The sequence below is a fragment of the Thalassobacter stenotrophicus genome (genome assembly GCF_001458315.1).
In the GTDB taxonomy this organism is placed as follows: domain Bacteria; phylum Pseudomonadota; class Alphaproteobacteria; order Rhodobacterales; family Rhodobacteraceae; genus Thalassobacter; species Thalassobacter stenotrophicus.
Window position 1 is genome coordinate 57672 of record NZ_CYRX01000010.1, and the last position, 114511, is coordinate 172182.

Annotated in this window: 114 protein-coding genes (2 of these 114 only partly in view); 37 read left to right on the forward strand and 77 right to left on the reverse strand. The window is 58.7% G+C overall.

Translation table 11 applies throughout. The annotated features are described in order from the left end of the window. From THS5294_RS03490 to THS5294_RS03550, 13 genes are all read right to left on the reverse strand, one after another. Nucleotides 1-617, reverse strand: partial view of an acyl-CoA dehydrogenase family protein gene (locus THS5294_RS03490; RefSeq protein ID WP_058122777.1) — the 5' portion only. The gene continues 523 nt to the left of window position 1, outside the view; the window shows 617 of its 1140 coding nt (coding positions 1-617); it begins with the start codon at nt 615-617; the stop codon falls past the left edge of the window. A 3-nt stretch (nt 618-620) separates the two neighbouring features. Continuing rightward, nucleotides 621-1379, reverse strand: coding sequence for an SDR family NAD(P)-dependent oxidoreductase (locus THS5294_RS03495; protein WP_058122640.1), 759 nt, complete (start codon nt 1377-1379; stop codon nt 621-623). 3 nt (nt 1380-1382) lie between these two features. Beyond that, entirely contained in the window at nt 1383-2561 is a 1179-nt protein-coding gene (locus THS5294_RS03500) for a thiolase family protein (protein WP_058122641.1), read from the reverse strand. A 1-nt stretch (nt 2562) separates the two neighbouring features. After that, nucleotides 2563-3732 carry a phenylacetate--CoA ligase family protein gene (locus THS5294_RS03505; RefSeq protein ID WP_058122778.1) on the reverse strand — a complete coding sequence of 390 codons (1170 nt, stop codon included), beginning with the start codon at nt 3730-3732 and terminating at the stop codon, nt 2563-2565. After that, nucleotides 3732-4553 (reverse strand): ABC transporter ATP-binding protein, encoded by an 822-nt coding sequence (locus THS5294_RS03510; RefSeq protein WP_038002888.1) that lies wholly within the window; start codon nt 4551-4553, stop codon nt 3732-3734. Before THS5294_RS03510 ends, THS5294_RS03505 begins: the two co-directional genes overlap by 1 nt. Before the next feature lie 64 nt (nt 4554-4617). After that, nucleotides 4618-5898 carry an ABC transporter substrate-binding protein gene (locus THS5294_RS03515; RefSeq protein ID WP_058122642.1) on the reverse strand — a complete coding sequence of 427 codons (1281 nt, stop codon included), beginning with the start codon at nt 5896-5898 and terminating at the stop codon, nt 4618-4620. A 67-nt stretch (nt 5899-5965) separates the two neighbouring features. Then, on the reverse strand, nt 5966-7042 hold the full coding sequence (locus THS5294_RS03520) for a branched-chain amino acid ABC transporter permease (protein ID WP_058122643.1): 1077 nt from the start codon (nt 7040-7042) through the stop codon (nt 5966-5968). Nucleotides 7043-7051: 9 nt separating this feature from the next. Continuing rightward, entirely contained in the window at nt 7052-8050 is a 999-nt protein-coding gene (locus THS5294_RS03525; protein WP_038002881.1) for a branched-chain amino acid ABC transporter permease, read from the reverse strand. 33 nt (nt 8051-8083) lie between these two features. After that, complete coding sequence (locus THS5294_RS03530; protein ID WP_233486397.1) at nt 8084-8920, reverse strand: ABC transporter ATP-binding protein; 837 nt, start codon at nt 8918-8920, stop codon at nt 8084-8086. After that, nucleotides 8917-10878: an AMP-binding protein gene (locus THS5294_RS03535; RefSeq protein WP_058122644.1), complete on the reverse strand. Its 1962-nt coding sequence runs from the start codon at nt 10876-10878 to the stop codon at nt 8917-8919. Before THS5294_RS03535 ends, THS5294_RS03530 begins: the two co-directional genes overlap by 4 nt. Nucleotides 10879-11166: 288 nt before the next feature. Then, complete coding sequence (kynU, locus tag THS5294_RS03540; protein ID WP_058122779.1) at nt 11167-12342, reverse strand: kynureninase; 1176 nt, start codon at nt 12340-12342, stop codon at nt 11167-11169. Between the two features lie 30 nt (nt 12343-12372). Beyond that, nucleotides 12373-13182, reverse strand: a complete 810-nt coding sequence (locus THS5294_RS03545) for a hormone-sensitive lipase (RefSeq protein ID WP_058122645.1) — start codon at nt 13180-13182, stop codon at nt 12373-12375. A 129-nt stretch (nt 13183-13311) separates the two neighbouring features. Beyond that, a complete protein-coding gene (locus THS5294_RS03550) occupies nt 13312-16461 on the reverse strand; it encodes a 2Fe-2S iron-sulfur cluster-binding protein (RefSeq protein ID WP_058122646.1) in 3150 nt (1049 codons plus the stop codon). A gap of 154 nt (nt 16462-16615) precedes the next feature. Here THS5294_RS03550 and aroQ point away from each other — a divergent pair, with 154 nt between their 5' ends. Together aroQ and THS5294_RS03560 are read left to right on the forward strand one after the other, a co-directional pair. Beyond that, nucleotides 16616-17062, forward strand: coding sequence for a type II 3-dehydroquinate dehydratase (aroQ, locus tag THS5294_RS03555; RefSeq protein ID WP_058122647.1), 447 nt, complete (start codon nt 16616-16618; stop codon nt 17060-17062). Then, nucleotides 17059-17853, forward strand: coding sequence for a helix-turn-helix transcriptional regulator (locus tag THS5294_RS03560; RefSeq protein ID WP_233486398.1), 795 nt, complete (start codon nt 17059-17061; stop codon nt 17851-17853). The genes aroQ and THS5294_RS03560 overlap by 4 nt, the downstream gene beginning before the upstream one ends. A 326-nt stretch (nt 17854-18179) precedes the next feature. On the opposite strand, the gene tsf is transcribed toward THS5294_RS03560, so the two are convergent. The 7 genes from tsf to trkA all read right to left on the reverse strand — a co-directional run bounded on the left by tsf (nt 18180) and on the right by trkA (nt 25449). Continuing rightward, complete coding sequence (gene tsf / locus THS5294_RS03565; protein ID WP_058122649.1) at nt 18180-19055, reverse strand: translation elongation factor Ts; 876 nt, start codon at nt 19053-19055, stop codon at nt 18180-18182. A 77-nt stretch (nt 19056-19132) separates the two neighbouring features. Then, nucleotides 19133-19894 (reverse strand): 30S ribosomal protein S2, encoded by a 762-nt coding sequence (gene rpsB / locus THS5294_RS03570; protein ID WP_038002867.1) that lies wholly within the window; start codon nt 19892-19894, stop codon nt 19133-19135. A 238-nt stretch (nt 19895-20132) separates the two neighbouring features. Continuing rightward, nucleotides 20133-20690: a lipid-binding SYLF domain-containing protein gene (locus THS5294_RS03575; RefSeq protein WP_038002865.1), complete on the reverse strand. Its 558-nt coding sequence runs from the start codon at nt 20688-20690 to the stop codon at nt 20133-20135. A 134-nt stretch (nt 20691-20824) separates the two neighbouring features. Then, nucleotides 20825-22141: a GTPase HflX gene (hflX, locus tag THS5294_RS03580; protein WP_058122650.1), complete on the reverse strand. Its 1317-nt coding sequence runs from the start codon at nt 22139-22141 to the stop codon at nt 20825-20827. Continuing rightward, entirely contained in the window at nt 22116-22358 is a 243-nt protein-coding gene (hfq, locus tag THS5294_RS03585) for an RNA chaperone Hfq (RefSeq protein ID WP_038002863.1), read from the reverse strand. The genes hflX and hfq overlap by 26 nt, the downstream gene beginning before the upstream one ends. A gap of 161 nt (nt 22359-22519) precedes the next feature. Beyond that, entirely contained in the window at nt 22520-24076 is a 1557-nt protein-coding gene (locus tag THS5294_RS03590; protein WP_306434199.1) for a TrkH family potassium uptake protein, read from the reverse strand. Continuing rightward, entirely contained in the window at nt 24073-25449 is a 1377-nt protein-coding gene (trkA, locus tag THS5294_RS03595; protein ID WP_058122781.1) for a Trk system potassium transporter TrkA, read from the reverse strand. The genes THS5294_RS03590 and trkA overlap by 4 nt, the downstream gene beginning before the upstream one ends. Nucleotides 25450-25562: 113 nt before the next feature. Between trkA and THS5294_RS03600 the strand changes: the two genes are divergently transcribed. Further along, nucleotides 25563-25991, forward strand: a complete 429-nt coding sequence (locus tag THS5294_RS03600) for a hypothetical protein (protein WP_058122651.1) — start codon at nt 25563-25565, stop codon at nt 25989-25991. Here the strand turns inward: THS5294_RS03600 and ntrX are convergent. The 5 genes from ntrX to dusB form a co-directional block, all read right to left on the reverse strand. Continuing rightward, complete coding sequence (gene ntrX / locus THS5294_RS03605; RefSeq protein ID WP_058122652.1) at nt 25988-27388, reverse strand: nitrogen assimilation response regulator NtrX; 1401 nt, start codon at nt 27386-27388, stop codon at nt 25988-25990. The two genes, THS5294_RS03600 and ntrX, sit on opposite strands and share 4 nt — an antisense overlap. Beyond that, the gene (locus THS5294_RS03610) at nt 27385-29646 is read right to left on the reverse strand and encodes a sensor histidine kinase NtrY-like (protein WP_058122653.1); all 2262 of its coding nucleotides are present in this window, start codon (nt 29644-29646) and stop codon (nt 27385-27387) included. The genes ntrX and THS5294_RS03610 overlap by 4 nt, the downstream gene beginning before the upstream one ends. 87 nt (nt 29647-29733) lie before the next feature. After that, nucleotides 29734-31101, reverse strand: coding sequence for a response regulator (locus THS5294_RS03615; RefSeq protein ID WP_058122654.1), 1368 nt, complete (start codon nt 31099-31101; stop codon nt 29734-29736). A 23-nt stretch (nt 31102-31124) separates the two neighbouring features. Further along, complete coding sequence (locus THS5294_RS03620; protein ID WP_058122655.1) at nt 31125-32189, reverse strand: two-component system sensor histidine kinase NtrB; 1065 nt, start codon at nt 32187-32189, stop codon at nt 31125-31127. Next, complete coding sequence (dusB, locus tag THS5294_RS03625; protein ID WP_058122656.1) at nt 32186-33169, reverse strand: tRNA dihydrouridine synthase DusB; 984 nt, start codon at nt 33167-33169, stop codon at nt 32186-32188. The genes THS5294_RS03620 and dusB overlap by 4 nt, the downstream gene beginning before the upstream one ends. A 220-nt stretch (nt 33170-33389) precedes the next feature. Between dusB and THS5294_RS03630 the strand changes: the two genes are divergently transcribed. The 4 genes from THS5294_RS03630 (at nt 33390) to THS5294_RS03645 (ending at nt 36911) form a co-directional block, all read left to right on the forward strand. Continuing rightward, complete coding sequence (locus tag THS5294_RS03630; RefSeq protein ID WP_058122657.1) at nt 33390-34547, forward strand: bifunctional 2-C-methyl-D-erythritol 4-phosphate cytidylyltransferase/2-C-methyl-D-erythritol 2,4-cyclodiphosphate synthase; 1158 nt, start codon at nt 33390-33392, stop codon at nt 34545-34547. Beyond that, complete coding sequence (locus THS5294_RS03635) at nt 34544-35038, forward strand: phosphatidylglycerophosphatase A family protein (RefSeq protein WP_058122658.1); 495 nt, start codon at nt 34544-34546, stop codon at nt 35036-35038. Before THS5294_RS03630 ends, THS5294_RS03635 begins: the two co-directional genes overlap by 4 nt. Next, nucleotides 35038-35544: a CinA family protein gene (locus THS5294_RS03640; RefSeq protein ID WP_058122659.1), complete on the forward strand. Its 507-nt coding sequence runs from the start codon at nt 35038-35040 to the stop codon at nt 35542-35544. Before THS5294_RS03635 ends, THS5294_RS03640 begins: the two co-directional genes overlap by 1 nt. A 185-nt stretch (nt 35545-35729) precedes the next feature. Further along, entirely contained in the window at nt 35730-36911 is a 1182-nt protein-coding gene (locus THS5294_RS03645) for an ammonium transporter (protein WP_058122660.1), read from the forward strand. Between the two features lie 41 nt (nt 36912-36952). Here THS5294_RS03645 and THS5294_RS03650 read toward each other — a convergent pair whose 3' ends face one another. Beyond that, a complete protein-coding gene (locus tag THS5294_RS03650; protein ID WP_038002843.1) occupies nt 36953-37396 on the reverse strand; it encodes a type II toxin-antitoxin system RatA family toxin in 444 nt (147 codons plus the stop codon). An 81-nt stretch (nt 37397-37477) separates the two neighbouring features. Between THS5294_RS03650 and hpt the strand changes: the two genes are divergently transcribed. Further along, on the forward strand, nt 37478-38035 hold the full coding sequence (hpt, locus tag THS5294_RS03655; protein WP_116904518.1) for a hypoxanthine phosphoribosyltransferase: 558 nt from the start codon (nt 37478-37480) through the stop codon (nt 38033-38035). Here the strand turns inward: hpt and THS5294_RS03660 are convergent. From THS5294_RS03660 to speB, 3 genes are all read right to left on the reverse strand, one after another. Beyond that, complete coding sequence (locus tag THS5294_RS03660; RefSeq protein ID WP_058122662.1) at nt 38026-38568, reverse strand: hypothetical protein; 543 nt, start codon at nt 38566-38568, stop codon at nt 38026-38028. The genes hpt and THS5294_RS03660 overlap by 10 nt on opposite strands. A 119-nt stretch (nt 38569-38687) precedes the next feature. Continuing rightward, nucleotides 38688-39635, reverse strand: a complete 948-nt coding sequence (gene lipA / locus THS5294_RS03665; protein WP_058122663.1) for a lipoyl synthase — start codon at nt 39633-39635, stop codon at nt 38688-38690. Between the two features lie 128 nt (nt 39636-39763). Further along, a complete protein-coding gene (gene speB / locus THS5294_RS03670) occupies nt 39764-40732 on the reverse strand; it encodes an agmatinase (protein ID WP_058122782.1) in 969 nt (322 codons plus the stop codon). Between the two features lie 130 nt (nt 40733-40862). Here speB and THS5294_RS03675 point away from each other — a divergent pair, with 130 nt between their 5' ends. Next, nucleotides 40863-41366: a flavin reductase family protein gene (locus THS5294_RS03675; protein ID WP_072936683.1), complete on the forward strand. Its 504-nt coding sequence runs from the start codon at nt 40863-40865 to the stop codon at nt 41364-41366. Here THS5294_RS03675 and THS5294_RS03680 read toward each other — a convergent pair. Continuing rightward, complete coding sequence (locus THS5294_RS03680; RefSeq protein WP_370736565.1) at nt 41363-42481, reverse strand: ABC transporter ATP-binding protein; 1119 nt, start codon at nt 42479-42481, stop codon at nt 41363-41365. The genes THS5294_RS03675 and THS5294_RS03680 overlap by 4 nt on opposite strands. Nucleotides 42482-42635: 154 nt before the next feature. Between THS5294_RS03680 and THS5294_RS03685 the strand changes: the two genes are divergently transcribed. Next, nucleotides 42636-45047 (forward strand): GcvT family protein, encoded by a 2412-nt coding sequence (locus THS5294_RS03685; RefSeq protein WP_058122666.1) that lies wholly within the window; start codon nt 42636-42638, stop codon nt 45045-45047. A 76-nt stretch (nt 45048-45123) separates the two neighbouring features. Here THS5294_RS03685 and THS5294_RS03690 read toward each other — a convergent pair whose 3' ends face one another. The 5 genes from THS5294_RS03690 to THS5294_RS03710 form a co-directional block, all read right to left on the reverse strand. Next, complete coding sequence (locus THS5294_RS03690; protein WP_058122667.1) at nt 45124-46227, reverse strand: ABC transporter ATP-binding protein; 1104 nt, start codon at nt 46225-46227, stop codon at nt 45124-45126. A gap of 17 nt (nt 46228-46244) precedes the next feature. After that, the gene (locus tag THS5294_RS03695; protein WP_058122668.1) at nt 46245-47882 is read right to left on the reverse strand and encodes an alpha-amylase family glycosyl hydrolase; all 1638 of its coding nucleotides are present in this window, start codon (nt 47880-47882) and stop codon (nt 46245-46247) included. A gap of 12 nt (nt 47883-47894) precedes the next feature. Then, on the reverse strand, nt 47895-49064 hold the full coding sequence (locus THS5294_RS03700; protein ID WP_058122669.1) for a carbohydrate ABC transporter permease: 1170 nt from the start codon (nt 49062-49064) through the stop codon (nt 47895-47897). A 1-nt stretch (nt 49065) separates the two neighbouring features. Beyond that, nucleotides 49066-50043, reverse strand: a complete 978-nt coding sequence (locus tag THS5294_RS03705) for a carbohydrate ABC transporter permease (protein ID WP_058122670.1) — start codon at nt 50041-50043, stop codon at nt 49066-49068. A 76-nt stretch (nt 50044-50119) separates the two neighbouring features. After that, nucleotides 50120-51475, reverse strand: coding sequence for an ABC transporter substrate-binding protein (locus THS5294_RS03710; RefSeq protein ID WP_058122671.1), 1356 nt, complete (start codon nt 51473-51475; stop codon nt 50120-50122). 305 nt (nt 51476-51780) lie between these two features. Here THS5294_RS03710 and THS5294_RS03715 point away from each other — a divergent pair, with 305 nt between their 5' ends. From THS5294_RS03715 to THS5294_RS03750, 8 genes are all read left to right on the forward strand, one after another. Continuing rightward, nucleotides 51781-52842, forward strand: a complete 1062-nt coding sequence (locus tag THS5294_RS03715; protein ID WP_058122672.1) for a substrate-binding domain-containing protein — start codon at nt 51781-51783, stop codon at nt 52840-52842. A 251-nt stretch (nt 52843-53093) separates the two neighbouring features. Beyond that, the gene (locus THS5294_RS03720; RefSeq protein ID WP_058122673.1) at nt 53094-53432 is read left to right on the forward strand and encodes an STAS domain-containing protein; all 339 of its coding nucleotides are present in this window, start codon (nt 53094-53096) and stop codon (nt 53430-53432) included. Continuing rightward, entirely contained in the window at nt 53429-53791 is a 363-nt protein-coding gene (locus THS5294_RS03725; protein ID WP_058122674.1) for a response regulator, read from the forward strand. The genes THS5294_RS03720 and THS5294_RS03725 overlap by 4 nt, the downstream gene beginning before the upstream one ends. Nucleotides 53792-53803: 12 nt before the next feature. After that, nucleotides 53804-55975 (forward strand): chemotaxis protein CheA, encoded by a 2172-nt coding sequence (locus THS5294_RS03730; RefSeq protein ID WP_058122783.1) that lies wholly within the window; start codon nt 53804-53806, stop codon nt 55973-55975. Between the two features lie 3 nt (nt 55976-55978). Continuing rightward, nucleotides 55979-56446, forward strand: a complete 468-nt coding sequence (locus THS5294_RS03735) for a chemotaxis protein CheW (protein ID WP_058122675.1) — start codon at nt 55979-55981, stop codon at nt 56444-56446. Nucleotides 56447-56451: 5 nt separating this feature from the next. Next, the gene (locus THS5294_RS03740) at nt 56452-57291 is read left to right on the forward strand and encodes a CheR family methyltransferase (protein ID WP_058122676.1); all 840 of its coding nucleotides are present in this window, start codon (nt 56452-56454) and stop codon (nt 57289-57291) included. Nucleotides 57292-57305: 14 nt separating this feature from the next. Then, nucleotides 57306-57692, forward strand: a complete 387-nt coding sequence (locus THS5294_RS03745; protein WP_038002803.1) for a response regulator — start codon at nt 57306-57308, stop codon at nt 57690-57692. Nucleotides 57693-57695: 3 nt separating this feature from the next. Beyond that, on the forward strand, nt 57696-58052 hold the full coding sequence (locus THS5294_RS03750) for a DUF8776 family protein (protein ID WP_058122677.1): 357 nt from the start codon (nt 57696-57698) through the stop codon (nt 58050-58052). Between the two features lie 20 nt (nt 58053-58072). On the opposite strand, the gene THS5294_RS03755 is transcribed toward THS5294_RS03750, so the two are convergent. Together THS5294_RS03755 and THS5294_RS03760 are read right to left on the reverse strand one after the other, a co-directional pair. Next, nucleotides 58073-59896: an ABCB family ABC transporter ATP-binding protein/permease gene (locus THS5294_RS03755; RefSeq protein WP_058122678.1), complete on the reverse strand. Its 1824-nt coding sequence runs from the start codon at nt 59894-59896 to the stop codon at nt 58073-58075. A gap of 75 nt (nt 59897-59971) precedes the next feature. Beyond that, complete coding sequence (locus tag THS5294_RS03760; RefSeq protein ID WP_058122679.1) at nt 59972-61351, reverse strand: LysM peptidoglycan-binding domain-containing protein; 1380 nt, start codon at nt 61349-61351, stop codon at nt 59972-59974. 143 nt (nt 61352-61494) lie between these two features. On the opposite strand from THS5294_RS03760, the gene THS5294_RS03765 reads away from it, so the two are divergent. After that, entirely contained in the window at nt 61495-62034 is a 540-nt protein-coding gene (locus THS5294_RS03765) for an LOG family protein (RefSeq protein ID WP_058122680.1), read from the forward strand. A 103-nt stretch (nt 62035-62137) separates the two neighbouring features. Here the strand turns inward: THS5294_RS03765 and THS5294_RS03770 are convergent, their stop codons facing one another. The 5 genes from THS5294_RS03770 to THS5294_RS03790 form a co-directional block, all read right to left on the reverse strand. Then, entirely contained in the window at nt 62138-62737 is a 600-nt protein-coding gene (locus tag THS5294_RS03770) for a superoxide dismutase (RefSeq protein WP_038002796.1), read from the reverse strand. A gap of 101 nt (nt 62738-62838) precedes the next feature. Further along, nucleotides 62839-63390, reverse strand: coding sequence for a sarcosine oxidase subunit gamma (locus tag THS5294_RS03775; RefSeq protein WP_072936680.1), 552 nt, complete (start codon nt 63388-63390; stop codon nt 62839-62841). Then, complete coding sequence (locus tag THS5294_RS03780) at nt 63383-66289, reverse strand: FAD-dependent oxidoreductase (protein WP_058122682.1); 2907 nt, start codon at nt 66287-66289, stop codon at nt 63383-63385. Before THS5294_RS03780 ends, THS5294_RS03775 begins: the two co-directional genes overlap by 8 nt. Further along, the gene (locus THS5294_RS03785; protein ID WP_038002790.1) at nt 66286-66609 is read right to left on the reverse strand and encodes a sarcosine oxidase subunit delta; all 324 of its coding nucleotides are present in this window, start codon (nt 66607-66609) and stop codon (nt 66286-66288) included. The genes THS5294_RS03780 and THS5294_RS03785 overlap by 4 nt, the downstream gene beginning before the upstream one ends. 88 nt (nt 66610-66697) lie before the next feature. Beyond that, nucleotides 66698-67942, reverse strand: a complete 1245-nt coding sequence (locus THS5294_RS03790) for a sarcosine oxidase subunit beta family protein (RefSeq protein WP_038002788.1) — start codon at nt 67940-67942, stop codon at nt 66698-66700. Nucleotides 67943-68132: 190 nt separating this feature from the next. Here THS5294_RS03790 and ccmI point away from each other — a divergent pair, with 190 nt between their 5' ends. Genes ccmI through THS5294_RS03805 form a run of 3 tightly spaced genes read left to right on the forward strand, consistent with a single transcriptional unit; the run spans nt 68133 to nt 70102 of the window. Beyond that, nucleotides 68133-69383 (forward strand): c-type cytochrome biogenesis protein CcmI, encoded by a 1251-nt coding sequence (gene ccmI, locus THS5294_RS03795; protein WP_038002785.1) that lies wholly within the window; start codon nt 68133-68135, stop codon nt 69381-69383. Then, nucleotides 69380-69856, forward strand: a complete 477-nt coding sequence (gene ruvX, locus THS5294_RS03800; RefSeq protein WP_058122683.1) for a Holliday junction resolvase RuvX — start codon at nt 69380-69382, stop codon at nt 69854-69856. Before ccmI ends, ruvX begins: the two co-directional genes overlap by 4 nt. A 3-nt stretch (nt 69857-69859) precedes the next feature. Further along, a complete protein-coding gene (locus THS5294_RS03805) occupies nt 69860-70102 on the forward strand; it encodes a DUF1289 domain-containing protein (protein WP_038002781.1) in 243 nt (80 codons plus the stop codon). On the opposite strand, the gene THS5294_RS03810 is transcribed toward THS5294_RS03805, so the two are convergent. From THS5294_RS03810 to dusA, 3 genes are read right to left on the reverse strand one after another with little or no spacing between them, the layout of a single operon-like run. Beyond that, nucleotides 70099-70881, reverse strand: a complete 783-nt coding sequence (locus THS5294_RS03810; RefSeq protein ID WP_058122684.1) for a phytanoyl-CoA dioxygenase family protein — start codon at nt 70879-70881, stop codon at nt 70099-70101. The genes THS5294_RS03805 and THS5294_RS03810 overlap by 4 nt on opposite strands. Further along, entirely contained in the window at nt 70878-71699 is an 822-nt protein-coding gene (locus THS5294_RS03815; RefSeq protein ID WP_058122685.1) for a sulfite exporter TauE/SafE family protein, read from the reverse strand. The genes THS5294_RS03810 and THS5294_RS03815 overlap by 4 nt, the downstream gene beginning before the upstream one ends. A 15-nt stretch (nt 71700-71714) precedes the next feature. Next, nucleotides 71715-72728, reverse strand: coding sequence for a tRNA dihydrouridine(20/20a) synthase DusA (dusA, locus tag THS5294_RS03820; protein WP_268873749.1), 1014 nt, complete (start codon nt 72726-72728; stop codon nt 71715-71717). A 277-nt stretch (nt 72729-73005) separates the two neighbouring features. Between dusA and THS5294_RS03825 the strand changes: the two genes are divergently transcribed. After that, nucleotides 73006-73491, forward strand: coding sequence for an Hsp20/alpha crystallin family protein (locus THS5294_RS03825; RefSeq protein WP_058122687.1), 486 nt, complete (start codon nt 73006-73008; stop codon nt 73489-73491). A gap of 42 nt (nt 73492-73533) precedes the next feature. Then, on the forward strand, nt 73534-73656 hold the full coding sequence (locus tag THS5294_RS17905; protein ID WP_082644937.1) for a universal stress protein: 123 nt from the start codon (nt 73534-73536) through the stop codon (nt 73654-73656). 7 nt (nt 73657-73663) lie between these two features. On the opposite strand, the gene THS5294_RS03830 is transcribed toward THS5294_RS17905, so the two are convergent. From THS5294_RS03830 to atpD, 12 genes are all read right to left on the reverse strand, one after another. Further along, nucleotides 73664-73912 carry a hypothetical protein gene (locus tag THS5294_RS03830; protein ID WP_058122688.1) on the reverse strand — a complete coding sequence of 83 codons (249 nt, stop codon included), beginning with the start codon at nt 73910-73912 and terminating at the stop codon, nt 73664-73666. Between the two features lie 354 nt (nt 73913-74266). Further along, on the reverse strand, nt 74267-75103 hold the full coding sequence (locus tag THS5294_RS03835) for a DUF6544 family protein (RefSeq protein WP_058122784.1): 837 nt from the start codon (nt 75101-75103) through the stop codon (nt 74267-74269). A 17-nt stretch (nt 75104-75120) separates the two neighbouring features. Next, complete coding sequence (locus THS5294_RS18430; protein ID WP_165821620.1) at nt 75121-75273, reverse strand: hypothetical protein; 153 nt, start codon at nt 75271-75273, stop codon at nt 75121-75123. Then, nucleotides 75270-76223, reverse strand: coding sequence for a F0F1 ATP synthase subunit gamma (locus THS5294_RS03840; protein WP_058122689.1), 954 nt, complete (start codon nt 76221-76223; stop codon nt 75270-75272). Before THS5294_RS03840 ends, THS5294_RS18430 begins: the two co-directional genes overlap by 4 nt. After that, nucleotides 76207-77748, reverse strand: a complete 1542-nt coding sequence (locus THS5294_RS03845; RefSeq protein WP_058122690.1) for a F0F1 ATP synthase subunit alpha — start codon at nt 77746-77748, stop codon at nt 76207-76209. Before THS5294_RS03845 ends, THS5294_RS03840 begins: the two co-directional genes overlap by 17 nt. Then, the gene (locus THS5294_RS03850) at nt 77745-78509 is read right to left on the reverse strand and encodes a F0F1 ATP synthase subunit B family protein (protein ID WP_058122691.1); all 765 of its coding nucleotides are present in this window, start codon (nt 78507-78509) and stop codon (nt 77745-77747) included. The genes THS5294_RS03845 and THS5294_RS03850 overlap by 4 nt, the downstream gene beginning before the upstream one ends. Before the next feature lie 4 nt (nt 78510-78513). Further along, nucleotides 78514-78804, reverse strand: a complete 291-nt coding sequence (locus tag THS5294_RS03855) for a F0F1 ATP synthase subunit C (protein ID WP_038002763.1) — start codon at nt 78802-78804, stop codon at nt 78514-78516. Then, nucleotides 78801-79496, reverse strand: a complete 696-nt coding sequence (locus THS5294_RS03860) for a F0F1 ATP synthase subunit A (protein WP_058122692.1) — start codon at nt 79494-79496, stop codon at nt 78801-78803. Before THS5294_RS03860 ends, THS5294_RS03855 begins: the two co-directional genes overlap by 4 nt. After that, nucleotides 79493-79798: an ATP synthase subunit I gene (locus THS5294_RS03865; protein WP_058122693.1), complete on the reverse strand. Its 306-nt coding sequence runs from the start codon at nt 79796-79798 to the stop codon at nt 79493-79495. Before THS5294_RS03865 ends, THS5294_RS03860 begins: the two co-directional genes overlap by 4 nt. After that, nucleotides 79795-80094 carry an AtpZ/AtpI family protein gene (locus THS5294_RS03870; protein WP_058122694.1) on the reverse strand — a complete coding sequence of 100 codons (300 nt, stop codon included), beginning with the start codon at nt 80092-80094 and terminating at the stop codon, nt 79795-79797. The genes THS5294_RS03865 and THS5294_RS03870 overlap by 4 nt, the downstream gene beginning before the upstream one ends. Then, on the reverse strand, nt 80091-80501 hold the full coding sequence (locus THS5294_RS03875) for an ATPase (protein WP_058122695.1): 411 nt from the start codon (nt 80499-80501) through the stop codon (nt 80091-80093). Before THS5294_RS03875 ends, THS5294_RS03870 begins: the two co-directional genes overlap by 4 nt. Then, nucleotides 80498-81898: a F0F1 ATP synthase subunit beta gene (gene atpD, locus THS5294_RS03880; protein WP_058122785.1), complete on the reverse strand. Its 1401-nt coding sequence runs from the start codon at nt 81896-81898 to the stop codon at nt 80498-80500. The genes THS5294_RS03875 and atpD overlap by 4 nt, the downstream gene beginning before the upstream one ends. A 220-nt stretch (nt 81899-82118) precedes the next feature. On the opposite strand from atpD, the gene THS5294_RS03885 reads away from it, so the two are divergent. The 3 genes from THS5294_RS03885 (at nt 82119) to THS5294_RS03895 (ending at nt 85750) form a co-directional block, all read left to right on the forward strand. After that, nucleotides 82119-83945, forward strand: a complete 1827-nt coding sequence (locus tag THS5294_RS03885; protein WP_082644938.1) for a PHA/PHB synthase family protein — start codon at nt 82119-82121, stop codon at nt 83943-83945. A 54-nt stretch (nt 83946-83999) separates the two neighbouring features. Continuing rightward, nucleotides 84000-85184: an acetate/propionate family kinase gene (locus tag THS5294_RS03890; RefSeq protein ID WP_058122696.1), complete on the forward strand. Its 1185-nt coding sequence runs from the start codon at nt 84000-84002 to the stop codon at nt 85182-85184. Between the two features lie 137 nt (nt 85185-85321). Further along, nucleotides 85322-85750, forward strand: coding sequence for a hypothetical protein (locus THS5294_RS03895; RefSeq protein ID WP_058122697.1), 429 nt, complete (start codon nt 85322-85324; stop codon nt 85748-85750). Nucleotides 85751-85847: 97 nt separating this feature from the next. Here the strand turns inward: THS5294_RS03895 and THS5294_RS03900 are convergent, their stop codons facing one another. From THS5294_RS03900 to THS5294_RS03910, 3 genes are all read right to left on the reverse strand, one after another. Further along, on the reverse strand, nt 85848-86414 hold the full coding sequence (locus THS5294_RS03900; protein WP_058122698.1) for a hypothetical protein: 567 nt from the start codon (nt 86412-86414) through the stop codon (nt 85848-85850). Between the two features lie 21 nt (nt 86415-86435). Then, nucleotides 86436-86789, reverse strand: a complete 354-nt coding sequence (locus THS5294_RS03905; protein ID WP_058122699.1) for a carboxymuconolactone decarboxylase family protein — start codon at nt 86787-86789, stop codon at nt 86436-86438. A 230-nt stretch (nt 86790-87019) separates the two neighbouring features. Then, nucleotides 87020-88570 (reverse strand): helicase HerA-like domain-containing protein, encoded by a 1551-nt coding sequence (locus THS5294_RS03910; RefSeq protein WP_058122700.1) that lies wholly within the window; start codon nt 88568-88570, stop codon nt 87020-87022. 497 nt (nt 88571-89067) lie between these two features. Between THS5294_RS03910 and THS5294_RS03915 the strand changes: the two genes are divergently transcribed. Further along, nucleotides 89068-89655: an invasion associated locus B family protein gene (locus THS5294_RS03915; RefSeq protein WP_058122701.1), complete on the forward strand. Its 588-nt coding sequence runs from the start codon at nt 89068-89070 to the stop codon at nt 89653-89655. A 71-nt stretch (nt 89656-89726) separates the two neighbouring features. On the opposite strand, the gene THS5294_RS03920 is transcribed toward THS5294_RS03915, so the two are convergent. The 4 genes from THS5294_RS03920 to THS5294_RS03935 form a co-directional block, all read right to left on the reverse strand. After that, nucleotides 89727-90938: a beta-ketoacyl-[acyl-carrier-protein] synthase family protein gene (locus THS5294_RS03920; RefSeq protein WP_058122702.1), complete on the reverse strand. Its 1212-nt coding sequence runs from the start codon at nt 90936-90938 to the stop codon at nt 89727-89729. Next, nucleotides 90935-91198: an acyl carrier protein gene (locus tag THS5294_RS03925; RefSeq protein WP_058122703.1), complete on the reverse strand. Its 264-nt coding sequence runs from the start codon at nt 91196-91198 to the stop codon at nt 90935-90937. The genes THS5294_RS03920 and THS5294_RS03925 overlap by 4 nt, the downstream gene beginning before the upstream one ends. A gap of 33 nt (nt 91199-91231) precedes the next feature. Continuing rightward, nucleotides 91232-92323 (reverse strand): UDP-3-O-(3-hydroxymyristoyl)glucosamine N-acyltransferase, encoded by a 1092-nt coding sequence (lpxD, locus tag THS5294_RS03930; protein WP_058122704.1) that lies wholly within the window; start codon nt 92321-92323, stop codon nt 91232-91234. 87 nt (nt 92324-92410) lie between these two features. Beyond that, nucleotides 92411-94009, reverse strand: coding sequence for a L,D-transpeptidase family protein (locus tag THS5294_RS03935; protein ID WP_072936678.1), 1599 nt, complete (start codon nt 94007-94009; stop codon nt 92411-92413). Between the two features lie 364 nt (nt 94010-94373). On the opposite strand from THS5294_RS03935, the gene mepK reads away from it, so the two are divergent. Next, nucleotides 94374-94931 (forward strand): peptidoglycan L,D-endopeptidase MepK, encoded by a 558-nt coding sequence (mepK, locus tag THS5294_RS03940; RefSeq protein WP_038002732.1) that lies wholly within the window; start codon nt 94374-94376, stop codon nt 94929-94931. Between the two features lie 63 nt (nt 94932-94994). On the opposite strand, the gene THS5294_RS03945 is transcribed toward mepK, so the two are convergent. From THS5294_RS03945 to THS5294_RS03960, 4 genes are read right to left on the reverse strand one after another with little or no spacing between them, the layout of a single operon-like run. Next, complete coding sequence (locus THS5294_RS03945) at nt 94995-95999, reverse strand: Ldh family oxidoreductase (protein ID WP_058122705.1); 1005 nt, start codon at nt 95997-95999, stop codon at nt 94995-94997. A gap of 58 nt (nt 96000-96057) precedes the next feature. Further along, a complete protein-coding gene (locus THS5294_RS03950; RefSeq protein ID WP_158508576.1) occupies nt 96058-96687 on the reverse strand; it encodes a DUF3726 domain-containing protein in 630 nt (209 codons plus the stop codon). Continuing rightward, nucleotides 96684-98390 (reverse strand): hypothetical protein, encoded by a 1707-nt coding sequence (locus THS5294_RS03955; RefSeq protein ID WP_233486399.1) that lies wholly within the window; start codon nt 98388-98390, stop codon nt 96684-96686. Before THS5294_RS03955 ends, THS5294_RS03950 begins: the two co-directional genes overlap by 4 nt. Beyond that, a complete protein-coding gene (locus THS5294_RS03960) occupies nt 98383-99372 on the reverse strand; it encodes a membrane dipeptidase (RefSeq protein ID WP_058122707.1) in 990 nt (329 codons plus the stop codon). Before THS5294_RS03960 ends, THS5294_RS03955 begins: the two co-directional genes overlap by 8 nt. A gap of 183 nt (nt 99373-99555) precedes the next feature. On the opposite strand from THS5294_RS03960, the gene THS5294_RS03965 reads away from it, so the two are divergent. The 8 genes from THS5294_RS03965 (at nt 99556) to THS5294_RS04000 (ending at nt 107173) form a co-directional block, all read left to right on the forward strand. After that, nucleotides 99556-100473 carry a DMT family transporter gene (locus THS5294_RS03965; protein ID WP_058122708.1) on the forward strand — a complete coding sequence of 306 codons (918 nt, stop codon included), beginning with the start codon at nt 99556-99558 and terminating at the stop codon, nt 100471-100473. Between the two features lie 196 nt (nt 100474-100669). Next, entirely contained in the window at nt 100670-101782 is a 1113-nt protein-coding gene (locus tag THS5294_RS03970; RefSeq protein WP_058122709.1) for an outer membrane protein transport protein, read from the forward strand. 109 nt (nt 101783-101891) lie between these two features. Then, nucleotides 101892-102812, forward strand: a complete 921-nt coding sequence (locus THS5294_RS03975) for a DMT family transporter (protein ID WP_058122710.1) — start codon at nt 101892-101894, stop codon at nt 102810-102812. A gap of 26 nt (nt 102813-102838) precedes the next feature. Next, on the forward strand, nt 102839-103714 hold the full coding sequence (locus THS5294_RS03980) for a hypothetical protein (RefSeq protein WP_058122711.1): 876 nt from the start codon (nt 102839-102841) through the stop codon (nt 103712-103714). 34 nt (nt 103715-103748) lie between these two features. Then, complete coding sequence (locus THS5294_RS03985; RefSeq protein WP_058122712.1) at nt 103749-104663, forward strand: homoserine O-succinyltransferase; 915 nt, start codon at nt 103749-103751, stop codon at nt 104661-104663. 31 nt (nt 104664-104694) lie between these two features. Further along, a complete protein-coding gene (locus THS5294_RS03990) occupies nt 104695-105642 on the forward strand; it encodes an alpha/beta fold hydrolase (RefSeq protein WP_058122713.1) in 948 nt (315 codons plus the stop codon). Between the two features lie 42 nt (nt 105643-105684). Next, nucleotides 105685-106563 (forward strand): polyphosphate kinase 2, encoded by an 879-nt coding sequence (gene ppk2, locus THS5294_RS03995; protein ID WP_058122714.1) that lies wholly within the window; start codon nt 105685-105687, stop codon nt 106561-106563. Beyond that, nucleotides 106556-107173, forward strand: a complete 618-nt coding sequence (locus THS5294_RS04000) for a TetR/AcrR family transcriptional regulator (protein WP_058122715.1) — start codon at nt 106556-106558, stop codon at nt 107171-107173. The genes ppk2 and THS5294_RS04000 overlap by 8 nt, the downstream gene beginning before the upstream one ends. Before the next feature lie 58 nt (nt 107174-107231). Here the strand turns inward: THS5294_RS04000 and THS5294_RS04005 are convergent, their stop codons facing one another. From THS5294_RS04005 to THS5294_RS04045, 9 genes are all read right to left on the reverse strand, one after another. Then, the gene (locus THS5294_RS04005) at nt 107232-108008 is read right to left on the reverse strand and encodes an enoyl-CoA hydratase-related protein (RefSeq protein WP_038003798.1); all 777 of its coding nucleotides are present in this window, start codon (nt 108006-108008) and stop codon (nt 107232-107234) included. A gap of 64 nt (nt 108009-108072) precedes the next feature. Then, nucleotides 108073-108531: a cytochrome c-type biogenesis protein gene (locus THS5294_RS04010; protein ID WP_058122716.1), complete on the reverse strand. Its 459-nt coding sequence runs from the start codon at nt 108529-108531 to the stop codon at nt 108073-108075. Beyond that, nucleotides 108528-110513, reverse strand: a complete 1986-nt coding sequence (locus THS5294_RS04015) for a heme lyase CcmF/NrfE family subunit (RefSeq protein WP_058122717.1) — start codon at nt 110511-110513, stop codon at nt 108528-108530. Before THS5294_RS04015 ends, THS5294_RS04010 begins: the two co-directional genes overlap by 4 nt. Nucleotides 110514-110583: 70 nt before the next feature. Then, nucleotides 110584-111123 carry a holin family protein gene (locus tag THS5294_RS04020; RefSeq protein WP_082644940.1) on the reverse strand — a complete coding sequence of 180 codons (540 nt, stop codon included), beginning with the start codon at nt 111121-111123 and terminating at the stop codon, nt 110584-110586. Between the two features lie 39 nt (nt 111124-111162). Beyond that, nucleotides 111163-111771, reverse strand: coding sequence for a holin-associated N-acetylmuramidase (locus tag THS5294_RS04025; RefSeq protein ID WP_058122718.1), 609 nt, complete (start codon nt 111769-111771; stop codon nt 111163-111165). 100 nt (nt 111772-111871) lie between these two features. After that, on the reverse strand, nt 111872-112327 hold the full coding sequence (gene ccmE / locus THS5294_RS04030; RefSeq protein ID WP_058122719.1) for a cytochrome c maturation protein CcmE: 456 nt from the start codon (nt 112325-112327) through the stop codon (nt 111872-111874). 3 nt (nt 112328-112330) lie between these two features. Beyond that, nucleotides 112331-113143, reverse strand: coding sequence for a glutamate racemase (locus tag THS5294_RS04035; protein WP_038002698.1), 813 nt, complete (start codon nt 113141-113143; stop codon nt 112331-112333). Further along, nucleotides 113140-114048 carry a lysophospholipid acyltransferase family protein gene (locus THS5294_RS04040; RefSeq protein WP_038002696.1) on the reverse strand — a complete coding sequence of 303 codons (909 nt, stop codon included), beginning with the start codon at nt 114046-114048 and terminating at the stop codon, nt 113140-113142. The genes THS5294_RS04035 and THS5294_RS04040 overlap by 4 nt, the downstream gene beginning before the upstream one ends. Nucleotides 114049-114190: 142 nt before the next feature. After that, nucleotides 114191-114511 carry the 3' portion of an ABC transporter ATP-binding protein gene (locus tag THS5294_RS04045; protein ID WP_058122720.1) on the reverse strand. Its footprint extends 756 nt past the window's final position, so only the last 321 of its 1077 coding nucleotides appear in the window; its start codon lies beyond the right edge, outside the window; the stop codon is at nt 114191-114193.

A 114511-nucleotide genomic window follows, 5' to 3' on the forward strand; every position in this document is an offset into this window, starting at 1 on the left:
GGTTGGTTGCGCCAACCCATCTTGTCCTCAAGCCCGCCAAACGATAGACCATCCGCGTCTTTTTCAACGATGAGAGCGCTTACACCCTTTGGTCCTGGCTCGCCCGTGCGGCTCATAACGATGTAAGCGTCCGCATAACCGCCGCCAGAAATGAACGCCTTGGTCCCCGTCAGCGCGTAGCCTTCGTTTGTCCGCTCTGCGCGTGTTTTCAAAGCGGCAGCGTCCGACCCTGATCCCGGCTCCGTAAGGCAATACGCGAAAAACCGCTCCATCGAGACAGCACCCGGCAGCATGCGGCCTTTGAGGTCTGCATCACCAAAGCGATCAATCATACCGGCGCACATGTTGTGAATAGACAAGAACGCCGCCACAGACGCGCATCCCCGCGACAGCGCTTCGAACACTAAGGTGCCATCCAACCGAGAGAGGCCCGAACCGCCCGCGTCTTCGGACACGAACAAACCGCCAAATCCCAACTCGGCCAGCTTGGGCCACAGGTCTTTTGGAATTTCGCCCGCTGTGTCCCACGCGGCTGCGTGTGGGGCAATCTCAGCCTCAGTAAAGGCTTTGGCCATGTCGAAAATGGCTTCTTGTTCGGGGCTTAGTGCGAAATCCATCATCTACCTCGGGGTCAAACGGGTGGCACCATCCAAACGGATGACCTCACCGTTAAGAAAGTCGTTATCAATAATATGGGCCACGAGGGAGGCGAACTCCTCCGGCGCGCCCAGACGGGATGGGTTGGGAATGCCTGCGGCCAGTGCTTCCTGCACGTCCTCGGGCAAACCTTTGACCATCGGGGTGCCGAAAATGCCGGGCGCAATAGCGGCCACCCTGATCCGGGCCTTGGCCAAATCGCGCGCCATCGGCAAAGTCATGCCAACGATCCCGCCCTTGGAAGCCGCATAGGCCGCTTGTCCAATTTGACCCTCGTAGGCCGCGATGGACGCGGTGTTGATAATGACGCCAACGCAAGCATCTTCGGATGAAAGCGCTGCCATCCCAGCGGCAGACTGGCTGGCCACGTTAAAGCTACCCACGAGGTTCACGTTGATCACCTGCTGAAATAACGCCGCATCATGGGCACCTTCGCGTCCCACCGTACGCGCAGCTGGCGCGATCCCTGCGCAGTTCACGCAGATACGTTCCTGACCTTGAGCCGCGCGCGCCTGCGCCAAAGCGTCGGCGACGTCTTGGGGTTGGGTGACGTCCACTGCGATGAAGTCTGCCCCCAGTTCGGCGGCCACATCCGCCCCGCTTGGCGCACGGTCCAACAAGGTGACCGGCGCACCCGCAGCCCGCAATCGTGTGGCCACTGCGCGCCCCAATCCAGACGCGCCACCAGTCACAATCGCCGGTGTATTCGCTCCAATTTGCATAGCTTACACCCTTTCGATTGCGACCGCAGTCGCTTCACCACCGCCCAGACAAATGACGGCCATGCCACGGCGCTGGTCATGTGTTTCGAGCGCGTTCAACAAGGTTACCAAAATCCGACTACCTGACGCCCCGATGGGATGACCAAGCGCGCAGGCTCCGCCATGGACGTTTACCTTTTCATGGCTCAGGTCCATATCACGGATAAACGCCATGGCGACCACTGCGAAGGCTTCGTTAACCTCCCACAGGTCCACATCGTCCGCGCCCCACCCTAACTGATCCAACAGCTTTTTCGCGGCGTGGATCGGTGCTGTCGTAAACCAATCTGGAGCATGCGCGAACGTCGCATGGCCGCAAATCCGCGCGCGCGGGGTGAACCCGTGGGCCGCGACTTGCTCAGCTGAGGCCAGAACGACCGCGCTCGCGCCGTCTGAGATCGACGACGAGTTCGCTGCGGTCACCGTCCCGTCAGCTTTAAAGGCAGGTTTTAGCTGTGGAATTTTATCAGGCCGCGCCGACTGCGGCTGCTCATCAGCGGTCACGACATTCTCTCCCTTGCGGGTTTTGAGCGTGACCGGACTGATTTCAGATGCGAAATGCCCCGCCGCGTCGGCGCTCAATGAACGATTCAGCGAAGCGATCGCATAGGCGTCCTGATCGGCGCGCGTGAATTGATACGCCTCGGCGCATTGCTCTGCGAATACGCCCATGAGGGTGCCGGTTTGATACGCATCCTCCAGCCCGTCTGTAAACATATGGTCCAACAAAGATGCATGGCCCAAACGGGCCCCGGCGCGTGTTTTGGCCGAGAGATAGGGCGCATTTGACATGCTTTCCATCCCACCGGCGACCACAACATCGCTAGTACCTGCCCGGATTTGATCAAAGGCAAGCATCGCCGTCTTCATGCCTGAGCCGCAGACTTTGTTTACCGTTGTGCACGGCACGTTAATGCTTAACCCCGCGCCCATAGCCGCCTGGCGTGCCGGTGCTTGGCCCAAGCCGGCGGGCAGCACGCAGCCCATGAGCACTTCATCCACGGCATCCACCGAGATGTGGCCGCCCTCAAGTGCGCTTTGGATGGCTGCAGCGCCCAGTTCTGGCGTGGTCAAGTCTCGGAAAACACCTTGGAACCCGCCCATGGGTGTGCGGGCGGCGCCTACAATAAATACGTCTTTCATATCAACTCTCTATTGGACGAAGGTCCGCAATCACCACACCATCACGAGGCAGCGCACCGGGCGCAAGCAACGTAACATCGGCACGGAGTTTTAGGATATCGTTGACAGACGCCGCGATTGCATCGGCATCGCCGCCATCAGTCTCAACCTGTACCGCGATGTGATCGGCACCATCAGCGCGGGTGACCTCAACCCGGGCACGGGCGACATCGGCATGACGCGCAACAAGGGTCGCAACCTGCTCAGGCCGGATAAACATCCCCTTAACCTTGGCGGCTTGGTCCGCACGGCCCCGCCACCCCACAATTCTGCGGTTGGTACGGCCACAAGGCGTGTCGCCAGCAGCCATAAATGCGCTCAAGTCGCCCGTAGAAAACCTTAGCAACGGATTGTCGGGATTAAGGACTGTAACCAAAACCTCACCAATCTCACCCTGGGTAACGGGAGTACCCGTGCCGGGTGTGACGATCTCAACGATGACGTCTTCGTCAATTATCATACCATCGGTGCAATCGCTGCTTTCGTAGGCAATCAGACCAGCGTCCGCCGTGGCATAGCATTGTCGACAGGTAATCCCGCGGTCGGCATAGGCCTGGCGCGTTTGCGGAAATAGCGGCCCAGCAGAGACGGCAGCATGGGTAATTCGCGACAGATCGAGACCCAATTCAGCCCCTTTATCGAGGATCGTGGCCAGATAATCTGGCGTCCCGATATAGGCGGTCGTGCCAATCGATGCCGCGACCTCGGCCTGCGCGGCCGTGTTGCCCGGACCCGCAGGAAACACGGTCATGCCATGAGCGCGCGCCGCACTCTCAAACATCATGCCGGCTGGTGTGAAATGATAGGCAAACGTGTTTTGCACAACGCTGCCTGCCTCTACCCCAATCGCACGCAGAAACCGACCCAAGCGCCAGTAATCAGGTGCGAGGCCTCCGGGTTCGTAAATCGGCCCGGGGGATTGAAAAATATGGCTGACATTCTGGGCGCGCAGGGCACCCAATGGTGGGGTTACAGCCTGAGATGCGCACAATTCCCCCTTCCGTAACACTGGCAAAGCCGCCAATTCAGAAATGTCAGACATTTGTGCTGTTTCGGGAAACAGCGCGTGCAATTGGGCCAACTGCTCAGCCGCGCGCGCCTTGGGGGAGCGGACTTCCCTCGGATCTGGCATCATGACAACCACCGTTTCCGACGACGATAGCTGCGCACATCGCGAAAGCTTTTGCGCCCCTCTTCGGACATTCCGAGATAGAATTCCTTAACGTCTGGGTTTTCACGCAGATCCGCTGCCGGGCCTTCCATCACCACCCGTCCGCTTTCGAGGATATAGCCATGGTGGGCAAACCGCAGCGCCACGTTGGTGTTTTGCTCTGCCAGCAAGAACGAAACGCCTTCTTGTTCATTCAGGTTTTTCACAATGGTGAAGATTTCTTCAACCAGCTGCGGCGCCAATCCCATCGATGGCTCGTCCAGCAAGATCGTCTCGGGGTGAGACATCAAGGCGCGACCGATTGCGCACATCTGCTGCTCACCACCAGAGGTATAGCCCGCCTGACTTTTGCGCCGCTCTTTGAGCCGCGGGAAGTAGTTATACACCATCTCAAGATCGTCCTGCACCGATCCACGCCCCTCTGTCCGGGTATAGGCCCCGGTCAGTAGGTTTTCTTCAATCGTGAGGTGTTCAAAACAGTGGCGACCCTCCATGACTTGGATCACGCCACGCTTCACCAGATCGGAGGGAGAGCTGTCTTGCACCCGCTCGCCACGGTAGATGATCGACCCTTTGGTAACCTCTCCACGCTCGGAGTGCAGCAGGTTCGAGATCGCCTTAAGGGTAGTGGTCTTGCCAGCCCCGTTGCCCCCCAAAAGTGCTGTGATGCCGCCTTTGGGCACCGTGAGCGAAACGCCCTTCAGCACGAGGATCACGTGGTTGTAGATCACCTCGATGTTGTTGACCTCTAGCAGGGTCTCAACTGGTGATTTGTCCAGCATTGTGGTGTCCTTCCATCCGCAAATTGGACGGCGCCAAGTACTAGCGCCGTCCGTCACGAGGCCCTTAGAGGCAGCCCGGTGTGATGTTGTTTTCAGCGGCAAACGCGGCGCTGTCTTCTTTGATCAAAGGACCGGTCACGCTGTCATCGGGGGCAATGTAGTCGGTCAAAGCAACCCAAGTTTTGTCGATCGCGTTCCACTGCTGAACGATACCCAAACCGTTACCGCCGTGGTCCTGACAAGAAACCGAGAACTCTGGTCCAATGGCAGCCATGCCCAGCTCTTCCATCCGCGCGTTCGTGATGTTGAGCGTGGCCATACCTTCGCGCATTTGTGCGGCAGTAATGTCCGACACGCCGCTGATTTCCTGAGCGTTTGCAATGGCTTCAGAGGCAAGCATCGCAGCGTACATACCACGAGTGTAGAGCACCGAACCAAGGTTCGAGCCGTCACCTGCAGCGTTGCCAGCATCGTGAACCAGCGACTTGATCTCACCGAAAACGGGCAGATCGCTAACACGGTTCATGTTCAGAGATTTGTAGCCGTTCGCCGCTTCACCGGCGGGTGTTACGTCATGCTCGGCACCGGCCCACCAGTTGCCAATGAAGTTCTCCATTGGGAAGTTGATGTTCGCAGCTTCTTGCACCGCGACCTGGTTCATCACGCCCCAACCCCACATCAGGACGTAGTCCGGACGTTCGCGGCGGATTTGCAGCCATTGGGATTTTTGCTCTTGGCCGGGGTGATCAACGGCAAGCTGCTTCAGCTCAAAACCGTGCAGTTTGGACAGATCTTCCAGCGTGCGGATCGGCTCTTTGCCGTAGGCCGAGTTGTGGTAGAGCAGCGCGAGCGTTTTGCCCTCAAGCGACCCACCATTTTCCTCCAGCAGGTAGTTCACCATCACCGAAGCTGCATCCCAGTAGTTCGCGGGATAGTTGAACACCCAGTTGAACACCTCGCCGTTCGCCGCAGATGTCCGGCCATAGCCCATTGTGTGCAGTGGGATTTGGTCAACCGTCGCTTTGGGGATCAGCTGGTAGGTGATCCCGGTCGAGAGCGGTTGATAGATCAAAGCCCCCTCGCCCTTTGTGGACTCATAGCACTCAACGCCTTTTTCGGTGTTGTAACCTGTTTCGCATTCGATCACGCGGATCGGCTCCCCACCGATACCGCCGTCACGTGCGTTCAGCAGGTTAAAGTAATCCTGATAGCCGTCGGAAAACGGTGTGCCGCCCGCTGCATAAGGACCTGTACGATAGCTAAGGTCGGGAATGACCAGATCCGCCAGTGCGGGCCCTGCGGCCAATGTCCCTGCCACAGCAGCAGCAATAAGTTTACATTTCATCAGATGATACCTCCCAGTTTCAATTGTCTGACATTTGGATTACCCCCGGTTGATCCGGGGTTTTGTATTAGTAAGGGAAAGGCCAGCGCCGGAGTTTTTCCTTTGCCAAGCCCCAGATATGGGCAAGCCCATGGGGTTCTTTGATCAAGAAGAACATGATCAACGCACCCACAATGACGAGCTGGAAGTGCGCAACCAAATCGGTGGGCCAGCCCAGCCAATCGACGCCCACAATCTTGAGAGCAACGGGCAGCAGCACAAGGAACGCAGCCCCGGCAAAGCTGCCAAAGATCGAACCCAAGCCGCCGATGATAATCATGAACAAGACGAGGAATGACTTTTGGATACCAAAGGCCTCTCCCACCTCAACCGCGCCCAGATACACCGCGAAGAACAACGCCCCAGCGATGCCCACAAAGAAGGAGCTTACTGCAAAAGCCGACAGTTTTGCGCGCAGCGGGTTCACACCGATGATCTCAGCCGCGATGTCCATATCGCGGATGGCCATCCATGACCGGCCCACGGATCCACGGGTCAAATTGCGAGCGATCAGCGCGCACAATGTTACAAAGAACAGGCACACCAAGTACTGCGCCCACGCGGGTGATGCGGGCCCAGTCACGGCAAACCCAGCCACCAACCGTTCGGGAGCGTTAATCTGGCCCGAGGCGGAATAGTTGTAGAACCAGCTAACTTTGTTGAACAACCACACAAGGAAAAACTGCGCTGCCAGCGTGGCAACCGCGAGGTAGAACCCCTTGATCCGTAGGGAAGGCAGGCCAAACGCCGTACCCACGGCTGCGGTGATCCCGCCCGATAACAGGATATGGATCAGGATGTTAACGTCTGGAAAGGACGTCATCAATTTGTAGCAGGCATATGCACCCACTGCCATGAAACCGCCTGTGCCCAGCGATACCTGCCCGCAGTATCCGGTCAGGATGTTCAGTCCGATCGCTGCAATCGCATAGATCAGGAATGGCACCAGCAGCGCACTCGCCCAGTAGTCGGTGATGACGAAGGGAATGACGCCCCATGCCACCATCATGGTCACCCAAAACCCGACCTTATCAAGCTTGAGCGGAAAGGTCTGGCTGTCGGCCACGTAGGATGTTTTGAAGTCTCCGGCTTCGCGATAAAACATGCTCGCCTCCTATACGCGTTCGATGATTTTTTCGCCAAACAGGCCTTGGGGCCGGAAGACGAGGAAGATGAGGGCCAGCACGTAGGCGAACCAGTTTTCAGTGGCACCACCAAGGAACGGCGCACCAATGAGGTATTCGAACAGCTTTTCGCCCACCCCGATGATTAACCCGCCGACAATCGCCCCAGGGATGGAGGTAAACCCCCCCAACATCAGCACCGGCAGCGCCTTGAGGGCGATCAGAGACAGTGAGAATTGTACGCCTGATTTCGCACCCCACATGATGCCAGCGACCAGCGCAACAAGCCCTGCAAGCGACCAAACAAGTATCCAAATGTAGTTAAGCGAAATACCGACTGACAAAGCGGCTTGGTGGTCATCTGCCACGGCGCGCATTGCGCGACCCTGCTTGGTGTACTGGCTGAACATCACCAGACTGATCACGAGTATTGCCGCCACGAGGGTCGCAACCATGTCCAGCTTGTCGATGAAGAAGCCGTAGAAATCATCACCACCAAGACCGGCTGTGATATCCTCAACCCAGCGCGAGCCACCTTGGGGCAAGCCCACATCAAGTTTTTTGATGTCGGACCCCCACATCAGATCGCCCATCCCCTCAAGGAAGTAGGCCAACCCAATTGTTGCCATGAACAAGATGATCGGTTCTTGGCCCACAAGGTGCCGGAACACGAATTTTTGCACCATCCACGCGAAGCAAACCATCACAACAAGCGTCAGTGCGATGGCCCCGAGGGCCGGCACATTCCATCCAAAGTTATGAATATGCGTCCCGAAGGTTGCGTTGATCAAATGGGCGAAGGGCACCTGGCCCGACATGATCCCGGTCAGCGTCAGCGCGCCGAACAGAGCCATAACCCCTTGGGCATAATTGAAAATCCCCGAAGCCTTGTAGATCAAAACAAAGCCCAGTGCGACAAGCGCGTAGAGAACCCCGGCCATTAGGCCGTTGATCAAGACCTCAATGCCATAGAGAAAATCAGCTGACATTAGCATAGCCCCCCGGTTTTCACGTCCATCAGATTAGTCATGGCTCACCCCCAGATAGGCGTCGATCACGGCCTCATTGTTGCGCACCTCTTCGGGCGTGCCGTCCCCAATTTTGCGGCCATAGTCCATCACGACCACCCGGTCCGAAAGATCCATCACCACGCCCATATCGTGTTCGATCAACGCGATTGTGGTGCCAAATTCGTCATTTACATCCAGAATAAAGCGGCTCATGTCCTCTTTTTCCTCGACGTTCATGCCGGCCATCGGCTCATCCAGCAGCAGCAAGTGCGGCTCTGCAGCTAAGGCGCGCGCAAGTTCAACGCGTTTTTTCAAGCCGTAGGGCAAGCGACCGACAGGCGTTTTGCGGATCGATTGAATCTCAAGAAAGTCGATGATCCGCTCAACTGCAGCACGATTTTCGACCTCTTCGGTCTGGGCCTTGCCCCACCAAAGCGCCTGCGAGAACAATCCAGATGACATTTGACGAAGCCGTCCGGTCATCACGTTATCGAGGACGGACATGCCCTCAAACAGTGCAATGTTCTGAAACGTCCGCGCGATCCCTTGGCGCGCAACCTGATAGGGTTTGGTCGGCGGGCGCTTTGCACCGTTGAACCAAACTTCACCTTCCTGCGGCACATAAAAGCCCGAGATCACGTTCAGCATCGACGATTTACCGGCCCCATTCGGCCCGATGATGGCGCGGATTTCGCCCTCACGGATATCGAATGAGATATCCTTAATCGCCTCAACCCCACCAAAGCGAAGGGTGATGTTGCGCAGGTCCATCATGACGCCGCCGATCTGGCGACCGTCTGCTGTCACGTAGCCATCGCTTGGGGCAAGTGTTTGATTTTCAAGCATCATGCGACAGCCTCCAGCTTGGGAAAGACGTCCCCGTCACGGATCGAAAGCGTTGCGCGGATCGTGCCCTTACGCCCGTCTTCGTAGGTGACTTCTGTCTCGGTCGTGACCTCAGGCGCGTCGCTATAAAGCGCCTCGATCAGGTCATTGAACTTTTCTGCGATCACGGCGCGACGGACCTTTTTGGTGCGCGTCAGCTCGCCATCATCTGCGTCCAGCTCTTTGTGTAGCACGAGAAAACGGTGGATTTGACACCCCGACAGCATCTCATCTTGCGCGACACTGGCGTTGACTGCATTCACGTGTCCTTCAATCATCTCAAGCACTTGCGGGTGCTGAGACAGCTCTTGGTAGGACGAGTACGCAATGTTGTTGCGCTCTGCCCAGTTACCAACAGCCGTGAGATCGATGTTAATGAAAGCACAGCATCGGTCCCGCCCGGCGCCGAACACCACGGCCTCTAACACGTTGGGATAAAACTTAAGTTTGTTCTCAACGTATTTGGGCGCAAACATCGACCCATCCGACATTCGCGCCACATCCTTGATCCGGTCAATGATGCGCAGATGGCCGGTGGCCTCCTCAATGAAACCCGCATCGCCCGTCGCAACCCAACCTTCGGCATCTTTGGTGGAGGCCGTGCTTTCAGGGTTTTTGAAGTAAGATTGGAACGTGCCCGGGGAACGGTAATAAACCTCGCCGCTTTCGGCGATCTTGATTTCAACCCCCGGGCTAGGAACGCCCACAGTGTCCGAGCGGACCTGGCCATCGGGCTGCTGTGTGATGAACACAGTCGCCTCTGTCTGACCGTACAGCTGCTTGAGGTTAATCCCAAGAGACCGATAAAAATCAAACAGTTCCGGGCCAATCGCCTCACCGGCGGTGTAGCCCACACGGATGCGGCTCATACCGAGGGTGTTTTTCAACGGCCCGTACACCATCACGTTCCCGAGCGCATATTTCAGACGATCCCACAAGCCAACAGAGGCCCCGTCCAAAATGGCAGGCCCAACACGGCGAGCGTGATCCATAAACATATGGAACATCCAGCGTTTGAAGCGACTGGCGTCCTCCATCCGGATCATCACCTGAGTCAGATGGCTTTCAAAAATCGCTGGCGGCGCGAAGAAGTAGGTCGGCCCGATTTCGCGCAAGTCGCTTTGCATCGTTGCCGCACTTTCGGGGCAATTCACGCAAAACCCTGTCCAATACGCCTGCCCGATCGAGAAGATGAAATCCCCAACCCACGCCATCGGCAGATAGGCCAGAACCTCTTCGCCGGGTCCGAGTGTATCAAAATTAGATGAGTTTTGCGCCGTCTCAATGACGTTGCGGTTGCTCAAAACAACGCCCTTCGGCTTGCCCGTCGTCCCCGACGTATAGAGCATCACGCAAGTATCATCCGACCCAAGACCATCGCGCCGGGATTGCATGGTTTTAACCATTTCATCCGATGCATTACGACCCTGCGCCTGAACATCTGACAGGCTCGTCATAGCGGTATGGTCATATTTCCGAAGACCACGTTTATCAAAGTAAACGATGTGCTCGATGACTGTGGTGGCGCCTTTGACTTCCAGCACCTTGTCCACCTGCTCCTGATCGCCCGCGATCACAAAGCGTGCGCCGCAATGCTCCAACACATAGGTCATCTCTTCGACCACCGCGTCTTGATACAAGGGTACGGGAACAGCCCCGACGCATTGCACCGCGACCATCGACCAATACAGCGCTGGGCGATTGCGCCCGATGATCGCGACGTGATCCCCCGGTGCCACGCCAAGCGACAGCAACCCGAGCGCTAACGCCTCAATTTCAGACGCAGTTTCCGACCACGTCCAACTTTGCCAAATTCCAAATTCTTTCTCTCGATACGCTGGGCGATCCCCGAACTGGGCCGCGTTGCGCGCCAGTAGATGGGGTATGCTCACGCCTTGAGATGCGTCTTGCGCAGACGTCATAATCGTTTCTCCTCCCGTCACGCGCGGTCATTGAGCGCCGCGTTTCGTGTGTTGGAGTCACAGTCTTGACGGGATTTTTCCGAATTCCAATACCCTTTTTGAATGTATTTTGAAAAATATTTAACATGCTGTTTGTAAATATAATTTAGGAAATTTCATGCCCACTTAACTTAACGTAAAGGTCAGCTAACGCAAAGGACAAGAAACCGTGTACGAGAGCGGACCGTACTGCCTACTCCCGACGATCTGCACTGATCGGGTTCCATCGGATCGTCGCCGAAGCTAGGGTTATGTCACTCGCTTAGTTGCCCGATATTCCGGCGTATCCCACAGCCTGTTTTCAAGAATACCACAGAGCCGATCAACCGCCGAGGAGACATCATTTTCATCGATGTAAAGCGGGGTAAAGCCAAACCGCATGATGTTCGGAGCACGGTAATCACCTATCACATCATGCGCAATTAACGCCTGCATGACAGCGTAGCCTTCAGGGTGGGTGAACGACACCTGAGAGCCACGCAACGCCCCCTCACGCGGACTGACCAGGGTCGGTTCTGGGCAACGTGTCTCAATCTGATGGATAAAAACGTCGCTTAGGCGAAGGCTGGCTGCACGAATGTCGTCCATTTCGATGCCATCCCAAATGCGTAAAGCGTCCTCTAGGGCGGTCAATTGCATCACAGGTGGGGTGCCGACGCGCATTCTTTCAATCCCGGGGGCGGGTCGATAGCTCGGCTCAAACGCGAAGGGCGCGTCATGCCCAAGCCATCCGCACAGCACGGGATCAAGTGTGTCGATCAGGTCAGGACGCACGTAAATAAACGCCGGCGCACCCGGACCACCGTTGAGATATTTATAGGTGCAGCCAACAGCGAACTCACATTGAACGGCGTGCAAATCCACCGGCACGGCCCCCGCGCTATGCGCGAGATCCCAGACCATCACGGCTCCCGCAGCATGTGCCGCTTGCGTAATCGCGGCCATGTCGTGCATCCGCCCCGTGCGGTAATCGACCTGGGTCAGCATCACCACCGCGACCTCATCCGTGATGGCGGCCTGAATATCCTCGGGCGGCACGACGCGCAATTCATAGTCGCCAGCCCGCGACCGCAGCAGCCCTTCAGCCATGTACAAATCAGTCGGAAAATTTCCGCTATCCGATAGAACAACATGCCGATCAGGGCGTAAATCCAACGCGGAAGAAAGCGCTTGGAAGACTTTGATCGAGAGTGTGTCTCCCATAGGCACACTCCCCTCAGGCGCGCCGATCAAACGGCCCACCATGTTGCCCACCCGGGTGGGCTGCCCCATCCAATCGTCCTCGTTCCACCCCTTGATCAAGTGATCCCCCCACTGCTGCGTAAGCATGTTTGCTACGGCATCAGGGGTCGATTTGGGCAATGGTCCAAGCGAGTTTCCGTCGAGGTAAATCATCCCCTCAGGCAGGTGAAAGCGGTCTTTCATTGGCAACATGGGGATGTCTCCTGTAGAAGGCTACGCGGCAAGGATTTCGTTCAAAAGGGCGGACTTAGGGTCCGTTAACGCTTCGATAACGCTGAAGTGGTTGTGCCCGGGTTCAACAACGCACGTCGTCTGCGCCTCCAGCCCTGACCACATGGTATGCAGTGCCTCCGCCTGCCGGATGAATTCGGGCCGTTCATCGCCACCAACCCAAGCAGTTACCGACGCACCGGACCGTGGCATACACAGAGCCGCGCTCTCAGCCGTTGCCTCATCCATGTCTAGGTTCAAGCTCGCGTTCAGCTTGGTCCAGCGGAGGGGACGCAAATCGTGTAAGCCGCTGATTGAGACTGTATGCTCAATTCGATCCTGTACCTCTTGGGGCAAAGCGCTATCGGCGCAAACCATCCGGCTAACGAGGTGTCCACCCGCCGAATGCCCGGCCAATCGAATGGGACCAGAAACCGCCTCTGTGGCACACACAATTGCTGCTCCGATCTCGGCCGTCATCTGACCAACTCGGGCCTCGGGCGCGAGTGTATAGCTTGGGATGGCAACGGCCCATCCACGCTCAAGCGCGCCTTTGGCGAGATGGGTCCAGTAGCTTCGGTCAAACTTCATCCAATAACCGCCATGAACAAAAACCATTAGCCCTTCGGGCGGATGGGTGGGCCGTAGGATGTCCAATTCACACCGCGGAGCCGCGCCATAGCGCAACGTTTCAATGGCGACGCCACTGGCGCGAAATGCCTCTGCCTCAGCGGCCCACTGCGCAGGCAGCGCTTCCGCCCCGGGCACGTAGGGCATGTTCGCATAGGCGTCATCCCAGTCGATTGCTGTCATTCTAGCCTCCACTTTGAAGGATAAACCATGGCGGCGCCCCGAAGGCGCTGCAACCCGAATTCCTGATCCTCTTCAGGACATGTTTACCTATGTAAAATCCCAGAATGAAACAGAGACTCTATCACCGCCCTACAGATCAATCTCAATGACACCATCAGGCTCCACCGCGCGGGACTGGCACAGGATCATAGCCTCTTGTCGCTGCGCGGCGGATAGGACGAAATCGCGGTGATCGACATTCCCCGCGATGACCTTGCAACTGCATACCCCGCATAGCCCGTCGCTGCATTTCACATCAACGGAAACGCCCGCCGCGTTCAGCGCGTCAGAAGCAACTTGATCGGCACCAACCGCGATGTCGCGCCCACTGCGGCTAAGACGCAGGGTAAACGGCGTGCGGGGGGCGGCCTCTACCTCCGGGACGGCGAAATATTCGAGATGCAACGCATCTTCCGGATAGCCTGCGTTGCGCGCGGCTTGCATCGCGGCCTCCATATACACGCCACTGCCGCAGGTATAAATATGTTCATTTTCAGTATATTGCAGCGCGGTCTTGAAGTCGACGCGCCCGCCTTCATCTGAGATATGCAGACGTACCTGATCGGCCCAAGGTGCGGCCTGTAGCTCAGGTATGAACCCCATTTTCGCACGGCTCCGCCCTGAGTATCGCAGCGTAAACGGCGTGCCCGCGCGGTGCAGAGCATGGGCCATGGGGATCATCGGCGTGATCCCGATACCACCCGCCATTAGCGTGACGGATGCCGCACCCGGCACCAGAAGAAAGTGGTTAATCGGGCGCGCCGCATACACCTGACGACCCGTTGCAAAGATCCGATGTAACAACTTTGAACCGCCCCTGCCCGCATCCTCACGCAGGACCCCAATTCGGTAGCAACTGCGATCCTCCGGGTCCCCGGTCAGCGAGTAAGGGCGCAGGTATTCTGGCGCGATCAACAGATCGATATGCGCCCCCGGCGTCCACGGCGGCAGCGGCACACCATCGGGGGCGCGCAGCGTGTAGGTGGTAATGCCTTCGGCTTCCGGCGTGACCGCACGAACCACAAGTGGCAATACCGGGCTTTCACCGATCGGGCGCGTGCGATGCAACACGCTTTCATCGCCCCGCGCCACGGCGGCGATGTGGTCCTTTGCGGGGACCATCGCCTTGTAGGCGGCGATCCCGGCCTCACGATCCATCGGGTCTGGATAAGGATAGGGGTGTGCCGCAAGAGGTGCGGGATAAACCGCAAGTGTCTGATCATTATGATCAATCTTGAGGTCTTTTTGCAGCCCACGTGCGTTCACCGCGTGTTGGGTCGGATGATACGAGCCCGCCTCGCTCAACTCCAAGTCCCACCACCATTTTTTAACCGAATTCAGCCCGCCACGCCCCAATGTATCGTCGAGCTTGGCAAGGATCGGAGCCGCTTTGGGCACGTTCATCGCAACTTTGCGGAAGGCCGCGTCGCGAAACAGGCCTTCAAGGTTCCACGGACAGGTTTTCATACAGCGCCCACACATCGCCCCACCGGGCGTTGTCACCCGGTATGTCGTGCATTTCTGGCTATCGGATTTCCAAATCTCATAGCCATTAAACATCCGTTTAGGCCCGGCCGTAATCGCGCCAGACGGACATTCACGCGCACATTTATTGCAGGCCTCACAAAATGATTGCATCCCGAAATCAATGGGTTGGTCATGTTTCAAGGGCATATCAGTCGTGACTACACCCGATTTCAGACGCGGACCGAGAAACGGATTGAGGATCACTTCACCAATGCGGCTGACCTCGCCCAAACCGCTGAGCAACAGCAGCGGCGGCTGTAGGACCTCACCATCCATCACCGTGTGCGCCTTGGCGCTATAGCCCAAGGCACGGATTTGCGCAGCCACCACCCCGCCCAACAACGAAAACCGCAGGTAGGCGCGCATGCTTTGGGCCACCGCGATCCAATCATCGCCGGAGGACCCCTCCATTGTCTCATACCCTTGGTCGATCACCATTGAGATCGCCTGATCGTGGGGCGGATCAATCTCGGCCCCGCGCGCGTCGTGGCTATACCACGCCCACTCCGGACAGCGCGAAATGCCCACGGCATCGACACCCAGAAAATAGCTGGTCGCCTTGATCAACTCAGACGCGGTTTGCGGCGGCAGATCGGCTTGGACAGGCGAAGGCGTGCCGTCTTGCAGCAGGACAAACGCCCCAAGCGCTCGGCGTTGCGCAGCCGAGGGCGCCGCTTTGCGGACATAGTAGCCACCGGTTGCCGCCTTTTGCAGCGCCGGTCCCATATCGCCAAACTGGGCGCGCGCGAACAAATCAGCGCGCTTGGGGACACGCGGAATGTTCGGTTCATCCATATAGGTTGTGGGCTGATCGACCCGTTTAAGCGTCTCAAACGGGTGCGCGCCGTCTTTGAAATCGCGTCGCGCATAAGGGTCACACGCCGCCTGCCCCGGTGCGGCCACGGTCGACGATGCCAGCGGCACATCCGGCGCCAGTTCAAGCGTGGTCGTCACCGCAGCAAGGGCAAGTCCATTCGGCAAAAACGGGTGGCGCAGGGCGTGCCCATCCCAAAGTGCAATGCCAGACGCAACAGCCAGCCGATTCAGATCAACATCAGACGTGCTTTCGGTGTGGGCACGGGCATCCCACCCTAGAAGCCTGATATAATTCGCTAAAACGGTAGCCGTCTCAGCCCCTAAAAGCGCAGATCTATGGCGTTCTGCGCCCTTGATCCAATCCGTTCCAGCCTCATCCGCTCGTGGCGCACGGGGCTGGGCATAGGCAAACACAAGAGCAAACCGATGATGGGTCATGTCGCCCGACGGCGTTGAAACCGATTCCTTAAGGTCGGCCATGATCAGGTCGATACCCGCCGCAAGCGTCTTGGTCTGCCGCGTGCGCAGCGCCTCAGCCAAGGTCGCGACTTCGGGGTTTTGAATGGGATTGGCCAGATGATCCTCTGGCCCCAAACGGCACACCCCTACAAGTGTCGCGTCGCAAAAGGTTGCAAACGCTTTGAAGTGATCGGTGCGCGCAACTGGCTCCGCCGGAATCTCGGACTTGGCGAGGTTCGTCGCCCCATCGCGGATGGCGTCCAGCATTGCCTGATGCTCCGCCATGGCATGAATGATCGATCCCTTCGGCCCCTCAAACCGCAACGCGCGCATCGTCGGTACGGCCTGCAAATCCACCGACCGTTGCTTGGGCAAACGTTCTGTCGGCAAAGCCCCCGCATGCAGCGGACGGTTACGATTCGAAAAAATGCGCGGCATCTCGGCCCTCCCTCCGGCGCACCGTGACCCGGGCAGCACCTACGTGCAATGGGTGTTGCTTGCGTGCCGCAGGGGCAGCCGTTGGCCGAACCCAATCCGCCCTGCGACGACTGATGTCTTGCCGCACACACAGATCAACGGATAACGTCTCCCTATGACACAAATCCTAGTACTTAATGGCCCGAACCTCAATTTGCTCGGCACGCGAGAGCCCGGCATCTATGGCGCAAAAACCCTCCCCGACGTGGAGGCCGATTGCCACGCGATCGCGGCTGAACTCGGCATCACGGTGCGCTGCGCCCAGTCCAACCACGAAGGTACGATGGTCGACGAAATCCACGCCGCACGGGATACCTGTGCCGGTGTCGTGATCAATGCGGGCGCCTACACCCACACGTCCATCGCCCTGCATGATGCGATTGCGGGCACAGGGTTGCCAGTGATCGAAGTCCACATCTCAAACGTCTACGCCCGCGAAGAGTTTCGCCACCATTCCATGATCGCGCGCGCCTGTATCGGCGTCATCGCCGGACTTGGAACGGCGGGGTATGAGCTTGCGCTGCGGGCCATGACAGACCACCTGAAAGCGGGCGGCCCGTGAATGGGCCAACCACAGTCCGCTGCCCGTCAGCCACGGAGCTTTTGTCCGCTCTCAAGGGGTTAACCCAGGCCAAGACCCTTGAGGAAGCCTGGCCCATGGTCCTCAAGCAACTGGCGCAATATGGCTTTGACCGCGTGTTTTATGCCGCCACCCAGTTCCGCACCAAGAATGATTTTGGCGATCTCAGCGACGCAGTCATCCTTACGAACTACCCCCCCGATTACATCAAAACATTCCTCGGCGATGAGTATTACAAGAACGCGCCCACCATCGAATGGGTCTCGCACAACCCCGGTTCCGCCATCAGTTGGAGCCACTCGCGCAAAGCCCTAATGGACGGCGCACTGACCCCAGCGCAGACCAAGGTCATGGAGCTGAACGCCAGATACAACATCAAGGCCGGCTTTACCGTGTCCTTTCCTCGGCTGTCACAACGCAGCAATGGCGGGATCGGGGTGTGTTCATCCCACATGAGCCAAGAACAAATCGATGCCCTCTGGCAGGACAAAGGCCTTGAGATCGAAGTTCTATGCAACCTCGCACACCTCAAGCTGAACGACCTGCCCTACATCGGCAACCGCGTTCTGACGACCCGCCAACGCGATGCGCTGGAAATGGTTGCAGATGGCAAAACGATCCAAGATATCGCCCAATTGTGGGAACGGAACGTCGCCACAGTCGAAAAGCATCTGCGACTCGCCCGCGAAGCGCTGGACGTCGACACCACAGCCCAAGCGATACTAAAAGCGTCGCTCCTCAACCAAGTGTTTATCTCTAGCAGTCTTCGGTAATATCTTGTGATACTCGTAAACGATTTAGTAGGGATTTCCTTACTTCCTGACGCTGGGTCAATCTGTAGTATATAAAGTGTCTTGTGAGTTGGGGCGTTGTGCCTTGAGACTAATCAGTGCGCCAGAAGGGTTGGGATAGCAGCCTGGATGGGGCTCTGCTCGATGAATTCGGGATCGTCGCGGCCTCGGTGTATAGTCCGCCGGGGCCGCGGCACTTGATTGGGTGTTTGTCTAATTATCATCCCCAGACGCTAAAGCACCCATGAAAAAAGCGCCGCTGGTTACCCCCAGCGGCGCTTGTTTTTTCTCAGATACGCAGAAGGCGCTTAGCCTTTGACGGCTTTTGCCACCTCAGCTGCGAAATCTTCTTCTTTCTTCTCGATGCCTTCGCCGACTTCAAGACGCACGAAACCGGTGATTTCTGCGCCAGCCTCAGCAGCCGCCGCACCAACAGTCAGGTCAGGGTTCACAACGAATGCTTGGTTCACGAGTGTGACTTCTGCCATGAATTTCTTCATGCGGCCAACGATCATCTTTTCGATCACTTGCTCGGGCTTGCCGGACTCGCGTGCGATGTCGATCTGAACCTGCTTTTCTTTCTCAACCACAGCTGGGTCAAGATCAGCTTCCGAGAGGGACGCGGGGTTCACAGCAGCAACGTGCATTGCGATCTGTTTGCCGAGCGCCTCGTTGCCGCCGTTCATGGCAACAAGCACACCGATTTTGCCCATGCCGGGCGCAGCAGCGTTGTGCACATAGGACACAACAGTCTCGCCCGTCAGCTTCGCCATACGGCGGATAGACATGTTCTCACCGATTGTTGCGATCTTCGCAGTCAGCGTGTCCTCAACGGATTTACCGTTCAGATCAGCCGCTTTGAGCGCGTCAACATCGTCAACCGACAGCGCAGCGCCCGCAAAGGAGGCAACCATCTCTTGGAACTCAGCGTTTTTACCAACGAAGTCGGTCTCGGAGTTCACTTCCAGTGCGACGGCTGTGTTGCCCTCAACAGCAACAGCCACAAGGCCTTCTGCTGCCGTACGGCCGGACTTTTTCGCCGCTTTCGCGAGGCCCTTGGTGCGCAGCCAATCGACTGCCGCTTCCATGTCGCCGTCTGTTTCGGTCAACGCTTTTTTCGCGTCCATCATGCCTGCGCCGGTCGTATCGCGCAGTTCTTTCACCAATGCAGCGGTAATCGCCATCTCTGGTCTCCTTGTTCGGAAATGTCGTGGGAGGGGGCTTAGCCCCTCCCGGTATCAGCAGTGTGACGCAATAAGCCTTAGGCCTCTGCGGCGACAGCTTCCTCGGCGGGTGCTTCTTCCATCGCACCGATGTCGACACCAGCCGCACCCAGTTGGGCGGACATGCCGTCCAGCGCCGCACGGGCCACCAGATCACAGTACAGCGCAATTGCGCGTGCCGCGTCGTCGTTACCGGGGATGATGTAATCAACACCGTCGGGCGAGCAGTTCGTATCAACGATACCAACAACTGGAATACCCAGCTTTTTTGCTTCCGCGATGGCCAGATCTTCTTTGTTGACGTCGATGACGAACAACAGATCAGGCACACCGCCCATTTCACGGATACCACCCAGCGAAGCTTCCAGCTTGGCTTGGTCGCGCTCCATACCCAGACGCTCTTTTTTGGTCAGACCAGCAAAGCCTTGGGCAGATGCCTCGTCAATCGCCTTCAAGCGAGCGATGGAGTTGGAAACGGTTTTCCAGTTGGTGAGCGTGCCGCCCAACCAGCGGTGGTTCATGTAGTATTGTGCGCAACGCTCAGCAGCATCAGCGATCGGCTTTTGCGCCTGACGCTTGGTACCTACGAACAGAACGCGTCCGCCTTTGGCCACGGTGTCCCGAACAACGTTCAGAGCTTGCTCAAGCATGGGAACGGTTTGGGTGAGGTCCATGATGTGGATGCCGTTTTTGCCACCGTAAATATACGGTGCCATACGGGGGTTCCAACGTTGGGTCTGGTGACCAAAGTGTACACCAGCTTCCAAAAGCTGACGCAGCGAGAATTCGGGCAAAGCCATCTCGTATCTTCCTTTCCGGTTTCAATCCTCGGGCGAGGCATGCGAGACGATTGTCCCAACCGGCGGATACAGACGGGATGTCTCCCCGTATGACCCAACCTCACCCTGTGAAGTACGCGCGACTTAACGCGCGTTCATCCAAATCACAAGTGTCTTTCTTTGGTTCCCCAATATCCCGGGGTGCGCGAGGGGCTGGCCCCTCGCTTGGGGCGCAGCCGCAAGGCTGCGCCATGGGTCTTTATGGAATGATCCGCGTGTATTTGGTCCCCTCAAGCGAGGCCCCTGCAATCAAACCCGCCTGACCAAAGATCACCGCGATCACAGGATCGAGCGCGCTGGTTGTGTCAGCACTGACGCTATCGCCCTGCCCTGACAAAGCGTACTCTAGGTCTGCGCCAGCCGCCCAACCGGGTCCCGCGCGGAAGTTGTTCAAAGCCTCTTCGGTCATGAAAAACAACGCATGCGCGTATTGTTGCGCGCCAATCTGCAACCCAAACGAGGCATTCGCCGCAGAGTAATAGTCCACCGTCGCCCCGCCAACACGCAGCGCGCCACGACCGTACCCGGCACCAAAGCCAAACCCGGCTTCCGTAATCAGCGGCATCACCAAGACACCCGCCGACGTATCGCCAAGCCGTTGCGCGCCCTCAACGTCGCTGTAAAGAAAATCCAGCGCGCTATCCACGCGGGCGTCAATGGTTGAGGCGCCCTTACTGTTAATCCCATTGCCGCACGCCGCCAAAGCCAATGGCGCGACAGCCGTCGTAATAAATCCGCGACGGGAGAAAGTGGTCATGATCGTGATCCTGTAATGTTTACTGCCGATATCTAAAGTCCGGGCGGTTGGCCGCCCTTATTGCTTTATACCATATAACAGGGGACGCCCCTTGTCACGCCACCAGATGCTGCGTCACAGCCGCAAAAACCGCCTTAACGGCGCATTTTTGCAAACTGCTCGGCTTGTCGCGTGGTCCAACGGACTTGGATCCGAAATCCTTCGTCCTCTTGGGCCTCTTGCTGGATGATATCCTCACCATGCAACCATGCCCGTGCGCGCCCGTCAGCGAAGGGCACAAACACCTCTTCGTCGTGGGTCGCGGGCGTAACGCGGGTTGCGATCGCAGCCAGTGCCGGATCGCGGCCCTCGCCGGTGACTGCGGACAGGGTAAACACATCCTCACGGCGCGCCGCAATCGCCTCAATGCTCGCGCGTGTGTCGGCATCAACGGCGTCGATCTTGTTCCACAGCTCGATCTTTGGGATCCCATCGCTCACGCCCAGTTGCGCAAGGATAGCGTTCACATCCCTCGCCTGCGCATCGCTTTCAGGATGCGAGATATCGCGCACGTGACAGATCAAATCGGCGTCCAACACTTCCTCAAGCGTTGCCCGAAACGCGGCCACCAGCTGAGTTGGAAGATCCGATATGAATCCAACCGTGTCCGACAGGATAATGTCCGTGCCCCCCGGCAGGGTCACGGCCCGCATCGTAGGGTCCAGCGTCGCAAACAGCATGTCTTTGGCAAAGACATCCGCCCCAGTCAAATAATTGAACAGTGTAGACTTGCCCGCGTTTGTATAGCCCACAAGCGCCACAATCGGGTACGGCACCTTGGCGCGTGCGGCCCGGTGCAACGCACGCGTTTTGACCACCTTGGCCAATTGCTTGCGAATGCGGTTCACCGCATCGTCAATCGCGCGGCGGTCCGCCTCGATCTGCGTCTCACCCGGACCCCCAACGAACCCCAAGCCACCACGCTGACGTTCAAGGTGGGTCCAAGCCCGCACAAGCCGCGTCCGTTGATAGCTGAGAGCGGCCAATTCCACCTGCAGCACACCCTCTCGGGTAGCAGCTCGGTCGGCAAAAATCTCAAGGATCAGCCCGGTACGATCCAGCAGCTTCACCTTCCACTCTTTTTCAAGGTTGCGCTGCTGCACGGGCGTCACGGGACCGTCGATGACGACAAGATCAATCTCATCGTCATGCAAAAGTTGCTTTAGCTCGGCCAATTTACCGGTGCCAAACAAATGGCCCGGATGCGGCTTCGGAAGACGGACAACCTGATCACGCACGACCTCAAGACCCGGCAATGCGTGGGCCAATGACACCGCTTCGGCAAGCCCATGTTCGGGCGCGCGGCGGGTGTGATCGGGTCCAAGGTCGGGATGCAGCACGGCGGTGCGTGTCGGGGGCGCCTCAGTGGCGCCGGACTCAACAGGATCAGTCAGCGCGGTCTTCGCCATCATAAAGGCTGATCGGTTGCGCAGGCATCACTGTCGAGATCGCATGCTTATAGACCAGCTGAGATTGCCCATCGCGGCGCAAAAGTACGCAGAAATTATCAAACCAAGTGATAACACCCTGCAACTTAACACCATTTATGAGAAAGATCGTCACGGGAACCTTCGTCTTCCGGACGTGATTCAGGAAGGCGTCCTGGAGGTTTTGCTTGTCGGAAGCCATTGTTTTATGCCTTTTTTGTTTATGAGGCGTTACGCGGCTCGTAACACCATTACCGGTCGCTTTTGGGGATTATGCTTGTCGTGCGCGTCAATTTCCACCCCAAAACAACGATTTAATCCTGTCGCTAAAAATTTATGCATCTCACGTGGGCGCACTTTCGCCTACCGCCGCCAAAACTCAGGGTTGAGCAATGCAATGATCGCAAGCGTTTCCAATCGTCCAAGGACCATGGCCCCGGCAAAGATAATCTTGGTGGCCGTGTTTTGATCGCTCAGTTGCACGCCCCCTTCCATAGCGACGCTCAGCAGCGGCCCCGTGGTCGAAAGCCCCGCGACCGTCATCACCATCGCCGCCTCAAATGAGACCCCACTGAGCGCGAACAAAACCGACAGCCCCGCAATTGACATGGCAAAGAGCATGAAGAAAATCCAAGCCGCCTGAGCGCCTTCGGGGTGAACGCGACGCGATTCCGATTTCACGCCTGCAACGGCGTGCGGCTCTACCAACAGGGCCATTTCCTGTCGTCCGTGCCGATACAGCGCATAGACCCGCAACAATTTGACCCCGCCCGCCGTGGTCGCGACACCGCCCCCCAGCACCGACAATCCCATCAACAAAAGCCCCGGCGTGGACAAGCCGGACCAATACTGCGCCGCCGTCCAACCGCTGCTTTCAAAACCGGTTGTCGTGAGGAAAGACAGCACCGTGAACATCGCCCCCCAAAGAGCCTCCAGCCCCTGCCACATGTCGTCCTCTAACCGGACCTCAAGCGCGCCGGTCCAATGCCGGGCAAACAGCGCGAGCGGTATGGCGGCGACAAAAAACGCGGCAATCCGCAACTCACGGTCATCGCGCAGCAAACCCAGATGGCCTTTGCGCCATTCCGCCGCAAATGTCTGGCGCGAAACGGCAAAAATCAAAAAGAAAAATACCGCGACTTCGCCCACCCGGCCCGAGACCGCATCCTGCAGGCCACCAACCGCTGAAATCCCGGAGGTCGACAGCGTCGACATCGCGTGGATCGCCGCCGTTGTCGGGTCATCCCCTGCAAGCATCAAGATCAACGCAAGATTAAGCGTCAGAAACAGGTAAATCGGCCCCATCGTGCGCGCCGCGCGCCACATCCGCACCTCTGGTGAGATGACCTGATCCAACCCCGTCGTGGGCCGCGTTTCGGCCTGTTGTCTGCGCGGTGTGCTGACCTCAAAGCCGCCCAACCGGAGGGGCGCCAAAATCGCGACAGCCGCCACCCACATGAACAACCCCCCAAGCCAAGCGACCAACCCGCGCCAAACGTGCAACGAGAGGGGCAAGCGGTCGGGATCATCAAACAATGTGGCCCCAGTGGTTGTCAGGGCTGAGACCATTTCAAGCACTGCGTTCAGATAGGTCGTGTTGCCGACGACCTCCCGGAAGGGCAGCGCCAGAAACAGCGGCAACACTGTGAACACGCCCGCAATCGACAACAGTTGAGCACGCGCGGGCTTTGCGCTGCGATGGTTCGCGGTGGCCACACCGACCGCACCCGCGATGAACAACAAAAACGTCCCGTAATAAAAAAAGATCCGCGCCGGGCGGTGATCATCAAACGCCAACGCATGAAGTGCGGGAATATACATCGCCGCCGCACACATGATCCCCATAAGCACAACGAGGGGGATGCGCGGCTGCCACTTGTCGCCGCTCGCGCCCTTGCGGCTATAGATTGGCCTGCTCAAAAGAAGTCGATCTGCACCTGCAACAGGCGCTCAACTTCGGGAACATCCGCTGATAGCGCAAAGATCGCCACAACGTCGCCCTCTTCAATCCGCGTACTGCCCGAGGGGACAATGACCTTGCCCCCCTTGCTCATGGCGCCCATCAACACGCCTTCGGGAAAATCTACGTCACGCAATGCCTTACCGGCCAAAGGTGACGTGGATAGGACCTGCGCTTCGATCACTTCGGCCTCAGCGTCGCCAATCGAATAAACCGACCGCACCCGACCATGCCGCACGTGTTGGAGAATAGATGAGACCGTTGTTTGGCGCGGGTTGATATAGGCATCAATGTCCAGCGGCCCCATCAACGGCACCAGCGTCGGATCGTTTACCAGCGCAATGGCCATGGGACAGCCCGTCGCCTTGGCGCGTACCGCGGCCAGAAGGTTGGTTTTGTCGTCATCCGTAACGACCAGAACGGCATCAGCATTCTCAATCCCGGCTTCACGCAGCAGATCAATATCCAACCCATCGCCATTCAAAACGATGGTCCGTTCCAGCGCATCCGCCGCGCGTTCCGCACAGGCGCGGTTACGTTCGATCACGCGGGCACGGATACGCTCAGGCGCTTGTTCCAGGGTGCGGGCCACTGACAGGCCGACGTTGCCACCGCCGATGATCACGACACGTTCTTGCTTGCGCGCCACTTTACCAAAGATTTCTTGGGCGCGTTTGGTATCGTCGCGATGGACCATGACGTAAATCTGGTCATCCGCATACAGCTGATCACCGGGCGCGGGCGCGAATAATTGACCTTGGCGCCGGACGCCCACCACAATCGCGCGCAGGGTGGAAAACAACTCGCTCAACTGTCGCAGTGGCGTATTCAGAACCGGGCAATCTTCATCAAGCGCGAGGCCGACCAGCTCTGCATCGCCATCAAGGAAGCGCGCTGTATCAAATGCCACAGGCGCGCGCAGACGACGCAGGGCGGCATCCGCGACCTCCCGCTCGGGGCTAATGATCACGTCAATCGGCAGATGCTCTCGCCGGTACAGATCCGAGTATTTAGGGTCCAAATAGTTCTGCGCCCGCAGGCGCGCAATCTTGCGGCTGACGCCAAAAACAGAGTGCGCCACTTGGCAGATCACCATGTTCACTTCGTCGGAAAACGTCGCCGCGATCACCATGTCCGCATCGCGCGCACCGGCCCGATCCAACACGTCCGGATAGCTCGCAAAGCCGGTCAGCCCCTGCACATCCAATGTGTCCGTCGCGCGGCGCACCAAATCGGCGTCGCTATCGACGATGGTGACATCGTTGCGCTCACCCGAGAGGTGCCGGGCAATTTGCCAGCCCACCTGCCCCGCGCCGCAGATAATTACCTTCATATCGGCCCGTATCCCTTGAGCGGTCTCAATGATCGCGTCAGCCTTGATGATGTGGCAGAGACACACGCAAAGGTCAATTGCCAGCTCGGCCACACGCGCGCTACACTGACGTTATGACCCGTATTTTGTTTATCGTTCCGATTGTTCTTGCCGGTTGCGCCATGCCAATGGAGGCTTGGATCAACCCAGGCGTCGAGGCAACTCGCGCCGAGCGTGCCCTGTTAACCTGTGAAGCTGAGGCGCGGCAGGATTTCCCTGTGGTCATGCAAACCGAGTGGAACAGTTCCATCACAATCGGGGGGCGGTTCTGCGACGATCCCTTTTGTTTTGGTGCAGCACGCGGGCTGCCCACGGCACGTCAACGCGATGTTAACGCAGATTTACGCGTGCGCTCCGTTGATCTGTGCATGAAAGAGGCAGGCTACACCAAAGTCCGCGTGCCGCAATGTCCTGCGGACATTACTCCGTTGCAACTGTCGCGGCATCCCGGCTCCACCAACGGCATCTGCCTCGTTGATGGAGCCTTCGCGCTCTCGCCTTAGGTTTCTTCTTCAACGCGGGCGACCCGGCTGCCGGATTTGGCGCTGGTCACAACACCGAGCGATTTAAGCTTCCGGTGCAGAGCCGAGCGCTCCATGCCCACAAACGCTGCTGTGCGCGAGATATTTCCGCCAAAACGGTTGATCTGCGTCATCAGGTATTGCCGCTCAAACAACTCGCGCGCTTCGCGCAGCGGCAAGGTCGCAAGGCTGCCAGTAAGTGTCATCTCACCACTGTCGCCACCACCCTCACCGGGGTTTGGTAACTCAGCCGGTTCAATCGGACCCGTGCCCTCACCCAAGATCAAAATCCGCTCGATCACGTTCCGCAGTTGGCGCACGTTGCCCGGCCAACGCAGCGTTTGCAGCAGTGCCCGAGTGTCTTCAGACAGCTCCCGCATGGGCAACCCTTGGGATTTGTGCAGGCTCTCGATGAAGTGCTCCGCCAGCTCTGGAATATCCTCCAACCTATCCTCAAGGCTGGGCACATCAATCGGAACCACGTTTAGGCGATGGTACAATTCCTCCCGGAAACGACCAGCTTTAATTTCAGCCTGTAGATCCCTGTTTGTGCTGGAAATAACGCGCATATCGACGCGCACTTTATCGGCGCCGCCAACGCGCGTGAACTGCTGATCCACAAGCACCCGGAGGATTTTGGATTGCGTCCCGATGGGCATATCCGCGACTTCGTCGAAGTACACAACGCCGCCGTGGGCCTGCTCCAAAAGACCAGCCTCGACCCCGCGCTCGTTGGTCTCACGACCGAACAGAACGGCTTCCATCCGCTCCGGCTCAACACTTGCGCAATTGACGCTGACAAAGGGGCCGCTGGCGCGGTTCGAATTGGCGTGAATGTACCGCGCAGCGACTTCCTTGCCGCTGCCAGCCGGACCGCTCAGCATAACGCGCCCGTTCGAATTCATCACTTTTTTCAACTGAGAGGTCAGCGCCTTATAAGCAGCACTTGATCCAATCATCTCAGAATTTGTGACATCCTTCCGCCGCAACTGCGTGTTTTCGCGTCGCAGCCGCGAAGTCTCCATCGCGCGCCCAACAACGACCATCAACTGGTCGATATTAAAGGGCTTTTCGATAAAGTCGTAAGCCCCCTGCTTAATCGCTGCGACCGCAATTTCGATGTTCCCATGACCAGAAATGATGACGACGGGAATGTCGGGGTTATCGCGGCGAACAGTCTTAAGGATGTCGATCCCGTCCATCCGGCTATCCTTAAGCCAGATGTCCAAAATCATTAACGCGGGCGGATCATCATTAATGGCCGCCATACATTCATCAGCGTTTGCAGCCGTCCGGGTCGCAAACCCCTCATCCTTCAGAATGTCAGAGATCAGATCCCGGATGTCCTGTTCATCGTCGGTAATCAGAATATCGCTCATGGTGTCCTCGCTACGTCAACGTTTTCGCCGTCCGACGGCTCTTTGAGCAAGGGCAACCGGATCACAGCCGCCGCCCCTACATGGGTATTAGAGAACATCGCAGGCGCGTCGCGCAGTTCGAGCGTACCGCCATGTTCTTCAATGATTTTCTTAACAATGGAGAGCCCAAGCCCCGTGCCCTTGTCCCGTGTCGTGACATAGGGTTCGAACAATCGCGCCCGATCCTCCGGCAGGCCAATCCCTGTATCGGCGATGGTGATTTCTGCCATCGCGTCAACAAGCTGTAGGTTCACTTGAAGCCCGTGCTCATGCCCGTCGGGCAGGCCTTTGGCGTTCAGGCTCTCGATCGCTTCACCGGCATTTTTGATAAGGTTAGTAAACGCTTGCCCAATCATTGTGCCATCAAACGCCGCCAAAACAGGCCCATTTGCAATGTCAGCATTGATCGGAACTGGATCGAGAGCGGGACGCTGCAATACGATCGTGTCACGCAACAGCGCGGCCAAATCCGCCTGACGCCGCTCAGGCTCTGGCATGCGGGCAAATTTCGAAAACTCATCAACAATGCGCCGCAAGTCATTGGTTTGCCGCACAATAACGTCCGTATACTGTCGAAGGTTATCCCCTTCATCACCCAACATAGGTCCGAATTTTCGGCTCACCCGTTCCGCAGACAATTGGATTGGGGTTAAGGGGTTTTTGATCTCATGGGCGATACGACGGGCAACGTCGCCCCACGCGGCCATTCGCTGCGCGCTGACCAACTCCGTCACATCATCAAAGGCAACCACATAGCCCTCAAGCTGCCCTTCCTCCCCACGACGCTTGGCCAAACGCACCAAGAGGTTTTCCAACTTGCCCCCGCGCGTCAAACGCAGCTCTTCTTGTACCGTTTCCGAGCCGCTGCCCTTAAGTCGTTCAAACAACGCCGCAAATTCCGGAACGCAATCCGCGAGAGCACGACCGTATTGCGTCTCATCCGACAAATGAAGCAGCCGCATTGCCGAGCGGTTTTGAAAATCGACGCGCCCCTGAGCATCGAGGCCGATCACGCCCGCGGTCACTGAGCCCAACACGGAGTCAAACAACCGGCGCCGCCGCTCTGTCTGCATATTGGTCTCGACCAAAGCGTCACGCTGCCCTTTAAGCTGGCGCGTCATCTGGTTGAAAAGACGGCCTAACATGGCAATCTCATCATCGCCGCGTTCTTCAATGACGCGCACATCCAAATCACCTTGCCCGACACGCTGCGCAGCACCGGCCAGCCGCCCAACCGGCCGCGACAGCCCTTCGGCGAACCACAGGCCGAGCCAAACAGCTGCTAGGATCAGGATTAGGGCAAAGGCCAAATACAGCATCCCGAAATCAAAGAATAGTCGCCCACGATCCGCCTCCAACTGGCGATACAGCTGAACGGTTGCCTGCGTCTCATCCAGCAGGGACAGAATTGCGCCATCTACCTCTCGGGTCACATAAAGATAGCGGTCCACGAACGCATTTAGCTTAACTACGACGCGAAACTCATTGTTTTCCTTGTCCTCAACAAGCAGCGGACGGCCGGAGGCAGCTTCCTCCAGCTGTGCGGTTGAGAGCGGCTCGAAGTCAAACAAATAGCTCCGAGTTCCACGGGATCGCAACTCACCGGAGCCGTCAATTACGTAGGCTTCTTGCAGCCCCCGCTGCACAGCGTCTTGGCCTTGGGTCAGAATTTGCCGCAAATCCGCATCGCTGAGAAAGAATGTGGATTGCTTTGCGACATTAAGATAACCTGCCAACCCATTGGCATCTTGAATTAAGTTATCGCGATGCTCCTGCGCATAGGCTTGAGCTGCATCCACCGAATTACCCAAAGCCAACCGCACACGGTCGGAAAACCAACCCTCTAGCCCGATGTTAATGGTAAATGTCGCGAACACCGCAACAAGAATAGTCGGCACTAACGCCATGCCGGAGAACACAAACGTCAAACGCATGTGCAACCGCGACCCAGCAGACCGCGCCCGGCGGGCAGACACCATGCGGGCCACGCGTATCAGCACAAGCGTTGCGACGACCAAAATGTAAACCAGATCGAGCAGCAAAACCCCGCGCAAAGCGGCAGCATTGTCCGTCCCCAAAGGACCCAACACCCCAAACGTGGCAATCACCAAGACGGGCCCCAGTGCGACCAAGCCCAATGTGATCCACGTCTGTACGCGCCGCTGCCGACGCCAAAGCGACATCCGCGACAAAAGCCCCATGGACATGGCTCGCGCCATAACCCGCCCTCACCTCAACACGGTCAGCCCCTGCCTGTGGACTGCCGACGCGGCTGTTACATTCCCGCCACGTTACATGTTGCTCTTTTACATCAGTTTGCGACGGCGTGTCACCTGAATTTCAAGCTCAGTTATCTTTTTACGCAAAGTATTGCGGTTGATCCCCAGCAAGTCCGCACATTTAGCTTGGTTCCCGCCGGTCGCATCCAGCGCGATTTCGATAAGCGGAGCCTCGATTTCGCGCAACACACGTTGATACAGCCCGGGAGGCGGAAGCTGTCCTCCGTGCAGATCGAAATACCGTTGCAGGTGTTTTTCAACGGAAGCCGACAGCTTTTGCGTATCTGGCCCGTTGCCTTGGAACGCGACAGTAGGAACCGAACCGAGCACCGATTGGACCTCAGACAGAGTGATTTCCTCAGCCGAACTGGTGGCCACAAGGCGGCGCACAACGTTTTCAAGTTGGCGCACGTTTCCCGGCCAGTTGTGACTGCGCACCGATGACATCGCGTCATCCGAGAAACGCCGCACGGGGCTGCCATCTCGCTCGGCACGGGCGAGGAAATGCATCGCCAAAAGTGGGATGTCGTCCACCCGTTCACGCAGGCTGGGCACCGACAGTGTCACACCGGTGAGGCGATAAAACAGGTCATCCCGGAAGGTGCCGGCCTCAACATTATCGGCAAGGCTTTGTTGTGAAATCGCCATGATCCGCGGCATCGAGTCGCCCAACGCGTCCAACAATCGCACCAAACGCCCTTGCGTTTCCATTGTCAGATCACCAATCTCATCGAACAAAAGTGAGCCGCCTTTTGCTCTCGCGATGACATTTGACGGGCCTTCTGTCCCCTCCAGATCAACATCGCTGGCCACGACAAACGGCAGCGTGCGGCGGTCGCTAAAGTCGTGGATCGCGCGCGCAATCAAGCTTTTGCCGGTGCCGCTTTCGCCCGTAATCATGACTGTCAGCTCAGTGTTCATCACGCGGGCAACCAAGCGATAAAGCGCCTGCATCTGAGGCGTCCGCCCGACCAGCGGCAGATCGTCCTCTGCCCCCATAGTCTCTGCCTCGTCTTTAGCGGGTGCCTTGGTTTGACGCGCCAAAGCGCGCCCCGCGCGCTTCATCAGGTCGGGTAGGTCAAACGGCTTGGGCAGGTAGTCATATGCCTCCGCCTCTGCGGCCTGAATGGCGGTCATAATCGTATTCTGGGCCGAGATCACAATGACTGGCAGACCGGGACGAACAGCCGTGATTTTCGGCAAGGTTTCCAATCCATTACCGTCCGGCATGACAACATCTGAGATAACCAGATCACCTTTGCCTTCCTCAACCCACCGCATCAACGTAACCAGGCTAGAGGTCGCATGAACCTTGCAGCCAGCCCTCGTCAGAGCCTGTGTGAGAACCGTCCGAATGGTGCGGTCGTCGTCTGCAACAAGAATAGTGCCGTCCATGATAAATCCTTTGGTCAGTCGTCTTAAATTTTGGGTGCGATGGGCAGAGAAATGCGAAACACAGTGCGACCAGGCACGGAATCCACCGTGATCCAGCCACCGTGTTCGGACACGATTTTCGACACTAGCGCGAGGCCGAGGCCCGTTCCGTTTTCGCGGCCCGAAACGAAGGGGTCAAAAATGTCATCCATCATCTCTGGCGGAATCCCCGGGCCATCATCCCTAATCTCAATTTGAAGCGGAACAGCAGCGCCCGTGCCATCGGCTCTCCGGACACGAAGCGATAGCTCATAGAAGGTGCGAATGATGATCTTGCCGCCCGTTCCCAACACCTGAGACGCGTTTTTCAGCAAGTTGAGGAAAACCTGAAGCAGTTGATCCGCATCCGCAAAGGTCGCTGGCAGTGAGGGATCGTAGCGTTCTTCGATGATGCAATGCGCGGCAAACCCAACCGTTGCCGACTTACGGGCACGGTCCAGCACATCGTGGATGTTAACCGCTTTACGCTCCGGCGGGCGGAGATTGCCAAATTGCTCAACCTGTTCCAGCAGGGCCACGATCCGGCGGCTTTCCTCGACGATCAGATCTGTCAGTTCCTGATCCTCTTTGGACAGGTTCATGCTTAACAACTGCGCGGCACCAGTAATGCCTGCTAAAGGGTTCTTAATCTCATGCGCGAGCATTTCAGCCATCCCAATAGCGGATTTCGCAGCTGTTTGGCTGTCTTGCGCACGGCCCAACCGGTCCGCGATTTCGCGCGGTAGCAATAGGATCAGCGTGTGGCCGGGGATTTCCAACAACGGCGCGATCTGAATGTCACAAGGCTCAGCGGCTTTGGTGCTACTTCCGACCTTCACACTATGCAACGACAGCGGCGCGAGGCTTTTGCGCACCCTTTCAAACGTCCCATCAAGGGAGACATCGACCGACACCATGTCCCACACGGGCTTGCCCTCAAGAGACCGAGCCGAGGCGTTCAGGAACGTTTCCGCTGCCCCATTCACATGACTTATATCGTTGTTTTCATTTACAATAAGGGCAGCCACAGGCAGTGACGACCAGAGCGTTTCCGTAGGATGCACTGTCATGCCGCCTCCAACTGTGCGTGTTCGCCCAAGGCGATCGGCAGCAACCTGCGGACCTGTTCGGGCGTGGCGGTTAAGACTTCCTTGCGCAACGGCGCTGGGGTCTGGGCCGTATCCATGTACCAGCCCAAATGTTTGCGCGCGACTTTGCCGCCGAGGGCCGGGCCGTAGAACGAGAGCATCTCATCATAGTGGGCCGAGGCGATGTCACTAAGCGTCTTTCTGAATGCGCCCGTATCGTAGCTCTCGCCCTGTAGTCCGGCCATAATTTCCGCCAGCAGCCATGGCTTGCCCTGCGCGCCACGCCCCACCATGACACCCGCCGCGCCAGAGGCCGCAAGCGCCGCACGTGCAGTTTCTGTATCGACGATATCACCGTTCGCGAGCACAGGAATATCAACCGCATTAACCACTTGACCAATCGCATCCCAATTGGCGTGGCCCTTGTAAAACTGGCACCGTGTCCGTCCGTGGATCGTAATCATACGCACGCCTGCGGCTTCGGCCCGGCGCGCCAAATCCGGCGCATTCAACAGCGCATCATCCCAGCCCAAGCGCGTTTTGAGCGTGACGGGAATGTCGACTGCATCAACCACCGCCTCGATCAACGTGAGCGCGTGATCCAAATCCCGCATCAGAGCCGAACCTGAATACCCGGACGTCACCTTTTTCGCGGGGCATCCCATATTGATGTCTATCCGGGACGCACCCTGCCCGGCCACAAACCGCGCCGCCTCGGCCATCCAATAGGCATCGCGACCAGCCAATTGCACCGACGTCCCAATCCCAGCCATGTCTAACTCGGCCTTAGCACGTGCCTCTGGCTTGGCCTGCACAACCTCTTGGCTTGCCACCATTTCAGACACGACCAATCCTGCGCCGAAGCCAGCCACAAGACGGCGAAACGGCAAATCCGTGATCCCCGCAAGCGGGGCCAACGCAACTGGCGATGTCAGGCCGAGTTCTTTTAAGCGTATGTCCAAAAGATGGTCCTAGAGATGTTTCTTTGGGCGATTTGCCCGGATTTATTGATTTGAGTTAGCCGCATACCTGCCGGGTATCAAAGCATTCAGCCCATTAATGCCGCGAAATTCACCGATTGCACAAAAATTAAGCTATAATTCCTTACGAACGCACAGGGCATTGCCAGCGCTGCGCTGAATAAGTAGCTCAGGGGCAAATGTCGAGGAAAGTGAGGCGGGGATGCAATTGACCGCAATTGTGGTCGCGGCGGGCAGAGGCACCCGGGCGCGCACGCAAAAACCGAAACAATATGAGCATGTTGCCGGGCGCCCTGTGCTGGAATGGACACTGCGCGCGCTCGCGCCGCAGGTTGCGGCGATTGTCGTCGTGCGCCACCCGGACGATGCGCGACTTTTTGAGGCGCTCGATTTGTCGGCGATTCATGTCCCGGTCATCGATGTAAACGGTGCTGACAGCCGCGATGGCTCGGTCCGCGCGGGACTTGAGGCAGTGCCAGAGGGCACGACCCATGTCCTGATCCACGATGGCGCCCGGTGCTGCGTCACGCCCGCCGTCGTTGATCGGGTGATCAAAGCACTTCACTCCAACCCGGCTGCGGCACCTGCCCTGCCCGTCACCGATGCGCTGTGGACCGGGGACGACAGCACCGAAGGCCCGCGTGTAACCGGAATCCAAGATCGCAGCGGCCTGTACCGCGCACAGACGCCCCAAGGGTTTGAGCTGACCGCGATCCGTGCCGCCCACGCCGCCCGTACGCGGCCCGCCGCCGATGATGTCGAGGTCGCTCGCGACCATGGGCTGGACGTCGCAATCGTGGAAGGCGATGATAACAACATCAAAATTACACACCCGGAGGATTTCGCACGCGCGCATCACCTCCTGAAAGGACCCGCACACATGGATATCCGGCTTGGCAATGGCTATGACGTACACCGCTTTGGCCCCGGCGATCATGTGATCCTGTGCGGTGTCAAAATCCCCCATGACCGGGCGCTTCAGGGGCACTCGGACGCAGATGTCGGGATGCACACCGTAACGGACGCAATCTACGGCGCGCTGGCGGAGGGGGATATTGGCCAACACTTCCCCCCCAGTGATCCACAGTGGAAGGGTGCGGCGTCCGAGATATTCCTGCGCCACGCTGTCGAATTGGCCCGTGATCGCGGCTACCGGATTGGCAATGTCGACTGCACGCTGGTTTGCGAAATGCCCAAAATCGGGCCTCATTCCGTGGCTATGCGCACTGAAATGGCGCGCCTCATGGGGTTAGAACTTGGGCAGGTCAGCGTTAAGGCCACCACCTCAGAAGAGCTTGGTTTCACAGGACGAAAAGAGGGGATTGCCTGTATCGCAACAGTCACCCTGATCGGCCAATGAGTGGGCTTGCCGAAGCCATAGCCACGGTCGGCTATGTGGGTCGATTGCGGCCAGCGCCGGGCACATGGGGATCTCTCGCAGCGTTTCCATTGGCTTGGGTTTTGTGGTCGCTCGGCGGCTTACCGCTATTCCTGTTGGCCATTCCATTCGTGTTTGGATTGGGCTGGTGGGCCACCGAACAAGCCACACAGGGCAAGGATGATCACGACCCATCCGAGATCGTGATTGATGAGGTCGCAGGCCAATGGATCGCGCTTTTGCCAGTGGCCGTTGGCGCCGCAATGTCGGGTACAGATCCACTGGCGATGTGGCCCGGATTGGTCGCGGCATTCGTATTTTTTCGCGTGTTCGACATCCTAAAGCCCGGCCCCGTCGGGCTTGCAGATCGGCGCGAAGACGCGCTTGGTGTGATGCTGGATGATGTGGTCGCGGGAGGCTTGGCCAGCATGTGTGTGGCAATGGCCGCCGTCGTCGCGCATGGTGTCATGTGATGACGCCCGCGGACCTGCAAACCCTCATTGCCCGTGGGGTTAAGCTTGTCACTGCCGAAAGCTGTACCGGCGGACTGGTGGCCGCAGCGCTTAGCGACCATCCCGGATCAAGCGCGGTTTTGATGGGCGGCCTTGTCACCTATTCCAACGACGCAAAACAGGCGCTTTTGGGGGTACGGGCCGAAACACTCAGCACCCATGGCGCAGTCAGCGAAGAGTGCGCGTGGGAGATGGCTATCGGCGCGCTCCGCGCCCTGCCCCAAGCGAACCTGTCCGTCGCGATTACAGGCATCGCTGGCCCCGGCGGATCAGATTATAAGCCCGAAGGTCGGGTGTGCTTTGCCCTCGCGCGGCGTGACGGCGTCCATGAAGATGCCCGCGCACAGACGATTGATTTCGGCGCATTGGGTCGTGAACAGGTCCGCTTTGCGGCCCGCGATCACGCGCTTCGGTTGTGCCTCGCGGGCGAAATTCGACACGATCTGGACCTGAAACCCTACGGCTAGGCGCCCCCGTGCGTGTTCTTTCCGTGCCTAATTTTAGGTCATCTCAACAATTTCACGCCACCATAACGCCTAATTTTTAATCTTTCCTGTTTCTGCGCACGTCATTGCCACCTCGCCTCTTTTTTATGCGGCCCACAGGCTGTTCAAGCACCGGATCACAATAAAAAGACCGAGGGACTTTTTCTATGAATGGTGCAGATACCGCTTGGATCATCGTCGCAACGGCGCTGGTCCTCTTCATGACACTACCGGGGCTCGCGTTGTTTTATGGCGGGCTTGTGCGCGCACGAAACGTGCTGAGCGTGTTTATGCAATGCTACGCGATCGCCTGTTTGATGAGCGTTCTGTGGCTTGCGTTTGGCTATTCTATCGCATTCGGCAGCGGCACGAGCGGCTATTGGGGTGGTTTGGACAAGATGTTCTTGGCCGGCGTCACCGCCGATAGCCTAAGCGGGACCCTGCCCGAGGTCCTCTTCTTCGCCTTCCAAATGACCTTTGCGATCATCACACCTGCCCTCATCGTCGGCGCCTACGTCGAGCGGATTGGCTTTGGCTTCGTGTTGGTGTTCTCGGGGCTGTGGATGCTGTTGTGCTACGCGCCTGTGGTGCACTGGATTTGGGGCGGCGGCTTTATGTCCGACGGTGGCATCTTTGGCGATGTAGGCGTGCGTGATTTTGCGGGCGGCATCGTGGTTCACGAAACGGCCGGTTTGGCCGCGCTGGTCATCGCGGTGATGCTGGGCGCACGCAAAGACCGCACCAAACCCCCGCACAACCCCGGCATGGTGTTTCTGGGTGCTGCGATGCTGTGGGTCGGTTGGTTCGGCTTTAACGGCGGCTCACAACTGGCGGCAGACGGTGGCGCGGCGATGGCCCTGACGGTCACGCACATTTCAGCGGCGACGGCGTCCCTGACTTGGGCCCTGTGGGAAAAGTTGAAGTACGGCACCGCATCGCTTGTGGGTATCGTAACGGGCACGATTGCAGGCCTTGCCTCTATCACGCCTGCGTCCGGCTTTGTCGGCCCGGTCGAAGCCCTGCTCATCGGTGCGGTTGCGGGCATTCTGTGCCAAGAGGCCGTCAACGTTATCCGCAACATGCTCAAGATCGACGACACGCTTGATGTGTTTGCGGTGCACGGTGTGGGCGGGATTTTCGGCACGATCATGATCGCAGTCTTTGGTGCAGGCGCTTGGGCGGCACAGCTGGGTGCATTGGCCATCGTCGGTGTGTTCACGGTCGCTGTGACGGTGGTTTTGGTGCTGGTCACACGGATGATCGCCCCCCTGCGCGTCAGCGATGAGGCAGAGGTCACGGGCCTTGATCTGTCGCTACATGGTGAGCGTGCCTACGACCACACGTCGTAAGATACCTTTGGGGGCGGCGCTGGCCGTCGCCCCTGCGAACCTCAGGCGTAAAGTTTCTGCGCACGTTTCTCAAACGCCGCAACCACACGCTGCATCGCCTCGTTAAACACGACGCCGATGACCTTTTGCAAAATCGCGTTGCGGAATTCAAAATCCACAAAGAACGCGACCTCGCAACCCCCCTCACAATCCGTGAAATGCCAGTTCGACTTCATGTATTTGAACGGGCCGTCCAGATACTCCGTATCGATCTGAAACGCGTCCGGGTGGAGCACCACCTTGGAGCCGAACTTTTCGCGGAACACTTTGAAAGAGATCACCAAATCCGCCAGCATGACCTCGGATGCCCCTTGGGGCGTGCGCGAGCGAATGCGTGCCGCCGCTGTCCAGGGCAGGAACTCAGGGTATTTATCCACCTCCGCCACAAGCGCGTACATCTGCGCGGCGGAATAGGGTAAGGTGCGTGTTTCAGAATGAGTGGGCATGGGGCCATTTCGCGGGTGACAGTGGCGGTGGATGTCGTATCTTTGCGCGGAAGATTCAAGGAAAACCGCACCAAGAGGGGCATAATGGCGCAACCTTATGTTATCGACCAAATGATCAGCGCCAAGGCAATCGCCGCGCGGATCGAAGAATTAGCCCGAGATATCGAAACCGTTTTCGCCGAAACCGACAAGCTGGTGGTCGTGGGCCTCCTGCGCGGCTCCTTCGTGTTCATCGCCGATCTGGTGCGGGAATTGGACCTGCCGGTTGAGGTCGATTTCCTTGAGGCGTCCTCCTACGGGGACGGTATGGAAAGCTCCCGCGAGGTGCGGATACTCAAAGACCTGCGCGGCGAGATTGCGGGCCGCGATGTGTTACTGGTTGAGGATATCGTGGACACGGGCTTTACGCTGCACCATGTGCTCAAACTGTTGGAAACACGCGGGCCCGCACGACTGCGGACCATTGCGTTGCTCGACAAACCTGCCCGGCGTGAGGTGGACGTAAAGGCGAGCTGGACCGGCTTTGAAATCCCCGATGAATTCGTGGTCGGCTACGGCATCGACTACGCACAGCGCAATCGCAACCTGCCCTTTATCGGCAAGGTTCGGTTCACAGACCCCGAAGCGGATCAGGGCTGATTCATCCGCAAATGACGTAAATGGCGCAGCTCTTGCGGGGCTGCGGCATTGGCGGCTAATCCCTGCGCCTTGAGCCGTGCGCGGCTCAGTTGCTGCGAGCAGGCCACAAGAATTGAGCCGGTAATCGCCGTGGCCGCAATGGATTTTAGGGTTAGCGGCACAAGACTTGCCAACTCAGCACCGTTGGGCACCAACCCAGTTTGCAGCACCAAGGGCACGGTGAGCGACAGGTAATAGGTAAATCCCACGATGATTACGGACTTCAACGCGCCTGCGATGATGCTGCGTGGTGTGCGTAAAAATCCGGGCGTAAGGGGGGGCAACAATAGGAACGTGCCCACAAAGGCCAACACCACAATCGCGCGCAACGGATCAAACCCAAACGACAGCGTTGCCAGCAGCGGGTTGGCCACGTCCAACCATTGCACCGCGATATACGCCAACCCCAAAAACGCGAGCGCGTAGAGCCGTAGGATGATCCAGCTGAGCGCGGCATAGGTCTTGATCAAGCCGCCGTCTTTTGGGTGTGCCATCTGTCTCTCCCTCTCAACTGGTGATGAGGGAACTGTGTCCGGCAACTTGGGCGCGAATGCGGCAGGCCTTGGGCGATTTGTGTAAAGGTTTAGGGGCTGCACATGGCAGCCCCCGAAAATCAGCCCAACTTTGCCAACCGCGCGGCACGCAATTTGGCGAAATCATCGCCCGCGTGGTAGCTAGAGCGGGTCAAAGGCGTGGCCGAGACCATCAAGAACCCTTTGCCATAGGCCGCGGTTTCGTAGGACTTGAACTCATCCGGCGTCACAAAGCGATCCACCCGGTGGTGTTTTGGCGTCGGTTGCAGGTACTGCCCAACGGTCAGAAAATCGATGTCCGCCGCGCGCATGTCATCCATGACTTGCAGGACCGATTGGCGATCCTCACCCAAGCCGACCATGATGCCTGACTTGGTAAACATGGTCGGATCCAGCTCCTTCACGCGCTGCAACAACCGCAGCGAGTGGAAGTAGCGCGCGCCGGGGCGCACCTCAGGGTAGAGGCCCGGAACGGTTTCGAGGTTGTGGTTAAACACGTCCGGTTTTGCGGCCACGACAATCTCTAGCACCGCAGGATCACACTTGATGAAATCCGGCGTCAGAATTTCGATCGTGGTGTTGGGGGATTGGCGACGGATCGCGCGGATGGTTTGAGCAAAATGCTCTGCGCCGCCATCCTCAATATCGTCCCGGTCCACGGAGGTGATCACAACGTGGTTCAGGCCCAGTTTCTTGACTGCGTCCGCAACACGGCCCGGCTCAAACACATCGAGGTCTTCTGGGGGCTTGCCCGTCGCGATGTTGCAAAACGTGCAGGCGCGGGTGCAGACCTCGCCCATGATCATCATGGTCGCGTGTCCTTGGGACCAGCATTCGCCGGCATTGGGGCAGCCAGCCTCTTCGCATACGGTGGTCAGCTTGTGTTCACGCATGATGCGATAGGTATCTTGATAGCCCTTGCCGACAGGCCCTTTGACGCGGATCCAGTCTGGTTTTTTGGGCTGAGGCGCATCTGCACGGCGCTGTTTTTCGGGGTGCCGCTGTTCGGGAATTTTCAGGTCACGCATCTGGTCGGCTCCTTGGGCGCGGGTCGCGCGCATCGCTGCCCCACAAAGGGGGCTTAGTTGAACATTGAACTATATACCGCCGGACAAAAAATCCAGTGGCGCATTGCCGCGACCCCTACATTCCAACCTCAAGCGGTTTGACGGCGCGTCCAACACCACAGGCAAATCAGCTCCATCGCGACATGCGCCCCGGCAATCGCCGTAGCCCCCGTCGTGTCGTATGGTGGGGACACCTCGACCACGTCGCCGCCCACAATGTTGATCCCTGCCAGATCGCGCAAAATCGCGGCTGCTTGGCCCGAGCTAAGACCACCCCACACGGGCGTTCCAGTACCGGGCGCAAAGGCCGGGTCAAGGCAGTCGATATCAAACGTTAGATATGACGGGCCATCGCCGACGATCTCTTTGATTTGCGCGGCCACTGCTCCCGGTGCGGCCTCATGGACCGCGCGGGCGTCAATGGTCGTCACCCCCAGTGTGTCGGGGTTCACGGTACGAATGCCAATCTGAACCGAGCGTTTGGGATCAACGATGCCCGATTTCACGGCCTTATAGAACATGGTGCCGTGATCAACCCGCGTCATGTCATCATCGGGCCATGTGTCGGAATGGGCATCAAACTGCACCAAGGCGAGGGGCCCGTATTTCTCTGCATGGGCTTGCAGGATTGGAAAGCTGACATAGTGATCACCGCCCAGCGAGATCATGCCTGCGTCTTGCTCTAGGATGCTGCGAGCGTGTGCGCGCAACGCCTCCGGGAAATCCGAGATTTTCGCATAGTCAAAGGCCAGATCCCCGTAATCCGCGATCGCAAATTCCGACAGCGGGTCGAAATCCCAGTAGTAGGGCGGATCAAAGGTTTGCAGGCTCGATGCCTCGCGGATCGCGCGCGGGCCAAACCGTGTGCCGGGGCGGTGCGTCACGGCCTGATCAAAAGGAATACCCGTGACCGCCAGATCAAACCCCGTCAGCTCCTTGGTGTACTGGCGACGCAGAAACGATGTCGCTCCCCCAAAGGCGTTTTCGAAGGCAAGCCCCCTCGGATCACCGGGCGCAAAAGCCCGATCCACATTGCTGCGTGCTTTGGCGAGTGACATCTGCGTTCCCTTCTTGCGACTTAGCGCCATCAAAACCATACCCATGCGTAACTGCCAAGCAGAGTCGCACATTTTGGGGTCGACGCCGCGATGCCGCGTCTTATCTAGAGCCTCAACGTAGGAGAGCATGATGCCAGACACCGCCTTGCGGGCCGATTTCGTCAACGGGATGTCGCGCGCCGCGGCCACCGTTACTGTGGTCACGACCGATGGCCCCGCAGGCCGCGCCGGGGTGACGGTCTCTGCGATGACCAGCATTTCTGCTGATGGGGACGCGCCTACAATGCTGGTGTGTGTCAACACGACCAGCAGTGCGGCCGCCCCCATGATGGAAAACAAAGCGTTTGTGATCAATCTGCTAGAGGCGAGCCAGCAGGACGTGGCCAATGTCTTTGCCAGCCGCCTGCCCGCCCCCGGCGGCGACAAGTTCAACGCCGTCTCACATATGCCAATGAAAACCGGCGCACCTGCGCTGGACGGGGCACTTGCCTCGTTCGATTGCACGCTCAGCAGCGCGCAACTGGTGGGCACGCATTATGTCGTGATTGGATCGGTCGTGGCGGTGCGCCTGCGCGATGGGGGCAAGCCCCTGGTCTACGGTATGCGGTCCTACTTGCGCGCAGAGCCCGCCTAGCTCGCCGCGCGCTCCGGTAGATCCTGCGGGGCCACCTGCCCCCGAGAGAAAACAAAACACCGGTCCCGCCGGATGCTCAACCAAAGTGCCGTGCCGGGTTTCGGCAGGAAAACGGCGGGCACCGTTGCCTTGACCATCGCGCCACCGGCCACCGTAAACTCAACAAGGCTTTCGCGCCCCATGAACCGCGCCCGGTGCACGATACCCCGCGCAGGCGTGCCATGTTGCGGCGTCGGCGCAGGCCCACGACCGTTGCGATCAAAGTCGAGCGAGACGTGCTGGGGCCGAAACACAATATCCACGTTTGTGCCATCGCCCACGCCGGGCACCAAAAACTCACCAAAGGGTGTATGGGCAAGGCCGGCCTGAACTTGACCCTCTAGCACGTTGACATCACTAAAGAACTCAGCCGCGCGGCGGTCAGCGGGTTGGTTATAAATGTTATACGGGGCTGCGCGTTGCACGATCTTACCCTTGCGCATCAATGCGATCTCATCGGCCATGCGCATCGCTTCATCCGGCTCATGGGTGACCAGTAACACCGCACTGCCTTCTTCCTTCAACAGCTCCAGCGTGGCATCCCGGATGCCATCACGCAGGCGGTTGTCGAGGCCGGAAAACGGCTCATCCATGAGCATAATGCGCGGGCGTGGGGCAAGTGCGCGGGCCAATGCGACGCGCTGCTGTTCTCCGCCGGACAACATATGGGGGGCCTTGTTGCCAAAACCGGACAGGTTCACGCGCTCAAGCAGCTTGTCCACCCGCGCGGTCCGTTCAGAACCCGTGGCCTTGAGGCCAAAACCGATGTTGTCCGCGACGCTCATGTGCGGAAACAGCGCAAAATCTTGGAACATCAGGCCAATGCCGCGCGCCTCGGGCGGAACAAAATGACCGGGTGCCGCCACGACGTGGCCATCAATCAGGACCTCACCTGCGTCTTGGCAATCCACGCCCGCGATGATCCGCAGCGTCGTGGATTTACCGCACCCCGATGGCCCTAACAGGCATGTGACTTGGCCCGGTGCGACGCTCAGCGAGATGTCGTCCACAACGCATGTGCCCTCAAACCGGCGCACAAGATTGCGCACTTCTAAGCGGGGCGATGTGTCGGGCACGGCGGTCTCCGGTATCTTATTCTGACAAAATCACTTGGGACGTATCAGCCACACGGAACCGAGGCAAGACGCAGGCTGTCCGGTATATGTCGCGGACGGGCAGGATCACATTCCCGCCTCGCGCCAAATTGCCCAAAACGTACAGGAGCAGAACATGGAAAAAACCACCCGAGTATGTGTGATTGGTGGCGGTGTCGTCGGGGTCTCGGTCCTTTATCATTTGACCAAACTTGGGTGGTCCGATGTGATGTTGCTGGAACGCTCGGAACTGACTAGCGGCTCGACGTGGCACGCGGCGGGCGGGTTCCATACCTTGAATGGCGATACCAATATGGCCGCGTTGCAAGGCTATACGATCCGTCTGTACCGTGAGTTGGAGGAGCTTACAGGCATGTCCTGCGGGCTGCACCACGTCGGTGGCGTCACGCTGGCCGACACGCCCGAGCGGTTTGATATGCTGAAAGCTGAGCGCGCAAAGCACCGTTTTATGGGCCTAGAGACCGAAATCCTGAACCCCGAAGAAATCGCCCGTGTGGCCCCCGTGACCAACATCGACGGCATCTTGGGTGGGCTTTATGATCCGCTCGATGGGCACCTTGACCCCTCAGGCACCACCCATGCCTACGCCAAGGCCGCGCGGATGGGCGGGGCCACAATCCAGACCCACACCAAAGTGCTAGAGACCAACCCACGCCCCGATGGCACATGGGATGTCGTCACCGACAAAGGCACGATCCACGCAGAACATGTCGTAAACGCTGCGGGCCTTTGGGCGCGTGAGGTGGGCGCGATGGCAGGCCTTGCCCTGCCCCTCCACCCGATGGAGCATCAATACCTCGTCACCGATGAAATCCCCGAGATTTATGAGCGTGACGCCGAGCACCCCCACGTGATGGACCCCGCAGGCGAAAGCTATCTGCGCCAAGAAGGCCGGGGCCTGTGCATTGGGTTTTATGAGCAGACCTGCCGCCCATGGGCCGTTGATGGCACGCCGTGGGATTTCGGGCACGAACTGCTGGCGGATGATTTTGACAAGATCGAGGACTCGATCGCCTTTGCCTACAACCGGTTCCCGGTGTTGGAACGTGCGGGCGTCAAGTCCGTGATCCACGGGCCGTTTACCTTTGCCCCCGACGGCAACCCCTTGGTCGGCCCAGTGCCGGGCCTGCGCAACTATTGGTCCGCCTGCGGTGTGATGGCGGGCTTTAGCCAAGGCGGCGGTGTTGGCCTGACCTTGGCGCAATGGATGGTCGAGGGCCAAGCCGAGCGCGACGTCACAGCCATGGATGTGGCGCGCTTTGGCACCTGGGCCACGCCCGGCTACACCCTGACCAAAGTGATTGAAAACTATCAAACCCGTTTTTCGGTAAGCTACCCCAATGAGGAACTGCCTGCAGCGCGTCCATGGGTGACCTCACCCATGCATGACATCTGGGCAGCGCAGGGCGCGGTCTTTGGCCAACAATACGGTCTAGAGGTCGTGAACTATTTCGCCCTCCCCGGTGAGCCTCGGTACGAGACCCCATCCTTCCGCCGCTCCAACGCATTTGAGGCCACCGCCGCAGAAGTCGCAGCCGTGCGCGGCGCGGTCGGCATTAATGAATTGCAGAACTTTGGCAAATACCGCGTGACCGGGCCGAACGCCCGCGCGTGGCTTGATCATGTTATGGCCGGCCGCATTCCCAAACCCGGGCGTCTGAGCCTGACCCCCATGCTGAACGCGGCAGGTCGGATTGAGGGAGATTTCACCGTCTCCTGCACTAGTGAGGCTGAATTCATTCTGACCGCAAGCTACGGCGCACAAGCCGTGCACACCCGTTGGTTTGAGCGGCACAGCCGTGATGGCGTGCAGGTCGAAAACATCAGCAACACGCGCACCGGGTTCACCATTGCTGGCCCGCGCGCACGCGACGTGCTCGCCAAGGTGACACGCGCCGATGTTTCGCACGCGGCGTTCAAATTCCTTGATGTGCGCCAGATCCTGATCGGCATGGCACAGTGCGTCGTCCAACGCGTCAGCTACACCGGCGATCTAGGATATGAGATTTACTGCGACGCGCACGAAGCCCGTCACCTGTACCAAGTGCTAAGTGCTGCGGGTGAGGAATACGGAATGCGCCCCTTTGGAATGAGGGCGATGATGTCGTTGCGGCTGGATCGGTTCTTTGGCGCGTGGCTGAGTGAATTCTCGCCGGATTATACCTGTGCGCAGACGGGGCTGGAGCGGTTTATCCAGTGGTCCAAGGGCGACTTTATCGGACGCGCAGCCGCTGAGGCCGAGCGCACGCAACCACCTGAGCGTGTGCTGGCCGCGTTTATCGTTGAGGCGCTTGATGCGGATGTGCAGGGGTATGAGCCGATTTGGCTGGACGGTGAGGTTGTCGGGTTCTGCACCTCGGGCGGGTATTCGCACCACGCTCAGGTATCCGTGGCGCAGGGGTTTGTGCCCCCCGACCGCGCCACAGAGGGCCTAGAGGTTGAGATCGAAATCCTAGGTGAAATGCGCCCCGCGCGTTTGGTCACCACACCTTTGGTCGACCCTGATCGATTGAAGATGACGTCCTAACGGACGACACGATGTGTTTGCGGCCCCTGCGGGGCCGCGGTGCGCTCCGCGCGGGAGTATTTTGGGAACAAAGGCGTTAGGTCGCGCTGAGCGCCCGGCCGTTGAGGAAAATATGCACCTTATCCGGCGGCGCAGAAAGGGTAAGTTTGGCGCCGCGTAGATCGGTGTGGATACCCGGCAATTTGGCGATTATGGGGTTGGCGTCTTGGCCCGCATTTGAGGTGGTCAGGTAGAGTTGGGTCACCCCGCCCAGAGCCTCAACAATTGTGACGGTGGCCCCACATGCGTAATCCGGTGTGGTGACCCTGTGCATGTCTTCGGGCCGGATGCCGACGTTGACCTGCGCGCCCAAATGTTCCGGGATTGAGGGATAAACTGAGCTAATCGTGCCGCCGCCGTCCCGAAGTTTGAGACGGGTTATTGTGCCGGTTTCAACAATTTCACCGGGCAGCAGGTTCATCGCAGGCGAGCCGATAAACTGGGCCACGAACTCAGAATTTGGCCTGCTGTAAAGATCGAGCGGCGCGCCGACTTGTGCGATGCCTTTGTCCGCGAGAACGACGATGCGCGTGGCCAGTGTCATGGCCTCGACCTGATCGTGGGTGACGTAGACCATTGTGCTGTTTGGCATTGCCTCTTTGAGTTGCGCGATCTCAATCCTTGTAGCGACGCGCAAGGAAGCGTCGAGGTTTGAGAGCGGTTCATCAAAGAGATAGACCTTGGGGTCGCGCACGATGGCGCGTCCGATGGCCACGCGCTGACGCTGCCCCCCTGAGAGCGCTTTGGGGAGGCGATCAAGGTAGGGAGTGAGTTGCAGTTTGTCGGCCGCCGATGTGACGGCTGCGTCAATTTCGGCTCGGGCCTTGCGGGCGATTTTCAAAGCGAAAGCCATGTTATCGCGCACGGTCATATGTGGATAGAGCGCGTAGGATTGGAACACCATGGCGATACCCCGTTCGCTTGGCGGCAGGTCGTTGACCATTTGTCCGTCAATCTCAAGCGTGCCGCTGGTGATCTGCTCAAGTCCTGCGATCATCCTCAAAAGCGTGGACTTGCCGCAGCCAGAGGGACCAACGAAAACCACCAATTCGCCTTGCTCGATCTCTAGGTTGACGTCCCGTAGGACCTCGACCCCGGCCCCGTAGGATTTGGCGACATTTGTGAGTTTCAGCTCGGCCATCGATGTGTGTACCCCTATTAGGTGTTTGTTTTCTGAAGGATTGCGCAAGCCCATGGGGCCAGTTCACCGCTTGGCGCCAAAGCCTCCCCCATGATGGGGTGCCACGCGCCGGTCGGCACCCGGATGTGTGCCGGGGTCCCGCCCATGTTGAACGCGCAAAAGAGCGTATCAGTTGCTTCAATCCGCTGGAACGTCAGCACATTCCCTTGCGCGCGCATATCTGTTTGGGTTCCGTGGCGCAGCGCGGGATGGGCACGGCGTCCGGCGATCATCGCGCGGTAGTGGTGCAAAAGCGCGTTAGGATCGGCCTCTTGCGTCGTGACGGCTTGTGGAAGGTGCGCATCGTCCACCGGAAGCCAAGGCGTGCCGCTGCTAAAACCTGCGTTTTGGTTGCTCTGCTCCCACACCATCGGGGTGCGGCAGCCATCACGTCCTTTGAATTCAGGCCAGAATTCGATGCCATAAGGGTCTTGAAGTGCGTCGAATGGCACGTCAGCTTCGCTCAGGCCCAGTTCTTCGCCCTGATAGAGGCAGATAGAGCCGCGCAGACATAACAACAGCGTCGCAAAGAGCCGTTGAGCGGCGGGTGACAAATCCCACCGAGTGGCGTGGCGCACCACGTCGTGATTGGAAAACGCCCAACAGGCCCAGCCTTCGCCCGCGACGGCATCTAGCCGCGCGAACACCTCAACCACGCGCGCCGCCGTAAGGGGAGCTTTGGCAAGGAACTCAAAGGCGTAGCACATCTGCACGCCCTGCCCGACTTTGGTGTATTCCCCCAACAATTCTAACCCGCGCTGGGCATCGCCCACCTCGCCCACGGCGGCAGTTCCAGGATATTCCTCCAGCAAAGCGCGGAAGCGTTTGAGGAACACAAGGTTCTCGGGCTGGTTCTTGGAATAGAGATGCTCTTGGTGATTATAGGGGTTCACGGCTGGCGCGATTGTAGCGTTGCGCGCCTCCGGCGGGAGGGCCGGATTATCGCGCAGGGCCTTATCCGCGAAGTAAAAATTGATTGTGTCGAGGCGAAAACCATCCACCCCACGGTCTAACCAGAACCGGGTCGCATCCAACAGTGCATCCTGCACGGCTGGCGTGTGAAAGTTAAGATCGGGCTGGGAGGTGAGAAAGTTGTGCAGATAGTATTGCAACCGCCGCGCATCCCATTGCCACGCAGGCCCGCCAAAAATCGACAGCCAGTTGTTGGGGGGGCCACCGTCGGGTTTGGGGTCGGCCCAAACGTACCAATCAGCGCGCGGGTTGTCCCGACTTTGGCGGCTTTCGGTAAACCACGGATGCTGATCGGACGTGTGCGAGAGCACGAGATCAATCATCACGCGCAGCCCAAGGCTATGGGCGCGGTCCACCAAGGCGTCAAAATCTGCCAGCGTGCCGAACATCGGATCGACATCGCAATAATCGCTCACATCATAGCCGAAATCCTTCATCGGAGAGGTGAAGAACGGCGATATCCAGATAGCGTCTACCCCAAGCGACGCGATGTAGGGCAGCCGTTGGGTGATGCCCGGCAGGTCGCCGATGCCGTCGCCATTGCTGTCTTGGAACGAGCGAGGATAGATTTGATAGATCACCCCACCGCGCCACCAATCAAGCGCAGGATCGAGGTCGGAGGGAGCGGCAGTGTTCGCGGACATCAGTACGGACCTTTACTTGACCGAACCCGCGAGAAGACCGCGGACAAGGTAGCGTTGCAGAGTGAAAAACACCAAAAGCGGCACGGCGATGGACGTGAACGCGGCGGCGGCCAGAATGCCCCAATCCCCCCCGCGTGAGCCGAGCAAATCATCAGCGATTTTGACCGTCATCACCCAGCTTTCGGAGCTTGCGGGCAAGAAAACCTTAGCCACCAGCAGATCGTTCCAGACCCAAAGGAACTGAAAAATCGCGAATGACGCGAGTGCGGGAAAACTGAGGGGCAGGATGATCTTGGTGAACACCTGAAAGTCGGTGGCACCATCCACACGCGCGCTTTCGATGATGTCGCGCGGCAGGCCGACCATATAATTGCGCAGCAGATAAATCGCGAGCGGCAGCCCAAATCCAGTATGCGCAAGCCAAATCCCCAGAAAGCTCTGGCCAATCCCAATCGTGTTGTGGAACGACAGCATCGGCACCAGCGCCAATTGAAGCGGCACAACCAACAACCCAACCACCACCGCGATCAGCACTCCGCGTCCGCGAAAATCCATCCACGCCAGCGCATAGGCCGCGAAAGCCGCGATCAGGATGGGGATTACCGTGGCCGGGATCGTGACCGTCAGCGTGTTGATGAACGCGATATCCATACCATCAGAGCGGAGGATTTCGCGGTAGTTATCCAGATCGAATGACGGAGGGATCTCCATCGCGAAGTAGAGCGACGGGTCGCGCGTGATTTCCGCCGGGGCAAAGAAGCGGTAGTCTCCGTCCGCGGTGATTGAGAGTGTTCTGTCGCGGCTGAGGGGCAGAACCTCACCGGGTTGTGCGGCGACAGGTGCGCGCGCCGTCGCCCCAAATGCGGTGATCGTAACGGGCCCGGTTTGCCCGGTTTCAGCCGCGATCAAATCCGCGATGTTGCCCGTGATCTCATAGCCCCCAATCGCGGTTTCAAATCCGCCATCGATTGCTCTTGTCTCTGCCGCAGGTGCGCGGACCCGGAAGTTCTGTTCCACCGACAAAGGCGCGGTCCACCACGCGCTGGCCGAAATCGCATCCCGGTCCCGAAAGGACGACACCAACAACCCAATGGTCGGGATTAACCACAACACCACCAATGCCAAAACCGTGATATTCACGACCCAAGAAAGGGCAGATTTTTGTCCCGCGATGCCGGTCATCTCACATCTCCTTGCGGGCTTGGCGGATGTTCCAGACCATCACGGGCAGAACAATCAGCATGATCACAAAGGCCACCGCCGTGGCGCGCCCGTCATCGCGGAACATGTATGACATCATGTAGGACGGCAGGATTTGCGTGCCGAAGTTGCCCCCGGTCATGGTGTAGACAATGTCAAAAACCTTGAGCACGAGGATCGTGATCGTCGTCCAAACCACCACGATTGTGGGCATGATCTGTGGCACCTTGATCGAGAAAAACACCCGTGCCGGCCCTGCCCCATCCAGGATCGCAGCCTCGATGGTTTCCTCTGGCACACCGCGCAAAGCCGCCGACAGGATCACCATGGCAAATCCGGTTTGAATCCAGATCAGAATGACCATCAAAAAGAGGTTATTCCAAAACGGGATTTGCAGAACGTCGATGCTGGCTTCTGTTCCAAAGGCCACCAAGATCGCGTTGATCAGACCGATGTCGGGATTGTTGGCATAGACGAACTTCCAAATCAGCGCGGCCCCAACAAAGGAGATCGCCATGGGCATAAAGATGATCGATTTCGCCACCGTGCCCCAGCGCAATCTGTCCGTCAGTTGCGCAATCAACAACCCAAAGAACGTCGAGGCCGCTGGCACGATCAGCACCCACAACAGGTTGTTGGTCAGGGCGGTGCGAAACTCCGGATCGCCCAGCATGATGCGGTAGTTGCCGAACCCGATGAACTCAGCCCCCGTGCGGTTATAAAGCGATCGACTGAACGAGCCGAACACCGGGTACACAAGGTACAGCCCCAGCGCCAACAGCGCCGGCAACAAGAACAACCAAGGCCGGATCAGATTGGCGCGATTGATATTGCGCCCTGCGTTTGGGCCACGTGCGGGAAAGAGGACCTTATCCAGCACCACATTGGACGCCCAGAAATAGGCCACACAGCCGCCCACACCGATAAATATCGTGAGCGCGCCTTGGAGAAGCGGTGACATCAATGCCCCTTTGACGACTAAGCAACATGGCCCAAGGCGCGCAGGACACGCGCCTTGGAGGGTCCGTTAAGGGGGATCACTTTAGGTCGTCCCAGCGGGCTTGGATGCCTTCGGCCACGGTTTTGGCATCTTCGCCCGTGACGTAGTCGACCATGCCCGTCCAAAACGCGCCTGCGCCAATCTCACCCGGCATCAGGTCCGATGCATCAAAGCGGAAGGTCGTCGCGTTGCGCAGGATTTCGCCTTGGGCGCGGCTGCTGTCGTCGATGTAGGTCATCGGGTTCACGCCTGCGTGCGCCGTCAAAAATCCGCCCTGTGCCATCCATGTTTCATGGGCGACGGGCAGCTTCAGGAACTCCAGCATCGCCGTCGCGGCCTCGGACGGGTCCGTCACGGAAAACAACGTCCCCGCACCCAGCACGGGCTTGCCTAGGTCTTTGTCCGCAAAGGCCGGAAAGTAGAAGAAATCCACGTCTTGGCCCATGGTCGTCCCATCTGGGAAAAACGCCGGGATAAACGATGCCTGACGGTGCATGTAGCATTGGGGCGGGATCGCAAATAGGCCCGATGGGCTGTCGCGGAAATCGGTGTTGGCCACCGCGCTCACGCCACCGTTCACAAAGGCCTCGTTGCGCGCAAATACGCCGAATTTCTCAATTGCCTCGATGACTTTGGGGTCATCAAAGCCGATCTCATTGCGGACCCAAGCGTCGTAATCCTCTGGCGCGTTGATCCGCAGCATGATGTCTTCGACCCAGTCGGTCGCGGGCCAACCGGTGGCCGCCCCTGACCCCAGACCGATACACCAAGGCGTGCCGCCATCCGCTGCGATCTGATCCGTCAGCGCGAGCAGATCTTCCATGGTTTCAGGCAGGTCATAGCCCGCCTCATCAAAGGCATCGGGCGAATACCAAACTAGCGATTTCAGATCGACACGGTAGAACATGCCGTAAAACCCCGATGCGCCATCCGCACCTGGATAGGTCGCGAGATCGACCCATGACTGGCCAGCCGCATAGTTCCGCGCCACCCAATCTGCGGTGTCTTGTGGCAATGGCGTCAGCAACCCCTGACTGGCCAAGTCCGCCGCAAGGCCCGGCTGCGGGAACACCGCCAAATTCGGCGCAGAGCCTGAGCGCGCTGAAATCACGATATCCTGTTCGAAGCTGTCGGAGCCTGAGTATTGCACCTGCGCGCCTGTGGCGGCCTCAAAGTAGGCCAGAACCACCTCAAACTTGTCTTTCTCTGCCCCGGTCCATGGTCCTGAGATCGTTAAGGTTTGACCCGACAGGTCAGTGTCCTCAGCAAAGGCGGTGTAACTGTCCCAAGAAAACGCGCCCTCTCCCGGCGCGAAGGGCAGATGTCCGTCGGCGTTTGCCATGGCGGGCCATAGCGCACAGGACGCCACGCAGCACAACAGTGCTTTCTTCATTCTAATTCCTCCCTCGTCACACCCAGCAATCAAACCAAAGCCAGCACAACGAAACGCATGTTTTTAATGTCTTGGGTTACAGCGTGGCGTATTTGAAAGCGCTTTGGCAAGCCTTAATCGAAACAAATTGGCCTTGGATATTCTGCGCGTTGGACCAGCCCGGTACCGACGACCAGAGCCATACGTCTCTATCACGATTACGCTGAATAATGCGGTAGCCTTGCCTTCGCCCTTCGCATTCTTTGACAAAAACTAAGGGGGCCCCTACCGTTAACGCACAATTTATTTCCCGAAAGCCTTTACCCGTGAACCTCAAACAATTGTCAGAAAAACTAGGGCTGTCGCAAACGACAGTGTCTCGTGCTTTGGGCGGTTATCCAGAGGTAAAGGCCGCGACCCGCGAACGCGTACACCAAGCCGCGCTAGCGTATAATTATAAGCCCTCGCGCCGGGCGACATCGTTGGCCACCGGCCGATCCATGGCCATCGGGCACGTCATCCCCTTGTCTAGCAATCACGAAATGGTGAACCCAGTTTTCGCGGATTTCATCGCGGGCGCGAGCGAGGTTTATGCCACAGCCGGGTACGATATGCTTGTGTCCGTCGTCAGTGATACGGATGAGCTACGTACCTACCGCGACTTGGCGGGCAAAGGCACTGTAGACGGTGTGATCGTCCACGCCCCCGTACCCCAAGACACACGGATCAAGGTCCTGCACGATCTGGGCCTGCCGTTCGTCGTGCATGGCAGGGCAGAGCCGCAGGCGATCGAGTATTCCTATGTGGATATCAACAATTACGGTGCTTTTACGACGGCCACCCACATGCTGTTGGACCTTGGGCATGAACGCATTGGCCTGCTGAACGGGACCAAAGGTGTCGATTACGCCGACCAGCGTGAGCGCGCCTATTGCGAAACACTGGCCGCGCGGGGCTTTGCCCCTGCCCCCGATTTAATCACCAACAATGAGATGACCGAACATGCGGGCTACGATGGGGCAAAGCGGCTGTTGTCCGCCGCGAACCCACCGACCGCATTCTTGGCGTCATCCGTGGTGATCGCGCTTGGGGTGCACCGCGCGCTTGCGGAACTTGGGCTCAAGCTAGGGCGCGATATTTCCGTTGTCTGTCATGATGATGCGCTGTCCTACATCGGCAACGGGGGTGAGACGCCTTTATTCACCGGCACGCGGTCTTCGGTTCGGGCGGCGGGGCGGCGATGTGCTGAACTGCTGCTTGATCGCATTGCATCGCCCACCGCACCCCACACCCAAGAGGTCTGGGATGTCACCCTACACATGGGCCAGTCGACTGGGCCCGCGCCACGCCACACAGCGGCGCAGGTGACATCGGCCCACGACGCGTGACCACGCGACAGCGGTTAATTTGCTGATGGACAGCAATTTTGTCAGCTTTTATGGCGTCATAGGGCGCGTTGGATTTTTCAGCGCACAGGCCGTTCCTGCGAATTTTGACACAGTTTGCCCCGCATGTTTTGCCGGATGATTATGCGGCATTGTTTGGCTACGCCGGGCGATTGATTGTTTTGGCGTGAAAAACTGAACCTCGAGTAACCGTTTCTTAGCATCCTTCAGTCTATCTCGGGGTCAGATCGAGATTGAAAGGGACGCGCTTTGAACCTGCCTATGACCCAATTCCTGTGCAATGCGGTGTGATCATGGCCTCTGTCATTGCTCTTCCCGCCCGTGTTGATCTGTCGGCCAGTATTGACCTGCGCGACCGCCTTTTATCTGGCTCCAGCGATGTCACGATTGATGCATCCAGCGTCAATATTCTGACCACGCCGGGGCTACAGGTTCTGCTAGCGGCCAAGCCGCATTTAGCGGCGGACAGTCGGGCTCTTACGATTGATGCGCCCTCCGCCGAATTTCTTAGCTGTTTGACCAGCTTTGGCACCGACCTTTCCGCAATCCAAACCGAAGGGGCGGCTCCATGAATGTTCTCGCCGTAGATGACAGTCGCACCATCCGAAACATGGTCACGCTTGCGCTGACCCAAGCCGGCATAACCTCCCAAGTGGCCGAGGATGGTGTGCATGGGCTTGAGGTTTTGTCGCAGATGGCACCGGACGCGATCATCACTGACATCAATATGCCACGCATGGACGGGTTCGAATTCATCCAAGAGGTTCGCAAACAAGATGCCTATCAAGGCATTCCCATCCTCGTGCTCACAACCGAAAGCGCGCAAGACATGAAGCTGCGCGCCCGACAAGCCGGTGCCACCGGTTGGATCGTAAAGCCGTTTGACCCAGCCAAGTTGGTTGGGGCCCTGCGCATGGTCACGGGGGGCTAATTCATGGACCCAATGGCAGAAATCAAAGCGTCATTCTTTGTTGAATGTAGCGAACTTCTCGAAAGCCTCGAAGAAGGGTTATTGCAGGTTCAGGGCGGTGATACCGATCCTGAAACTGTCAATGCGGTGTTCCGTGCAGTCCATTCGATCAAGGGCGGTGCGGGTGCCTTTGGGTTGGACGATCTCGTCCACTTCGCGCACCGATTTGAAACGGTCTTGGATGAGGTGAGATCAGACCGCCTCGCGATAGACGCTGATGCGGTTCTGCTCTTTTTAAAATCAGCGGATTCTTTGTCCGATTTGGTCGCCGCAGCCCGGGATGAAACGCCCGTGGATGAGGCTAAGAATACGGTCGTTATTGCCGAATTAGAAACACTGATGCCCGGAGGAGGCGATACCAACGAGACCAGCAACGATGCCGATCAGGAGCTAAACTTCGCTCCGATGACGCTGTCGCTCGACCTGCCCGCCATCGGCAGCCAAGTGGACGCGGATATCGGTGAGGTCACGGATGAGGCAGCGGCTACAACGCCAGTCTGGACGATCCGCTTCACCACAGAGAAAGGCTTAAATCAAAGCGGCAACGAACCCCTATTTTTGATGCGAGCCCTCGCCGAATTGGGACCGGTCACGGCTATCTGTGACACCGCAGATCTGCCTTCGCTTAAGGTGCTTGACCCTAGCCAAACCAACTTGCACTGGGACCTCACGCTGTCAGCCGACACGTCACAAACCGACATTGAAGAGGTGTTTGAGTTTGCCCAGGGGCTATGTACCCTCGCAATCACCAAGAATACATCAGACCAAAGCACGCCAGACACAGCTGACATAGAAGCGCTACCTGATCTTCCAGACCTTCCTGCCTTGCCAGATTTACCCGCGCCCTCAGTAGATGACCAAGCACCGGCGCAACCTGCCACAGAGAACACCCCGCATGAGGCCCCTAAACCACCAGCCCCTACACCCACCAAAGCCGCACCCGTCGCGGCAACCGTACGCGTGGATCTGGAGCGGATCGACCGGCTTGTTAACCTTGTGGGTGAGTTGGTCATCAATCAAGCCATGCTTTCACAGAGTCTTTCGGCTCAGAACTTGACCTCGAATACAACGATCTCGACCGGTCTAGATGAATTCCAACAACTGACCCGGGACATCCAAGACTCAGTCATGGCTATCCGTGCGCAACCCGTTAAACCTTTGTTCCAAAGAATGTCACGGATCGTGCGTGAAGCCGCCCATGACACGCACAAAAAGGTGCGATTGGTGCTAGAGGGCGAAGCAACAGAGATCGACAAGACGGTCATCGAACGCCTCGCTGATCCGCTTACCCACATGATCCGCAACGCCGTCGATCATGGCTTGGAAACACCCGAAAAACGGGAGCAGTCCGACAAAGACCCCGAGGGTACGATCCACCTGCGCGCCACGCATAGGTCAGGCCGCGTTGTCATCGAAATTCAAGATAACGGTGCGGGCATCAACCGTGAGCGCGTGTTGTCAATCGCTCAAAGCAAAGGACTGGTTCCAACAGATGCCGTCCTAAGCGACGCCGAAATCGACAACCTTTTGTTCATGCCTGGTTTTTCCACTGCCACAGAAATCTCCAACCTCTCAGGTCGTGGTGTAGGTATGGACGTGGTCAAACGGGCCATTCAATCTCTCGGTGGGCGGATTTCAATCCAATCAACCCCGGGACACGGCTCGACATTCTCGATCAGCCTGCCCCTCACCCTCGCGGTCCTAGATGGGATGGTGATCGAGGTTTCTGAGCAAACGATGGTTGTGCCCCTATCCTCCATTGTAGAAACGCTGACGCTTGCGGACGCAGAGATTCAAACCTTGGATCAAGGCACCCAAGTTGTTCACATCCGTGGTAAATTTGTTCCGCTGTTGGACCTAGCCGTCGAGTTTGGGTACCGCGCGCCGAACGTCATTCCCGAAGATGCCGTTGTCCTCTTTATCAGCGCCGAGGACGGTGAGCCCTACGCGTTGGTTGTGGATACAATCCATGAACAGCGGCAAGTCGTCATTAAGGGCCTCGCGGACAGCTACGGCTATGTCCCTGGCGTTGCGGCAGCAACAATCCTAGGCGACGGCAAAATCGCCCTCATCCTTGATCCCGTAGATCTTATCGCGCGCGCCGGTTCACCGGATACACCCACCGCCCTTTCCATGGCAGGATAGAAAATGACCCACGACCCAACAGATGCCTCTAACAGCGACCTGGAGCTTTTGGCCTTTCGCGTAGGAGAGCAAGAGTACTCCGTCGATATTATGAAAGTCCGTGAAATCCGCGGATGGTCACCCGCCACATCCCTGCCACATGCACCTGACTATGTCCGCGGCGTCATTAATCTTAGGGGGGCAGTCCTGCCCATAGTTGACCTTAGTGCACGGCTCGGGATGGATCCGATCGAAGCAACCTCACGCAATGTCATCATCGTGATGCAGCTCGAAACCCAAACCTTGGGCGTTTTAGTCGATGCCGTATCTGACATTCTGACCCTGCAAAAATCCGATATCCAACCGCCACCGGAACTTGCAAACGGCAAAGCGAGCTCATTCATCAGCGGCCTAACGATAGTGGAGGACCGCATGATCCGCGTCATCGACCTTGCGGGTGTTTTGCCTGAAACAGGGCAAGCGGCCGCTTGAACCAAATGCGCACCCAACGTTCCGAACTAAGCGAAGCAGACTTTCAAGCTGTATCGAAACTTGCCTATGACGAGGCCGGTCTCGTTTTACCCGCCTCAAAAAAGGCATTCGTTTATTCGCGGCTCCAAAAGCGATTGCGTCACCTCAAACTCGGAACTTTCGAAGACTATTGTGCCTTGCTTCGGCAGAACGACCCAGATGGTGAGGCCGAACGCATCAACCTGATTTCAGCTCTCACAACAAACGTCACCCAATTCTTTCGCGAAGCTCATCATTTTGAATTATTTGGCAAAGAGGTTCTTCCGGGGATGGTAGAAGCGGCACGCAAAGGCGATCCCGTACGCATTTGGTCCGCAGGCTGTTCTGCCGGACAAGAGCCTTTTACAATCGCGGCCTACTGCCTGAAACATGCGCCCCAACTTGCAACAGCCGACTTTAGAGTTCTCGCATCAGATATTGACCCCAACGTCCTGCATCATGGCCTAGCCGGGGTTTACCCTGAGGACAGCCTGCCAGACGACCGATCAGATTACTTCAGCGATTTAATTGAAGCGACCGAGAATCCAAAAGACTTCCGCTTCAAAGAAAACGTCAAAAAACTGATTGCGTTTCGGAAACTCAATCTCCTGAGAGATTGGCCTTTTTCAGGTCGATTTGATGCTATTTTCTGCCGAAACGTGGCGATTTACTTCGACCTGCCGACCCAGCAGGGGCTTTTCGAAAAATTTGGCAAACAGCTGAAACCAAAAGGCTGGCTGTTCGTCGGCCACAGTGAGCGCGTCAACCTCGACACCAACAAGGCGTTCCGTTCCGCTGGTCTGACCAGCTACCAACGCACCGAATAAATGAGAGGCAAATAATGGCACTCCGAGATCAACTCAAAGTCCTGGTCGTGGACGACATGGCTACGAGCCGTGGCTTAATCCTGAATGCGCTCGACTCTTTCGGGATCACACAAGTGGAATATGCCGACAATGGCCTCACGGCGATGCATCAACTAAAGGCAAGCCCTGCGCACCTCGTGATTTCGGACTACAACATGCCGGAAATGGATGGCTTGCGTTTGCTGCAACACATCCGCCACGATCCAACTACACGTGGCACCGGGTTCATCCTCATTACCGGCAAAGCCGATGCGCAAATCGTCGGTACCGGCAAACAGTTGGGCATGAATAACTTTCTCAAAAAACCATTCACACCCGTTGAAATGCGCGATTGCATCGAAGCCGTTGTGGGCAAGCTTTAAAAAATGAACCCTTTGCCAACTGAGCCAACGGAGCTTCAAGCCGTCATCGCGCAGGAATTGTCTCGTCTGTCTGCAACCGCCAAGGATGTCGAAACCCACCTAGAAGATGCTCTGGGCGGTGATACCCTACAAGAAACCACAATCACGGGTATTCAACAGATTGACGAATTGGCGCAGGTCCTTGAACAACTGTCCCATCTGATGACCCATGCTTCACAAGTGACGCCGATACCTCAAGACGAGGCCACTATCTTGATAGACGTAGTCAATTTGACCAGCTTGCAACACAGACTTCAGGGTCTGGCCGAGCCAAAAGCGGCACAATCCAACGCGTCGAGCGAGGACATAGAGTTCTTTTAGATTGCCATCTAAAGCAGCCGCTATGCCGCCGTTTCTGCCTCGGACTGCTGCTTGGACCACATTTGGGCAAAGCGCCCATCCTGTGTGATGAGTTCTTTGTAGGTGCCACTTTCAACGATAACGCCACCCTCCAGGACAACAATCATGTCAGCATCAACCACTGTAGAAAGACGGTGCGCGATCATAATCACACTGCGGCCCGCACTCATTTCTCGAAGCTCAGACTGAATTTCGCGCTCGGTTTCAGTGTCCAAAGCCGAAGTCGCTTCGTCCAAAACCAAGATCGGTGGGTCTTTTAGCAAGGTACGCGCAATACCCACGCGCTGCTTTTCACCACCAGATAACTTTAGGCCCCGCTCACCCACTTGCGTGTCATAGCCATCAGGCAGACTTTCGATGAAGCCATCTATCTTTGCAGCACGCGCGGCTTCAACAACTTCCGCCCGAGTGGCATCCGGACGACCATATGCAATGTTATAATACAGGGTGTCATTAAACAGGACGGTGTCTTGCGGTACGATCCCGATACGCGCGTGGACACTGGCTTGTGTCACATCGCGGACGTCCTGCGCATCGATCCGCACCGCCCCCCCGGTCACATCGTAGAACCTAAACAACAGGCGACCCATTGTGGATTTACCCGATCCAGACGGCCCCACGATCGCGACTGTTTGGCCGGGTCGTACGTGCAGCGACACCCCCTTTAGGATCGGACGCGCTGCATCGTAACCAAAGTGGATATCATCAAACCGGACGTCACCCGCCGATACGTCGAGGTCAGCTGCGCCGGGCGCATCCTGCACCTCGGCTGGTTGTTCAAGCAGGCCAAACATTTCACCCATATCAACCAAAGCTTGCCGGATTTCGCGATACACCGTACCCAAAAAGTTCAACGGCATCGTGATCTGGATCATGTAGGCGTTTACCATCACAAAATCGCCAACCGTTAGCGCACCATTTTGCACCCCAACGGCCGCAAGGACCATAACGCCCACAAGCCCGGATGTGATGATCAGCGATTGGCCAAAGTTCAAAAACGCGAGCGAGTATGACGTCTTGAGCGCCGCCGCCTCATACCGCTCCATCGCACTGTCATAACGCGCGGCTTCCCGTGCCTCGGCGCCGAAATACTTGACCGTTTCAAAGTTCAACAGACTATCGATGGCCTTTTGGTTCGCATCCGTGTCCTGTTCATTCATGACCTTGCGAATTTTGACCCGCCATTCGGTCACGGCAAACGTAAACCAAACATAAATGGCAATCGTGCCCACCACGATCACAAGGTACCAAGCGTCGAACAAAACGAACAAAACGCCCGCGATCATCAACAGCTCCAGCAGAAGCGGGCCTATCGAAAACAGCAGGAAACGCAGAAGAAAATCCACGCCTTTGACGCCGCGTTCAATGATCCGGCTCAGCCCGCCAGTTTTGCGCGTGATATGATACCGCAACGACAGCCGATGGATATGGGTAAACGTTTGCAGCGCCAACTGCCGCAAAGCACCCTGCCCGACTGCTGCGAAAATCACATCTCGCAACTGTTGGAAACCCACGGTCATGGCGCGCGCCATCCCGTATGCGATGGTCAGCCCGACGGCCCCAAGCGCCATCATCCACGCAGCATCAACCGCCTCACCCGCAAGCGCATCCACCGCAACCTTGTACAAAAAGGGCGTGCCGACCGCGATGACTTTGGCAAAAACCAACATCGAAAGGGCCAAGACAACGCGCCGCTTCACCCATGGCTTGTCCTCCGGCCATAGGTACGGTGCGACACGGCGAATGACGGACAAGCCGGACGCCGAGAATTCAGATGCTGGTTGGGGGTCTTGAGGGGCGCGCACGCAAAAAACCTTTTAATGAGGTTACGATAGTCTAAACGGCCCGATCCGGCATCACCAGAGCGAAACCAATATGGTTCAGTTGTTGCTTGCCGCCGCGGGCACTTCGAACACTTGGCCGGGATAGATCAGATCTGGGTCGCGGATCAAAGCGCGGTTTGCCTCAAACACTTGAACATAGCGCAGGCCGTCGCCGTATTGCGACTTTGCGATCCCCCACAAAGTAAATCCGGGCTGCACCGTCACAAACACATCGCCCGCTTGCGCAACGCTTGCAGCGACCTGTGCCGGGGCGCGTTCAAACGGGGTCTCTAGCCGCGAAACGACTGTCCCGTCAGCGTCCAACGCGTCGATCCGCAGCGTATAGACGCCCTCCTCCACGTCGGACAATTCCGTCCGCCATGTGCCCTCTTCACCGATATCGACTGTGCGCACGGGCTCATCATCAAGATAGACTTGCACGACCCGCTCGTCCTTGCCGCGCCCGCTCAGCACAACATTTCCGAGTTCATCGTAGGTGATCGTATCGATGCCGATGTCCGCCACCAGATCCGGTGCACCCTGCACGATTTCGACGGCATCCCCTTGGCTCCGCAGCACTGTTGGCGCGACCTTAGCCACTGCTGAAGCTATTTCGACAGGAGCTTCAACCGACGTATCCTCAGTCGTTTGCTCTAATTCCTTGATTGGCTCGTCCGCATCAGACGCTACATCCAAGGCCGCCATTTGCTCTGACGGTGTCTCGCCTCCTGCGTCCGTCGCGATTGCAACTGGGGGTGTGGTGGGCTGCACCGCCGCGACCAAGATCGTATCATCGGCATCGACGACGGACCCGTCGCTCAGCTGAACACGTACGCGCAAGCTGCGCGCCGTTTCGCTGGGTGCGAGGTCGAACAACGCGGCGAAATCGCCCTGCGCATTGGCGCGCACTTCGGCCAAAACCTCTGCCCCCAAGACGATCTGGACTGTTGCGCCGGGCACTGCGGTGCCGGCCAAAAGCGCATTGCCAATCGGGTCAATTCTTATGGTTGAGACGACAGGCGGGCTGGGCTTGGCAGGCGCTTCGTCCACCTCGGGCTGGGCGGTTTCGTTAGCGGTTTCAATAGGATCGGCCTCAGCCTCATCCGCCACCACTTCCTCAGCCACAATCACGGTCTCCGCCGGAGCGGCAACCACTTCGGTTGGTGCAGACACAACCGGCGGTGACGCCTCATCCGTTACGACTGCAACCTCAGGCGTTTCCATCGGCACGACTTCTTGCTCAGGTTCAGCCTCCGGCTCAACCTCGGCAATCACGATGGATTCAGGCGCTTTTTGCGGCTCGACCACTGCAGGCGCAGGCACTTCCACAACCTCAGGCTCAGCGCCAGGGCGCAACCAAAAGACAGCCGCGCCCAGCCCCGCGATCAAAACCACGACGCCCAAACCTTTTTGCGCGTTTGCATTCAACAGTGCCATGATGCCTACCTTCTGAGCGCCCTCTGCGAGAGCATTATTGCAAGGCCCTTAAACTTGGACCCGGTTGCGCCACACTAGCAAGGCGTGTAGCCAAGGAAAAGTCATCCCTTTCTTCTACTTATCATCAAAGGTTGGTGTGCGACATGGCTCACTCTGTTTGCGTCTATTGTGGATCTCGTGATGGCAATAATCCTGCCTATGCCGCTGCTGCGGATGCACTGGGCCACGGCCTTGCGGTACGCGGCTGGCGTTTGGTCTATGGTGCGGGCGATGTTGGGTTGATGGGCCGAGTTGCGCGCGGCGCGCAGGCAGCGGGCGGTGATACCTTTGGCGTTATCCCCACGCACCTTTTGCAGCGCGAAGTCGGCAAACGCGACTTGGGCACTTTTATCATCACCGAAACCATGCATGAGCGTAAGAAAGTCATGTTCATGAACGCCGATGCCGTCGTGGTTTTGCCCGGGGGCGCCGGAAGCTTGGATGAGTTGATGGAAGTTCTGACGTGGGCGCAACTTGGGCTGCACGCGAAACCCATCGTGTTGTTGAACACTGACGGCTACTGGAACCCGCTTTTGACATTGATGCAGCACGTCGTGGACGAGGGTTTTGCCGACGCATCATTGTTGTCGCTGTTCACAGTCCGCGATGATGTTGCGGACGCTTTGGACGCAACACAGCAATAGCCCGATGTAACCGCTTTCATAATGGCATTGGGTCGATGTAAGCGCTTGCATAGCAAAAAGCACGCCCGAAGGCGTGCTTTCATCAATATCGATCGGCACGCAATTACATGCGGGACGCGACGTTTTCCCAGTTCACGAGATTGTCGAGGAAGTTCGACAGATACGCAGGGCGCTTGTTGCGGAAGTCGATGTAGTAGGAGTGTTCCCACACATCACAGCCCAGGAGTGCGGTCTGACCAAAGCACAGCGGGTTCACGCCATTCTCGGTCTTGGTCACAGCAAGGCCACCATCAGCCGTTTTGACCAGCCACGCCCAGCCTGAACCGAACTGACCGGCGCCCGCTGCAGAAAACTGCGACTTGAATTCTTCTACCGAACCAAAGCTTTCAACCAGAGCTTTTTCCAGCTCACCCGGCATGGCCGATGCGCCTGGGCCCATCATTTCCCAAAACTGGTTGTGGTTCCACAGCTGCGAGATATTGTTGAAGATACCATTTTGGGCCACGGCTGTTGCGTCGTAAGTGCCCTTGATGATGTCTTCCATCGACTTGCCGTCCCACTCGGTGCCGGCGATCAGCTTGTTGCCGTTATCGACGTATGCCTTGTGGTGCAGGTCGTGGTGGTATTCCAGCGTCTCTGCGGACATGCCTTTGTCGGCCAAAGCGTCGTGGGCATAGGGAAGGTCAGGCAGTTCAAAAGCCATGTAGGTCTCTCCTGTAGGTCTTATGGATCGTTAACGCTCAATGTCGTGTGACCGGCCCCAAGGTCAACCCCTGACGGCGCGGTTTCACATCATAGGCAGGTTTAGCGCGTGAAAACACCCACCTCAGACCCCTTGCGCGCAGACATCTGAAGCACACCAAACACGTAGTCCGCAACTGAGCGGAAGCAGATGATCTGTGCGTTTTCTGCGTCCTCGAGCCAGAATGCGGCGGCAACTTGCGCCAAGCGAGTGCGGCGCACCTCACCGGGGGCAAGCGTGGCCAGATCCACCGGGCATAGTTTGGCCAAGGCTTCTTTCGTGCCCGCGCCCTCAACCCGCAGAACGGCCCGCGCGTCCGACACCACGTGCACCAACGCGTGGGTGTCTGCCATCGCGGCCTGAACTTTTTGCGCCAGCGCGGGTGCGTCGGCGTACTCCGTGACCAGCAACAGCTCATCCGGCGCCATCCATGCCACGCCATCCACAATCTGGCGGACAACCGGCACCGTAATCCCGCAGGACGACAACGCTGCGACCGTTGCTGCGTCGGTCAGATCGGCGCGTACACTGACCATGCCCGTCAAGCCTGCGTCCCGAACGGTCACAAACCCAGTGGATACGGCGCCTTCTAATACGCTCATTGCATTAGACATTTTGCTTCTCCCCCTCAGGGTCATAAAACACAGGGCTCACAATCCGCGCATAAGCGACCGTGCCATCAACACGCGGGAAGGCAAGCACCTCACCCATGCGATCAGGCCCGTGCAGCACCAGCCCCATCGCAATCCCGCGGTCCAGCGTGGGCGAGTAATAGGTCGAGGTCACGCGCCCAATCATATTGCGTTGCCCGTTTTCATTATGGCCATCCGCCACGGCGTAGGCCCCATCAGGCAGAACGCTGCCGTCCACAGTTTCCAGCCCCACCAGCTTCCACCGGGTCGGATCCGCCATGTGGCTGCGGCTGTGGGCGCGATTGCCAAGAAAGTCCTCTTTCTTTTTCGACAACGCCCAGTTGAGCCCAAGATCTTGCGGGATCACGGTGCCGTCGGTCTCGTCACCAATCATGATAAAGCCCTTTTCAGCCCGCATCACGTGAAGCGCTTCGGTGCCATACGGCGTGATCCCAAAGGGTTCACCGGCTTCCATCAATGCCTCCCAGAAAGCGAGGCCTTCGGAGGCAGGCACAGAAATCTCATAGGATAATTCACCAGAAAAACTAATGCGGTACACGCGGACGTTAAAGTCCCCGATCTTACCATCAGCCCAACCCATAAACGGCAGCGCCTGCGCGCTTAGGTCCATGCCGCCGAGTGTTTCCAGCATGGTGCGGGCGTTCGGCCCGACCACTGCAACCTGCGCAAATTGCTCCGTCAGGTTTAGGGTCCAAACCTTCCAGTCCCACCATTCGCACTGGAGCCAATCCTCCATCCACGCGTGGATGCGGTCCGCGCCACCTGTTGTGGTGTGGCAAAGCCACGTGTCCTCATCGATACGCGCCACGACGCCGTCATCCATCAAGAACCCGTTTTCCGAGCACATGAGCCCGTAGCGGCATTTGCCCGGCTTAAGGTTCGACATCATGTTCGTGTAGAGCATGTCGAGGAACTTGCCCGCATCCGGCCCCTTAACCACGATTTTACCCAGTGTTGAGGCATCGAGCAGGCCCAGGCTGGTGCGGGTATTGGTGATCTCGCGGTTAACCGCGTCCTCCACGCTTTCGCCCGGTTGTTGGAAGCAGTAGGGCCGCCGCCAATGACCAACGGGTTCCCAGTGGGCACCGTTCTTTTCATGCCACGCGTGCATAGGTGTCCGGCGCAGCGGTTGAAAGATCTCTCCCCGTGCTTCGCCCGCAATCGCGCCCATCGAAATGGGTGTGTAAGGCGGGCGGAACGTAGTCGTCCCCACCTGTGGGATGCCTGTGTCCAATGCATCAGCCAAGACCGCGAGGCCGTTGATATTGCTCAACTTACCTTGGTCCGTTGCCATCCCAAGGGTGGTGTAGCGCTTGGCGTGTTCAACGCTTTCGAAGCCTTCTTGCGCGGCCAATTGGACGTCCGACACTTTGACATCGTTTTGGAAATCCAGCCACATCTTGTTGCGCGTCTCGATCGAGGCGCCTTGGGGCATGATCCAAACTGGCGCGATGTCACCTTGATCAATCTCACCATTGGCCCAACCGACGACCGACACAAAACCTTCGCCGGTTTGATTGGTGGGCGGACGATTTGGATCGGGCCGGAACATCGCCTGATCTTCGTCCCACGTCAGCTTGCCACCGCAATGCGACCACAGATGCACCACCGGGGACCAACCGCCGGACATGGCGACCGCATCGCATTCGATCGTCGTGCTAACGCTGCCATTGCTGTCTTGCGCACAGATGGCAACACCGGTCACACGGTCTTTGCCTTTGACCTTAGCGATAGCGGAGGCGACTTTAACCTCAACTCCCAAGTCGCTGAATTTGCTTATAAGAGCCTCATCCACGCTGGGACGCGCATCGATAATCGCTGGCACGCTCAGGCCCGCATTTACCATCACCTCAGCGGTGCGATAGGCGTCATCGTTGTTTGTCACAACCACGGTACGTTTGCCCGGAGCCACCGCATGGTTCACCACGTAATCCCGCACCGCAGAGGCCAGCATCACACCGGGCAGGTCATTCCCCGCAAAGCTCAGCGGACGTTCCAGCGCCCCCGTTGCAGTCACAACATGGCCTGCACGGATCCGCCACAAGCGGTGGCGCGGTACGTCATTTGCGGGCGCGTGATCGGTGATCCGCTCATAGCCCAAGACATAGCCGTGGTCATACACGCCTGCGCCCATGCAGCGGTCGCGCAGCGTTACGTTATCATTTGCTTCAAGGGCTTGCAGCGTGACGCTCACCCACTCATCCGCAGGTTTGCCTTCAACCACGGCGCCGTCTACTGGCGCACGACCGCCCCAGTGACCGTTCTGCTCCAGTACAATCACGCGTTTGCCATCGGCTGCTGCATCCCGCGCAGCCATCAGGCCCGCGATACCGCCGCCAACAACCAACACATCGCAGAACGCATAGAAGTGTTCATAGGTGTCGGCGTCAGCCTCTTTTGGGGCCGCGCCCAGACCCGCCGACTGGCGAATGATCGGCTCAAACACGTACTTCCAGAAGTGACGTGGATAGAGGAACGTCTTGTAGTAAAAACCTGCGGGCAAGAACCGCGCGAACTTTGCGTTGATCGCGCCGACGTCGAACTCAAGGCTTGGCCAATGGTTTTGACTGCGCGCAGCCATGCCGTCGAACAATTCCGCGGTGGTAGCGCGTTGGTTCGGCTCAAACCGCCCGCCTTCACCGATGTTCATCAGCGCGTTCGGCTCTTCGGCACCGCTGGCGACAACGCCGCGTGGACGGTGGTATTTGAACGACCGCCCCATCAGCATCTGATCGCGTGCAAGCAGCGCAGAGGCCAAGGTGTCGCCCGCAAACCCGCGCATGATGCGCCCGTTAAAGGTAAATTTCAGCTCGGAAGTGCGGTCAATTAAGCGACCGCCGCTAGGCAGACGAAAGCTCATGTCTCTGGGCTCCAGTCGGGGCGTTTGGATTTGATGGCTTCGATGATCTCAGCCGGGGGTGCGGGTGTTTGCGCCGAATAGGTGCCAAACACCTCAAGCGTTGTGGTGCAGCGCGCCGCAAGGAACCACTTGCCGCAGCCGTAGGCGTGGCGCCACCGCTCAAAATGGACGCCTTTTACGTTGGGACGCGTGAACAAATACGTCTCAAAATCGTCATCGCTGGAACCGGGGCCAAAGCGTTTGAGGTGCGCTTCATAGCCGGGGGACAATTCTGTCTCACAGGCTTGGACGCCGCAGTACGGGCATTTGAGGGTTAGCATGGGTGCATCCCTTTTTTCATGATTGGCCTAGAAGCAAAGAAGTTGGACGGGGCCGAGCGGAGTATGTCGGTTTGGGGCGTGGTGATCATCAATGTGCCACCCCTGCCGCGACGCTTTCGTCGATGAAGCGGCCCTCGCGGAAACGCTCCATCCCGAATTCGGCCGTGAGCGGCGAGTAGCCTTTGGCCATCAACTCCGCGAACCCAAAGCCCGAGCCCGGGATCGCCTTGAACCCGCCGGTGCCCCAGCCGCAGTTGATGTAGCAACCCTCAAGTGGGGTTTTCGACAAGATCGGCGAGCGGTCGCCCGTCACATCCACAATCCCACCCCACTGGCGCAACATCTTGAGCCGTGAGATCATCGGGAACGTCTCGATCAAGGCGCGTACGGTTTCCTCAATATGGTGGAACGATCCGCGCTGCGTGTAGTTGTTGTACCCATCGGTGCCACCACCGATCACCATCTCACCTTTGTCAGATTGGCTCATGTAGCCGTGGACCGTGTTGGCCATGACCACCACGTCCATGCAGGGCTTGATTGGTTCCGAAACAAGGGCTTGCAAGGCGACGCTCTCGATTGGGAGGCGGAAGCCTGCCATCTCAGCGACGTGGCTCGAATGGCCCGCGACCACGATCCCGAGCGAATTACACCCGATGTCACCCAGCGACGTCTGCACTCCGGTGACCTTGCCGCCCTCAGACGTCACACCGGTCACTTCGCACTGTTGGATGATGTCCATCCCCATGTCCGAACACGCCCGCGCATAGCCCCAAGCCACCGCGTCGTGCCGCGCAGTACCGCCACGGGCCTGCCACAGGCCACCCAAGACGGGATAGCGCGGGCCTTCGATATTCATGATCGGACACAGCTGTTTGACGCGCTCAGGTCCGATCCATTCGGTTTTCACCCCTTGCAGCGCGTTGGCGTGCGCCGTGCGTTGATAGCCACGCACCTCATGATGGGTCTGCGCCAACATGATCACGCCGCGCGGGCTGAACATTACGTTGTAGTTCAGGTCCTGCGACAGCGTTTCATACAGTGACCGCGCCTTTTCATAGATCGCCGCCGAAGGGTCCTGCAAATAGTTGGACCGGATGATCGTGGTGTTACGGCCCGTGTTGCCGCCCCCCAACCAGCCTTTTTCCAACACGGCCACATTCGTAATCCCGTGGTTTTTGCCAAGGTAATAAGCGCTGGCCAGCCCGTGGCCACCAGCACCTATGATGATGGCATCATAGCGTTTTTTAGGCGCGCGTTTGGCCCACGCGCGTTCCCACCCTTGGTGGTAATTCGCGGCCTCACGGGCGATAGCAAAGGCAGAATAGCGTTTCATGCGCACAGGGCTCCCGGGTCAGTCTTGGATGAGGGTATCTCTCGCAAAACGATCTTCAAGCCGCGCGCAGGCGTCTCTTAAATCGTCAATTGCGACATTGCCGAAAAACACATCCGTTTTGCCGCAACTTTGGGGGTTTTGCCCAAGCCTCGGGCATACTAAATCTATCAAAACCGACGGGAGTGTAGGAATGATATTTTGGCTGGTTGCCGGGGCGACCCTGCTTGTGGTTGTGGGGCTTTTGGCGCGGACGGTCTTTGGCGCCGACGCGGAGCAAAGCGGCGCGGCCCAAGACGTGGATGTGTACCGCGATCAGCTGCGTGAGGTCGAAAAAGACGTGGCGCGCGGCGTGCTTACGCCAGACGCCGCAGAACGCACCCGGCTTGAGATCTCTCGTCGCTTGCTAGAGGCGGACCGCAACACCGGGATCGGCCACGGCGTAGGCCCCCGCAGCCTCGCCATCACTTTGGCGGCTGTGATTGTGGTTGGCATTACAATTGTTACCTATCTACAGATCGGCGCGCCAGGTTATCCTGATCTGCCACTCAAGACGCGCATCGCACAGCTTGAGGACGCGCGCGCCAGCCGCCCCAGCCAAGCGGTAGCCGAAGAACAAGTGACCTCACGCCCTGCCCCGCAAATCGATGCCGAAGACGTCAGCGAGTTGATGACCCAGCTGCGCGCAATTTTGCAACAACGCCCCGATGATCTGCGCGGCCACCGGCTGTTAGTGCGCAATGAGGCAGGCCTTGGAAATATGGTCGCCGCCTACACCGCGCAGCAACGTGTGATCGAGATCCTTGGGGTGAACGACGCCCCCGCCAGCGAGGTCGCGACATTGGCCGAACTGATGATCCTTGCAGCTGGTGGCTACGTCTCGCCCGAGGCGGAGGCGGTGTTGCAAAATGCGCTGGGTCGCGACCCACGCAACGGAACCGCGCGCTATTACACCGGCCTGATGTATGTGCAGGCTGGCCGCTACGATTTGGCTTGGCCCACATGGCGCCGCCTGCTGGCCGACAGCACGGCAGACGCCCCATGGCTTGAACCTATTTTGCTTCAGATCGAAGATGTCTCCGCGCTTGCGGGCGATGCGACACCCCTTGATCAACTCCCGATCCCGCGCGCCGATGAACCCGTGACCGGAACCGGCGGCCTCCGCGGTCCTAGCTCTGATGACATCGAAGCGGCGGGCGAAATGTCGATGCAGGACCGTATCCAGATGATCCAAGGCATGGTCCAAGGGCTGGCTGAACGTCTTGGCTCCGAAGGGGGTCCACCCGAAGAATGGGCGCGCCTGATCACATCGCTGGGTGTGCTGGGCAATACGGATGCTGCCTTTGGCGTCTATTCCGAGGCAATTTTGGTGTTTGAGGGCGATCAAGGCGCGCTTGATATCCTGAACCACGCCGCAGATCAGGCCGGGGTGAACCCCGGATGAGCGTCTTTGAAACGCTAGAAGACTTTGCCGCCGTTTTGCCCCCATTCACCGCAATTGCGGGTCTGGATTTGGGCACCGTGACCATCGGTGTGGCCGTGTCAGATAGCCTCTTGTCCATCGCCACGCCGTTGGAAACGATCAAACGCAAAAAGTTCGGCCTAGACGTGGACAAGCTGGACGCGATCATTGCCAAACGCGCGTTGGGCGGGATCGTGCTGGGCCTGCCCCGCAATATGGACGGCTCTGAAGGGCCCCGGGCGCAGTCCACGCGCGCCTTTGCCCGCAACCTGTCCGCCAGATGCCCCCTTCCGATCACCTTTTGGGACGAACGGCTTAGCACCGTGGCCGCCGAACGCGCCCTGCTAGAGGCGGATACGTCGCGGAAACGTCGCGCAGAGGTTATTGATCACGTTGCGGCTGGGTTTATCTTGCAAGGGGCGTTGGATCGTCTGCGCAACCTAAGGAACACCTGAACCATGACCGACACCCCGCCCGTCTGGCGTCGCGCCGAGATCGAAAGCCCCTGTGTGCAGGTCTGCGTTGTCCATCCAGAGACACGTCTTTGCATCGGCTGCTCGCGGTCCATTGATGAGATCGGGGCGTGGTCCAGCATGGCCCCCGAGGTGCGCCAAGCCATCATGGCCGAGTTACCAACCCGTGAGCCGCAGCCCAAAGGGCGACGCGGTGGGCGCACCGGACGGCAGGCGCCTCAGCTTTAGGCCAGCCAGTCGGTAAGTGTCGGCAGCTCTGGGCGGAAATAGACCGCACGGCGTGGGCGCGGAGTGGGGCTATGCCACGGCGCAATCCCGTGCAAAAGCGCGCGGTGAAGAACGATCACTTGCCCCGGCTCGACGCCCAACTCAACGCGTGGACACTCCGCAAAACATGCCTTGCGGGTGGCCGCATAAACCTCCGTCAGATCAATGTCAGACATTTGGGGTTCGGGGACATCGCCTAAGGCTGCCCGCATCATTGCACGCAGGCGAAGGTGGCTGTCTTCCCACACCACGAGGGGGCTGCGCCCTGCGCGGCTGTCATCAAGGGCGATCCCGACGATAACGCCATGAGGTTCCACAAACTTTCGCCGCCGCGCGGGACCAATTGGCAGCAGACCATCCAGATGCGCCCCATCGCGCAACGCCCTAAACCGGTGGTTGGCCACACTTTCCTGAGGGTCCCGGCGCGGATAGCCGGGATAGGCCACTGACAACTGTCCGCGCCCCCAATCCCCGCTCCAATTGTCAGACATTTGGGCAGCTGCGAAATCAACGCCCGCACCGCCCAACTTGGGTCCGCCAGGTACCGTGCCGAACGGGTCGCAGCCCATCACATCTACGCCCACAAACCACGTCCGCCCATGACGTAGGTTTTCGCGCGCACGGCGCGGGTCGCGCATTACGGCATCGGCACGCATGCGCGCCGCCGCGCACCATGCGTCAACCGCTGGCTCTGGATCAAAAACCGCCCAGCCCCGGTTTTCGAACGCGGCCGTACTCATCCCATGATCGCCCGACGGATCATGTTCAGCGCCACAAGGAACAAGAACGCCGCGAACACGCGTTTCAGCACACTTGGATTCAACTTATGCGCAAGGTTCACCCCAATTGGCGTGGTGATCGTGGTCATGGCGACGATGATGGCAAAAGCCGGAAGGTTCACCAACCCTGCGGTTCCGGGGGGCGCTCCGGCCCCTGCCGGGCTGAGCAGAAAACCAATCGCGCCGGGCACCGCGATCAACAGACCAAAGCCCGCCGCAGTGCCAACAGCGCTGTGCATGGGCCGCCCATGCAGCTTCATCAACGGCACCGCGATGCCGCCACCACCGATCCCCATCAGAACGCTCAGAAAACCAACGCCAATAGACATCACCACACGGCGCGCGCCCTGCGGCATCGCATCCGCCAGACGCCAGTGGTCCTTGGACAGGCCCATGTAGGTGGCGACGCTCAGCGCGAGGCAGGCAAAGATAATTACCATCGTGTCCGATCGAAGCTGATTGGCCACCAAGACGCTTGTCGCGGCACCCAAAACGATCCCCGGGGCCCATGTGCGCAATGTCTGCCACGAAACCGCACCCTTGCCGTGGTGCGCCCGCACGGACCGCAACGATGTCACGATAATCGTCGCGAGCGACGTGGCCACGCACACCTGCATCAGCTGCGGCCCGGTGTATCCAAGCTGTTGGAACACAAAGTAAAACGCAGGCACCAAAACGATGCCACCGCCCACGCCCAACAATCCGGCCAAGACACCCGCAAAGCCGCCAACAACCAAGAGAAACCCCACGAAGGGGAGCAGAATTGAAATGTCTGGCACTGTGTTTTCCGATACTTAGGAGGTTGTCTGCGGCATGACATGGGCCAGTGCTGCGTGCAACACCTCGACCCCGGCGCCGGGCTGAGCGGCCCCCTCGGACAGCGTCCGTCGCCACGTGCGCGCGCCCGGCTGCCCCGTAAACAGGCCCAGCATATGGCGCGTGACTTGGCCCAACTTACCGCCCTCGGCCAGATGCGCCTCAATATGGGGGACCATTGCGAGTGCCGCGTCATGGCGCGAAATCACGGGGCGGTCTTTGCCAAATACGCGCTGATCCACCTCGGCCAGAATGGTGTAGGGTTCGTGGTAGGCCGCGCGCCCAATCATCGTCCCGTCAAGCCCGCCGTTGATGAACCCCAATGCCTCATCCAACGAGCCGATCCCCCCATTTACCGAAATATCGAGGTGTGAAAACAGCATCTTCATCTCACGCACGAGGTCGTAGTTGAGCGGCGGAATATCGCGATTTTCCTTGGGCGACAGGCCCTGAAGCCATGCTTTGCGGGCATGGATCGTGACCCGTTCGCACCCAGCTGCCACGATGCGCGACAGGAATTCCGGCAGGGTGTTTTCAACATCTTGGTCATCCACACCGATCCGGCATTTGACCGTAACTGGCACATCGCCCGCCGCAGCCCGCATCGCCAAAACACACTCAGCTACAAGACCGGGGTTTTCCATCAGGATCGCCCCGAAACTGCCCGATTGCACCCGGTCAGAGGGGCAACCAACGTTCAGGTTAACTTCTGCATAGCCAGCCTCAACACACAGGCGCGTGGCGGCGGCCAGTTCCACTGGGTCTGAGCCGCCAAGCTGCACCGCCACAGGATGCTCTGAGAGATCAAACCGCAGCAGATGCAGCGCCCCACCGCGCACCAACGCGGGTGCGGTGACCATCTCGGTGTATAGCAGCGCCTCTTGCGACAAAACGCGGTGGAACGCCCGGCAATGACGGTCAGTCCAATCCATCATCGGGGCCACGGACAATCTGCTGCTTTGGCCGATCTGGGGTGTTGGGGGTGTGGGCACTGGTGCGCTCCGCGTTATCGAGGGGGCCTGCGTCGGCGTTGGGATGCTTTAAGCCCAATTTGGGGTGCGGGTTCAACGGTGTTGTCACGCGAATGAGCGAGAGCGATGTTCAAGTTTCTAAGCGCAAATCCCGACAAACATGCTCGGCCCCCCAATGACGACCCAGCGCGGAGTAAAAACCGCGCCGCATCCAATGAAGGAATTGACGAAGATCAAACCCTGCCACCGACCGAATGATACTGTTCCAAAGGACCTCAAAATCCATCAGGAGCACACAATGTCTTATCAAGATTACTTACCCACCAATTGGATCCGGCACCGCAAAGACGACGATCACCCTTTGGTCGCGCTGCGCAAAGAAGTCGACAGTCTGTTTGACGATTTTGGCAATGGCTTTTTCAGTGGCACGACCGAAATGAACGTGCGGTCAAACGTCAGCGAAACAGAGACCGAATTCTGCGTCACCGCCGAATTGCCCGGCATGACAGAGGCAGACGTCGACGTCTCGATCGCCGGGGATCGCATTATTATCAAGGGCGAGAAGAAGTCTGAAAAGGACGAAGAAAGCGACGACAAGGGCCGTCATTTCCATCGGATTGAGCGGATGTCAGGCGCGTTTCAACGCATGATGACCCTGCCCTTTGTGATCGATGCCGACACCGTTGAGGCTGTGGTCAAAGACGGGGTTTTGACCGTCACGATCCCCAAGCCGCCCGAAACTGTAGCAGGCAGTAAAAAGATCAAAGTGGCGCACGGCAAATGATCCAACAGCGGCTTTGCCCCAAAGGGCGGGGCCGCAGAAGACATGTGCGCCGATCTGGTTGTGCTCGGCTCACGCGGGTTGGGCGCGGTTCGGGGGGCTGTTTTGGGCAGCGTGTCGCAAAAAGTGCTCCACTACGCGGAGCAGATGGTGCTAACCGTGAAGTGAGCCCTGTTTAGCGGAGCTGCCAAATGGCGCGCAGCTTCGCGATCGAGGCGGCCGGGAGGTCAAAATAACGCGCGATCTCTGCATCAGACAGACCGAGATCAACAAACGCCGTCAGAGTGCGCATTGGCAAAGGCCCAAGAGCTGTCAGATCATTGCGCAGCCGCTCGGGTAGATCGTCGATGCTTGCCCGCATTGGTTGGCAAATAGCTTTGGCAGCACCATCGGCATGCCTCACTTGTTCAACCAGATTTTCCATTCATAACACCCTGTGTTCAAATATATTTTTTTAAAAATTCTCGATGTATCGCCGCAATGCCGTCGAACTTAGTGTCATTCAACGCCCGAATAAGTCCACCATAAATACGGCGAAAATCAGCCGATGAGCGGTTGAGTACGAGATCTGGCACAGTGCGCCACCGGAGAGCCACTTGGTTAGAACATTTCATTTTCAAGTCCACGTTGGCCCCATCAAGGCCGTCGCATAAACGCTCGGCGGCACAGTTTTATGACAAGACGGGCAATGCCACCGTGAATGGCAGAATTCTCGGGGGCAAAATGAGCGCATGATATGAGGCCAAACAGACCCAAGATGCAGCGCCTTCTTTGCCACTCATCTGTCAGGCGCACTTGGAAAGCCGACAGACGTGACATCCGCGATATAAAACGGGAAATACGCGTCTGTTCCAAAGTGATTTCCTGCCTCCACATGGGTAGGCAAGCAAAAGCCTTCAAAGCTTTGATGTGCTGACAAATACGCGCCAAAAGGTTGCTCCCGATAGACGCCATCCGGGTTTGCATTGCTCCAGCGTGGAAACACGACTTTGCTCGGGCGTCCATCAGCTTCAATCGTAACATCAACACTTTGTTCTAATCCCGCGTACTGAACCGAGACACGAAAGGTGTCTCCACTCACGGCCGTCCACTTGACGTTATCCATGAGCAAGTAGACCCCCGGCGTCCAAAACAGCGCCTCTGCAATGTATCGCCCAAAGGCCGCGCGCCGATGGTCATTCGTGCCGCCGAACCGCGCGACGGGGATCAATCCGCCAAGCCAAAATCGCGTCCATGATCCGCTGTCCGATCCCGACATGCGCCTTGGACACGAGCCGCAGACCATTTTCCAAACGAAACCCTCTGGCGCTGCTAGGACTTGGCTTGCGGACATCTTTTGGTACTTGGGCAAAGCCTTGGAGCCGAGAGAAAACTGCCCGCTCATTTCGAGGATCGCGACTTTGAACAAAGGGGTGCCCGCCGCAATCGCATATGTGAAATACCGGCGCGCGGGCGCAGGTAGATCAGCAACCATTGAGGCGCTGAACCGTGGCGGGTCCGTGGGTTGGAGAGCGATCAACCGCGCCATCTGAGCACGGTCGGCGCGGTGGTCCAACACGCGCCAACCGCACAGGAAGACCACCCCCAAGGCCCCGAGTGCGAATGCGACCAACATGGCCGTTGATCCAAGCATCACACGGGCGGCAAGCAGTCGCTTGGGCTCAGGTCTTTTACGGGGTCATCCGGGCCGCATTCTTGGCCAGAAATGGGGTAGTGATCCGGATCGGTACACCCGGCGAACCCGAAGAGTGCCAACAGTAAAGCAAGGGCTGAAATGCGTTTCATCGTTGTTTCCTCTCTGATGGTAAATCGTTTGCATCTGATGCCTTAGCATCCTCGCGCCGCCTCCTGCGGTCCGACGCACCTAGCGCCTCAAACCCGACGATGACGTCCAATAATTCCGTGGTGATCCCATCTTGCCGTAGGGTATTTGCCTCAGATTTCAGCGCGTCCAATCGGTCCTCAACGGAGCGCTCTGCCTGTTGCATCACCGCAAGCCGCGCGGCGTTCTCTGCCAGCATCGCCTCGGCTGCCGCCCGGACGAGACTTGCGAAAACATGCGCGCGGATCAACGCCCGAAACAGGGCATCAGGTGGCATCGCAAACGCCGGTCGCGTGCGAGAAAGCCAAGGCCGCGCACAAAGATCAGCAACTAAGGCCTCGCTCAGCGGTAGTAGCGGCACAAGCATGGGCGTTTGGGTCCCATCCGCAGCCCGCGACGCGTAAACAAGTTCAACAGAACTGCTCCGTGATTCACTCGCGTTTTGCGTCACTTCAATGTGTTGCGTCAGCAGGTTCGCCAACCGCGCCAGCCCATCCACCGACGCCGCAGGCAGGAACACTTGGCTAGGCGCCAAGCCCCGATCGCGCAACGCGTCCGCCATCTGCGCACCGACGCAGTCGATTTGAGACACCTCAGGCGCGACCCCAGCAAGCGCCTCGGCGATATGGGTCGCAATGCCGTCATTGTAGGTGCCGCACAGGCCATGGTCCGAGCCAAACACCACGATATGACGCTGCCCCAAAGGCTGGGGCGACCGGTCCGGTGCGCCAGTCGCCACGAAAAACGCATGCAAACCGTCCAGAACCGTCCGGTGATAGTCCTCAATCGCGCGCGCGGCTTGCTCATAGGGGGCCGCGTTCAGGACCGAGAGGGTTTTCATAGTGTGAACCACGCTGTGAATGCTCTCCATCCCGGTCATGTGACGGGTCAATCCCTCAAGCGATTGGGACATCTTCGCCCCCTTTTGCCGTCGCCCGCGCCTTTTGGGCCAATGCACACATCTCCGCTTGGGCGACATCGTCAAGTTCCGCCCCCTGGGTGATCTGCTTTGCGATGTCGGCCAATACAACCGGGGCTTCTGCCTTTATCTGATCCATGACAGCGCGCATCGCAGCCTCATCCAGATCATCAAATACGCCAGTCTGCGCGGCGGTCAGGATCACGAGCTGCGAGATAGCCGGCATCGGGTCCCGCTCCGCCTGCCGCAAGGCACCGCGCACCGCCGCACCGCGCGTCAACCGCGCCCGCGTCGCGTCATCCAATCGGGTGCCAAAGCGCGCAAAATCCTCAAGCTCCTCAAACTGAGACAGCGTCACACGCAGGTTGCCCGCCACTTTTCGAAACGCGGCGGTCTGCGCCTTGCCGCCCACACGGCTTACGGATTTGCCCAAATCCACCGCAGGAAACTGGTTTTTGCGTACCAAGCGGGGGGATAGGTAGATCTGCCCATCGGTGATCGAAATCAGGTTGGTCGGAATATACGCAGACAGATTTTCAGCCTGAGTTTCAACCACCCCCAGCGCCGTAATTGACCCGCCGCCGACGCGGTCAGTGAACTGACCGGCCCGCTCTAGCAAACGGGCATGGATGTAGAAAATGTCACCCGGGAAAGCCTCACGACCCGGCGGGCGGCGCAACAGGAGCGACAACTCACGGTAGCTGCGCGCATGGTGGGTCAGGTCGTCAAAGACGATCAGCACGTCCCGCCCCTGCCCCGAGAAATACTCAGCCATCGCCATGGCGCTGTAAGGCGCGATGTAGGCCAGCCCGGTGGCGTCTTCATCACCGGCGGCCATTACGATGACACGTTCCAACATATCCGCCGCGCGCAGGGCCGCGACCACCTTGGCCACCGCGTCGCCCCGCTGTCCAACCGCGCAGTAGATGCAGATCACATCACTATGGGCTTGGTTCAGCATCGCATCCACGCATAGGGAGGTTTTGCCGGTTTGCCTGTCGCCAATCACCAATTGCCGCTGACCCAGCCCGACGGGTACGGCGGCGTCAATCGCCTTGATGCCCGTGGCTAAGGGGTGTGTGATGGCTTGGCGGTCTCGGATGGCGGGCGCCTCGGCCTCTACCGGGTGGAGTGTTGCGTGTTTCACCGCTCCGAGCCCGTCACGCGCAGCGCCTAATGGGTCCACCACCCGGCCCAGCAACCCCGGGCCGACCCGGGTGCTGACGACTTTGCGCGTGCGTTTCACGGCCTCACCAATCATGATCTGATCCGATGGCCCCAAGACCACGACACCCAAACGCCCGGGCTCTAGGTCCAGCACGATCCCGCTGAGGCCACAGGCGAATTCAAGCACCTCGTCCGCCAATGCACGTTCCAGCCCGGCCACAATTGCGATGCCGTCACCAACCTGCGTGACGGTACCCACCTCGCTCAACAAGGGTGCGGGCGACGGGCTGTGCAGTAACAGATCAAGCACGGTTTCCGGCTCAATCGGTTGCGGGCCCAGCGAGGCGTTCATGCGACCCCCAATCTGGTGTCATGGCTTCGGCTCAGGTGTTCATTGAGTGCCGCTCCCAAGCCCTCGATATAGCTATCGACCGTCCAGACGACTTGCGCGCCGCCCAGTTGCACCGCAACACCCGGGGCCTGTGCTAGATCAGTCTCAAAGCGCGGTGCGACCTGCGGGAAATTCTGCGCCAATTCGGTGCGAAACGCATCTTGCGCGGCCTCCGGCAGGGACATGTGGCTGGTGATGATCGCTTCGTGGGCCTCTCCCGCCGCGTGGGTCAGATCGTCCTTCATCGCTGCAAGCTTGGTCCCCATATGCGCAGCCATCTGCGCCTCAAGGCTAGTTTCGGCGAGATCACGCACCGCCTTGCGCGTCATCTCTAACAGGGCGTGGCCGCCTGCGCGCTGTAGCTTGGTGGCAAAAAGTTGGGCCTCAGCGTCTTGGTGGGCCTGCCACGCGGCGCGTTCTCGGTCGATCCGATCATGAGCCTCCGCCAGCAGCGCGTCGCGCTCCTGCTGGGCTTTATGGCGGGCCGCCTCAGCGATCTGGGCTTGTTCGGATGCCAGCGCAGCGCGCTTTGCCTGGTAGGCGGCCTCTGCGGCGACAGCCTCATCCTTGGCGCGGGTCGCGGCAGTCATCCGCTCTGTGATTTCGGCCTCGCGCGCGTCGATCCCGTCTAGGATCGGGCGGTACAAGAACCGCTTGAGCAGCCACACCAAAACAAGGAAATTGGCAATCTGGGCCGCGACTGTGATCCAGTCGATGGACATAATCTCACCCGCCCGCCGTGGTTTGCGCCACCGCAAGGGCCGCGTTCCAGAACGGGTTGGCAAAGATCAAAATCATCGCAACCACAAAGCAATAGATCGCAGTGGACTCGATCATCGCGAGGCTGACAAACAATGTGCGCGTCAGGTCAGAGGCCGCATCGGGTTGCTGAGCAATCGCGCTGAGCGCTTGGGCAGCGGCCCGGCCTTCGCCCAATGCGGGGCCAATCGCCCCGAAGGATACCGTCAACCCGGCGGTGAAAATGGAAATAGCGGCGATGATCGCAAGGTCAGTCATTGCGCGTCCTTTTGTGGTGAGGAAAGAGTTTGCGGCGCCGTCGCGCTGGAAATGTAGACCGTTGCCAAAATCGCAAAGATATAGGCTTGGATCATGCCCGTCAGCAGGCCCAAAAGGTCCATCACGACCGGAAAGAAAAACGGCGCCACGCTGAGCAGTATGGCCGCGATGACCGCCCCGCTCATGATGTTTCCGTACAGCCGGATCGCGAGCGAAATCCCGCGGGAGGCTTCGGCAATGATATTGAACGGCAGCATTACAGGTGATGGCCGCAGGTAGCTTTGCAAGTAGCCCCCGACGCCCCGGCGGCTGATGCCAAACAAAGGCACCGCCACCAGCACCGACAGCGCCAAAGCGGTGGTTGTGGAGAGCGATGATGTCGGCGGTCGAAAGCCCGGGATCACGAGCAAAAGGTTAGATCCCGCGACGAATAAAAACAGCGTCCCAACAAACGATAACAGATGTCGTGAGGGGCCTTGGGCGATCTCGGCAATTTGGTTTTGGATGCCTTGCACGACCACTTCTAGTGCCGTGCGCCAGCGGTTCGGCGGCACATCTGGGCGCAGATTTCGGGTGATCAACATCGACGCCCCGGTCAGAACCGCCATGACGATCCACGTGAATAACAGCGTGGCGTTGATGGGTACTCCCCATAGGGTAACCGTGATGATTTCATCCGGCGACAGGGTCATGAGGCACCCTCCGCTGGCACACGGCCACAAGCCAAGGACGTCGCCACCCGACGGCTCAGCACAAAGCCCACACCAAAGCCCGCAAAGCCCCATGGCCCAAGCAGCATCAAAACCAACCAAGCCGCACCCAAACAGGCCAAGATCCGCACCGTAGCACTGACCATCAGGATCGTGAGAGCACGGTCACTGCGCATCGCCGCGCGCACGCCAAGCGCGAGGCCCGCAAAGAAAACTCCACCGATCAAGACCCCCACCAAGGCGCCCAAACCCAGAAGGCTCCAATCAACAGATACCACCATCATCTTCCCCCTTCTTTGTTGACCCCAACCGCCGCGATAAATGCGCCGGTGACCACCCCGCCAAGGATCAGCGCAATCGTCCATGAGAAGCCCTGTGGGGCCACCCGGTCCAACCACAGGCCTAGGAATGCGCCCCCCACCGTGGGCACCGCGATGGACCATCCAATCATCCCGAATGTGCCGATGCCGCGCAGGGGGCTGGCACTTGGGTGATCGCGCGCAGACTTCATGCGCCGGGCTGATCCAACGATGGCACGGCTGGGTTTGTCGGGGCTGGGTTTGTCAGGGCTTGGGGTCATGGCTGCGGCCTTTGCAAATCTGCAAACCGGCGAACCATATCCGCCTCTAGCCGCGAGAGGGCGGCGCGAGCCTGACGCTCTTCTTCATCCATCTGGACAAAGGTGCTTTCGACGGTTTGTTGCAGGCTGAGCAGATCCTCCCCCAAAACGCCGCGCAATGCGCTGACGCTGACCACATGCCCCTTTTTCAACAGCACCCCTTCATCGAGGCCAAAAAACCTCTCAACCCCATCAACGGTCTGCACCGTCAAAACCGAAGGCACGAGCGCTGTCACGAAATCCACATGGTTGGGCAATATCCCAAAGGCACCCGTCGGTGCTACGGCCCGAAGGCGCAGGGCACGGCCCTCAAACAAGGTCCGGGTAGGCAGGCGCAGGATCACGTGCATATCGGGGGCCATGCTCATGCCGAGGCCTCCTGCACGGCGCGGGCGTCATCCAAGCCGCCGATCATGTAATACGCGCTTTCGGGCAGCGAAAATTTCGTCTGCGTTAGGATGGCTTCGCACCCATCAAGGGTTTCGGCGATGGGCACGGACGTGCCTGCCATGCCGCTAAACCCTTCGGTTGTGACAAACGGTTGGGTCAAAAATCGCTCTAACCTGCGGGCGCGTTCCACGGTCAGCCGGTCCGCAGAGGACAGTTCCTCTAGGCCCAGCATCGCGATGATGTCGCGCAATTCCTCATACTCAGCCAAGGTACTGCGCACCGCGCGCGCGATGTCGTAATGCCGCTGCCCCACCACCGCTGGGGTCAACATTACGGATGCCGAGGCAAGTGGATCGACCGCCGGATACAAGCCCTCGCTTGCGCGTTTGCGCGACAGGACCACCGACGCCGACAGATGCGAAAAGATATGCGCCGCCGCCGGATCAGTGAAATCATCCGCCGGGACATAGACCGCTTGGATCGATGTGATCGCGCCGGATTTGGTCGAGGCGATCCGCTCCTGCAAGGCGGCCAGTTCTGTGGCCAGTGTCGGCTGATACCCCACCCGCGACGGCATCCGCCCCATCAGGCCCGACACCTCAGAGCCCGCTTGAACGAAGCGAAAGATGTTGTCGATCAACAGCAGGACATCTTGGCCTTTGTCGTCGCGAAAATACTCTGCCATTGTCAGGGCGGTGTTCCCGATCAAGAACCGAACGCCGGGCACCTCATTCATTTGCCCAAAGAGCATGACGGTCTTTTCGCGGACCCCCGCAGCCCCCATTTCGCGATAAAGCTCCTCCGCCTCGCGGGAGCGTTCACCAATGCCGCAAAACAGGCTCACGCCTTTGTGGTGCTGGACGGTGTTGTTGATCAACTCTGTGATCAGAACGGTTTTGCCAACGCCAGCCCCCCCAAACAGCCCCGTCTTGCCCCCGCGTTCAATTGGCGACAACAGGTCAATTGCCTTGATCCCAGTCTCAAGAAACGCCGCTTGAACCACACGTTCACTCAGCCGAGGAGGGGCTTGGTGGATCGACCGGGTGGTCGTGGCTTCTGGCGCGGGGCGGCCATCAATCGGCGCGCCAAACACGTTCAACATGCGGCCCAAAACCGCCTCACCCACGGGGACCTGGATGGGGCCACCACTGGGGCGCACCCGCATTCCAAGGCCCAGACCGCGCACCGGGGCCATTGCCATAGCACGCACCATTCCCCCGCCGATGAGCGACGCCACTTCCAACGGGACGTCGCCTGCATGCAACAAGTCATAGATGCGCGGGATGACCCCCTCAAACGCTACATCAACAACCCCGCCCCGAATGGCCGCAATGGTGCCATCGGAGGTCTCTGGCCGATCTGCTTGGACGGTCATGTCCGGCTCGGCTGATGGGCTGTCTGGCATTGTATAACTTTCTGTCAACGAAGCGCCCGTATGCGGGCGAAACGGCTGCGCCACCTAAGGATCAACCGCCAGCCTGACAGAGATTGGCCCCTCCCGATTGATGCACATCAATGCAGGCATCAGCCGCTGCGATAAATGAGAGCCCAAACTGCGAACCGTTGCAGATCATGCAGGTAAGAAAGGGCGCATCATGGCGCATCCCAATGTCGTCTTTGATCAGGCGAACCGCAACGCGGCCCCCAAGGGGCGCGCGCCGCAGATGATCATGGACGCGCCACCTTTGCCCCATTCCCACACCACGTTGGAGCAAGCCTTGGACAAAGGCCTGAAGGCCGCATTGGCCAAGGTGACGGCCGGGTTATCGCCCATCGCGTTAACCGCCGCCTATACCGATTGGGCGCTGCACCTGACGGCTGCACCCGGCAAGCGATTAGAGCTGCTGGAAAAAGCCAGCAAAAAGGCGTGGCGGCTGGCCGCCTATGCCGCGTTTTGTGCGGCAGCCCCAAACACCCCGAAAACCTGCATCACCCCCCTACCCCAGGACCGAAGGTTCCGCAGCAAGGCTTGGCAGAACTGGCCTTTCAACCTCATCCACCAGTCTTTTCTGCTGAACCAACAATGGTGGCACAACGCCACCACCGGTGTTGAGGGCGTCACCAAACAACACGAGAACGTGGTGGAATTCGCGGCCCGCCAGATGTTGGATGTGGTCTCGCCCTCCAATTTCATCCTCACCAACCCGGATGTTTTGCAGCAAACGATGCGTGAGGGCGGCATGAACCTTGTACGCGGCTGGCAGAATTGGGTTGAAGATGCGCAACGCCTGCATGCCGGACAAAAGCCCAAAGGCGCCGAGGATTTTGAGGTTGGCCGCAACATGGCCACCGCGCCGGGACATGTGGTCTATCGCAACAGGCTGATGGAGCTGATCCAATACACCCCCACGACCCAGACCGTCCGACCTGAGCCTATTTTGATCACGCCAGCATGGATCATGAAATATTACATTCTGGACCTCAGCGAGCAGAACTCTTTGGTGCGGTTCCTGACGGATCAGGGGTTCACGGTCTTCATGATCTCTTGGAAAAATCCCGACGCGGGCGACCGTGACCTCGGGATGGAGGATTACCGCACCCTCGGCATAGAAGCGGCACTCGGCGCCGTCCAGCGGATCACAGACGGGCAAAAAATCCACGCCATAGGTTACTGCTTGGGCGGCACGCTCCTGACGATTGCGGCGGCTGCAATGGCGCGAGATGGCCGCGATACGTTAAAATCTCTGACGCTTTTGGCCACGCAAATCGACTTTACCGAAGCCGGTGAGTTGCAGTTGTTTATCAATGACAGCCAGCTGACCTTCCTTGAGGATATGATGTGGGATCAAGGCTATTTGGACAGCACCCAGATGACAGGGGCGTTCCAATTGCTGAGGTCCAATGACCTCATCTGGTCTTACATGATCCACCATTACCTGATGGGAGAACGCGCCCCGATGATCGATCTGATGGCATGGAATGCGGATGCCACGCGCATGCCCTACCGCATGCATTCTGAGTACCTCAGGCAGCTCTTTTTGAACAATGATCTGGCCGAGGGGCGGTATCATGTGGGGGATCAACCGGTCACAGTTTCGGACATCCGCGTGCCCGCCTTTGTCGTCGGAACCGAGCGGGACCACGTCGCGCCTTGGCACTCGGTTTACAAGTTTAACTTGCTGTCGGACACCGACGTGACCTTCGTTTTGACGAACGGGGGGCATAACGCGGGCATCGTGTCCGAGCCGGGGCATCCACGGCGTCACTACCGGATCGAGACGCGGGCTGATCATACCCCCTATGCCGATCCCGATCATTGGCGCGATCAGACAGAACCAGTGAAGGGGTCGTGGTGGCCTGCTCTCACCGACTGGCTCGCCGCGCGATCAGCGGCGCCATGCGCACCGCCACCGATGGGAGCTGCGGCCCAAGGATACCCGCCCCTATGCGCAGCACCCGGCACCTATGTGTTTCAACAATGAAAACCGTGCGCTAGGCTGTGGCACGCAATTGAAATTACATCTGAATGAGCAGTTATGACCGGTGATATCCTGACGCTGAACTGCGGATCTTCCAGCGTGAAATTCGCGGTCTTTGACGCGGGCGCACCAGACGCGCCCGCACAGATCACCGGCAAGATTGCGGGCATAGGCAGGGCGCCAACATTTCAGGCGCGGGACGCGAACGGCCAGTTGCACACGCCTGATCCGCTGAATGCATTAACCCCGACGCACACCCACGAGGACTTAATCCCACGCCTTCTCGAATGGCTTGTCCAGCAACGCGGGGCACACCCTTTGCGCATGGTCGGCCACCGGGTGGTGCACGGCGGCAAAACCTATACTGAGCCGACGCGCATCACGCCCAACGTTATGGCCAACCTCGACGCACTTTGCCCGCTTGCGCCGCTGCACCAGCCGCACAATCTGGCGGCGATCCGGGCCGTGGCGGCGTGGCAACCCGACATCCCCCAGATCGCGTGCTTCGACACCGCGTTTCACCAAACCCAAGACCGGATACAGACGCTCTTTGCCCTGCCCCGCGCCCTAGGCGACGAAGGCATCGTTCGCTACGGATTTCACGGGCTGTCTTACGCCTATATCGCCAGCATCTTGCCCCAACACTTGGGCACGCGTGCAGAAGGTCGTGTGATTGTGGCCCACCTTGGCAATGGCGACAGCATGTGCGCGATGCAGAGCCGCAAAAGTAAGGCCACCACTATGGGTTTCACCGCCCTTGATGGGTTGGTCATGGGGCGGCGCAGCGGCACGCTTGACCCCGGGGTGATCCTGTACCTGATGCAATCCAAGGGCATGAGCGCGGCTGACGTAGAAACGCTTCTCTACCGTAAATCAGGGCTGCTTGGGGTGTCTGGCATCAGCAACAACATGCACGATCTCGAACTCAGCCACGCGCCCGAAGCCCAAGAGGCCATCGATCTCTTCGTCAGCCGAGCCGCGCGCACGCTGGCAGGGCTAATTCCTGCAATCGGGGGACTTGATGCGGTGGTGTTCACGGCGGGGATCGGCGAAAACTCTGCGCCTGTTCGGGCCGCAATCTGTTCGCAGCTCAATTGGCTGGGCCTGCACCTAGACCCCGATGCCAACGCCCGCGGAGACGTCAAAATCAGCGCGCCAAACTCGGCCGTCGACGTCCTCGTCCTGCCCACGGACGAAGAAGCGGTGATCGCCAACGCCTGCCGCGCGCAATTGGCAATCTAACGCCGCGCACATTGAGCAATATCAATGCGGCCCGCATTCCACGTGTCATAGACTGGCAACAGAGGGGTCATTTTCGACGTATTGTTCGCGCCGTTGATCACATCCCTGGCCGCAAACCGCACACCAAGGAGTATGAGATGTTAGACCTGAAAAAGACGATCGAAGACATGCAGAAGATCGCCAAAACCACCAATTCCGCTCTTACGGCGATGCCAACAGCTGGCGCGCAAAGCACACATTTCTGGAAGGCCCAAGATACGTTCCTGAGCGAATTTGAAGAGTTCTCCTCTGCTTGGTTCAAGCGCAGACATACCGCCACCCGCACCGCCATTGAGACCAGCAAACGGCTCTCAGAAGAGGCAATGGGCAACCCCACCGCCGCGATGGGCATTTTGGCCGATTGGCAAAAACACTCAATGGAACGGCTGGCCGAGGACACCAAGGACTGCATGGCAATGATGACGCGCTGTGCTGCAGCCGCCGTCACAAATGAGGTCGAAGCCGTCGAGGAAACCGTCGAAGGCGCCAAGCGCGCGACCAAGGCCGCCAAATCGATGCCGGTTTAACAGCACCGCCTCCCCTCCCATTCTTGCGTACGCACCGACGTGTCCCCATCGGTACGTGCCGCGGGCGTCCAGTCTCTCCCCCCTGGCTGGACGCCCATTAGTTTGGCGAGTTCCTGCGGTTTTGATACGCATCCGCGTCGCCGTATTCACAAAATTCGGGATAATGTCTGTGGGTGCCCTGCATCTTGTCAGCGTGTTTGATGGGGCACCAATGCCGCTCGGTCCGGGCGGCGATTTCGCGCGTATAGGCGAGCAAGCCGTTGCCATAGCCGCAATAGACGCAGTTCAGCTTCTCAAGCCCGTTCAAATAGGCAAGGTGACGGCGATCAAGTGAGATGTAATCGCGACGACGCACCTTTTCGATGCCATAGATCGGAAAACAGATCGCCTGATAGAGCGTCACAAAAACATCCAACAGAACCAAGGGCAGGATGACCGAGTAGATCACCGGCGCGCTCAGCACGACAAGGGGCCGCGCATGGACCAGATAACTGCCCAGCTTGTGGCGGAGCGCCCGATGATGCTTGCGCACATCCCGCTCAAAAATCACGCGGCCATGTTCGATCGTGTAGTTGAGCGCTGCCCGGCGGCGGGCAAATTCGTCCTCTAGCTCTTGCTCAAGGTCACGTATCCGTTCCACCAAATTGGATACAGTATCACGCATCTTGATCTCCCGGTGTTGCTGTTATCCCCGGCCCGGCTGGTGGTTGAACGCATCAAAGGCGCGCAAGGCCTCAACCCCATAAACGGCAGACGGACCACCGCCCATCAGAACGGCCACGCCGATCATCTCGGCGACCTCTTGCCTTGTTGCACCCGCGTGCAAAACGGCTTGCGCGTGGTGCGCGATACACCCGTCACAACGCACCGCAATTGCGATGGCAAAGGCGATCAACTCTTTGGTTTTGACAGTGAGGGTGCCCGCACGAGTGGCTTCCTCGATCAGTTTGCCAAAGGCGGCGGCTGTGTCTGGGATTGTCTCGCTCAGATCCGCGTAGCCCGTGTCGAACCCATCTTTGATGGCGGCATAATCTTTCATCTCAACTCTCCTTTTGCTGGAAATCATCCACTTCAGACGCCCGTTGACCCGCCAAGTCGCCCCAAAGGCTCTGCCAGAAAACAGCACCCGAACGCAGACCAGCCGAGCCTGCCGCAAAGTCGGTATGAAAAGTATTGGCCTAGAGGGGCGGGATCACGGCAGGCCTTGAGCTGGCTTGGACCACCTTACCACCCGCTCATTCTGCCGATTGACGTGGATCAATCGACGCCCTAGCGCCCCTTGAACAACCCGCCCAAAACACCCCGCACAATGGCCGTCCCTGCCCGCGTCCCGAGCGACCGCGCCATGGATTTTGCGAAGGCTTGAGCCGCAGTGTCCCCGCGTCGTTTTTTCGGCGTGCGAGAGGTTGAGCGCCCGACGCCAGAGCCCGTATACCGCCGCGCAGATCGGAATTCACGCTCGCGCAAGTCTGCCGCGTCCTCCTCAGCTTCGGCCGCTTCCGCCTCAAGGGCGGCGGCTTTGGCGCGGGCTTGTAGGATTTCAAAGGCAGAGTCTCGGTCAATTCGCGTCTCGTATTTGCCCGCCACAGGTGAGGCCGCGATCACTTGCGCGCGCTGCGCCGCCGTCAAGGGCCCAAGCTGGGTTGAGGGTGGCCGGATCAACGTCCGTTCCGCCACGCCGGGAATGCCCTTTCGCTCCAGAAACGAGGTCACGGCCTCGCCCACACCGACCTCTCGGATGGCATCTTCGGTGTCAAAGCGCGGGTTTTCGCGGTAGTTTTGCGCCGCGCGACGCAGTGCCTGCTGATCCTTGGCCGTAAAGGCCCGCAGCGCGTGTTGCACCCGATTGCCCAATTGACCCAAGATATCCTCGGGCACATCTTCGGGGTTTTGCGTGACGAAATAGACACCGACCCCTTTGGACCGGATCAGCCGTGCGACCTGTTCGACCTTGTCCACCAAAGCTTTGGGCGCGTCATCGAACAGCAAATGCGCCTCATCGAAAAAGAACACCAACTTGGGTTTGTCCGGGTCGCCCACCTCTGGCAGCGTTTCAAACAGCTCCGACAGGAGCCACAATAGGAACGTCGCGTAGAGCCGCGGTGACTGCATCAACCGCGCCCCCGCCAAGACAGAAATACGGCCCCGCCCATCCGCATCGGTGCGCAGAATATCGGCTAACTCCAACGCAGGTTCCCCAAAGAGGAGGTCGCCCCCCTGACCCTCAAGCACCAAAAGCCGACGTTGGATCGCACCAATGGACGCGGTTGAGATGTTCCCGTAGCGCAGCATGAGCTCCTTGCGGCTTTCGCCCACAAACACCAACAAGGCCTGCAGATCCTTCAGGTCCAACAGCGCCATGCCTTCCTCATCAGCCATGCGAAACGCGATGTTCAGCACGCCTTCTTGGGCATCCGTCAGCTCTAGCAAACGGGCGAGCAAAAGCGGGCCCATGTCGGACACGGTGGTCCGGACCGGATGGCCCTCCTCCCCGAACAAATCCCAGAACGTAACGGGCGCGGCCCCATAGGCGTAATCCGCAAAGCCGATTGTTTTCGCACGCGACGTAAAGGCCTCGTGCAGTTTGAACTCTTGGGTGCCGGCCCGCGCAAGCCCTGACAAATCGCCCTTAACATCGGACAAAAAGACCGGAACCCCGTTGGCGGAAAAGCTCTCCGCGAGGATTTGCAGCGTCACCGTCTTGCCCGTGCCCGTCGCCCCCGCGATCAGCCCATGGCGGTTGGCATATTTCAACAAAAGCCCTTGCGCATCGGCGTAATTAGGCCCGCCGCCACCGACAAAAATACTGTCTTGGTCCATTATAATGTCCTTCTCGTCGGGCTTTTACGCCCTCATCAAAATAATTTGCACCCGTTGGGGTTTTCTTAATCATTGTCTGGCAAAACTCATCTTGTCCATGTGAAACCAATTTGGTGCCACATTGGATTTTTCCTCCCTGTCGACTGGCCGCGCCCCTATGGCGCGGCTTTTTTTTCGCACTATCCTCGGCGCGCACCAACGCGCGGATCAAGACGCACGCCTCACGCATTTTTCATACGATTGCCTGTTGACGGTCTGGCAAAGCTGCCCTAGCGTCCGCTTACAACAAGTCGGCCAGTCCGACGGGGAGATAAAAAACGATTGGAAAAGGACCTTCTCACGGGTCCTTTTTCACGTTTCGGAACCACTTTTCCAGTGAAACCAAGCTGCCTTGGCCGTTGCCCCCATCCTCGTCCCCCACAACACAAATTTGCCCCTGACACCGCCTGCACCCCATGCTAGCACGGGCGCAATGAAACAGCCCTGAAGGGAAGAGCATGACCCGTATCTTGACACTCACAGCCTGTTTGGCCACCCTCGCCGTGGGTCCCGTGTTTGCACAAAGCACCGATGGTGAGGCTCCAACGGCGCCGGAATTGCCCCTTGGCCAAACCGCAACAGCCCAAGCCCCCCAAATTTATGAGCGTGAAACGCACGGTGATTTTTCGGTCCGTTGCGCCCGCGTCCCCGACACAGCCGTTGAGCCATGCCAATTGTTCCAACGTTTGACGGATGCAAATGGCAATCCGACCGCGGACGTGAACTTCTTTGACGTGGCAGGCGATGGGCAGGTGCAGGGCGGCGCGACCGTCGTAACCCCCCTCCAAACGTTGCTAACGTCACAAGTGACACTGTCCGTGGATGGCGGCGCCGAGCGGCGCTATCCGTTCGCATTCTGTGACACACAGGGCTGCTATTCGCGCATGGGCTTTACCGCAGCTGAAATGGCTGAATTTCGCGCGGGCGCAACCGCCACGATCAGCGTTCGCCCCGCGCTGGCACCGGAACAATTGGTCGTCATGAACATGTCGCTCGCCGGGTTCACTGCGGGCATGCAGGCGATTGAAGTGGCCGAAGGCCAATAACTGGACCTCGGGCACCTTCACCCAGAATGATGCAAAGGCCCCCACGGGGGCCTTTTCCTTTTGATAAACGCTTACGGCGCTTTGCGTAGCGCCAGCACCGCGTTCATGCCACCAAAGGCAAATGCGTTGGATAAAACGACTGAAACGTCGGCCTCGCGCGCCTCGTTCGGGACGACGTCCAGCGCGCATTCGGGGTCCGGCTCTTCGTAGTTAATCGTCGGGGCGATGACCCCCTCGCGCAGCGCCATAATGCAGGCCAATAATTCAACGGCCCCCGTGCCCCCGATCAAATGCCCATGCATGGATTTCGTGCTTGAGATCATGACTTTGTCCGCATGTGCGCCCAAGGCCCCGGCGACGGCGGCACATTCCGTCTTATCGTTGGCTGCCGTACCTGTGCCATGCGCGTTGATGTAGCCCACTTCCGATGGGTCAATCTGCGCGTCCCGCATGGCCGACACGATGCACCGTTCTGCGCTGATCTTAGAGGGCATGACGATATCCGACGCGTCAGAATTCATCGCAACGCCAATGACTTCCGCCAGTATCTCAGCCCCGCGCGCCTTGGCGTGGTGATAGTCCTCAAACACGAAAATTCCCGCGCCTTCGCCTTGGACCATGCCATTGCGGTTCGCCGAGAAAGGCCTGCAAGCGTCACGAGACATGACGCGCAATCCCTCCCATGCTTTGACGCCGCCAAAGCACAGCATCGATTCTGAGCCACCGGTGACCATCACCTGCGCCATTCCGTGGCGAATGAAATTGAACGCCTGCCCCATCGCATGGTTCGACGACGCGCACGCCGTTGCGACCGTGAAACTGGGTCCCTTGAGGTTGTGCTCCATCGAGATATGGGCCGCGGCCGCGTTGTTCATCAGCTTCGGCACCACAAACGGATGCACGCGGTTTTTGCCCTCTTCGTAGACCGTGCGATAGTTTTCATCCTGCGTGGTCAGCCCGCCGCCGGATGTGCCTAGGACAACACCGGTGCTGGCCGCCAAGTCACCCGTGAAGGTCAGACCGGCTTGGCCAATCGCCTCACGCGCGGCCAGCAATGCAAACTGAGTATACCGATCATAAAGGGAGATTTGCTGGCGGTTAAAATGCACCTGCGCGTCATAGCCCGTGACCTGTCCGCCAATCCGGATGGACAAACGCTCAACGTCGCGGATATCGAGCGCGCCAATCCCGCAGCGCCCCTCGCGCATCGCTTCCCATGTTTCCCGAACCGATGACCCCAACGCCGAGATCGTGCCCGCGCCGGTGATGACGACGCGCCTCACGACTGGGCCTTCACCAGGCCTTCGACCGCCGCAACAATTGCCGCCACAGAAGAAATGTCAAAGTCACTTTTCTCTGGCTCATTCGCATTGAAAGGTACTTGGATATCAAAGGCTTCTTCGATGGCAAAGATGCTCTCGACCAGACCAAGGCTATCGATGCCCAAGTCCGCAAGCGAGGCCGTCAGTGATACATCTTCGACCTCAAGCATCGCCTGTTCTGCGATGATCGCGATCACCTGATCCTGAACGTTGTCAGACATGCCTCGCCCCTTCTTCGACCCGTCAGGGGTCATCTACGCATTGCCGGTCAGTTTTGCCACTGTTTTCCGAAGCTCAGCGACCTGTGCGGCAATGCGCGGCAGCCGGCGAATGGCCTTGTAGCTTTCGACATGGCTGTCCATTTTGACCGCCGGATAACCAAGGATGACGCGACCGCTGGGCACATTTGTAAAGATCTTGGACGCCCCGCCCGCAACCACATCGTCGCCCACGGTAATGTTGTCGTTCACGCCACATTGCCCAGCCATCACCACACGGTTGCCGATGCGCGAGCTGCCCGCCATACCGACCTGCCCACAGATCAGACAATCCTCACCGATCTGGTTGTTGTGTCCGATATGAACAAGGTTATCGAGCTTGGTGCGATGGCCGATCACCGTGTCCGCAATTGTGCCGCGATCGATGCACGCATTTGCACCCACTTCAACATCGTCACCGATCCGAACCGCCCCGAGGGAATGGATACGCGTCCAGCTTTGCGGCTTGATATCCCCCTGATCTCCAAGAGTTTTTCGGCTGCGCTCCACCCCGGATTCTTCTGGTGTTACAAACGAAAATCCATCCCCGCCGATAACGGCGCCGGGCTGCGCGATGAACCGCGCGCCGATCACACAGCGCGCGCCGATCCGCACGCCTTGGCACAGCAAAGCCTCCGCTCCGATCTGGGCGTCTTCTGCGACGCTGACGTGGCTGGCGATCCGCGCGTTCGCGCCGATTGTGGCCCGCGCGCCGATGTGCACAAACGGCCCGATGGCCGCCCCTGCCCCAATTTGGGCGGTGGCATCAATCACTGCAGACGGATGGATGCCCTCCGCGATCTCGGGGCCCGCATCCAAAGCCGTCGTGATCCCAGCCATCGCAACCCGCGCGCGCGGAACAAACACCGCCGCCTCAAGACCTAAGTCCTGCCAATCTGCGCCGGGCCAAAGAACCGCTGCCCGCGCCTGTCCCGCCCGGACGTGTTCGCCGTAGGCAGGCGACATCGCAAGCGCCAGATCATCCGGGCCTGCCGAGGCAGGTTCCGCCGCGCGGCTAATCGCAATGGAAGTATCACCCACCGCATCCGCACCGAGGGAGGCCGCAATTTCGGCAATAGTAAAAGACATAGCGATCTCCTGACCCGGGGGCGTTTTCGCCCTTCTACCCGCGCCAGACGATCAAGGCCAGCGCCGCGCGCAGGATGGTCAACCCGTCTAGCTAAAGTCGCCGCGCAAGCCGACGCCTGCATCCTCAAGCGCCGCCAACACCGCACGGTCCCGGCCGTAAACATCATCGCGGAATTGCACGCGCCCCTCTGGCGTCACCCACGAGGTCCAATACACGATGTGTACGCCAACGGGTTGATCCAAATAGACATATGTTTCTTCCCCCGTATCAAGGGTGGCTTGGAAAAAGCCAACAGGATCACGTTGTTGCGGCGCCAAAAGGTGATGTGCCAATTCAAATGGCCGCTGAACCCGCACGCACCCATGGGAAAACGCCCGAACGTTGCGCCCAAACAGCGATTTTGACGGCGTATCATGCAGATAAATGTTCCACCGGTTGGGGAACATGAATTTGACCAAGCCCAGTGCATTCCCCGGTGAAGGGGGTTGTTTGAGGTCAAAGGGAAAGGTCTCGGCGTCGAATTCCAGAAAATCGACGCCATCGCGACTGACTTCTGCGCCATTCTGGAACAGTCTTAGATAGCTCGCGCCACCTTCTTGCAGCACCGGCAGGTATTCCTTGGTCGCGATGGAACGCGGCACGTGCCACGTCGGATTGATGACCAGATATTCCATCCGGTCCGAGAACTCTGGCGTGCGGCGGTCCTCATCATTGGCCCCGACGACGACGACGGTTTCAAAGCTCTGCTCACCATCGTCAATGACGCGGGCGTAAAAATCGGCAAGGTTCACAAGGATGTGCCGTTTTTCCAGGGGCTTATTCATCCAGCGTTGCCGCTCTAACCCGACAAGGATTTGCCCCAACCGCCCCTCAACCGAGACATTCAGCGCCTTGAGCGTGGCCGGGCCGACTGTACTGTCGGGGGTTAGCCCGTGGTCCAGCTGAAACGCGCGCACGGCTGATGTCAGCGTCGCGTCAAAACTGCGCACAACAGAGCGTTCCATGTACCCCATCCGGATCAACCGGTTGCGCAGGGCAATCACAGCCTCCCCGGTGTCGCCGGGCTCTAATTTGCGCGCGCGTACGTCCGGCCCCCAGCCGCCCGCTTCGCGCACGGTCTCAAGCCGCAGTTTTTCGCGCAAAAGGCGCACGTATGTTGGGGAAGCCGGCCATAAGTCCTTGATAAACTGATGTGGGTCCGCACCCGCAAAGCCCGTAAGCGTTTCGAGCGGGTCGCGGCTGGGCTTCTTCAGGACAAGGCCTGGATCAATCTGGCGCGGCTCGGTCACGCCACAGGATACATCACTCGCGTAGGCGACGAACATCTCGCTCAGCGCAACTTCCAATAGGCCTTGTGCGCGGGGGTTATCCGCCGCCTGAAATGCCACGCGGACCTCGGCCGCATCATAGCGCGCACGCGGCAAGCCGTGATCCAGTGCCGTATCAAGCGCCCACAAAAAGGCAGCGCGCCGGTCGCCCGCCGCCGCGTCCATCCATAATGGCTCAAAATTGCGCGCGCGATAAAACGCAGCCAAAGCGGGAATTTGCGCGGATTTTTCGGCAATCGCCTGTGTAAAGGCAGATACCAAGGCATTGGCCGGCTGAGCGACACTGACGGCCGAGCCAACTGCCATACCCAATGCCGCGCGCCGCGTCACATTCATCATGCCTGTTTTTCCCGCCATTTTCAGACCTCCTGCCCGCATCGTCGGTGTCGCATCTTTGACTTAACATAGGATAAACGACACAAATCGCATGTCCATTCACGTTATCGCAATGTTCTGCTTTTACACCTGCATCGTGACCAGAATATGCCACGCCGAAAGCCGCGTTTTGCGCCCCGCTTTGCCACGATTTAGCCCCGTTTTCGGGGCAAGGTCTCATCAATGCGCGGAAACTCGCCCAATTATGCGTACTTTTGACGTTTTTGACCCAATGCGGCTTTGAGCTTCATTTCAATCATGTCATAGAGTGCGGGTCACATGGGGATGAGGCGCAAAAATAGCCGGGTTACCGGCACGTAAGCGAGAGACAGAGGCACGGTACGATATGAGCACGGATTTTTCCCGCCGGGGTTTACTCGGGGCATTCGCCGCGACACTGGTGACGGCAGCGCCCACTTACACGCAAGCCGCAGGCTTTTTGCGCGGCAGCGGTGATATTCGACGGTATCGCGCATCCAACCCTCGTACCGGCGAGAAAATCGACATCATCTACTGGATCGACGGCGACTACGTTAAAGACGCCCTCAAAGAAGTGAATTGGTTTATGCGTGATTGGCGTCGCAATGAGGCCATCGCAATCGACAACCGCACAATCGACATTATGGCCGCCGTTCACCGTCTGACCGGCACGACTGAGGCTTACACGCTTTTGTCCGGCTATCGCTCCCCCCAAACGAACAACGGACTTCGGTCCAAATCCCGTGGGGTTGCTCGCAATTCGCTCCACATGAAGGGCCAAGCCGCGGATCTGCGCCTCACCAGCCGCAGTGTTGCGCAGGTTGCAAAGGCCGCTCAATCCTGCCGCGCAGGTGGGGTTGGTCGGTACTACGGCTCCAACTTTGTTCACATGGATTGTGGTGATGTCCGGACGTGGCGCGGATAAAACTTCGCCCATCGGCATGTAATCACGCGCGGCCCTGAAGCCGCGCGTTTTCGTTTCAGGCTCTTATATCGCGCGAACGCGCTCCAGGATTGCCGCGCTTACATCCACACCGTTTTGCTCGGCACGTTCCATCGCGGACTGGCGGTTCACACCGGGCAACCGTGCACCGGGCTGCGCCGTAATCGCCTGCGTCAACGCAGCCATACGCCCCGCAAATTCACCACCGCTTGTCGCATCGGGATCAATCAGAACAAAGCATTGACCGGTGGCGGGTGGCCCACCGACTGGCCCCGAAAACGGGCTCGCGTCTTTGCCCAGAACCGCTCCGCTTAGCGCTGCGGCAAACGTCTCAACGATCAGGCCAAGGCCGACACCTTTATAGCCACCAGCCGGCGCCATCGAACCCTTGAGGCCGACGTTCGGGTCCGTCGTCGGTTTCCCTTCGGCATCCAGCGCCCAACCCTCAGGAATAGGCTTGCCCTCACGCGCGTGCTTCATAACTTCGGATTTGGCGATGGCGCTGGCACTTTGGTCGATCAAAAGGCTTGCGCCCCCGGCACCGTCTGGCGCCCCCAAGGCGATTGGGTTGGTTCCGACAACCGGCGTCGCCCCGCCCGATGGCGCGATGGACGCGGGCGCGTTCGTAAAGCACAAGCCTACCAAGCCGGATTGCGCGATCCGCAGGGCGTGGACGCCAAGAACACCGCAGTTATAGCTCTCCCGGATCGACAAAACCGCTATCCCTTGGCTGCGGGCGGCGTCCATGGCCAGCGGCAGACCCGCATCAATAGCCGCGTGGGCAAACCCGTTGCCAGCCGAAACAACAACCGCCGCAGGGCGCGGTGTTTCGACCGATGGAACCGCCTCTCCCAGCACTTTGCCACAGCGCAAATGCTCCGCGTAAATCGGGATGTAAGCCAACCCGTGGGAGGCCACGCCCATCGCTTCGGTCACTGCCGTGTCCCGTGCAAGGGGGCGCGCTTGGGGCTCGGATGCACCCGCTCGGCGCAAAGCGTCAAACGACAATGCCTCAATGGCCGCCAGGGACAGGTTTTCGGTCTCACTCATGGTTTATTCCTCGGTAAACTATTTATTATCAGTGGCCTGCGACAATGGTCGTGGCCAATCAGTCTGCGCCCCCGGCCCCACGTGCACGTGACGCCTCAGTCGCGGGAGCATAGGTTGCAGCGGCAAAACCTTCCAGCCGATTTAGCTGATCGGGGTGCACAAAGGCGCGGGTTGACCGCGCGATGGGCGCACCCGTCGGCGCATCCGCCAGTGGTGTTATCGAAACGCGCGCGGCCCCATTGATTTCGATCGATCCTGCGCACCAAAGACAAGGCTCAGCCCCACCGCGCACTGTCACCTGTGCGCCGGCATCTGACGTACGCCATTGCACCGAATAGAGCCCCGGCAAATGCGCCACAAACGGCACCATCAAAACGGCGCCAACGACCGCAGGCAAGTGTAGGCCCTCAGGCGGTATGCGCCCGTGATCCGACAAGGCCGCCCCTGCGTGCAGCACCGATAGGCCCACCACGTCCGCTGGGCTGTGCCCGCCGCCGGGCAAAGGCTTTAGCCCCGCCTCCAAGACGGACAGCAACGCCGCCAACCCCGGCAAACCGCGACTGTTCACCCAGGTCACACTTGCGCGCGCTTCCTCTGCGAGGCCCCAATCCATGCCAGCGCCCCGCGCGGCCTTGAACGCCAGCGCCCCCGCCTCCGAGAGCGACATCTCCCGCAAAGTCAGGCTCACGCCCCCTCCCACGGAGCTTGCCAATACGGCCAGCGACATTCGGATTGCGCAGATAAATCAGGGGGCAAAGGCGCACCGGCGAACATGCAGATCCGCACCCACCGATCCGAGCGTGGGTCAAACCGCTGCGCCCCAAAGAACGAAAGCTTAGCCCGCAAAAGGTCAATCGGCATCATGTCCGCGGCAATCGTATTGTCTTGGATTTCCCCAAAGGGATGCTCCGCGATGATCTGCACCCGCCGCAAAGCGTGTCGCAACGCGGGGTTGGCCAAGGCAAATGCGGCCACCGGCGCGTCCTCGGGCCAAGCGGGCAGCATCGCGTGCAACTTCGCAATGTCGCGTCCGGGTGCCAACGGCTGCTCATAGTCTTCGACCGGCTCCTCACAGCGCTCGCCCAAGCGCGGCTCAAGCTTCTCGGCAGAGGTGTACCAGACCCGTGCCTGCGCCTCAGCCGCGGCCCAGTCAATCGCAACTGCCCACGGATAGTGATGCGCAATCAGAGCCTTAAGCGCGCCGACAGTCATTTGTCCGTTTATCCGGTGCGCCTCGGTCGGTACGGACATTTCGGCGGCGATTTCTTCCAATTGGGCGGCGTAAGGCTCTAGGATCGCGCTGACCAACCACTCTTGGCCCTCAAGCGTTAACGCCGTTTCGGCCCAATCGATCAGTGCATCCCATGTGGTCACACCGGCATCCAACCGGGTGATGATCCGTACCAAATCATCTCCCAACCCCGCGTCGCGCACCTGTTGGCGGGGGTGGTCGGTGCGCCACGTCGCAACCTTTGCTGACATGATCTGCGCCAGTGTCAGGACCAATGCCCACGCCTCTGGGTCTGGGTCATTTTGCGCGCGCACGGACGCCAAGGCGGTCTCTCGCGCGCTGATCCATGCGTTGATCAACTTGGGGTGCGTCATCAAAAACGGCGCCATGCCGAGGCCGGTTGAATTGCCGATCCCGAGGCCCCGGGCAATATCGGGATCAAGGGTCGCAGCTTTGGTGCCCTGTGCCGCCGCCCGTGCGCGGGCCATGTGTTGAACCAATTCCGTAACGGCCCAGCGGATCAAATAGACGGTCAGCATCTCGGCCTGGAACGGCGCGGCAACTTCCGCCCGGGTAGAGATCGTTTCATAGTCAGCGGCACCAAACTTGCCGGAGCCATAGACGGCTGTCGTGCGCATCAAATAGCCCACTTCGCCCAATTCACCCGTATCGGGCTGCTGCCCGCTGGCAAGGGCACTGACCACTTTTTCCCACAGCCTGACGGAGCGGTTGGCCCGGCTCAACGTCAACTCGGTTTCCGAAATGCGGCCTGCCTCTTGGACAGGCACATTTGCCGCAAGCCGCGCCAGATCGGCGGCGTCAGGCACCCCATCAAACAACGTGAACGTCGCATCCCAAGCCGTTGCAATCACACGGTCCGAGCGAAGCTCATCCGGCAAATCATGAAAAAACGCGACCAACGAATATGTCCGCGCACCCGTCTGCGCACGCAAAACCGCGTGCCCCACACCCTGCGCATCCACCTGCCAATCGGCAATGGAAAACTGCCAATCATCGCGCACCGCGCGCGCCGTCAGTTGTCGCATGAATGAAAGGGGCGAGGCATGAAAACACCCCATCCGCTCTAGCCGCATCACCTTGCTTGGCGGGCGTAGGCCGGACATCGCACCGGCCAGCGGAGGGGATGCGCGCTTAGCCATCCACCGGTCCAAAGCTGGTCTCGTAGAACCGCGCCCAGTTGCCGCCCATCAGGCCCGCGACCTCGCCTGCGTCAAATCCGGCGGCAGCCAAACCCTCGGCCAAGCCCGGAAAGTCGCGGTTATCACGGAACCAATCAGGCTGCGGCGGAAAGCCCGGTGCAGATGCAGACCCTTCACCGTAATCGATTTCCTTGGTCCAGCGCCCCACCCGCATCCATTCCACAATGCTATCGGGCTGGTCTTGGCACAGGTCCGACCCAATCCCGAGGCAATGGGCGCCGTACTTATCAGCGGTTCGCGCGATCATCTCACAAAAATCCGCCCGCGAACAATCTGTCCCGCCTTTCAGATGGTGCGGATAAAGCGAAAAGCCCAGCATCCCACCATGATCCCCTTTGGGCCCCAAAACCGCGTCCAAAACGGCGTCGGATTTGTTGCGCCGCGCGGCGTGCCACCAGCCCGGATTAGCATGTGTGATCGCAATCGGACGGCTTGAATGGTCCGCCACCTCAATCGTCGAGCGATCGGCAGAGTGGCTCATATCCACCACAAGGCCCACACGGTTCATCTCGGTCACGACCTGACGTCCCATCCGCGTCAGCCCCGTGTCATCCTCTTCATAACACCCGGTCGCGAGCAGCGATTGGTTGTTATAGGTCAGCTGCATAAACCGCAGACCAAGCTGGTGCAGAATTTCGACTAGGCCGATGTCATCCTCCATCGGGCTAGGGTTTTGCGCCCCGAAAAAGATCGCCGTGCGTCCCGTGGCCTCAGCCGTTTTGAGGTCAGCCGCCGTCCGACCGGGAAAAATCAGCTCAGGAAAGCGTTCGAACCAACGGTTCCACTGCTCTAGGTTCGCAACGGTTTCGCGAAACGTCTCGTGGTAAGCCACTGTCACGTGTACGCCCGTTAGACCGCCTTGATGCATCTGTTCAAAGACGGTCTGAGACCAATTGCAGTACTGTAAGTTGTCTATGCGCATAACGCCTCCCGCATTGCTTGTCCCTCACGCGGGGCGATTCCGTCAATTCGTGATCGCATCGCGGGGATGATTTTTGCGCATTTCGGCGCATCTGGCTTATCGAAGTCCGAAAATTGGCCTTATCAAACCGCCCCAAGGTCAAGCACGCTTGACCATGCCCGCACGGCGTGATCCACCCATTTTATGATCCGCGCACGCACAGATATCCCGCTTTTTGGCCCCACGGCTCAGGCCGCCTTTTGGATGATGGGCGCGATTGTGTCGTTCACCTCAATGGCGGTTGCCGGGCGCGCCGTCAGCCATGAGCTTGATACGTTTGAGATTATGCTCTTTCGGTCCATCGTGGGGATTTGCGTCGTTGTCGAGGGGGCAAGGCTTTTGGGCACATCCCACACGATCACCCACCGCACGCTGGGCCTGCACACAATCCGCAACATCGGCCATTTTGCGGGCCAAAACCTGTGGTTTTTTGCCATAACGATGGTGCCGTTGATGCAGGTCTTTGCGCTCGAATTCACGTCGCCGCTGTGGGTCGTATTGCTCGCGCCACTCATTTTGGGTGAGCGGATTACGTGGGACCGTATCGGCGTTGTGTGCCTTGGTCTGATCGGCGTGGCACTCGTCGCCCGCCCGTGGGAGGCCGCGCCATCATGGGGTTTGGTGGCCGCGGGGCTCGCAGCCATTGGCTTTGCCGTATCAGCCCTGTTCACCCGTAGACTAACCCGCACCGAAAGCGTGACCTGCATCCTGTTTTGGATGACCCTGATGCAGGCGGTCTTTGGCCTGATCTGCGCAGGTTTTGACGGGGATATCGCCCTGCCCTCCGCCACAGTGGCGCCTTGGCTGGTGCTGATCGCAATGGCCGGGCTGCTGGCTCATTTGTGCATGACGCAAGCCCTGTCCCGCGCCCCGGCCTCGGTGGTGATGCCGTTCGACTTTGTGCGCCTGCCCGTCATCGCCTTTGTTGGCATCTGGCTCTACTCAGAGCCGTTCGATCTATGGGCGCTCTCGGGCGGGGTCATCATCTTTGCGGCCGGCTACATGAACGTCCTCACCGCCGCACGCGGTGAAAAGCGGTTAAGCCAATCACGGGCCCGGTAGCCCCTCGCGTTAACCAACTTACACCCTGAGGTTGATGTATATTTGCCACCGTTGCCCTACCACAAAGGCGCTAAAGCCCTTTTACGCAGGGTAACGTTTGACGGTTTCAATTTAGCTCAACTAAGAAACAGTGGACCAGAGCGGGGGAGCTCTGCCGCGCCAACTCACGGTGCGCAACTTGGGAGAAAAACATATCATGAAACGTATCGCGCTTGCGGCCCTACTCACGACCGCTACTGCTACTTCTGCCCTCGCGGGCGGCATCGACCGGTCCGGCCAGTTCCTTGGACCTCTGTTTCAAGATGGTGGTGAAACAGGCAGCTATTTTCAATTTGGCATCGGGTCTGTCGAACCATCCGTTGGTGTGTCTGTTCCCGGCCTTACCGGATCTGACCCTCTGGACACCTACGTACCTTGGAGCGCCGCGATCAAACTGGACGTTACCGACAAGCTCAGCTTCGCGATCATTGGCGATCAACCCTTTGGAGCGAATGTGAATTACTCAGGCTTGCCGTTTCAAAGCGCACTGCTACAGGGTCTTAACGTCGAACCCGGCGCAAATATCAAAACCCAAGCATGGACTGGTGTATTGCGTTACGAGCTGAATGAGACTTTGAGCGTCCACGGTGGCTTGCGTGCGCAAAAAGCGAGCGGGCAAGTCAATACACGGGTTGGAACAGGTGTAGTTCCTCCTTTTCGCCAGCTAAACGCATCGAGCGACTTCGCCCTTGGTGCTCTGGTAGGGGTTGCATACGAACGGCCAGAAATCGCTTTACGAATAGCCCTTACCTACAATTCTGAAATTGATCAAAAATTGACGGGTACTGAGATCACGGACATTGTGAGCCCAGCCACCACAGCTTTCACTGTAACGACTCCTGCAAGTCTGAACCTTGAGTTCCAAACAGGCGTAGCCGCGGATACCTTGTTGTTTGGTTCTGTTCGCTATGTCGAGTGGGACGGCTTCAACCTGACGACCCCCGGTGCCGGCCAATACGTCAACTTCGATAAAGACACGACAACATACTCACTGGGGCTAGGTCGCCGGTTTAACGATACATGGTCTGCCGCCGTTACGCTAGGTTTCGAAGCAAAAGGTGACTTTGCGGCCAACTCAGCGCTGGCCCCAACCACAGGCTCCCAGAGCATCGGCCTTGCAGCTACGTACACCCAGGGTAAAACAACCGTCACAACCGGTGTCACATATGCGAAACTAGGCGAGCGTGAGTTTGACTTGGGCGGCACCCCCGTCAGCTTCACCGACGGCGAAGCCATCGGTGTTGGTGTGCGCTTGGGTATCAACTTCTAAAGCCCACCCAACCAAAACCGTCCCAAACGCCCCGGCCAATCGCTGGGGCGTTTTTGTTTGTCGCAACTTCCGGGTCGCCTCTGTGCCGCCCGCTTGCTAGAGCGCTGCCATGACATCGCAAAAAACCATATCACCGCGCGCTTGGGCGGAACTGATCCTGCTCTCGGCGATTTGGGGCGGGTCGTTCCTGGCGATCCGTACGGCGTTGGATGAAATACCCTTTGTCACATCGGTCGCATACCGCGTCGCCATTGCGGCAGCGGCCCTTTGGACCGTGGCGCTTATCCAGCGCGCGCCCCTTGGGATCACACGGGCGCATCTGGTTGGATTTCTGGGCATGGGGGTGCTGAACAACGTGATCCCCTTCACGCTGATGGCATGGGGGCAGTTGCATATTGAGAGCGGCCTGACCTCAATCCTCAACGCGACCACTGCCATTTTTGGCGTTCTGGTTGCCGCGATTTTTCTGGCGGACGAAAGGCTCACTCCACGAAAATTGATCGGTGTGGGCATCGGATTTATGGGTGTTGCGACAGCGATCGGCCTTGGCACCCTGATGCAGTTCGACCTGCGCAGCTTGGCCCAAGTCGCGGTCGTGACGGGCACCTTTTCCTATGCGCTCGCGGGTGTTTGGGCGCGGCATTGGTTGGCGGGCCTATCGCCCCTTGTCGCCGCCGCAGGCATGTTGAGCGGTGCGAGCCTTGTGATGATCCCCGCAGCCCTATTCCTTGACGGTATGGTAATCCCGCAGAACCCGATCACATGGGTCGCAATCCTCTATTACGCGCTGATCGCAACTGCATTCGCTTACATGCTCTATTTCCGGGTGTTGGGCATGGCGGGCAGCGGCAACCTGATGCTGTGCACGTTGATGGTGCCGCCCGTGGCGATCACGCTTGGCGCATGGATCCGGGACGAGACGCTGGACCCCAACGCCTACGCAGGCTTTGCCGTGCTCGCACTGGGGCTGGTGATCCTTGATGGGCGGGTCATGGCACGCTTGCGCGCCCGCGCCCGCGCGCGTAGCTAGGGGCAGACCAAACGAAAGACCCCGCCATGATCTATGACACCCCCGCCGCTTGGCACCAAAGCCCCAACAAGCGCGTTTTGTTTTTTGGCATGTCGGGGCTGGGAAAAACCCACCTAAGCAACATCTTGCGCCACGCGGATGACGGCTGGTTTCACTATTCGATCGATTACCGCATCGGCACCGCCTACATGGGTGAATTCATCGCCGACAACCTCAAGCGCGAGGCGATGAAGGTTCCGTTCCTGCGGGACCTCCTACGCTCAGACAGTGTGTATATCGGGTCGAACATCACCTTTGAAAACCTCGCGCCGCTGGCCACCTATCTGGGCAAACCGGGTGATCCGGACAAAGGCGGGCTGAGTTACGCGGAATACTGCTACCGGCAGGAACTGCACCACCGGGCAGAACGCAATGCGCTGCTGGACACGCACCATTTCATTGAGCGCGCGATTGAACTGTATGGCTTTGACCATTTTGTCTGCGACACTGGCGGGTCCATTTGCGAGGTCGTTGATCCCGATGATCCCAATGACGAAATCCTTGCGCATTTGCACGATCACACCCAAATGATCTGGATTGAGGGCACGCCGGATCACACCGAAACGCTGGTCAAACGGTTCTCTGCCGACCCAAAACCGATGTGCTACCGGCCCGCGTTTTTGGATCAACTCTGGCACGAATATCTGACCGCGCAGGATTGCACAGAGGCCGAGGTCAACCCCGACGCCTTCATCCGCTTTACCTATGCCCGCGCGATTGAGGCGCGTCAGTCCCGCTACGCCGCGATGGCGCGCAATTGGGGCCTGACGGTGCAGGCCGCTGACGTGGCGCAGGTCCGTGATTCCAAGGACGTGACCGACCTTGTGGCCGATGCCCTTGGCAAACAGGCCGCGCGCGCCTAAATCAACGATCCGATCCAAAAGGATACTTGCCGATATGCCCATCACCCTGCCCCTCGACCTGCCCGCCTTTGACGTTCTCGGCAATGAGGGCGTGTCGGTCATGGACAGCACAGCCGCCACGCGGCAGGACATCCGGCCTTTGCAGATCGGCTTGCTGAACCTGATGCCCGAGAAAATTCAGACCGAAACGCAGTTTGCCCGGCTCATCGGGGCCACACCTCTGCAAATCGACCTGACGCTCATCAAGATGACAGAGCATTTTTCCAAAAACACGTCACCCGCCCATATGGAGGCGTTCTACAAGCCGTTTGAGGACGTCAAACTGCACAAATTCGATGGGCTGATCATCACTGGCGCTCCGATTGAGCATTTGCCCTTTGATCAGGTCACCTATTGGGATGAGCTGACCGAGGTGATGGATTGGACCCAGACCAATGTGCACACCACGCTTGGCGTGTGCTGGGGCGGCATGGCGATGATCAACCATTTCCACGGGGTGCAAAAACACCTGCTGGATCACAAGCAGTTTGGCTGTTTCAAGCATCGCAACCTTGCGCCTGCTTCGCCCTATTTGCGCGGTTTCTCTGACGAATGCGTGATCCCGGTCAGCCGCTGGACCGAGATGAAGCGCGACGAAATCTATGCCGCGGGTCTGCCAGTTTTGCTGGATAGCGACGATGGTGGCCCCTGTTTGGTTGAGGACGTGGATCACAGATCTTTGTATATTTTCAACCACTTCGAGTATGACAGCGGCACCCTAAAGGGTGAGTATGATCGCGATATCGCAGCAGGTAAACCGATCAACGTGCCACAGAACTATTACCCCGGTGATGACCCCACCAAAGAGCCGCTCAACCGCTGGCGATCCCACGCGCACCTCCTATATGGAAACTGGGTGAACCAAATCTATCAAACCACACCCTACGATATGGAGATGATTGGAGGGTAGCCGCCTGCGTAAAGCGGTAAAAATCGGAGCAATGGCCGGGCTTTTGGCCGGGTGCGGGGCAATCTTGGATCAAACCTTTGACAGCCGCATGATGCGCATTGTGGCGGACTATCCGCCCGAGGGGCAGATATTGGATGTGGGCGGCGTACCCGTGCACGCGGTGGTGCGGGGCACGGGTCCGGACGTGGTTTTGATCCACGGGGCGTCGGGCAACACCCGCGATTTTACCTTTGATCTGGTCGACCGACTGGCAGACACCTACCGCGTCATCGTCATGGACCGCCCCGGCCTTGGCTACACCGGACACACGCGCGCGCAATACGCACAAATCACCGCAACCACCTCTGACACACCGGCGGAGCAGGCAGAGCTGTTGTCTGCTGCCGCGCGGCAGTTAGGGGCCGATGCGCCCCTTGTCGTTGGGCAAAGCTATGGCGGCGCGGTTGCATTGGCGTGGGCCTTGGACCAACCGCTGTCGGGGTTGGTGACCTTGGCGGCGGTGTCCAACGTTTGGCCCGGCCCGCTGGACGCGATCTACCGCATCAACGGCTCACGGCTTGGAGCGTTGACGACGGTGCCCCTGATTTCGGCCTTCGCACCCCGCACCCGCGTGGATGCAGCGGTTGAGGCAATCTTTGCCCCCAATCCTGTTCCCCCTGGCTACACCGAAGCCATCGGCGCGCCCCTCTCCCTGCGCCCGATATCGCTGCGGGCGAATGCGCGGCAGATCAACACGCTCAAACCGATCATCGCAACGATGGTGCCCCGTTACGGACAGATCACGGTGCCGACCGAAATCCTGCACGGCGATGCGGACACGATTGTACCGCTTGAGATCCACTCCGCCCGATTGGTGGATCAAATCCCAGGCGCGCACCTGACCGTTCTGCCCGGTATCGGCCACATGCCTCATCACGCTGCCCCCGACGCGGTGGTGAATGCGATTGGGCGTGCCGCCACCCGCGCCGGATTGCGTTAACCGCGCAAGGCGCCCATAAAGGGCAAAGTAAAGGGACTTAACATGACCGACCCCGCTACCCTGCCCTTCGACGGTGCGATCAGTGCGTTTTTCGAAAAAAACGCGCCCAAGCATGTGCGCGAAGCGATCCGCAACGCTGGCCGCAAGGACATCCTTGCTGCTGATTGGCCCTATAAATCGCGCCTAAACCGCGCGGGGTATGATGCACAGATGCAGCATCTGCAGATCCAATTGGTCCGCGCACAAGCCGCAATCAAAGCCGAGGGCAAACGCGTCGTCGTGATCTTTGAGGGTCGCGATGCGGCGGGCAAAGGGGGCACGATCAAACGGGTTCGCCAAAACCTCAATCCACGCGTCGTGCGCACCGTAGCCTTGTCAAAACCAACCGAGGCCGAGGCCGGCCAGTGGTATTTTCAACGCTATATCCAACATTTGCCCACGGCGGGTGAGATGGTGCTGTTCGATCGGTCTTGGTACAATCGCGCGGTGGTAGAACACGTGTTCGGTTTCTGCACAGCTGAACAACGGGCCCATTTCTTTGCACAGGTGCAGGGTTTTGAGGACACGTTGGTTGAGGATGGTGTGACGGTCGTTAAGCTATGGCTCAACGTTTCTCGGCCGGAACAGCTGCGCCGGTTTTTGGCGCGCGAAAGCGATCCGCTCAAGCAATGGAAACTGTCGCGCATCGACGTAGAGGGGCTGCATCGCTGGGATGCCTATACCGATGCAATTTCAGAAACCTTTACCCGCACGCACTCCGCAAGCTCGCCGTGGACCGTCATCCGGTCCGATGACAAACGGCGCGCCCGCCTCAACGCGCTTCGCGCGATCCTGCTGCAATTAGAATATCCCGGCAAAGACCTGTTGCCACTAGACCCGCATATCGCGGGCGGACCAGAGGTATGGCACCCCGGTGGCTAAGCGCGGATATCACCACGGCAATCTGCGCCAAGCTCTTGTGGATGGCGCGCTTGAGCTGATCGAGGAGAAAGGCCCCACGGGCTTTACCCTGTCGGAGGCCGCCAAGCGCGCAGGCGTCACGCCCGCCGCCGTTTACCGTCACTTTGAAGGGCGCGAAGACCTAATCGCCGAATGCGCCTTGCAGGGGCACATGATCTTTGGCGACCTGATGGAATACGCCTATTCCACCGGTGGCCCTTCGGCGCTGTCCGCGTTTGAGGCGACGGGCCGTGCATATCTTGCTTTCGCGCGGAAATACCCGGGCCACTACATGGCGATGTTCGAAAGCGGTGTGTCCTTGCACGCATCCGCAGAACTCGCATCCGCGGTCAAGCGCTCCAAGGCTGTCTTGGAAACAGCGGCAGCCGCGCTGTCCGAAAACATACCTGTTGAAAAACGCCCCCCCGCCGCGATGTTTTCTGCGCACATCTGGGCGATGAGCCACGGCGTTGTCGAACTGTTTGCGCGCGGCACACCGGGCGCAAACACACCCTTTCCCCCCGAGGATCTGCTAGAGACAGGCATCGGGATTTACCTGCGTGGACTAGGATTGGTCGCACCCGACGCGTGACGTCGAAAAAGTCTTCTCGAAGACTTTTCGGCCCCGAAAACTCTTTTAGAAGAGTTTTCTACCGGCCCTCGTAGCGCGCAGGACGCTTTTCCAAGAAAGCCAAAACGCCTTCTTTGAAATCGCGCGTGCGTCCGCATTCCCCCTGAAGCCGCGCTTCGACCTGAAGCTGCTCAGACAACGTATGATCGTAGCTTCCACGCAGTGCCTTTTTCACATTTGCATAGGCCGCTGTCGGCCCATTCGCCAAATGCGCCGCACGCGCGCGCCAATGACTGTCAAAGGTTTCATCGGGAACAGCTTCCCAAATCATCCCCCAATCGCTCGCATCACGGGCCGAAATCGGCTCTGCGAACAAAGCGGCACCCATTGCTTTGGCCGCCCCCATCTGACGTGGCAACCAATAGGTCCCCCCTGCATCTGGAATCAAACCGATCCGAGTAAACGCCTGAAGGAACACCGCCGATTCCGTCGCAATGACGACATCCGCAGCCAGCGCCAAGTTCGCACCGGCCCCCGCTGCTGCTCCATTTACGGCGGAAATCGTTGGGATTTTGCACTCGTATATCGCCATCAACATCGGCTCGTATTCGTCGCGCAGGGTCCGCTCAAGGTTCAGGTTCGCGGCCGACCCTTTGTCGCCTAGGTCTTGGCCAGAGCAAAACGCACGACCCGCCCCGGTCAGGACCAGAACCCGCGCCTCTGCCTCTGCGGCGCGCACGGCATGTGTGATCTCAGCCCTCATTTGCGTATTGAGCGCGTTCATCACATCGGCGCGGCGCAGTTCAAGAACGGCCACTCCATCCGTGATCGTCAGATCAATGGTTTCGTATTGCATGATGCCTCCCAAATTTTTCATGAGGTTGACTGCTTCGCATCAGCTCGGAAAGCGAAACCTTGCGTCAGTCCTTGAGCAAGGCCTTGAGCCTATCTTCCTCAGCCTCAGACAGCTCAGATACAGCGGCTTCCTTGGCGTTTTGACGGCCCCGGAGGTATCCAATCGCAACTGCAAGCGCGAGGAGAAAAACAGCAGGCCCCGCGTACCACAGCACGAAATTCGACCCCGTCTTTTGCGGGGTCAGCAGCACGAATTCACCGTAGCGGTCTACAAGGTAATCAATCACGTCCTGATCGCTGTCACCCGCCACAAGTCTCTCACGCACCAAAACTCGCAGGTCACGGGCTAACTCGGCATTGCTCTCGTCGATGCTTTCGTTGCGACACACAAGGCACCGAATATTTGCCGACAGATCGCGTGCACGCTCCTCAAGAACCGGGTCCTCAAGGATTTCGTCCGGTTGGACGGCAAAAACTGGCCCCGCTATCAGCAGGGCCAAAGTCAGGATCAAGGCTCGGATCATTCGGCTGGCACCCCTTGGGCTGCGGCCTCACGACGGCGGCGTGCACCAGCAGCCACGCGATACCGACGATCCGACAGCGACAACACACCGCCGAGCGACATAATAATCGCCCCCCCCCAAATCCAATTCGCAAAGGGTTTGATGTAAACGCGCACGGCCCAGCCACCGCCCTGCTGTGGATCACCGATCACAGCATAGACATCGCGCCAAAAGCCGTTGTCGATCCCGGCCTCAGTCGTCGGCATCGCCGCCACCGGGTAGATGCGTTTTTCAGGGAATAGCACGTCGATATCGCGACCATCCTCATACACATGCATCCGTGCCATCGTGCTGAGGTAGTTCGGCCCCTCAACGCGGGACACATCCTCAAGCACGACCTCATATTTGCCAACGGTCAGGCTCTCACCGACTTGAAGGACACGGATATCTTCCTGTTCCCACGCCATCAGCGCAGCAACACCAAAGATCGTGATCCCAAAGCCCGCGTGCGCGACGGCCTTGCCCCAGTCTGCACGTGGCAACCGAACCACACGACCAAATCGCTGCGAGAGAGATCCCTTTTGCCCCGTCCGCAGATACAGATCCACACCGGCACCAACGACCAGCCAAACGCCTAGTCCCGCACCCAGCGGGCCACCAGCGGATCGCCCGGTCTGCATCGCCCAAACCAGTGCGCCAATGAACACCGCCAAAGCCAACGCATACCACAACGGTTTCATCGCGCGCGCGGCATCCGCACGCTTCCACGGCAACACCGCGCCAAGGGGCAACAGTGCAGCCAATCCTATGACAAAGGGCGTAAAGGCTGCGTTAAAGAAGGGTGGCCCTACGGACAATTTCCGGTCAAACGCCATCTCCGCAATCAGCGGCCACATCGTTCCGATGAACACCACAAAGCACGACACCGCGAGCAGTACGTTGTTGAACACCAACGCGCTCTCTCGGCTCACGGTTGAGAACACGCCCTTGGCTTCCATCGCGCCGCCACGAATGGCGAACAACAACAGCGCGCCGCCTGTAAAAAACACCAAAATCCCAAGGATATACACGCCCCGCTCGGGGTCATTCGCAAAGGCATGGACGCTGGTCAAAACGCCCGAGCGCACAATAAACGTCCCGATCAGCGAAAACCCAAAAGCCAAGATCGCGAGCAAGATCGTCCATGATTTCAGCGCCTCACGCTTTTCCACCACGATCGCAGAGTGCAACAGGGCCGCCGCAATTAACCACGGCATGAACGACGCGTTCTCAACCGGGTCCCAGAACCAAAAGCCGCCCCAACCCAACTCATAATAAGCCCACCAAGAGCCTAGCGCGATGCCGATGGTCAAAAACAGCCAAGCCGCCAAGGTCCACGGCCGAACCCAACGCCCCCACGCTGCATCGACGCGCCCCTCCAACAGGGCCGCCACAGCAAAGGAATACGCCATGCTCAGGCCAACGTAGCCAAGGTACAAAAACGGCGGGTGAAATGCCAAACCGGGGTCCTGTAGCAACGGGTTCAAATCCTCACCATTGAACGGCGGGAATTCGAGGCGCAAAAACGGGTTAGACGTGAATAGAATGAACGCCAAGAAGGCGACGGAAATAGAGCCCTGAACACCCAAAACCCGCGCGCGCAACGTCGGCGGCAACTGGTTTCCGAACCAAGCCGCGGTCGCCCCAAACAGCGCGAGGATAACGACCCACAACAGCAACGACCCTTCGTGGTTCCCCCAAACACCGCTGATTTTATACAGCATCGGCTTGTCGGTATGTGAGTTCATCACCACCAATTGCAGCGAAAAGTCGGAAGTCACAAAGGCGTACGTCAGCGCGCCAAAGCTAAACAAAACCAACCAGAATTGCAGGCTTGCCGCCGGGCGCCCAAGCGCCATCCAATCCGACCAGCCTTTGTGGGCCCCAACAAGGGGCACCACGGTTTGTGCGATGGCGACTGCAAAAGCCGCGATAAGGGCGAAGTGTCCGAGTTCTACGATCATGCCCAAATACTAGGCCGTGGAAAGGGCCGCGGCAACAGCTCTAATGCCCCTTTAACGGCGATCTCGGGTTTTACTCCTGACCTGCCTGCCACGCGCTCAACGCAGGGTTCTCCTCAACCTCTAGATCAACCTTCTTAGCTTCTGTTTTTGATGACTTTTTCGAATTCCGCCAAGCCGAAATAACGGTTTCGTGAGCAGCCACACCCGCACGCAAAGGATTGCGGAAATAGTGCATTTCACGGGCCCCAAAATAGAAGGAAACTATCGCCCCCAAAAGCCACCACAATGGATCAGGGATATAGGCCAAACCAGCCATCCGTTGCGCGAAGGCAATCGGGTCCATCATCGCATAGACAAACAGCCCCAAAGTACCCAACGCCAACAAAGGCCGCGGCAACCGGTTGAGCCCGTTCACAAAGCGATCAAACCAATCGTCCCGGATCGTTTTCATCTCGGTTTCAAGCTGGGACAACGCCGATTGCTGCGCCTCGTGGTTCAACTCCATCTTACGCGTGGCATTCGGCGTAAACACCTCTGCCACCCCCTGCGCGGTCGACCCCAATGCCGTGACCGCCTCAGAGCCTCCAAAAATCTTCCCAATTAAGCTCATACCCAGCCCTCCTTTGTTCCCAAAATACTCATAAAACGCTCACCACCCCGCGACACGCTTGGCATGCTCTTGCGGGCTTAGATGATACCGGACTGAGATGAATTCCTCCGCCCGCCGGATCCAACCGCCCTTGCCGCCATCGCGCCTGCGCGCAAACTTGCGGCTGGCGGGGCGACGATCTGCAATCCGGTAATAATAATTGCGCCGGGCGATCCCGTAGGCGTCGCCCAAGTGATCCCCACCTTCACGCACTGCCATATGGCTAACGCGGATCGTTTGCGGCCCGATCACACCATCAAGCGACAGGTCATACCCCATATCCCTCAGCAATCGCTGCAAAATCCGCACGGCATTGCTGCCCGCATTAACGTACATGTCAAAGACCGTGGCGTGTAAGACGCGCGGTAAATCGGCGATACGAGGCCGCTCAAAGTAGTGTTGAATGAAAATCTCAATCGCCTGTTCTTGGCTCAGGCGCCGTACATCCGCGGGATCGATCTCACCGTCCCCGTTCAGGTCCAGCCCGAGCCGCCGCATGGTGTGAATCGTCACACCATGGTTCGTGGCGCCACCCGGATCATCGGGATCGTTCACATAACCGCCTTCGCGGCGAATGATATCTTCTGCAAGTGCGCGCACCGACTGCATGGTGCTGACCCTCCATACTCGGTTGCGAATAGAGGGACGAAACGGTTGAGCGGGTTAACAGTTGGTTAACCGCACGCCGACTAAAATCAGAGGCAACAGCTTAGGAGTTGCTTTCGGAACCGGGCTCAACGTAAACACCCTGCTCTTTGAGCGCATCTACAACCTCAGCTGGCATATACTGCTCATCATGGCGCGCAAGGATTTCAGTCGCTTGGAACACGCCGTTCACGTAGCTGCCCGTACCAACCATGCCTTCACCCTCGCCGAATAGGTCCGGCAAAACACCAGTGTAAGCTACTTTGACCGACGCATTCGTATCGGTCACAGAGAACGTAATCGTTTTGCCCTGCCCGCGCACCAGTGTGCCCTCTTCAACCAAGCCGCCGATTCGGAACACTTCGTTGGGCGGTGGCGGCGCTTCTGTCACCTCCGAGGGGGAGCGGAAGAAGTTGATCCCATCGCGCATCGCGTAGCCGATCAAGGCGGTCGCCCCGATCAAAGCAACAGTCAAAATTGCGACCACCTGAATCCGACGTTGTTTTTTCAGCCCACGCATCGTCTAAGCCTTCTCAAAAATCATCTGTTCACGCAAAAACTGCGTGGCCCGTTGCGATACCCGGTCGGGGTCCCCGGTCGTTAGCATCACGCCCGCCCGTCCCTGGCCCACCATCTCCGGCTTACGCTCAAGATAATCTGCCAAGCTTTCTGCGACAATGTCCGCTTGACTGAAAACCTTAACGTCCGCGCCCAAGGCATCCTGAAAGATATGTTCCATCAACGGGTAATGCGTGCACCCGAGAATCGCGGCTTGGGGGTTCGGCATTTTGCGTTTCAGCGCGTCAACATGGCTGCGCACAAGAGCCTCGGCCAAGATCATGTCACCGTCTTCGATCGCATCCACAACACCGCCGCAGGCCTGCGCCTCAACATCGACGCCCACGGCCCGAAACGCCAGCTCGCGCTGAAACGCGCGGCTCGCAACGGTGGCGGGCGTCGCAAACAACGCGACCTGTTTGACATTGACCTCTCGCGGGGGGGAATTGTCGCCCCATCCACGCTCTGTCATGGCTTCGATGAGCGGAACAAACACCCCCAAGACGCGCTTGCCTTCTGGCACGCCAGCCTCTTGCATCCGCCGCAATGCCGCAGCGGACGCGGTGTTGCAGGCCAAAATCACCAGATTGCAGCCATCATCCCAAAGCCGCTCAACCGCAGCCTTCGTGAGTTGATGCACATCATCCGCATCGCGCACACCGTAGGGTGCGTGGGCGCTGTCGCCAAAATAGGTTAATGGCACATCGGGCAAGCGGTTGCGCACAGCGCTCCATACCGTCAGCCCGCCTAGCCCGCTGTCAAAAATCCCAATGCTCATCCGTGCCCGTTCTTTTGCCCTGATTTGGGCTTATGTACTTCTGTGAATTCGAACCCGTAGTGCGATGTATCAATCGGACGGGATGACAATTTGTAAGTCTCAGCGCGCAAAAAGTCCATCATTCCGCGCGGATCGCGCAGGTACGGATTTAGGGCATCCCGGGTGAGCGGCTGCCCCACGGCTAAGCGCACCGGAGCATCAACGCGCGATTTGAACTCTTTGATCAACAACGCCATGCGAAGCGTTGTGTGTAGATGAGACGCCAATTGAAACAGCCGAGAGTTCGCCCCGTCAAAATAGATGGGCACCACATGGGCGTCAGATTTCGCAATCATCTTGGCGGTGAAGCTGCGCCAGCTGGGGTCTAACGGACGACCAAACGGCTTGTTGGCGGTGCTGACCGTACCCCCCGGAAACACGCCGATCGCGCCACCGTCTGAGAGGTACTTGAGAGCCGTGCGCCGCGTTTCAAGGTTTAGCGCGACCCCGGCTTTCGTCTCATCGAAGGAGACCGGCAAGATGACTTCGTTCAGCTCTTCGGCCTTGCGAAACACACGGTTGGCCAAGATACGGAAATCACCGCGCACAACGCTCAGGATGTGCCCCATCATCAGCCCGTCCAAAATACCGTAGGGGTGGTTGGCCACCACGACCAGCGGCCCTTCGCGCGGGATATTATCAAGGGACCCGGCCAGCAGTTCGAGGGTCAGGCCGTAGCGCTCGACCATCACCTCCCAAAAGTCGCGCCCTGCGCCGACTTCTCGCTCATATCCGTCGGCCCGTTTGATCAGCCGCAAACGCCCGGTCGCGTTCTCTAACGAGCGAATGAACGCCTGTCCCGGACGGGTCTGCGCCGAAAAAGAATAGGAAATGTCACGCGCGACGTGTTTGGACGATGACTGCACGGTGTTATCTCCTCTCCGGGCGGTGGCTCATTTATACATGCCCGAAAGAATACGCTAGGTTCGTTAACAATCCTGTGACACCAAACCGCCCTCGGTTTTTTTTCGGGTGGCCATCAGGCAGCCAAATCAAATGTCAGACATTTCAGTCCACGGGACCGAACGCCATCAATGCCGCCGGATCCCAAACCACGCGCGCCGCATCGCCCCGCGCCAAAACCGGCCGCCCCGGTAAGTTCCGCATTGAGACCGTTACCGGCCGCGGCGCACCCGCTAGGCGGACCTCATACATGGTCATATCGCCATAGTAGGCGAGGTCCTCAACCGTGCCTTGGGCCACGCGGTTCGAAGGCTCAGCCGCCATATCATCGAACAAAATGGTCATGCTTTCCGGACGCAAGCCAACGCGCACATCCCCCTCGGCGCCGATGATCTGGTCTGGCGACAGCGTCACGTGGCCAAGCCC

Bases quoted from the DNA above. Each gene is read 5' to 3' on its own strand.
- tsf (WP_058122649.1), bottom strand. From the start codon at position 19,055: ATGGCGATTACCGCTGCATTGGTGAAAGAACTGCGCGATACGACCGGC.
- THS5294_RS03640 (WP_058122659.1), top strand. From the start codon at position 35,038: ATGACGCCCGCGGACCTGCAAACCCTCATTGCCCGTGGGGTTAAGCTT.
- THS5294_RS03810 (WP_058122684.1), bottom strand. From the start codon at position 70,881: ATGAGTACGGCCGCGTTCGAAAACCGGGGCTGGGCGGTTTTTGATCCA.
- ppk2 (WP_058122714.1), top strand. From the start codon at position 105,685: ATGACCGACCCCGCTACCCTGCCCTTCGACGGTGCGATCAGTGCGTTT.
- THS5294_RS04035 (WP_038002698.1), bottom strand. From the start codon at position 113,143: ATGAGCATTGGGATTTTTGACAGCGGGCTAGGCGGGCTGACGGTATGG.
- THS5294_RS03685 (WP_058122666.1), top strand. From the start codon at position 42,636: ATGGAAAAAACCACCCGAGTATGTGTGATTGGTGGCGGTGTCGTCGGG.
- THS5294_RS03935 (WP_072936678.1), bottom strand. From the start codon at position 94,009: ATGGCGGGAAAAACAGGCATGATGAATGTGACGCGGCGCGCGGCATTG.
- THS5294_RS03505 (WP_058122778.1), bottom strand. From the start codon at position 3,732: ATGCCAGATCCGAGGGAAGTCCGCTCCCCCAAGGCGCGCGCGGCTGAG.
- trkA (WP_058122781.1), bottom strand. From the start codon at position 25,449: ATGAAGGTAATTATCTGCGGCGCGGGGCAGGTGGGCTGGCAAATTGCC.
- THS5294_RS03630 (WP_058122657.1), top strand. From the start codon at position 33,390: ATGCAATTGACCGCAATTGTGGTCGCGGCGGGCAGAGGCACCCGGGCG.
- THS5294_RS04025 (WP_058122718.1), bottom strand. From the start codon at position 111,771: ATGCAGTCGGTGCGCGCACTTGCAGAAGATATCATTCGCCGCGAAGGC.
- THS5294_RS03760 (WP_058122679.1), bottom strand. From the start codon at position 61,351: ATGGCACTGTTGAATGCAAACGCGCAAAAAGGTTTGGGCGTCGTGGTT.
- THS5294_RS03745 (WP_038002803.1), top strand. From the start codon at position 57,306: ATGGCACTCCGAGATCAACTCAAAGTCCTGGTCGTGGACGACATGGCT.
- THS5294_RS03910 (WP_058122700.1), bottom strand. From the start codon at position 88,570: ATGGACCAAGACAGTATTTTTGTCGGTGGCGGCGGGCCTAATTACGCC.
- ccmE (WP_058122719.1), bottom strand. From the start codon at position 112,327: ATGCGTGGGCTGAAAAAACAACGTCGGATTCAGGTGGTCGCAATTTTG.
- THS5294_RS03900 (WP_058122698.1), bottom strand. From the start codon at position 86,414: ATGCGTGATACTGTATCCAATTTGGTGGAACGGATACGTGACCTTGAG.
- THS5294_RS04005 (WP_038003798.1), bottom strand. From the start codon at position 108,008: ATGCAATACGAAACCATTGATCTGACGATCACGGATGGAGTGGCCGTT.
- aroQ (WP_058122647.1), top strand. From the start codon at position 16,616: ATGACACAAATCCTAGTACTTAATGGCCCGAACCTCAATTTGCTCGGC.
- hflX (WP_058122650.1), bottom strand. From the start codon at position 22,141: ATGATGGCGAAGACCGCGCTGACTGATCCTGTTGAGTCCGGCGCCACT.
- lipA (WP_058122663.1), bottom strand. From the start codon at position 39,635: ATGCGTGACCTGAAAATTCCCGAACAGCGGCACCCCGAAAAACAGCGC.
- THS5294_RS03525 (WP_038002881.1), bottom strand. From the start codon at position 8,050: ATGTCAGCTGATTTTCTCTATGGCATTGAGGTCTTGATCAACGGCCTA.
- THS5294_RS03775 (WP_072936680.1), bottom strand. From the start codon at position 63,390: ATGTCTAATGCAATGAGCGTATTAGAAGGCGCCGTATCCACTGGGTTT.
- THS5294_RS03650 (WP_038002843.1), bottom strand. From the start codon at position 37,396: ATGCCCACTCATTCTGAAACACGCACCTTACCCTATTCCGCCGCGCAG.
- THS5294_RS03960 (WP_058122707.1), bottom strand. From the start codon at position 99,372: ATGCGCATAGACAACTTACAGTACTGCAATTGGTCTCAGACCGTCTTT.
- THS5294_RS03750 (WP_058122677.1), top strand. From the start codon at position 57,696: ATGAACCCTTTGCCAACTGAGCCAACGGAGCTTCAAGCCGTCATCGCG.
- THS5294_RS04020 (WP_082644940.1), bottom strand. From the start codon at position 111,123: ATGAGCTTAATTGGGAAGATTTTTGGAGGCTCTGAGGCGGTCACGGCA.
- THS5294_RS03985 (WP_058122712.1), top strand. From the start codon at position 103,749: ATGCCCATCACCCTGCCCCTCGACCTGCCCGCCTTTGACGTTCTCGGC.
- kynU (WP_058122779.1), bottom strand. From the start codon at position 12,342: ATGAAAGACCGCTTTCACCTGCCTGAGGGGATGATTTACCTCGACGGA.
- THS5294_RS03870 (WP_058122694.1), bottom strand. From the start codon at position 80,094: ATGACCCCAAGCCCTGACAAACCCAGCCCCGACAAACCCAGCCGTGCC.
- THS5294_RS03675 (WP_072936683.1), top strand. From the start codon at position 40,863: ATGCCAGACACCGCCTTGCGGGCCGATTTCGTCAACGGGATGTCGCGC.
- THS5294_RS17905 (WP_082644937.1), top strand. From the start codon at position 73,534: ATGTGCGCCGATCTGGTTGTGCTCGGCTCACGCGGGTTGGGCGCGGTT.
- THS5294_RS03970 (WP_058122709.1), top strand. From the start codon at position 100,670: ATGAAACGTATCGCGCTTGCGGCCCTACTCACGACCGCTACTGCTACT.
- THS5294_RS03790 (WP_038002788.1), bottom strand. From the start codon at position 67,942: ATGAAACGCTATTCTGCCTTTGCTATCGCCCGTGAGGCCGCGAATTAC.
- THS5294_RS03740 (WP_058122676.1), top strand. From the start codon at position 56,452: ATGCGCACCCAACGTTCCGAACTAAGCGAAGCAGACTTTCAAGCTGTA.
- THS5294_RS03710 (WP_058122671.1), bottom strand. From the start codon at position 51,475: ATGAAGAAAGCACTGTTGTGCTGCGTGGCGTCCTGTGCGCTATGGCCC.
- THS5294_RS03875 (WP_058122695.1), bottom strand. From the start codon at position 80,501: ATGAGCATGGCCCCCGATATGCACGTGATCCTGCGCCTGCCTACCCGG.
- rpsB (WP_038002867.1), bottom strand. From the start codon at position 19,894: ATGGCTTTGCCCGAATTCTCGCTGCGTCAGCTTTTGGAAGCTGGTGTA.
- THS5294_RS03955 (WP_233486399.1), bottom strand. From the start codon at position 98,390: ATGGCTAAGCGCGCATCCCCTCCGCTGGCCGGTGCGATGTCCGGCCTA.
- THS5294_RS03690 (WP_058122667.1), bottom strand. From the start codon at position 46,227: ATGGCCGAGCTGAAACTCACAAATGTCGCCAAATCCTACGGGGCCGGG.
- THS5294_RS03905 (WP_058122699.1), bottom strand. From the start codon at position 86,789: ATGAAAGATTATGCCGCCATCAAAGATGGGTTCGACACGGGCTACGCG.
- THS5294_RS03635 (WP_058122658.1), top strand. From the start codon at position 34,544: ATGAGTGGGCTTGCCGAAGCCATAGCCACGGTCGGCTATGTGGGTCGA.
- THS5294_RS03535 (WP_058122644.1), bottom strand. From the start codon at position 10,878: ATGACGTCTGCGCAAGACGCATCTCAAGGCGTGAGCATACCCCATCTA.
- THS5294_RS03975 (WP_058122710.1), top strand. From the start codon at position 101,892: ATGACATCGCAAAAAACCATATCACCGCGCGCTTGGGCGGAACTGATC.
- THS5294_RS03770 (WP_038002796.1), bottom strand. From the start codon at position 62,737: ATGGCTTTTGAACTGCCTGACCTTCCCTATGCCCACGACGCTTTGGCC.
- THS5294_RS03890 (WP_058122696.1), top strand. From the start codon at position 84,000: ATGACCGGTGATATCCTGACGCTGAACTGCGGATCTTCCAGCGTGAAA.
- THS5294_RS03515 (WP_058122642.1), bottom strand. From the start codon at position 5,898: ATGAAATGTAAACTTATTGCTGCTGCTGTGGCAGGGACATTGGCCGCA.
- THS5294_RS03855 (WP_038002763.1), bottom strand. From the start codon at position 78,804: ATGACTGACCTTGCGATCATCGCCGCTATTTCCATTTTCACCGCCGGG.
- THS5294_RS03550 (WP_058122646.1), bottom strand. From the start codon at position 16,461: ATGCCGCGCATTTTTTCGAATCGTAACCGTCCGCTGCATGCGGGGGCT.
- THS5294_RS03825 (WP_058122687.1), top strand. From the start codon at position 73,006: ATGTCTTATCAAGATTACTTACCCACCAATTGGATCCGGCACCGCAAA.
- THS5294_RS03735 (WP_058122675.1), top strand. From the start codon at position 55,979: ATGACCCACGACCCAACAGATGCCTCTAACAGCGACCTGGAGCTTTTG.
- THS5294_RS03845 (WP_058122690.1), bottom strand. From the start codon at position 77,748: ATGAACGCCTCGCTGGGCCCGCAACCGATTGAGCCGGAAACCGTGCTT.
- THS5294_RS03705 (WP_058122670.1), bottom strand. From the start codon at position 50,043: ATGTCACCGCTTCTCCAAGGCGCGCTCACGATATTTATCGGTGTGGGC.
- THS5294_RS03500 (WP_058122641.1), bottom strand. From the start codon at position 2,561: ATGAAAGACGTATTTATTGTAGGCGCCGCCCGCACACCCATGGGCGGG.
- THS5294_RS03980 (WP_058122711.1), top strand. From the start codon at position 102,839: ATGATCTATGACACCCCCGCCGCTTGGCACCAAAGCCCCAACAAGCGC.
- THS5294_RS03495 (WP_058122640.1), bottom strand. From the start codon at position 1,379: ATGCAAATTGGAGCGAATACACCGGCGATTGTGACTGGTGGCGCGTCT.
- THS5294_RS03610 (WP_058122653.1), bottom strand. From the start codon at position 29,646: ATGGCGCGAGCCATGTCCATGGGGCTTTTGTCGCGGATGTCGCTTTGG.
- THS5294_RS03660 (WP_058122662.1), bottom strand. From the start codon at position 38,568: ATGGCACACCCAAAAGACGGCGGCTTGATCAAGACCTATGCCGCGCTC.
- THS5294_RS03520 (WP_058122643.1), bottom strand. From the start codon at position 7,042: ATGTTTTATCGCGAAGCCGGAGACTTCAAAACATCCTACGTGGCCGAC.
- THS5294_RS03780 (WP_058122682.1), bottom strand. From the start codon at position 66,289: ATGAGCTTTCGTCTGCCTAGCGGCGGTCGCTTAATTGACCGCACTTCC.
- THS5294_RS03835 (WP_058122784.1), bottom strand. From the start codon at position 75,103: ATGTTGGTCGCATTCGCACTCGGGGCCTTGGGGGTGGTCTTCCTGTGC.
- THS5294_RS03700 (WP_058122669.1), bottom strand. From the start codon at position 49,064: ATGACCGGCATCGCGGGACAAAAATCTGCCCTTTCTTGGGTCGTGAAT.
- THS5294_RS03575 (WP_038002865.1), bottom strand. From the start codon at position 20,690: ATGACCACTTTCTCCCGTCGCGGATTTATTACGACGGCTGTCGCGCCA.
- ruvX (WP_058122683.1), top strand. From the start codon at position 69,380: ATGAGCGTCTTTGAAACGCTAGAAGACTTTGCCGCCGTTTTGCCCCCA.
- THS5294_RS03620 (WP_058122655.1), bottom strand. From the start codon at position 32,189: ATGACAGTGCATCCTACGGAAACGCTCTGGTCGTCACTGCCTGTGGCT.
- mepK (WP_038002732.1), top strand. From the start codon at position 94,374: ATGAGCACGGATTTTTCCCGCCGGGGTTTACTCGGGGCATTCGCCGCG.
- THS5294_RS03805 (WP_038002781.1), top strand. From the start codon at position 69,860: ATGACCGACACCCCGCCCGTCTGGCGTCGCGCCGAGATCGAAAGCCCC.
- THS5294_RS03840 (WP_058122689.1), bottom strand. From the start codon at position 76,223: ATGTCCCAATCGCTTGAGGGATTGACCCGTCACATGACCGGGATGGAG.
- THS5294_RS03850 (WP_058122691.1), bottom strand. From the start codon at position 78,509: ATGTCCATCGACTGGATCACAGTCGCGGCCCAGATTGCCAATTTCCTT.
- THS5294_RS03765 (WP_058122680.1), top strand. From the start codon at position 61,495: ATGGCTCACTCTGTTTGCGTCTATTGTGGATCTCGTGATGGCAATAAT.
- speB (WP_058122782.1), bottom strand. From the start codon at position 40,732: ATGTCACTCGCCAAAGCACGCAGCAATGTGGATCGGGCTTTTGCGCCC.
- THS5294_RS03895 (WP_058122697.1), top strand. From the start codon at position 85,322: ATGTTAGACCTGAAAAAGACGATCGAAGACATGCAGAAGATCGCCAAA.
- THS5294_RS03725 (WP_058122674.1), top strand. From the start codon at position 53,429: ATGAATGTTCTCGCCGTAGATGACAGTCGCACCATCCGAAACATGGTC.
- THS5294_RS03945 (WP_058122705.1), bottom strand. From the start codon at position 95,999: ATGAGTGAGACCGAAAACCTGTCCCTGGCGGCCATTGAGGCATTGTCG.
- THS5294_RS03530 (WP_233486397.1), bottom strand. From the start codon at position 8,920: ATGATGCTTGAAAATCAAACACTTGCCCCAAGCGATGGCTACGTGACA.
- THS5294_RS03885 (WP_082644938.1), top strand. From the start codon at position 82,119: ATGGCGCATCCCAATGTCGTCTTTGATCAGGCGAACCGCAACGCGGCC.
- ntrX (WP_058122652.1), bottom strand. From the start codon at position 27,388: ATGAGCGATATTCTGATTACCGACGATGAACAGGACATCCGGGATCTG.
- ccmI (WP_038002785.1), top strand. From the start codon at position 68,133: ATGATATTTTGGCTGGTTGCCGGGGCGACCCTGCTTGTGGTTGTGGGG.
- THS5294_RS03545 (WP_058122645.1), bottom strand. From the start codon at position 13,182: ATGACAGCAATCGACTGGGATGACGCCTATGCGAACATGCCCTACGTG.
- atpD (WP_058122785.1), bottom strand. From the start codon at position 81,898: ATGACCGTCCAAGCAGATCGGCCAGAGACCTCCGATGGCACCATTGCG.
- THS5294_RS03915 (WP_058122701.1), top strand. From the start codon at position 89,068: ATGACCCGTATCTTGACACTCACAGCCTGTTTGGCCACCCTCGCCGTG.
- THS5294_RS03965 (WP_058122708.1), top strand. From the start codon at position 99,556: ATGATCCGCGCACGCACAGATATCCCGCTTTTTGGCCCCACGGCTCAG.
- lpxD (WP_058122704.1), bottom strand. From the start codon at position 92,323: ATGTCTTTTACTATTGCCGAAATTGCGGCCTCCCTCGGTGCGGATGCG.
- THS5294_RS04015 (WP_058122717.1), bottom strand. From the start codon at position 110,513: ATGATCGTAGAACTCGGACACTTCGCCCTTATCGCGGCTTTTGCAGTC.
- THS5294_RS18430 (WP_165821620.1), bottom strand. From the start codon at position 75,273: ATGAAACGCATTTCAGCCCTTGCTTTACTGTTGGCACTCTTCGGGTTC.
- THS5294_RS03600 (WP_058122651.1), top strand. From the start codon at position 25,563: ATGACCCGTATTTTGTTTATCGTTCCGATTGTTCTTGCCGGTTGCGCC.
- THS5294_RS03990 (WP_058122713.1), top strand. From the start codon at position 104,695: ATGGCCGGGCTTTTGGCCGGGTGCGGGGCAATCTTGGATCAAACCTTT.
- THS5294_RS03730 (WP_058122783.1), top strand. From the start codon at position 53,804: ATGGCAGAAATCAAAGCGTCATTCTTTGTTGAATGTAGCGAACTTCTC.
- THS5294_RS03925 (WP_058122703.1), bottom strand. From the start codon at position 91,198: ATGTCTGACAACGTTCAGGATCAGGTGATCGCGATCATCGCAGAACAG.
- THS5294_RS03785 (WP_038002790.1), bottom strand. From the start codon at position 66,609: ATGCTAACCCTCAAATGCCCGTACTGCGGCGTCCAAGCCTGTGAGACA.
- THS5294_RS03830 (WP_058122688.1), bottom strand. From the start codon at position 73,912: ATGGAAAATCTGGTTGAACAAGTGAGGCATGCCGATGGTGCTGCCAAA.
- THS5294_RS03645 (WP_058122660.1), top strand. From the start codon at position 35,730: ATGAATGGTGCAGATACCGCTTGGATCATCGTCGCAACGGCGCTGGTC.
- THS5294_RS04010 (WP_058122716.1), bottom strand. From the start codon at position 108,531: ATGATCCGAGCCTTGATCCTGACTTTGGCCCTGCTGATAGCGGGGCCA.
- THS5294_RS03865 (WP_058122693.1), bottom strand. From the start codon at position 79,798: ATGATGGTGGTATCTGTTGATTGGAGCCTTCTGGGTTTGGGCGCCTTG.
- THS5294_RS03695 (WP_058122668.1), bottom strand. From the start codon at position 47,882: ATGTCCGCGAACACTGCCGCTCCCTCCGACCTCGATCCTGCGCTTGAT.
- hfq (WP_038002863.1), bottom strand. From the start codon at position 22,358: ATGGCTTCCGACAAGCAAAACCTCCAGGACGCCTTCCTGAATCACGTC.
- THS5294_RS03615 (WP_058122654.1), bottom strand. From the start codon at position 31,101: ATGGACGGCACTATTCTTGTTGCAGACGACGACCGCACCATTCGGACG.
- THS5294_RS03510 (WP_038002888.1), bottom strand. From the start codon at position 4,553: ATGCTGGACAAATCACCAGTTGAGACCCTGCTAGAGGTCAACAACATC.
- THS5294_RS03860 (WP_058122692.1), bottom strand. From the start codon at position 79,496: ATGACCCTGTCGCCGGATGAAATCATCACGGTTACCCTATGGGGAGTA.